The 101,678-nt window shown below is 68.4% G+C and carries 93 protein-coding genes and 1 pseudogene; 29 read left to right on the top strand and 65 right to left on the bottom strand.

Annotation, left to right across the window (positions count from 1 at the left end; all coding sequences use genetic code 11):
* Together ACFSJG_RS18130 and ACFSJG_RS18135 are read left to right on the top strand one after the other, a co-directional pair.
* Positions 1 to 246 (top strand): YciI family protein (locus tag ACFSJG_RS18130; RefSeq protein ID WP_378486627.1); only part of this gene is annotated, 246 nt, incomplete at its 5' end.
* Between the two features lie 146 nt (positions 247 to 392).
* Complete coding sequence (locus ACFSJG_RS18135) at positions 393 to 731, top strand: YciI family protein (protein ID WP_378486628.1); 339 nt, start codon at positions 393 to 395, stop codon at positions 729 to 731.
* Here ACFSJG_RS18135 and ACFSJG_RS18140 read toward each other — a convergent pair.
* The 4 genes from ACFSJG_RS18140 to tnpB form a co-directional block, all read right to left on the bottom strand.
* Positions 691 to 1,683: a TerC family protein gene (locus tag ACFSJG_RS18140; protein WP_378486629.1), complete on the bottom strand. Its 993-nt coding sequence runs from the start codon at positions 1,681 to 1,683 to the stop codon at positions 691 to 693. The genes ACFSJG_RS18135 and ACFSJG_RS18140 overlap by 41 nt on opposite strands.
* A gap of 219 nt (positions 1,684 to 1,902) precedes the next feature.
* Entirely contained in the window at positions 1,903 to 4,572 is a 2,670-nt protein-coding gene (locus tag ACFSJG_RS18145; RefSeq protein WP_378486630.1) for an FtsK/SpoIIIE family DNA translocase, read from the bottom strand.
* Positions 4,573 to 4,633: 61 nt separating this feature from the next.
* Entirely contained in the window at positions 4,634 to 5,260 is a 627-nt protein-coding gene (locus ACFSJG_RS18150; RefSeq protein WP_378486631.1) for a TIGR03085 family metal-binding protein, read from the bottom strand.
* A gap of 20 nt (positions 5,261 to 5,280) precedes the next feature.
* Positions 5,281 to 6,621, bottom strand: coding sequence for an IS607 family element RNA-guided endonuclease TnpB (tnpB, locus tag ACFSJG_RS18155; RefSeq protein WP_378486632.1), 1,341 nt, complete (start codon positions 6,619 to 6,621; stop codon positions 5,281 to 5,283).
* A 274-nt stretch (positions 6,622 to 6,895) separates the two neighbouring features.
* Between tnpB and ACFSJG_RS18160 the strand changes: the two are divergent.
* A pseudogene (locus ACFSJG_RS18160) lies at positions 6,896 to 7,662 on the top strand (sulfite exporter TauE/SafE family protein).
* A gap of 72 nt (positions 7,663 to 7,734) precedes the next feature.
* Here ACFSJG_RS18160 and ACFSJG_RS18165 read toward each other — a convergent pair.
* From ACFSJG_RS18165 to thyX, 3 genes are all read right to left on the bottom strand, one after another.
* Complete coding sequence (locus ACFSJG_RS18165) at positions 7,735 to 9,825, bottom strand: RNase J family beta-CASP ribonuclease (RefSeq protein WP_378486633.1); 2,091 nt, start codon at positions 9,823 to 9,825, stop codon at positions 7,735 to 7,737.
* Entirely contained in the window at positions 9,822 to 10,727 is a 906-nt protein-coding gene (gene dapA, locus ACFSJG_RS18170; RefSeq protein ID WP_378486634.1) for a 4-hydroxy-tetrahydrodipicolinate synthase, read from the bottom strand. The genes ACFSJG_RS18165 and dapA overlap by 4 nt, the downstream gene beginning before the upstream one ends.
* 68 nt (positions 10,728 to 10,795) lie before the next feature.
* Positions 10,796 to 11,548: an FAD-dependent thymidylate synthase gene (thyX, locus tag ACFSJG_RS18175; RefSeq protein WP_378486635.1), complete on the bottom strand. Its 753-nt coding sequence runs from the start codon at positions 11,546 to 11,548 to the stop codon at positions 10,796 to 10,798.
* Between the two features lie 127 nt (positions 11,549 to 11,675).
* On the opposite strand from thyX, the gene ACFSJG_RS18180 reads away from it, so the two are divergent.
* The 8 genes from ACFSJG_RS18180 to ACFSJG_RS18215 all read left to right on the top strand — a co-directional run bounded on the left by ACFSJG_RS18180 (position 11,676) and on the right by ACFSJG_RS18215 (position 19,986).
* On the top strand, positions 11,676 to 12,179 hold the full coding sequence (locus tag ACFSJG_RS18180; protein ID WP_378486636.1) for a toxin-antitoxin system HicB family antitoxin: 504 nt from the start codon (positions 11,676 to 11,678) through the stop codon (positions 12,177 to 12,179).
* Positions 12,180 to 12,307: 128 nt separating this feature from the next.
* On the top strand, positions 12,308 to 12,742 hold the full coding sequence (locus tag ACFSJG_RS18185; protein WP_378486637.1) for an SRPBCC family protein: 435 nt from the start codon (positions 12,308 to 12,310) through the stop codon (positions 12,740 to 12,742).
* Between the two features lie 520 nt (positions 12,743 to 13,262).
* A complete protein-coding gene (locus ACFSJG_RS18190; protein ID WP_378486638.1) occupies positions 13,263 to 13,661 on the top strand; it encodes a carboxymuconolactone decarboxylase family protein in 399 nt (132 codons plus the stop codon).
* A gap of 80 nt (positions 13,662 to 13,741) precedes the next feature.
* Complete coding sequence (locus ACFSJG_RS18195; RefSeq protein ID WP_378486639.1) at positions 13,742 to 15,643, top strand: helix-turn-helix domain-containing protein; 1,902 nt, start codon at positions 13,742 to 13,744, stop codon at positions 15,641 to 15,643.
* 154 nt (positions 15,644 to 15,797) lie between these two features.
* Complete coding sequence (locus tag ACFSJG_RS18200) at positions 15,798 to 17,069, top strand: hydroxymethylglutaryl-CoA reductase, degradative (protein ID WP_378486640.1); 1,272 nt, start codon at positions 15,798 to 15,800, stop codon at positions 17,067 to 17,069.
* Position 17,070: 1 nt separating this feature from the next.
* Entirely contained in the window at positions 17,071 to 18,042 is a 972-nt protein-coding gene (locus ACFSJG_RS18205) for a hydroxymethylglutaryl-CoA lyase (RefSeq protein WP_378486641.1), read from the top strand.
* A 121-nt stretch (positions 18,043 to 18,163) separates the two neighbouring features.
* A complete protein-coding gene (locus tag ACFSJG_RS18210) occupies positions 18,164 to 18,607 on the top strand; it encodes a YrzE family protein (protein WP_378486642.1) in 444 nt (147 codons plus the stop codon).
* Positions 18,607 to 19,986, top strand: a complete 1,380-nt coding sequence (locus ACFSJG_RS18215; RefSeq protein ID WP_378486643.1) for a tripartite tricarboxylate transporter permease — start codon at positions 18,607 to 18,609, stop codon at positions 19,984 to 19,986. The genes ACFSJG_RS18210 and ACFSJG_RS18215 overlap by 1 nt, the downstream gene beginning before the upstream one ends.
* Before the next feature lie 52 nt (positions 19,987 to 20,038).
* Here ACFSJG_RS18215 and ACFSJG_RS18220 read toward each other — a convergent pair whose 3' ends face one another.
* The 10 genes from ACFSJG_RS18220 to ACFSJG_RS18265 form a co-directional block, all read right to left on the bottom strand.
* A complete protein-coding gene (locus tag ACFSJG_RS18220; protein WP_378486644.1) occupies positions 20,039 to 21,253 on the bottom strand; it encodes a winged helix-turn-helix domain-containing protein in 1,215 nt (404 codons plus the stop codon).
* 37 nt (positions 21,254 to 21,290) lie between these two features.
* Positions 21,291 to 22,640 carry a glucarate dehydratase gene (gene gudD / locus ACFSJG_RS18225; RefSeq protein ID WP_378486645.1) on the bottom strand — a complete coding sequence of 450 codons (1,350 nt, stop codon included), beginning with the start codon at positions 22,638 to 22,640 and terminating at the stop codon, positions 21,291 to 21,293.
* Between the two features lie 29 nt (positions 22,641 to 22,669).
* Positions 22,670 to 24,040, bottom strand: a complete 1,371-nt coding sequence (locus tag ACFSJG_RS18230; protein WP_378486646.1) for an MFS transporter — start codon at positions 24,038 to 24,040, stop codon at positions 22,670 to 22,672.
* A gap of 210 nt (positions 24,041 to 24,250) precedes the next feature.
* The gene (locus ACFSJG_RS18235; RefSeq protein ID WP_378486647.1) at positions 24,251 to 25,228 is read right to left on the bottom strand and encodes a 2-hydroxyacid dehydrogenase; all 978 of its coding nucleotides are present in this window, start codon (positions 25,226 to 25,228) and stop codon (positions 24,251 to 24,253) included.
* A gap of 37 nt (positions 25,229 to 25,265) precedes the next feature.
* Positions 25,266 to 25,991, bottom strand: a complete 726-nt coding sequence (locus ACFSJG_RS18240; protein ID WP_378486648.1) for a TSUP family transporter — start codon at positions 25,989 to 25,991, stop codon at positions 25,266 to 25,268.
* Positions 25,988 to 27,007, bottom strand: coding sequence for an ABC transporter ATP-binding protein (locus ACFSJG_RS18245; protein ID WP_378486649.1), 1,020 nt, complete (start codon positions 27,005 to 27,007; stop codon positions 25,988 to 25,990). Before ACFSJG_RS18245 ends, ACFSJG_RS18240 begins: the two co-directional genes overlap by 4 nt.
* Complete coding sequence (locus tag ACFSJG_RS18250) at positions 27,000 to 28,022, bottom strand: ABC transporter ATP-binding protein (protein ID WP_378486650.1); 1,023 nt, start codon at positions 28,020 to 28,022, stop codon at positions 27,000 to 27,002. Before ACFSJG_RS18250 ends, ACFSJG_RS18245 begins: the two co-directional genes overlap by 8 nt.
* Positions 28,019 to 29,017 (bottom strand): ABC transporter permease, encoded by a 999-nt coding sequence (locus ACFSJG_RS18255; RefSeq protein WP_378486651.1) that lies wholly within the window; start codon positions 29,015 to 29,017, stop codon positions 28,019 to 28,021. The genes ACFSJG_RS18250 and ACFSJG_RS18255 overlap by 4 nt, the downstream gene beginning before the upstream one ends.
* A gap of 9 nt (positions 29,018 to 29,026) precedes the next feature.
* A complete protein-coding gene (locus ACFSJG_RS18260; protein WP_378486652.1) occupies positions 29,027 to 29,953 on the bottom strand; it encodes an ABC transporter permease in 927 nt (308 codons plus the stop codon).
* A gap of 40 nt (positions 29,954 to 29,993) precedes the next feature.
* Positions 29,994 to 31,562, bottom strand: coding sequence for an ABC transporter substrate-binding protein (locus ACFSJG_RS18265; RefSeq protein WP_378486653.1), 1,569 nt, complete (start codon positions 31,560 to 31,562; stop codon positions 29,994 to 29,996).
* 412 nt (positions 31,563 to 31,974) lie between these two features.
* Between ACFSJG_RS18265 and ACFSJG_RS18270 the strand changes: the two genes are divergently transcribed.
* Positions 31,975 to 32,964 (top strand): 2-hydroxyacid dehydrogenase, encoded by a 990-nt coding sequence (locus ACFSJG_RS18270; protein ID WP_378486863.1) that lies wholly within the window; start codon positions 31,975 to 31,977, stop codon positions 32,962 to 32,964.
* On the top strand, positions 32,961 to 33,356 hold the full coding sequence (locus tag ACFSJG_RS18275; RefSeq protein ID WP_378486654.1) for a universal stress protein: 396 nt from the start codon (positions 32,961 to 32,963) through the stop codon (positions 33,354 to 33,356). The genes ACFSJG_RS18270 and ACFSJG_RS18275 overlap by 4 nt, the downstream gene beginning before the upstream one ends.
* Before the next feature lie 9 nt (positions 33,357 to 33,365).
* Here the strand turns inward: ACFSJG_RS18275 and ACFSJG_RS18280 are convergent, their stop codons facing one another.
* The 4 genes from ACFSJG_RS18280 to ACFSJG_RS18295 all read right to left on the bottom strand — a co-directional run bounded on the left by ACFSJG_RS18280 (position 33,366) and on the right by ACFSJG_RS18295 (position 38,253).
* Positions 33,366 to 34,259, bottom strand: a complete 894-nt coding sequence (locus ACFSJG_RS18280) for a LysR family transcriptional regulator (RefSeq protein ID WP_378486655.1) — start codon at positions 34,257 to 34,259, stop codon at positions 33,366 to 33,368.
* Positions 34,260 to 34,395: 136 nt separating this feature from the next.
* Positions 34,396 to 35,691, bottom strand: coding sequence for a glucarate dehydratase family protein (locus tag ACFSJG_RS18285; protein ID WP_378486656.1), 1,296 nt, complete (start codon positions 35,689 to 35,691; stop codon positions 34,396 to 34,398).
* The gene (locus ACFSJG_RS18290; protein ID WP_378486657.1) at positions 35,691 to 36,620 is read right to left on the bottom strand and encodes a 5-dehydro-4-deoxyglucarate dehydratase; all 930 of its coding nucleotides are present in this window, start codon (positions 36,618 to 36,620) and stop codon (positions 35,691 to 35,693) included. Before ACFSJG_RS18290 ends, ACFSJG_RS18285 begins: the two co-directional genes overlap by 1 nt.
* A gap of 37 nt (positions 36,621 to 36,657) precedes the next feature.
* The gene (locus ACFSJG_RS18295) at positions 36,658 to 38,253 is read right to left on the bottom strand and encodes an aldehyde dehydrogenase (NADP(+)) (RefSeq protein ID WP_378486658.1); all 1,596 of its coding nucleotides are present in this window, start codon (positions 38,251 to 38,253) and stop codon (positions 36,658 to 36,660) included.
* A 360-nt stretch (positions 38,254 to 38,613) separates the two neighbouring features.
* Here ACFSJG_RS18295 and ACFSJG_RS18300 point away from each other — a divergent pair, with 360 nt between their 5' ends.
* Complete coding sequence (locus tag ACFSJG_RS18300; RefSeq protein ID WP_378486659.1) at positions 38,614 to 39,990, top strand: NAD-dependent succinate-semialdehyde dehydrogenase; 1,377 nt, start codon at positions 38,614 to 38,616, stop codon at positions 39,988 to 39,990.
* A gap of 37 nt (positions 39,991 to 40,027) precedes the next feature.
* Here the strand turns inward: ACFSJG_RS18300 and ACFSJG_RS18305 are convergent, their stop codons facing one another.
* Together ACFSJG_RS18305 and ACFSJG_RS18310 are read right to left on the bottom strand one after the other, a co-directional pair.
* A complete protein-coding gene (locus ACFSJG_RS18305) occupies positions 40,028 to 41,068 on the bottom strand; it encodes a TIGR03857 family LLM class F420-dependent oxidoreductase (protein WP_378486660.1) in 1,041 nt (346 codons plus the stop codon).
* Positions 41,065 to 42,183 (bottom strand): phosphotransferase family protein, encoded by a 1,119-nt coding sequence (locus tag ACFSJG_RS18310; protein ID WP_378486661.1) that lies wholly within the window; start codon positions 42,181 to 42,183, stop codon positions 41,065 to 41,067. Before ACFSJG_RS18310 ends, ACFSJG_RS18305 begins: the two co-directional genes overlap by 4 nt.
* A gap of 167 nt (positions 42,184 to 42,350) precedes the next feature.
* Here ACFSJG_RS18310 and ACFSJG_RS18315 point away from each other — a divergent pair, with 167 nt between their 5' ends.
* On the top strand, positions 42,351 to 42,998 hold the full coding sequence (locus ACFSJG_RS18315; RefSeq protein WP_378486662.1) for a TetR/AcrR family transcriptional regulator: 648 nt from the start codon (positions 42,351 to 42,353) through the stop codon (positions 42,996 to 42,998).
* Here ACFSJG_RS18315 and ACFSJG_RS18320 read toward each other — a convergent pair.
* The 4 genes from ACFSJG_RS18320 to dapB all read right to left on the bottom strand — a co-directional run bounded on the left by ACFSJG_RS18320 (position 42,956) and on the right by dapB (position 45,983).
* Positions 42,956 to 43,408 carry a flavodoxin family protein gene (locus tag ACFSJG_RS18320; RefSeq protein WP_378486864.1) on the bottom strand — a complete coding sequence of 151 codons (453 nt, stop codon included), beginning with the start codon at positions 43,406 to 43,408 and terminating at the stop codon, positions 42,956 to 42,958. The two genes, ACFSJG_RS18315 and ACFSJG_RS18320, sit on opposite strands and share 43 nt — an antisense overlap.
* A gap of 77 nt (positions 43,409 to 43,485) precedes the next feature.
* Complete coding sequence (locus tag ACFSJG_RS18325; RefSeq protein WP_378486865.1) at positions 43,486 to 44,646, bottom strand: serine hydrolase domain-containing protein; 1,161 nt, start codon at positions 44,644 to 44,646, stop codon at positions 43,486 to 43,488.
* 105 nt (positions 44,647 to 44,751) lie between these two features.
* Entirely contained in the window at positions 44,752 to 45,228 is a 477-nt protein-coding gene (locus ACFSJG_RS18330; RefSeq protein ID WP_378486663.1) for a tetratricopeptide repeat protein, read from the bottom strand.
* Between the two features lie 11 nt (positions 45,229 to 45,239).
* Positions 45,240 to 45,983, bottom strand: coding sequence for a 4-hydroxy-tetrahydrodipicolinate reductase (gene dapB / locus ACFSJG_RS18335; RefSeq protein WP_378486866.1), 744 nt, complete (start codon positions 45,981 to 45,983; stop codon positions 45,240 to 45,242).
* Between the two features lie 484 nt (positions 45,984 to 46,467).
* On the opposite strand from dapB, the gene ACFSJG_RS18340 reads away from it, so the two are divergent.
* Positions 46,468 to 47,862 (top strand): NAD(P)-binding domain-containing protein, encoded by a 1,395-nt coding sequence (locus ACFSJG_RS18340; RefSeq protein WP_378486664.1) that lies wholly within the window; start codon positions 46,468 to 46,470, stop codon positions 47,860 to 47,862.
* A gap of 33 nt (positions 47,863 to 47,895) precedes the next feature.
* On the opposite strand, the gene ACFSJG_RS18345 is transcribed toward ACFSJG_RS18340, so the two are convergent.
* Positions 47,896 to 48,855 carry a TIGR00341 family protein gene (locus ACFSJG_RS18345; RefSeq protein ID WP_378486867.1) on the bottom strand — a complete coding sequence of 320 codons (960 nt, stop codon included), beginning with the start codon at positions 48,853 to 48,855 and terminating at the stop codon, positions 47,896 to 47,898.
* A 226-nt stretch (positions 48,856 to 49,081) separates the two neighbouring features.
* Between ACFSJG_RS18345 and ACFSJG_RS18350 the strand changes: the two genes are divergently transcribed.
* Complete coding sequence (locus tag ACFSJG_RS18350; protein ID WP_378486665.1) at positions 49,082 to 49,741, top strand: hypothetical protein; 660 nt, start codon at positions 49,082 to 49,084, stop codon at positions 49,739 to 49,741.
* 54 nt (positions 49,742 to 49,795) lie between these two features.
* Here the strand turns inward: ACFSJG_RS18350 and ACFSJG_RS18355 are convergent, their stop codons facing one another.
* The 11 genes from ACFSJG_RS18355 to ACFSJG_RS18405 form a co-directional block, all read right to left on the bottom strand.
* Complete coding sequence (locus ACFSJG_RS18355) at positions 49,796 to 50,902, bottom strand: alcohol dehydrogenase catalytic domain-containing protein (RefSeq protein WP_378486666.1); 1,107 nt, start codon at positions 50,900 to 50,902, stop codon at positions 49,796 to 49,798.
* A 15-nt stretch (positions 50,903 to 50,917) separates the two neighbouring features.
* Entirely contained in the window at positions 50,918 to 51,292 is a 375-nt protein-coding gene (locus tag ACFSJG_RS18360) for a VanZ family protein (protein WP_378486667.1), read from the bottom strand.
* Positions 51,292 to 52,566, bottom strand: a complete 1,275-nt coding sequence (locus tag ACFSJG_RS18365) for a M16 family metallopeptidase (protein ID WP_378486868.1) — start codon at positions 52,564 to 52,566, stop codon at positions 51,292 to 51,294. Before ACFSJG_RS18365 ends, ACFSJG_RS18360 begins: the two co-directional genes overlap by 1 nt.
* A 184-nt stretch (positions 52,567 to 52,750) precedes the next feature.
* Positions 52,751 to 53,482, bottom strand: a complete 732-nt coding sequence (gene narI, locus ACFSJG_RS18370; protein WP_378486668.1) for a respiratory nitrate reductase subunit gamma — start codon at positions 53,480 to 53,482, stop codon at positions 52,751 to 52,753.
* A gap of 1 nt (position 53,483) precedes the next feature.
* Complete coding sequence (gene narJ / locus ACFSJG_RS18375; RefSeq protein WP_378486669.1) at positions 53,484 to 54,170, bottom strand: nitrate reductase molybdenum cofactor assembly chaperone; 687 nt, start codon at positions 54,168 to 54,170, stop codon at positions 53,484 to 53,486.
* Positions 54,167 to 55,825 carry a nitrate reductase subunit beta gene (narH, locus tag ACFSJG_RS18380; RefSeq protein WP_378486670.1) on the bottom strand — a complete coding sequence of 553 codons (1,659 nt, stop codon included), beginning with the start codon at positions 55,823 to 55,825 and terminating at the stop codon, positions 54,167 to 54,169. The genes narJ and narH overlap by 4 nt, the downstream gene beginning before the upstream one ends.
* A gap of 40 nt (positions 55,826 to 55,865) precedes the next feature.
* Positions 55,866 to 59,573 (bottom strand): nitrate reductase subunit alpha, encoded by a 3,708-nt coding sequence (locus ACFSJG_RS18385; RefSeq protein WP_378486671.1) that lies wholly within the window; start codon positions 59,571 to 59,573, stop codon positions 55,866 to 55,868.
* Between the two features lie 45 nt (positions 59,574 to 59,618).
* The gene (locus ACFSJG_RS18390) at positions 59,619 to 60,842 is read right to left on the bottom strand and encodes a nitrate/nitrite transporter (RefSeq protein ID WP_378486672.1); all 1,224 of its coding nucleotides are present in this window, start codon (positions 60,840 to 60,842) and stop codon (positions 59,619 to 59,621) included.
* 164 nt (positions 60,843 to 61,006) lie between these two features.
* On the bottom strand, positions 61,007 to 63,259 hold the full coding sequence (locus tag ACFSJG_RS18395; protein WP_378486673.1) for a polyribonucleotide nucleotidyltransferase: 2,253 nt from the start codon (positions 63,257 to 63,259) through the stop codon (positions 61,007 to 61,009).
* Between the two features lie 395 nt (positions 63,260 to 63,654).
* Positions 63,655 to 63,924 carry a 30S ribosomal protein S15 gene (gene rpsO, locus ACFSJG_RS18400; RefSeq protein ID WP_007533317.1) on the bottom strand — a complete coding sequence of 90 codons (270 nt, stop codon included), beginning with the start codon at positions 63,922 to 63,924 and terminating at the stop codon, positions 63,655 to 63,657.
* Between the two features lie 170 nt (positions 63,925 to 64,094).
* Complete coding sequence (locus ACFSJG_RS18405; protein ID WP_378486674.1) at positions 64,095 to 65,069, bottom strand: bifunctional riboflavin kinase/FAD synthetase; 975 nt, start codon at positions 65,067 to 65,069, stop codon at positions 64,095 to 64,097.
* A 196-nt stretch (positions 65,070 to 65,265) separates the two neighbouring features.
* Between ACFSJG_RS18405 and ACFSJG_RS18410 the strand changes: the two genes are divergently transcribed.
* A complete protein-coding gene (locus tag ACFSJG_RS18410; protein ID WP_378486869.1) occupies positions 65,266 to 65,949 on the top strand; it encodes a metal-dependent transcriptional regulator in 684 nt (227 codons plus the stop codon).
* Between the two features lie 7 nt (positions 65,950 to 65,956).
* Here ACFSJG_RS18410 and truB read toward each other — a convergent pair whose 3' ends face one another.
* The 11 genes from truB to rimP all read right to left on the bottom strand — a co-directional run bounded on the left by truB (position 65,957) and on the right by rimP (position 76,915).
* Positions 65,957 to 66,877 (bottom strand): tRNA pseudouridine(55) synthase TruB, encoded by a 921-nt coding sequence (truB, locus tag ACFSJG_RS18415; RefSeq protein WP_378486675.1) that lies wholly within the window; start codon positions 66,875 to 66,877, stop codon positions 65,957 to 65,959.
* An 11-nt stretch (positions 66,878 to 66,888) separates the two neighbouring features.
* A complete protein-coding gene (gene npt, locus ACFSJG_RS18420) occupies positions 66,889 to 67,569 on the bottom strand; it encodes a 4'-phosphopantetheinyl transferase Npt (RefSeq protein ID WP_378486676.1) in 681 nt (226 codons plus the stop codon).
* Entirely contained in the window at positions 67,566 to 68,492 is a 927-nt protein-coding gene (locus ACFSJG_RS18425; RefSeq protein WP_378486677.1) for a metallophosphoesterase family protein, read from the bottom strand. Before ACFSJG_RS18425 ends, npt begins: the two co-directional genes overlap by 4 nt.
* A 5-nt stretch (positions 68,493 to 68,497) precedes the next feature.
* Positions 68,498 to 69,895, bottom strand: a complete 1,398-nt coding sequence (locus ACFSJG_RS18430) for an MATE family efflux transporter (RefSeq protein ID WP_378486678.1) — start codon at positions 69,893 to 69,895, stop codon at positions 68,498 to 68,500.
* Positions 69,888 to 70,886, bottom strand: a complete 999-nt coding sequence (locus ACFSJG_RS18435; RefSeq protein ID WP_378486679.1) for a DHH family phosphoesterase — start codon at positions 70,884 to 70,886, stop codon at positions 69,888 to 69,890. The genes ACFSJG_RS18430 and ACFSJG_RS18435 overlap by 8 nt, the downstream gene beginning before the upstream one ends.
* A gap of 9 nt (positions 70,887 to 70,895) precedes the next feature.
* Entirely contained in the window at positions 70,896 to 71,357 is a 462-nt protein-coding gene (gene rbfA / locus ACFSJG_RS18440) for a 30S ribosome-binding factor RbfA (protein ID WP_378486680.1), read from the bottom strand.
* Between the two features lie 189 nt (positions 71,358 to 71,546).
* The gene (locus ACFSJG_RS18445) at positions 71,547 to 71,837 is read right to left on the bottom strand and encodes a DUF503 domain-containing protein (protein WP_378486681.1); all 291 of its coding nucleotides are present in this window, start codon (positions 71,835 to 71,837) and stop codon (positions 71,547 to 71,549) included.
* Positions 71,838 to 71,913: 76 nt separating this feature from the next.
* The gene (infB, locus tag ACFSJG_RS18450; RefSeq protein ID WP_378486682.1) at positions 71,914 to 74,760 is read right to left on the bottom strand and encodes a translation initiation factor IF-2; all 2,847 of its coding nucleotides are present in this window, start codon (positions 74,758 to 74,760) and stop codon (positions 71,914 to 71,916) included.
* Between the two features lie 155 nt (positions 74,761 to 74,915).
* Complete coding sequence (locus ACFSJG_RS18455) at positions 74,916 to 75,260, bottom strand: YlxR family protein (RefSeq protein ID WP_378486870.1); 345 nt, start codon at positions 75,258 to 75,260, stop codon at positions 74,916 to 74,918.
* Between the two features lie 45 nt (positions 75,261 to 75,305).
* Positions 75,306 to 76,337, bottom strand: coding sequence for a transcription termination factor NusA (gene nusA / locus ACFSJG_RS18460; RefSeq protein WP_378486683.1), 1,032 nt, complete (start codon positions 76,335 to 76,337; stop codon positions 75,306 to 75,308).
* Positions 76,334 to 76,915: a ribosome maturation factor RimP gene (rimP, locus tag ACFSJG_RS18465; RefSeq protein WP_378486684.1), complete on the bottom strand. Its 582-nt coding sequence runs from the start codon at positions 76,913 to 76,915 to the stop codon at positions 76,334 to 76,336. The genes nusA and rimP overlap by 4 nt, the downstream gene beginning before the upstream one ends.
* 210 nt (positions 76,916 to 77,125) lie before the next feature.
* Here rimP and ACFSJG_RS18470 point away from each other — a divergent pair, with 210 nt between their 5' ends.
* Positions 77,126 to 77,704 carry a hypothetical protein gene (locus ACFSJG_RS18470; RefSeq protein WP_378486685.1) on the top strand — a complete coding sequence of 193 codons (579 nt, stop codon included), beginning with the start codon at positions 77,126 to 77,128 and terminating at the stop codon, positions 77,702 to 77,704.
* On the top strand, positions 77,701 to 78,165 hold the full coding sequence (locus tag ACFSJG_RS18475; RefSeq protein ID WP_378486686.1) for a ferritin-like domain-containing protein: 465 nt from the start codon (positions 77,701 to 77,703) through the stop codon (positions 78,163 to 78,165). The genes ACFSJG_RS18470 and ACFSJG_RS18475 overlap by 4 nt, the downstream gene beginning before the upstream one ends.
* 70 nt (positions 78,166 to 78,235) lie before the next feature.
* Here the strand turns inward: ACFSJG_RS18475 and ACFSJG_RS18480 are convergent, their stop codons facing one another.
* Positions 78,236 to 79,429 (bottom strand): RtcB family protein, encoded by a 1,194-nt coding sequence (locus ACFSJG_RS18480; protein WP_378486687.1) that lies wholly within the window; start codon positions 79,427 to 79,429, stop codon positions 78,236 to 78,238.
* A 97-nt stretch (positions 79,430 to 79,526) separates the two neighbouring features.
* Positions 79,527 to 80,945: a DHA2 family efflux MFS transporter permease subunit gene (locus tag ACFSJG_RS18485; protein WP_378486688.1), complete on the bottom strand. Its 1,419-nt coding sequence runs from the start codon at positions 80,943 to 80,945 to the stop codon at positions 79,527 to 79,529.
* A 102-nt stretch (positions 80,946 to 81,047) separates the two neighbouring features.
* Between ACFSJG_RS18485 and ACFSJG_RS18490 the strand changes: the two genes are divergently transcribed.
* Positions 81,048 to 81,671, top strand: coding sequence for a TetR/AcrR family transcriptional regulator (locus ACFSJG_RS18490; RefSeq protein ID WP_378486689.1), 624 nt, complete (start codon positions 81,048 to 81,050; stop codon positions 81,669 to 81,671).
* A 12-nt stretch (positions 81,672 to 81,683) separates the two neighbouring features.
* On the opposite strand, the gene ACFSJG_RS18495 is transcribed toward ACFSJG_RS18490, so the two are convergent.
* On the bottom strand, positions 81,684 to 82,646 hold the full coding sequence (locus ACFSJG_RS18495) for an alpha/beta hydrolase (RefSeq protein ID WP_378486690.1): 963 nt from the start codon (positions 82,644 to 82,646) through the stop codon (positions 81,684 to 81,686).
* Between the two features lie 203 nt (positions 82,647 to 82,849).
* Between ACFSJG_RS18495 and ACFSJG_RS18500 the strand changes: the two genes are divergently transcribed.
* The 3 genes from ACFSJG_RS18500 (at position 82,850) to ACFSJG_RS18510 (ending at position 84,998) form a co-directional block, all read left to right on the top strand.
* Positions 82,850 to 83,356, top strand: coding sequence for a nuclear transport factor 2 family protein (locus tag ACFSJG_RS18500; RefSeq protein WP_378486871.1), 507 nt, complete (start codon positions 82,850 to 82,852; stop codon positions 83,354 to 83,356).
* 26 nt (positions 83,357 to 83,382) lie between these two features.
* On the top strand, positions 83,383 to 84,261 hold the full coding sequence (locus ACFSJG_RS18505; RefSeq protein WP_378486691.1) for an SDR family NAD(P)-dependent oxidoreductase: 879 nt from the start codon (positions 83,383 to 83,385) through the stop codon (positions 84,259 to 84,261).
* 113 nt (positions 84,262 to 84,374) lie between these two features.
* On the top strand, positions 84,375 to 84,998 hold the full coding sequence (locus ACFSJG_RS18510; RefSeq protein WP_378486692.1) for an FHA domain-containing protein: 624 nt from the start codon (positions 84,375 to 84,377) through the stop codon (positions 84,996 to 84,998).
* Between the two features lie 2 nt (positions 84,999 to 85,000).
* Here ACFSJG_RS18510 and ACFSJG_RS18515 read toward each other — a convergent pair whose 3' ends face one another.
* The 12 genes from ACFSJG_RS18515 to ACFSJG_RS18570 form a co-directional block, all read right to left on the bottom strand.
* A complete protein-coding gene (locus tag ACFSJG_RS18515) occupies positions 85,001 to 85,933 on the bottom strand; it encodes an alpha/beta fold hydrolase (protein WP_378486693.1) in 933 nt (310 codons plus the stop codon).
* A gap of 59 nt (positions 85,934 to 85,992) precedes the next feature.
* The gene (locus ACFSJG_RS18520) at positions 85,993 to 86,268 is read right to left on the bottom strand and encodes a hypothetical protein (RefSeq protein WP_378486694.1); all 276 of its coding nucleotides are present in this window, start codon (positions 86,266 to 86,268) and stop codon (positions 85,993 to 85,995) included.
* 96 nt (positions 86,269 to 86,364) lie between these two features.
* Positions 86,365 to 86,763: a hypothetical protein gene (locus ACFSJG_RS18525; protein WP_378486695.1), complete on the bottom strand. Its 399-nt coding sequence runs from the start codon at positions 86,761 to 86,763 to the stop codon at positions 86,365 to 86,367.
* A gap of 113 nt (positions 86,764 to 86,876) precedes the next feature.
* Positions 86,877 to 88,169 (bottom strand): cytochrome P450, encoded by a 1,293-nt coding sequence (locus tag ACFSJG_RS18530; protein WP_378486696.1) that lies wholly within the window; start codon positions 88,167 to 88,169, stop codon positions 86,877 to 86,879.
* Between the two features lie 66 nt (positions 88,170 to 88,235).
* Entirely contained in the window at positions 88,236 to 89,861 is a 1,626-nt protein-coding gene (locus ACFSJG_RS18535) for an acyl-CoA synthetase (protein ID WP_378486697.1), read from the bottom strand.
* Positions 89,862 to 89,933: 72 nt separating this feature from the next.
* Positions 89,934 to 91,196, bottom strand: a complete 1,263-nt coding sequence (locus ACFSJG_RS18540) for a hypothetical protein (RefSeq protein ID WP_378486698.1) — start codon at positions 91,194 to 91,196, stop codon at positions 89,934 to 89,936.
* On the bottom strand, positions 91,190 to 91,741 hold the full coding sequence (locus ACFSJG_RS18545) for a Cif family virulence factor (protein WP_378486699.1): 552 nt from the start codon (positions 91,739 to 91,741) through the stop codon (positions 91,190 to 91,192). Before ACFSJG_RS18545 ends, ACFSJG_RS18540 begins: the two co-directional genes overlap by 7 nt.
* Positions 91,742 to 91,790: 49 nt before the next feature.
* Complete coding sequence (locus ACFSJG_RS18550) at positions 91,791 to 91,985, bottom strand: ferredoxin (protein WP_378486700.1); 195 nt, start codon at positions 91,983 to 91,985, stop codon at positions 91,791 to 91,793.
* Positions 91,986 to 91,987: 2 nt separating this feature from the next.
* Positions 91,988 to 93,412: a cytochrome P450 gene (locus tag ACFSJG_RS18555; RefSeq protein WP_378486701.1), complete on the bottom strand. Its 1,425-nt coding sequence runs from the start codon at positions 93,410 to 93,412 to the stop codon at positions 91,988 to 91,990.
* Positions 93,413 to 93,417: 5 nt separating this feature from the next.
* A complete protein-coding gene (locus ACFSJG_RS18560) occupies positions 93,418 to 94,224 on the bottom strand; it encodes an SDR family oxidoreductase (protein WP_378486702.1) in 807 nt (268 codons plus the stop codon).
* On the bottom strand, positions 94,224 to 95,465 hold the full coding sequence (locus ACFSJG_RS18565) for a cytochrome P450 (RefSeq protein WP_378486703.1): 1,242 nt from the start codon (positions 95,463 to 95,465) through the stop codon (positions 94,224 to 94,226). The genes ACFSJG_RS18560 and ACFSJG_RS18565 overlap by 1 nt, the downstream gene beginning before the upstream one ends.
* 4 nt (positions 95,466 to 95,469) lie before the next feature.
* Positions 95,470 to 96,063 carry a TetR/AcrR family transcriptional regulator gene (locus tag ACFSJG_RS18570; RefSeq protein ID WP_378486704.1) on the bottom strand — a complete coding sequence of 198 codons (594 nt, stop codon included), beginning with the start codon at positions 96,061 to 96,063 and terminating at the stop codon, positions 95,470 to 95,472.
* A 370-nt stretch (positions 96,064 to 96,433) separates the two neighbouring features.
* On the opposite strand from ACFSJG_RS18570, the gene ACFSJG_RS18575 reads away from it, so the two are divergent.
* From ACFSJG_RS18575 to ACFSJG_RS18595, 5 genes are all read left to right on the top strand, one after another.
* On the top strand, positions 96,434 to 97,930 hold the full coding sequence (locus tag ACFSJG_RS18575) for an aldehyde dehydrogenase (protein ID WP_378486705.1): 1,497 nt from the start codon (positions 96,434 to 96,436) through the stop codon (positions 97,928 to 97,930).
* Between the two features lie 47 nt (positions 97,931 to 97,977).
* Positions 97,978 to 98,727 carry an SDR family oxidoreductase gene (locus ACFSJG_RS18580; RefSeq protein WP_378486706.1) on the top strand — a complete coding sequence of 250 codons (750 nt, stop codon included), beginning with the start codon at positions 97,978 to 97,980 and terminating at the stop codon, positions 98,725 to 98,727.
* Complete coding sequence (locus tag ACFSJG_RS18585; protein WP_378486707.1) at positions 98,724 to 99,620, top strand: NAD(P)-dependent oxidoreductase; 897 nt, start codon at positions 98,724 to 98,726, stop codon at positions 99,618 to 99,620. Before ACFSJG_RS18580 ends, ACFSJG_RS18585 begins: the two co-directional genes overlap by 4 nt.
* On the top strand, positions 99,617 to 100,042 hold the full coding sequence (locus tag ACFSJG_RS18590; RefSeq protein ID WP_378486708.1) for a carboxymuconolactone decarboxylase family protein: 426 nt from the start codon (positions 99,617 to 99,619) through the stop codon (positions 100,040 to 100,042). The genes ACFSJG_RS18585 and ACFSJG_RS18590 overlap by 4 nt, the downstream gene beginning before the upstream one ends.
* A 148-nt stretch (positions 100,043 to 100,190) precedes the next feature.
* On the top strand, positions 100,191 to 101,660 hold the full coding sequence (locus ACFSJG_RS18595; protein WP_378486709.1) for an FAD-dependent oxidoreductase: 1,470 nt from the start codon (positions 100,191 to 100,193) through the stop codon (positions 101,658 to 101,660).
* The last annotated feature ends 18 nt before the right edge of the window (positions 101,661 to 101,678 follow it).

Consider the following 101,678-nt stretch of genomic DNA (forward strand, 5'->3'; position numbering starts at 1 on the left):
GTCGCCGCACGCGACGAGGTACGCCCCGACCACCGGGCGTGGTTGTCCGAACTGGTGGCCGCGGGCACCGTGCTGAGCACCGGGCCCTACGCCGACGGCAGTGGCGCCCTCATCCTGGTCTCCGCGGTCGACGAGGATACCGCCCGCACACTGTTCCAATCGGATCCGTTCGCGCGTGCGGGACTGATCGACTCCGCCCGGTTCACCGAGTGGACTCCGGTGATGGGCGCGTTCACCGCATCCTGACGGCTCGCACCCGAACGATCGAATGACATCCGGGTAGCTCTGCGCATTTGCCAACGCGGACCGGCTTCCCCCGCATACGCTTTGAGTTCCCCGGTGTACTTCGATTCCGTCCGGTTTCGGCCTGGGCGAGTGGAAAGCGAGTTGCCATGTCGTTCATCGCCGTCGAGTACGTGTACCGCGAGGGATCCGTTCCGGATCGTGACATTCACCGACCCGCCCACCTGACCTGGCTCGGCGAGCTCGTCGACCAGGGTCACGTCCTGACGGCGGGCCCGTTCCTCGACAACAGCGGAGCCCTGCTGATCCTCGCCACCCCCAACTGCGAGGCAGCGGCGAAGCTGCTCGCGGACGACCCCTTCATCCACGCCGGGATCGTCATCGACATCCACTACACCGAGTGGAGGCCCGTGCTCGGCTCGTTCACCGAGCACGGGGCCTCTTCGGTCACGCCGACGTCGACTGGTCCTGTTCGCCTCGGGTCTTGAGCAGGCTCGCGACCGTCGTCACGACGAGCGTGCCGATGATCACCGTCAGCGACAGCGCGATGCTCACCTCGGGCACGGCGACGTGCTCACCGCCGTTGATGAACGGCAGGGTGTTCTCGTGCAGCGCGTGCAGGACGAGCTTGACGCCGATGAACGCCAGGATGAACGACAGGCCGTAGGACAGGTACACGAGGCGTTCGAGCAGTCCGCCGATGAGGAAGTACAGCTGCCGCAGACCCATCAGGGCGAACGCGTTGGCAGCGAACACGATGTACGGCTCCTGCGTGAGGCCGTAGATCGCGGGAATCGAGTCCAGCGCGAACAGGATGTCGGTGAATCCGATCGCGATGAGGGCCAACAGCAGCGGGGTCACGAACCGCTTGCCGTCGATCTTCGTGACGAGCCTGTCGCCGTCGTACTCCTCGGTGGTCGGAACGAACTTGCGGACCACCGTCACGATCCGGTTCTCGCGCTTCTCCTCTTCCTCGGCCTCGTGGCCGTGGTCCTTGAAGAGCTTGATCGCGGTGTACACCAGGAAGAAGCCGAACAGGTAGAAGACCCAGCTGTAGGCGTTGATCGCCGCCGCACCGACCGCGATGAAGATTCCGCGCAACACGAGTGCCATAACGATGCCGATCAGCAACACCTTCTGCTGGTATTCCCGTGGCACCGCGAAGCTCGACATGATGATGACGAAGACGAACAGGTTGTCGACCGAGAGCGCCTTCTCCGTCACGTAGCCGGCGAAGTACTCACCGCCGTAGCCCGCGCCCCACTGCCAGACGACGAACAGTCCGAACAGGATCGCGATGCCGATGTACACGGCGGACCAGAAGCCCGACTCGCGCAGCGTCGGGGCGTGCGGAGTTCGGACGTGGGCGAAGAAGTCGAAGATGAACAGGCCCAGGATCACCAGACACGTGATGATCCAGACCATCGGGGTGATGTGCACAGGCAATCCTCCGGTAGTCGTTCAGGACACCGGAGGTCTCTCCCGCCGAGTTCCGGCGCGTCGCGCCCTCGCGCGTCCACGTCGTTCACTCGACCGGCAACCCCGGAGCGGCGATTGCGCTGCTCGTGTTGACGAGGTTGCCACGGAAATTCGGGGATACTCCCCTCCAAAGCCTCCTCATTCAATCACAGGACACACGCATCGCCGTGAACGAGCAGGTCACTCGTCGGAATCCGATTCGTCCGGATCACCGCCGCGGATCGACCACAGCAACCCGTCCAGTTCGTCCGGTTTGATCAGCACCTCGCGTGCCTTCGACCCCTCGCTCGGCCCGACCACGCCACGCGTCTCCATCAGGTCCATCAGCCGGCCCGCCTTCGCGAACCCGACGCGCAGCTTGCGCTGCAGCATCGACGTGGAACCGAACTGACTGGTCACAACCAGCTCCACGGCCTGCAGCAGCACGTCCATGTCGTCGCCGATGTCGGGGTCGACGTCCTTCTTCTCCGCGGACTTGGCCGTGGTGACGCCCTCGGTGTACTCGGGCTCGGCCTGGTTCTTCGTGAAGTCGACGACGGCGGCGATCTCCTCGTCGGTGATGAACGCGCCCTGCATGCGTGTGGGCTTGCCGGCGCCCATGGGCAGGAACAGTCCGTCGCCCATGCCGATGAGCTTCTCTGCGCCCGGCTGGTCCAGGATGACCCGCGAGTCGGTCAGCGAGCTGGTCGCGAACGCCAGTCGGGACGGCACGTTCGTCTTGATCAGGCCCGTGACGACGTCCACGGATGGACGCTGCGTCGCCAACACCAGGTGGATCCCCGCTGCGCGGGCTTTCTGCGTGATCCGCACGATCGCCTCCTCGACGTCGCGCGGCGCGGTCATCATCAGGTCGGCGAGCTCGTCGACGATCGCGAGGATGTAGGGGTACGGCCGGTACACCCGCTCACTTCCCAGCGGTGCCGTGATCTCCCCCGACTTCACCTTCTTGTTGAAGTCGTCGATGTGCCGCACCTTGTTGACCTGCATGTCCTGGTAGCGCTGCTCCATCTCCTCCACGAGCCAGGCCAGCGCCGCCGCCGCCTTCTTCGGCTGGGTGATGATGGGCGTGATCAGGTGCGGGATGCCCTCGTACGGCGTGAGCTCGACCATCTTGGGGTCGATCAGGATCATCCGGACCTCGTCCGGCGTGGCGCGCTGGAGCAGGGACACCAGCATCGAGTTCACGAAGCTGGACTTGCCGGAACCGGTCGAACCGGCGACCAGGAGATGCGGCATCTTCGCGAGGTTGGCGCTGACGAAGTCGCCTTCGATGTCCTTGCCCAGTCCGATGACCAGCGGGTGATGGTCCTTGCGGGTGCTCGGGGCGGCGAGGACGTCGGCGAGCCGGACCATCTCGCGGTCGGTGTTGGGGACCTCGATGCCGACGGCCGACTTTCCGGGGATCGGCGCGAGCAGACGCACGTTGTCCGTTGCCACGGCATACGCGATGTTCCGGGCGAGGGCCGTGATCTTCTCGACCTTCACGCCCGGCCCGAGCTCGACCTCGTACCGGGTCACGGTCGGGCCACGGGTGTAGCCCGTGACGGCGGCGTCGATCTTGAACTGTTCCAGGACCTCGGTGATCGCCTGGATCATCGCCTGGTTCGCCGAGCTGCCCGCCTTCGGCGGATCACCCTCGACGAGCAGCGAGACGGGCGGCAGCGTGTAGTCGCCCTCGACGACCCGGTCGGCAACGATCATTTCCGGCTCGTCCGCCGGTTTCGCGGCGGGCGCCGGCTTCGGGGCCTTCGGCTTGGCTCGCGGCTTCGGCGGCTGAGCCACCGGGCCGGCTTCCGTCGCGAGCACCTCGGTCGGCGCGAACTCGTCGAGCGGATAGTTCGTCGTGGGGTCGCTCGCCGAGCCGGCATCCGGCAGCGCGTCGTCCACCGGGTAGCCGTCGGCATCGAACAGCGCCGGATCGTAGTCGGGGTCGTCGTGGGCCGCCCGCCGCCGCGACGGCCTCAGGTTCCGCAGACCACGCAGGCGGTCGTGTTCGTGGCCGTCGTCGCCCGCCTCGTCGTGGTCGTCGAAGTCGCCGACGGCCTCCCGGTCGTACGGCTCGTAGTCGTCCTGCCGCGGGGTTCCGAACAGGGATCGGACCCTCGACGGGACCTCGCGGACCGTCGTTCCGGTCAGCAACAGGACACCGAAGCCCATCGCGAGCAGCAGCAGCGGCACCGACAGCCAGAATGTGATGCCGTCGGTCAGCGGACCACCCGCGGCGAATCCGACGAACCCGGCGCCGACGGCGCGTCCCTCGGCGTCGCGGGGCTCACCGCTGATCACGTGGAAGACACCGAGCGCGGGCACCGCGACGAGCAGCGATCCGAGCACCAGCCGCGGCCGGATCTCGGGATTCGGCTCGGAGCGCATCAGGATGACGGCCACGGCGACGCCGACGACCGGCAACAGTGCCGCCGCGCCGCCGAACAGTGCCCGGACGCCGGTTTCGATCCATCCACCCACCGGGCCACCCGCGCCGAACCACATCGCGGCCGCAACGACCGCACTCACGGCGATCAGGCCGAGGGCGATCCCGTCCCGCCGGTGTCCGTGCTCGATGTCGGCGGCGCGACCGACCGTGCGCGTTGCGGCGCCGACACCCCGCGCAGCGAGCGTCCAGCCGCGGCCCAGCGCCGCCCCGACCGAGTGCAGTGCGCCACCCGACTTACGGCCGGCGGGACGTCGCGCGGCCGGGCGAGGCGCGGTCGCCTTGCGCGGGGTCGACACGGTGCGGGTGGTGCGACCGCGTGATGCGGAACCCCCCGACCTCGCCGCACCCGACGATCCGGTGCGCCCCGTCGATCGGGGCGCGCTCGTGGATGTTCGGGTTCCGGACTTTCCAGCCATGACGCCCAGGCTAGTCGCTTCGGCCCCATCGGGACCATCTGCAACACGTGCCCCAGCGGACTCAGACGCCGCGCGGAAGCGCCTTCACCGCCGCAATCGACGATTCCGGGCCGTCGAACCCCACGTGTACCGCGTCCCGGCCGAACACGTACAGCAGCAGCTCGGCGGGAGTGCCGGTCAGCACCACCTCACCTGCACCCGACGCACGGCGTGGCGTCACGGTCCTCCCCTCCCCGGCATCCAGCACCACCGTGCACGAGGCCCTACGGAACACCATCCGACCCAGCTGTCTCGCCAGCGACCACAGTGCGGCGTCCCACTTCGGCCCGAGGTCACGCGGCTCCCAGGCCGACCCCGACCGCCGGACGTCCTCGTGGTGGACGAACATCTCCGCAAGATTGGCCTTCGCGTCGACGAGCTTGAGCGGCGACCAGAGCGGCGGGCCGGTCCGGACCTGTTCGAGGAGTTCCGCGTACGGGCGGGTCGCGTACTGCGCACGGATCTTCTCGGTGTGCGGTGCGAGCGGCTTGATCAAGATCCCCGGCGACGCGTCGAGGCGCCGCTCCCGCCCCACGAGGTGCGCGGCGAGGTCGCGGGTCGTCCAGTCCCCGCAGAGCGTCGGGGCGTCTGGGCCGACGGCGGTCATCGTCGCCACCAGCGCGTGGCGTTCGTCACGGGCAAGGCTCATGCCGCGCAGGTTACCGCCGTTCACGAAACGTGTGAATCTATTCCGTGAGTCACGCCCTCACAGACATGGCGTTGACCGCATCGCGGTCTTCCCGTGGCAATCTCACAGCCCGACACAACATCGGGTCTGACGCGAGTTCCAGCGGACTGCTCCCGGAGCAACTCCCCGGTGTCGCCGCCCGCGAGGGCGGCAAGGTTGAGCGCGGCGTTGAGGTCCCGATCCAAGACCAGGCCACACACCGCACACGTGTACGTCCGCTCCGAGAGGGCCAGCTTGGTTTTCGCTGCCCCACACCCGGAACAGGTCTTACTCGACGCGAACCAACGGTCCGCCACGACAAGCCGCACGCCCGCCGCATCCGCCTTGTACGACAACTGCCGCCGGAACTCGCCCCACCCCGCGTCGGCGATACGCCTCGCGAGGCGCCGGTTACGCACCATCCCCGCGACGGGCAGGTCCTCGATCACGATCGTGTCGAACTCGGACACCAGCCGGGTGGTGAGCTGGTGCAGGCCGTCGCGACGTTGGTTGCCGACCCGGGTGTGCAACCGCGAGACACGGCCCTGCGCCTTGCGCCACCGGTTCGACGGCACCTGCCCGGACCGACGGTCCGGCCCCTGTCTGCGTGCCACCACGCGCTGCGCCCGTCGCAGGTCCCGTAACGCCTTGTCGAGATGGCGCGGATTGGCGATCGTGTCGCCGGTCGACAAGGTAGCCAACGCGGCGATTCCCACGTCGACACCTACCACCCGCGGGACGCCACCAGATGCGGCGACGGCGCCGGCGTCGGCGTCGGGTAGCTCCACCGCGAACGACACATGCCAACGGCCCCGCTGATACGACAGGGTCGCCGAGACGATCCGGGCGGTGCCGGCCTCGACCTTGCGGGCGAGCTTCCGCGTCGACTCGTGGGTGCGTACCTCCCCGATCCGGGGCAGCTTCACGTGTCGCCTGTCGCGGCCGAGCCCGAACGCACCGGTGGTGAACCGACACGATCGGTGAGACCTTTTCGACTTGAACCGCGGCATCCGAGCCCGCCCGTCCCGGCGGTTGCCGAGCGCGGCCGCCAGGTTCGCGCACCCGGAGGCGTACGACTCCTTGCTGTTCTCAGCCCACCACGGCGCCACGACGTCTTTGACTTGGTTCCAGGTCTTCCGCAGGCTGTAGGCGGACGTACTGATCCAGGGGGTCCGGTCCGCCTCCGCGATCCCGTAGGACTCCTCAGCCGTACGTTGGTTCCAGTTCGCTTTCACCTGCGCGAGTGCCCAGTTGTAGGTGAATCGTTGTGCCCCGCAATGTGACCGGAACGCCTGTTCCTGCCCGGCGGTGGGGTCGAGTGCGAACAGGTATGCCCGGATCACCGCCCCACCCCCAAACCGATATCGAACTTATGTTCGACTACGGTACCCGACTTCCGGTCCGAGCATCCGAGGAAACCTGAACTCACCCACAACGCACCGCCCTGTCGACACATCAGTGCGGATCATCAATCCGACGACGACGCTCGCCCGCCACACTGCCCAGCGCGAAACGGTACGAAACAGCGCAGATGTGCCCACACCGACGAACAGCTCGAACCCCGCGTTCGGGTCATCATCTCGGCCTCGTTAGCGTCGACAGGTGTCCGCTGTCGAGATGATCGTGATCGCCGTAGCCGGCTTCTGCGCGGGCGGGATCAACGCGATCGTCGGCTCCGGAACACTCGTGACCTTCCCGACTCTGGTTGCGTTCGGGTATCCCCCGGTGGTGGCGACGATGTCGAACGCCGTCGGACTGGTCGCGGGCGGTGTCTCCGGAACGTGGGGTACCGGCGGGAGTTGCGCGGCCAGTGGGATCGACTGTGCTGGCAGATTCCCGCGTCGGTACTCGGGGCCGCGCTGGGGTCGTGGCTGCTGCTGCACCTGCCCGAGAAGGCCTTCACGACGATCGTGCCCGTGCTGTTGGTCGGCGCGCTCGTCCTGGTGGTCACCGGTCCGCGCATCCAGACCTGGGCACGTGCCCGCGCCGAGGCTGCGGGACGCACCGCCGACCACGTGGGTACGGCACGCATGATCGCGCTCACGGCCGGGACATTCGCGGTCGGCGTCTACGGCGGCTATTTCACCGCCGCACAGGGGATCCTGCTGATCGGCGTGATGGGCGCACTGCTGCCCGAGTCGATGCAGCGGATGAACGCGGCGAAAAACCTGCTGTCACTGCTGGTGAACGTAGTGGCAGCGGTCGCGTACACCACGGTCGCGTTCGACCGCATCGACTGGGCCGCAGCCGGATTGATCGCCGTCGGCTCACTCGTCGGCGGTTCCGTGGGCGCGCGTTACGGCAGGCGCCTGTCCCCCAACGCGTTGCGCGCGGCGATCGTCGTGCTCGGCCTGATCGGACTGTGGCGACTGCTGGCGGGCTGAATGTCACATCGTGCGCGTCGGATGCGCACGATGTGACATCGCGTCCACGGCGAGAGGGGTGGGACCGCGGCGTCAGACGCCGATGACGGTCGGCACGATCATCGGTCGGCGCCGGTACTTGTCGGCAACCCAACGCCCGACGACGCGGCGCACCGCCTGCGCGATCCGGTGTGTGTCGGTCACACCTTCACCCGCGAGCCGGGACAGTTCAGCCTCGACGAGGACCGCGGCCTCCTTGAGCGCGGCCGGGTCGTCCGAGAATCCGCGCCCGTGGACCTGCGGGGTGCTGACGGCCTTGCCGGTGTGCTCGTCCACGGCGAGGGAGATCGAGATGAAGCCACCCTCCCCGAGGATCAGGCGGTCGGACAGAGTCGAGTCGCCGACGTCGCCGACGGAGTTGCCGTCCACGTAGACCATGCCGACGGTGACGCGGCCGGTGATCTCGGCGAGCCCGTCGACCATGTCGACGACGACGCCGTTCTCGGCAAGCACGATCCGGTCCTCCGGCACGCCCGTCGCGGCCGCCAGGGCGGCGTTGGCGCGCAGGTGCCGCCACTCGCCGTGCACGGGCATCGCGTTGGTGGGCCGAACCGCGTTGTAGAGGTACAGCAGCTCGCCGGCCGAGGCGTGTCCGGAGACGTGGACCTTGGCGCTCTGCTGGGTCACGACGGTGGCGCCGCGCTTGGCGAGTCCGTTCACGACCGCGAACACCGAGTTCTCGTTGCCGGGGATGAGTGACGACGCGAGCACGACGAGGTCGTTCGCTCGGATGTTGATCTGCCGGTGCTCACCGCGCGCCATCCGCGACAGCGCCGACAGCGGCTCGCCCTGCGAACCGGTGGAGATGAGCACGAGGCGGTCGTCGGGCAGGTTCGCCGCGGTGTCGATGTCGACGACCACTCCGTCGGGGACGGTGAGGTAGCCGAGGTCCTGCGCGATCTGCATGTTCCGGACCATCGAGCGGCCGACGAACGCGATCCTGCGGTTGTACCGGACCGCGACGTCGACGACCTGCTGGATGCGGTGCACGTGGCTGGCGAACGACGCGACGATGACGCGCTGCTTCGCCTTGCCGATGACGCCGTCGAGGACGCCGCCGATCTCGCGTTCGGGGGTGACGAAGCCGGGGACCTCGGCGTTGGTGGAGTCCACGAGGAAAAGGTCGACTCCCTCGTCGCCGAGCCGGGAGAATCCGGCGAGGTCGGTGAGCCGGCCGTCGAGTGGCAGCTGGTCGAGCTTGATGTCGCCCGTGTGCAGTGCGACGCCCGCCGGCGTCTTGATCGCGACGGCGATGGCATCGGGAATCGAGTGGTTGACCGCGAAGTACTCGCACTCGAAGGGGCCGTGCGTGGTGATCTGGCCCTCGACGACCTCGACGAGGTTGGGGCGCTGCCGATGCTCGCGGCACTTCGCGGCGACGAGCGCGAGGGTGAACCGGGAACCGATGACCGGAACGTCGGGCCGCAGGCGCAGGAGGAACGGCACCGCGCCGATGTGGTCCTCGTGACCGTGGGTGAGGACGACCGCGACGACGTCGTCCATCCGATCCTCGATGTGCGCGAAGTCGGGCAGGATCAGGTCGACACCCGGCTGCTGGTCCTCGGGGAACAGCACGCCGCAGTCGACGATGAGCAGCTTGCCGTCGTACTCGAAGACGGTCATGTTGCGGCCGATCTCGCCGATGCCGCCGAGCGCAACCACTCGGAGCCCGTTCTTCGGTGCCTTGGGGGGCGGTCCGAGCCGCTCGGTGGGGTCGACGGCGACGATGCCGTCGGGACGACCCTTCGGCTGACGCTGAGGACGGTTCGAGCCTCCCTGCGACTTCCGCCGCCTGCCCGCCTTCTCGCCCTCGCCGGACGGACGTGAGCGACCGCTTCCCGCCTTCTCGGCCACCGGCGCCTTCTCGGCCACCGGCGCCTTCTCGGCCACCGGCGCCTTCTCGGCCACCGGCGCCTTCTCGGCCACCGGCGCCTTCTCGGCCACCGGCGCCTTCTCGGCCAGCGGAGCCTTCTCTGCGGGAGACTTCTGCGATGCCGCCTGCGCCGACTTCGGCGCAGCCGCCGGCGCCTGGGCTGCCGACATCTCCGCGGGCGTCACCGCCTCGGGCGCGCTCGGCGGGCCGGCCTGACGACGTGCGCTGCGGCGGCGCGGCGGCCGCGTCACGACAGTGCTCCGGCCGCGCGCAGGTCGGTCGCGAGCAGGTCCAGCTCCTCCAGGCTCGGCGCGACCTGTGGCAGTCGCGGATCGCCGACCTCGATGCCCTGCAACCGCAGCCCGGCCTTCGAGGCGCTGACGCCGCCGAGGCGCCCCGTCGCCCGCATCACCGGCAGCAATCCCGCGTTGATCTCGCGGGCGCGGACGATGTCGCCCGCCTCGTAGGCGTCGAGCAGCGCCCGCAGTCGGCCCGGCACCAGATGTCCGATGACGCTGACGAATCCGACCGCGCCGACCGACAGCCAGGGCAGGTTCAGCGGGTCGTCACCCGAGTAGAACGCGAGGTCGGTGTTGGCGATGAGCTCCGCGCCCGCGGCGAGATCGCCCTTAGCGTCCTTGACGGCCGTGATCCGCGGATGCTCGGCGAGCCGGTAGATCGTCTCGGTGGCGATCGGGACGACCGACCGCGGCGGGATGTCGTAGAGCATCACCGGGAGATCGGTGGCGTCGGCGACCGCGGTGAAGTGCGCGAGCAACCCGGCCTGCGGCGGCTTCGAGTAGTAGGGGGTGACGACGAGCAGGCCGTCGGCTCCGGCCTTGGCCGCGTCGCGGGCCAGCTCCACGCTGTGGGCGGTGTCGTTGCTGCCTGCGCCTGCGACGATCCGGGCGCGGTCGCCGACCGCGTCGATCACCGCGCGCATCAGTTCGAGCTTCTCCGACTCGGTGGTCGTCGGCGACTCGCCGGTGGTGCCGGCGAGCACGAGGCCGTCGCAACCACCGTCGACCAGGTGCGCAGCCAGCCGCACACCGGCATCCACGTCCAGTTTCCCGTCGGCTGTGAACGGGGTCACCATCGCGGTCAGGATGGTGCCGAACGGGCGCTCGACTGGTGTGGATTCAGCATGGGTCATGGTTGTCAAGGTTACCCGGTCACGGAGCCCTCCCCGCACACCGATCGCGCCCGGAGAGGGTCGGCCCGTCAGGCACCCGCGCCGAAGTCGGTGACCGCGATCTCGGATCCGTCGGGCAGCGCCGCGATCTCGAAGTCGCCGAACACATTTGGCGCCGCTATCTGGAGCTGACGCAGGCACTCGACCGCGACGGCTCGAATCTCCACATCCGCATGCTCGGTCGCCCGCATGCCGACGAAGTGCCGCCAGGCCCGATAGTTGCCGGTCACGACCAGCCGCGTCTCGGTGGCGTTGGGCAGCACGGACCGCGCGGCCTGCCGGGCCTGACGCCCCCGCAGCGACCCGTTGGGAACGTCCGCGAGCTTCGACTCGAGCGCGTCGAGCAGCTCTGCGTATGCGCCTCGGCTGGCGTCGGTGGCTGCGGCGAACAACGACTCCAGTTCGGGATCCCCCGCGATCGCAGGCGGGACCACGACCTTGGCGTCCCGCTCGGACACTGATCTCTGCGAGAGCTGCGAGAACGACAGATGCCGGTGCCTGATCAGCTCGTGGGTGCAGGAGCGGGAGATCCCGGTGACGTAGAAGCTGACCGTGCCGTGTTCGAGAACCGAATCGTGACCGACTTCGAGCAGGTGCCGCAGGTAGCCGGCGTTGGTCGCGGTCCGCGGGTTCGGCTTGCTCCAGCTCTGGTAGCAGGCGCGACCGGCGAACTCGACGAGCGCCTCGCCGCCGTCGGCATCGGTGTCCCACGGCACGTCGCCGGGCGCGAAGAACTCGGTCTTCGCGATGAGTTGGACCTTCAGGGACACCGCTCGCTGCACCGCACACCCTCCTCGGACCCGACCGGATCGTGACCGAACACTATCGGGCGGCCGCCGAATGCGGCGTGACGCCACAATGACGTCACACTTCGTTGACAGACGTCATATACGACGCCACACTGGCGTCATGGACATCTCCGAGTACACCCAGTCCCTTCGTCGCGACCTGGCGGCTGCGGCCGCGCTCGGCGACGAGAACACCCGGCGAATCGCGGAGGGCCTCGCCGACGCGGCCGAGAACTCTGCCCGCCTGATGCTGATCGGCGCACTCTCCGATCTGGCCGCGGAGGTCACGTCCGCCCTCGGCGACCGCACGGTGCACGTGCGTCTGCGTGGCTCCGAGGCGAGCGTCGAGATCTCGACTCAGGCTACCGATACCGAAGCCGAAACCGACGCCTCCGACGAGACCGCCTCCGAACGCGAGAACACCAGGACCTCCACCGAATTCGACGATCTGAGCGGCGACATCTCCCGGGTCACACTGCGACTGGTCGAGCAGGTGAAGTCGCGGGCCGAGGAGGCGGCGGCACAGAACGGGGTGTCGCTGAACTCCTGGGTGGCGCAAGCGGTTCAGGGCGCGCTGAGCGATCAGATGAGGCGCAGCCGCGAGGGCACCAAGTTCGGTCTGTGACCCACGGCCCTCCCGCGCGACCGCCACACCCGAGGCGGGCGCGCGGGACGATCGCCGTCGATGTGGTGAACTACTGACGAATCGATCGGTGTGCACCGGTTGTCGGTGCGAACGCGGAGGGGTGTGCCATGGCGGTGTCCGGGTCCAAGGAGTTCGATGTCGATGCCGATCCGGCGACGGTGATGGCGGCGCTGGTCGCCGTCGAGCGACTGCCCGAGTGGTCGTCCGCGCACAAGACGGTCACGATCGAGTCCACGCACGACGACGGCCGCCCGCACCGTGTCCGCATGACCGCGTCGGTCGTCGGTATCACCGACGAGCAGGTCGTCGACTACACCTTCGAAGGCGACGAGAAGCTGATGTGGACCCTGGTGTCGAGTACTCAGCAGAAGCAGCAGGACGGCAGCTACGTGCTGACCCCCAATGCCGACGGCGGCACCCACGTCGCGTTCACCCTCACCATCGACCCGAAGATCCCGGTTCCGGGGTTCCTCGTCAAGAAGGCCCAGAAGATGGCGCTCGACACGGCGTCGAAGGGCCTGATCAAGTTCGTCGGGAGCTGACGGCCGCGCGGACGTGACCAGCCCCGGTCCCACCAGGGGCCCGAACGCGATCGGGCCCCCTGGTGGTGGCGCGACACCGGGATCGTCGCGACGGGCATCGGCGCGGCGTGGCTTCTCCCGCACGGCACGCCCGACACCGAAACCGTGGACGAGGCAGGCGACCACGTCACCGAACCCGTGACGTATCCGGTGGCCGTTCCGGGATGCGACGAGGTCGAACCACCATCGGGTCCGGGCAGAACCGTCTACTGGGCCTGGTCCGACAAGGGCGGAGTTCGCATGCTAGGCCGATCGGATCCCTCACGCGCGTCGCGTCGCGCGTTCACGACGATGCGACCCACGTGACGGCCATGCGTCCGTCGGGGACGTCGGTGGAGGTCACCCAGACAGGACCCGGCCTCACGGTCGACCAGTGGGTCTCGCTGGCCACCGCGCCTGACCTCGATCTGTAGCCGCCGGGCAGAATTGTTCCCGCCCGTCGAAGCGGGCCCGAACACCGATCGACCCCGGAGGTACCCGAATGACCGACCACGACACCGGTTTCGACGCAGGCCTCGCCGTCCGCCGAGCCGTGATGAGCGACGAGTTCGTCGACCGCGCACTCGAGCGCACACGCGGAACCGACTCGGAGGCGCTGCAGGAGCACATCACCGCGACGGTGTGGGGCGGGGTGTGGACACGCCCCGGGCTGGAACGCCGTGATCGCAGTCTGCTGAACATCGGCATGCTCATCGCCCTGCGCGCTCACGAGGAGCTGGAGGGACACGTCCGGGGCGCGCTCACGAACGGCCTGACACGCACGGAGATCACGGAAGCCGTCATCCACTCCTCGGGCTACTGCGGGGCGCCCGCCGCCCTGTCCGCGATGAAGGTGGTGCAGCGGGTTCTCGACGCCGAACTCGGCCCGCTCGACGCGTAGCCCACCCGAGGACAGGCCTCGCGAGACACCCGCTCGACGCGGTTGGCGCCGATTCCGTGGATCCGGGCAGGATGGCAGACATGGATACGGGCGAATCGAGTGGGCTCGACGCCCTGACCGACGCTCTGCTGGGCCGAGTCGACAGCGGAACCGATCGGGTTCTCGCCGCCTTCGACCGATTCGGCGCGACACCGGCGGAGCGGTCGTCCTTCATGGAGGCGGTCCGACTGCACCGTGCGGAGGTCGGCAGGCTCGAACGGCGCGAGCGCGAACTCGCCGCCCTCTACTCGAGCGCGAGGGAGCTGGCCCAACTCCGCGACATCGACGCCCTGCTCGGCCGACTGGTCACCCGAGCCCACGAGATGATGGGAACGGACGTCACCTATCTGTCCGAGTTCGATTCCGACACAAGGGAACTCCGAGTACGCAAGACGGCCGGAGCGGTCACCCGACAGTTCCAGAACCTGCTCGTGCCGACGGGTATGGGTCTGGCGAGCCAGGTCGTCAGCTCGGGCGCACCCCAGTCGGTGCGACGCTACGACCAGTACTCGGAGGGGCCACACGCGGACACCATCGACGATGCGGTCGCCTCGGAGGGCATCGTCTCGATCCTCGGGGTACCCATGTTGTCGGACGGGCGGGTACTCGGTGTGCTGTTCGCGGCGACGCGCCACGAGCACACGTTCACCCCTGACGAGATCGCCCTGTTGGCCGCGCTGGCGGACCACGCGTCGGTGGTCGTCCAGACCGCCAACACGCTCGAACAGGTTCGACGATCCGAGGACGAGGCCCGTTCCGCGTTGGAACGCCTCACCGAACACGTTCAGGCCCGGGACCTGTCGAACATCGTCCACCAGCAGCTGATCGAGGCCGTGTTGCTCGGCGGCGGCTTTCCCCAGATCGCCCGCACACTCGCGAGCACCCTCGGTCGGGAGACCACCATCGTCGATGCCGAGTTGCGTCCGGTCGCGGCGAGTCTGCCGGAGGGCGTGTCGGGGACCACCGGCACGACACCCGCGGTGCGAGAAGCCGTGAGTTCGAGCCGGGCCACCGGTCACTGCTGCATCGTCGACGATCCGGACACGAACGCGGTCGCCGCGATCACCGCCGGCGACCTCTTCTTCGGCGCGATCCTGCTGGGCCGCGGCGATCTCGAACTCGGGCCGGTCGAGCGTCGAACCGTGGAACGGGCGGCCCAGGTCGGCGCCGTTCTCGCCCTGCAGCAGAACGCCGTCGACGACGCCGATCGGCGTGCCCGCGTCGAGTTGGTGGCCGACCTGCTCGATCCGGCGCCCGAGCGCCGCCGCGACCTCGAACGACGGGTCCGAGCCCAGAACGTCGTGCTGGCGGACCTCGAGACGGTCGTCCTGCTGTCACCGGCACCCGACGAGAGGGCGGCGGTGGCGCGTGTCGTCGCGCGGATGCTCGACGGCGTCGGCCTGGTCGGCGAGCACGGCGGAAGTGTCGTCGTCGTGCTCGCCGCCACCGCGCCCGCGGACACGGTGGCGCGTCTACGCGGTGTCGTGAAGGACTCGTTCCGCGGTGCCGTCCGGACGGTCACCGCCCCTGGGGTGTCGGCCCCCGGCGACCTGCCTGGTGCGTTCGAGACGGTTCTGCGGACCGAGCGCCTGCTCGACGCCCTCGGGTCCGAGGACGTCGACGTCCACACCGATGCGTACCTCCCCTACGCCGTCCTGTTCGACGCGGACGGGCGGACCTTGCGGGCCTTCATCGACCGGACGATCGGCGTCGTGCGCCGCTACGACGAGGCCCGCGGTACCGACCTGGTCGCGACCCTGCGGGCGTTCGTCCGCAACGACGCCAGCCCCACGAAGACCGCGCGGGCCCTGAACTATCACACCAACACCGTTCTCCAGCGGCTCGACCGTCTGAAGTCCCTGCTGGGCGAGCGGTGGCGCGAGGACGAGAATCTCTTCCGGATTTCCGCGGCCGTTCGACTCGACGAACTCGGTAGGCCCTGACCGCGTGGGCGGTCACACACACATCCATGAAACTGATGTGGCGATCGCCCATGTCGCGGGGCTCTCACCCCTCCTAGCGTGTGAGTCGAAGCACATACCGGGCACACGACGTTCCCGAGCGTCCGCCCACGAAGTACCCCTGGAGGAACCTGCAGTGTCCGTAAACAGCCGAATCCCCGGATTCAAGGATTCGACCCCGGAGCAGCGTCGCTCGGTCCTGGCCGAACGGACCGGCCTCGCCGTCGACGACCTCGCCGTCCTGAACCCGGATGCAGGCCTGGCCGTCGAGCAGGCAGATCACATGATCGAGAACGTCGTCGGTGTGATGGGGATCCCGGTCGGCGTGGCAACCAATTTCGTGGTCAACGGCCGCGATCGCCTCGTGCCGATGGCGACCGAGGAGCCGTCCGTGGTCGCCGCGGCGAGCAACGCCGCTCGCATGGCCCGGGTCCACGGAGGATTCCACACCTCCAGCACACCGCCGGTCATGCAGGCACAGGTGCAGCTGCTCGACTGCACGGATCCGCACTCCGCGCGTCTGCGCATCCTGGAGGCAAGACAGGAGATCATCGACCTCGCCAATGCCCAGGATCCGATGCTGACGCGGTTCGGGGGTGGCGCTCAGGACATCTCGGTGCGCATCGTCCCGACCCGGACCGGCGTGCACGTGGTCACGCATCTGCACGTCGACGTCCGCGACGCGATGGGTGCCAATGCTGTCAACACAATGGCCGAAGCGGTCGCTCCCCGCCTCGCCGACCTGGCGGGCGGACGTCCGCTGATGCGCATTCTCACCAACAAGGCCGACCTGCGCCTCACCCGCGCACGCGCGGTGTTCGACAGTGACCTGCTCGGCGGACCGGAGGTGGTGGAGAACATCGTGCACGCGTCGGCACTGGCCGAGTCCGATCCGTATCGCGCTGCCACCCACAACAAGGGGATCATGAACGGCATCACGGCCGCTGTTCTCGCGACCGGGAACGACACCCGCGCGGTCGAGGCCGGATGCCATTCCCACGCCGTCACGGACGGCGTGTACCGGTCCCTGTCGCGCTTCGAGATGACGGCAGACGGCCATCTCACCGGTGTCCTCGAGGTGCCGATGCCGGTCGGCCTGGTCGGCGGGGCGACGAAGGTTCACTCGGTCGCCCAGGCCGCGGTCAAGGTCCTCGGCGTCACCTCCGCGATCGAGTTGGCGGAAGTGGTCGTCGCCGTCGGGCTCGCCCAGAACCTGGCCGCGTGCCGCGCTCTGGCGTCCGAGGGGATCCAACGTGGGCACATGAGCCTGCACGCCCGCACCATCGCAGCATCGGCCGGTGCGACCACCGCAGAACTGGACGGCGTGGTGGCCCGGCTCATCGCCGATCGAGCGATTCGAGTGGACCACGCGGAGCGGGTACTCGCCGAACTCCGTTCGGGGAAATGACATGTCGTCCGCCGGCACTGCACCGCCCCAGGCGTGGGCCCCGATACCGCAGCCGTTCCGTGATCCGGTTCTGCCCGACCGGGTCCGGGTCCACGAGGTCGGACCTCGCGACGGCCTCCAAGCGGAGGATGCCTTCGTCCCGACCTCGATGAAGGCGGAGTTCTGCCGGCGACTCGTCGCGGCAGGCGTCTCCTCGCTCGAAGTGACCAGCTTCGTCTCACCCAGGTGGGTCCCCCAACTCGCCGACGCGGAAGAACTGGTGCGGGAACTCGCGCTTCCCGGCGCGGTGCGCCAGGTCGTTCTGACCCCGAACCTCCGCGGACTGGAGCGCGCGCTCGCGGTGGGCGCGCACGAGGTCGCGGTGTTCGTCAGTGCCACCGAGACTTTCGCACGCAGGAACCTCGGATCCACTGTTCGGGGAGCGATGGACGCGGCTCGGCCGGTCGTGTCCGGAGCTCGCTCTGCCGGTGTGCCGACGCGGGGCTACGTGTCGATGTGCTTCGGTGACCCCTGGGAGGGGCCGGTGGAACCGGCGCTGGTCGCCGGTGTCGCCGCCGAACTGATGGCGGCGGGCTGCACCTCCGTCTCGCTCGGCGACACGATCGGCGTCGCGACCCCGGGCCATGTTCGCGCCGTCATCGACGAGATCGTGCGCGCCGGTGTCCCGGTCGACGCGATCGCCTGCCATTTCCACGACACCTACGGTCAGGCGCTCGCGAACGTGCACGCGGCGCTGATCGCGGGTGTCACCGAATTCGACAGTTCCGCAGGGGGACTCGGCCGGTGCCCGTACGCGAAGGGCGCGACGGGCAATCTCGCGACCGAGGACCTCGTGTGGATGCTGCACGGACTGGGGATCCACACCGGGATCGACCTCGCGGCCCTGTGCGACGTGTCGCACTGGATGGCCGGACGGATCGGCCATCCGGTTCCCTCTCGCGTGGCCACTGCACTGCTCGCGGCCAGGTCCTGACCTGGCACGGCAACCACCCGCCGTTTCGGCTTTCGGTATTCGACTCAGACACCAACGGAAGTGCACCATGTCCATCGACAGCAACATCGACTCACACTCACCCCCGCCAAGGGGAACGCAGATGACACCCGACCCGGCCGAATCCACAGAGAACGACGCGCGGTACCTCGAGGTGTGGGGCGACACCGTCGTCGGCCGTGACCTCGCAGTGTCGGTTGTCATCGGTGTGGCAGTCAGTGTCGCGGCCCTGCTCGGCGCGACCGCGCTGTTCTCGTCGTTCGTCGAGGACGAGGCACTCGCGGACGCCTACGCACTCCTCGTCGGCATCGGGTCCTGCCTGATCGCCGGTGTCGTCTGCGGAAAGCTGTTCCGTCCCAAGCGGAACATTGCCCTGGAGTCCACGGAGGGCGCCAAGGTCGACGACGTCATCGCGACGTTGAAGGAGGAGCGGCGCGGACTCGGCTCGGTCGACGACCTCCCCGCCGCAACCGTGCGGGAACTGAAGGAACTCGACCTCTACGAGCGGTTCCGCGCAGCCGAAACCGACGGGCACGGTGACAGGTGATGAGCGCACTCTTCACGAACGACGTTCTGATCGCGATCCTCCTAGGTGTCGTCGGTGCGATCGTCTTCTCGCTGATCGGCCTCGTGTCGGGCACCGACGAGACGGCGACGATCGCACCGTTGACGCTGCTGGTCATTCTCCTGGGGGCGCCGCCCGCGGCGGTGTTCACGTTCTTTCTCGCCGGCGCGGTCGCCAAACACATGACGCACGCCGTGCCGACCACCCTCCTCGGCATCCCCGGTGACACGATGGCTGTGCCACTGATGCGCGAGGCTCGACTGCTCCGTGCTCTCGGCGTCCCCCACATCGCGTTGCGCAAGGCGATCTCCGGTGCGATCGTCGCCGCGTTCATCGCGGTTCCGGTGGCCGTTCTCTTCGCGACCCTCCTTGCCCCGGTCGCGGACACCGTGCAGTCCGTGGCACCGTGGCTGTTCCTCGTCGCCGCTGTCGCGATCGCCTACACCTCGCCCGGCCGCTGGTCCGGGGTGATGGCGCTGCTCCCCTTCGTCGTCCTGATCCTCGGCCTCAAGGCACTCACCGCGAACTACGACGTCTCCCTGAACATCAGTTACTTCCTCGGGATCGCGGTCGGCCCGTTGATCGCAGACCTCTTCCTCGTGCTCGGCCCCGCGGGTCGGCGGGAAATGTCGAGGAAGGACCCTGACACGGTGTGGCTGGCACCCGACGTCAAGGGCTGGAGCGGGTACTTCCCGAACCCGCTCCGGTTGCTCGACCGCAGACAGGCAGGGTACGTGGCCGGGACCGCCACTGTGTCGAGCGCGACCTTCGTGTTCAGCCCTGTCGCGATGACCGTACTGATGGGTGAGGTCGTCGGCTCCCGGGTCAAGCAGGGCTACCACCGTCTCACGTCGGTGATCTCGGCCCGCAACGGCACCACCGAGTCCACCTACATCGCCGAGGCACTCATCCCCCTGATCGCGTTCGGCCTTCCGCTGAGCCCGGTCGCGGCCGGGCCCGCTGCCCCGCTGTTCAACGCTCCCCCGGTGTTCACCACGGACGACGGCAACGGCAACATCGACAACCTCTCGACCGCGTTGTCGAACTGGGAGTTCCTCCTCTACGGGCTGGGCGCTGTCGTGATCGCCGCGATCATCGCCTACCCATTCGCGATGAACTTCGCGCACCGGGCCGCGACGTTGGTGGTGCGTTACGTCAGTCACGAGGCGATCATCGCCACCTTCACCGGGCTCGTGGTCGTGATCAGCGTGTGGGAAGGCGGAATCCTCGGCCTGGCGGTGACGCTGACCGTGGGCCTCGTCGGCGGCCTGTTGTCCCGAATGTTCAAGATCCACGCGGGCGTCCTCTTCATGGGCTACTACGTCGCGGTACTGAGTGTTCCCGCGATCCTCGCCCTCTGACGATCGACCCTCCCACCGCAGCCCGCACCCACTCGGTCGCGGGCTGCGGTGTTCACACCCTGACCGCCAGTTCGGCAGCGAGGTCGCCGCGGTCCCCGACCACGACATCGGACAGGCCGAGCCACGTTGCCATGGAACGCAATTCGCCCGCCAGCGCCTCGACGGCGTCGCCGGAGTCGCGTCCGTCCTCGGCGAACGCACCGGGAACCCGTAGTGCGTCTGCAGCGCGATCTGCCTTGAGATCCACCCGCGCGACGAGTTCACCTCGATGGAGGAACGGGAATACGTAGTACCCGTGCACTCGCTTGTGGGCAGGCGTGTAGATCTCGATGCGGTACCGGAACCCGAACACCCGCTCGGTGCGCGGGCGGAAGAACACCAACGGATCGAACGGGCAGAGCAACGCCGTGCCCGCTGCCTTACGTGGCACCGTGGCCTCGGCGGACAGGTAGGCGGGGGCATCCCATCCGCGTACCGTCAGGGGAACGAGCGCGCCGTCGTCGACGAGGTCGGCGATCGCGGGCGCCGCCTGTGCGGCGGAGAGCCGGTGGTAGTCACGTAGGTCGGCGGCCGTCGCCACACCCAACGCCTTCGACGCCCGCCGGATCAAGGCCCGAATCGCGTCCGACTCGGCGACCTCGGCGGTGGTGACGACCGCGGGAAGCACCCGTTCGGCGAGATCGTAGTGGCGGACGAAACCGACGCGCCGGTCCACCGACAACGCACCGGAGGCGAAGAGCTGCTCGCAGACGACCTTCGTGTCGCTGCGCCCCCACCACGGCCCACGCTTCCCGCTGGAGTCGATCCGCAGGTGCCGCTCCACCTCGCCCGCCGACGACGGACCGGCCTCGGTCACGACGTCGAGGATGTCCTTCCCGAGGGTCGGGTTGCGGTCGAGGACACGCCGCTCCCCTGCCCAGCGCCCACCTTCGTAGCGACGCATCCGCCAGCGCATCAGGGGCCAGTCCGCCACCGGAATCAGCGCCGCCTCGTGGGCCCAGTACTCGACGAGTGCACGCGGTGTCGACGCGGTGTGCCGCCAAGCGGCGTCGTCGAGCATTCCGCGGTCGTAGCCGCCGATGCGGCTGAAGACGGGCATGTAGTGCGCCCGCACGGCGACGGACACCGAGTCCAGCTGGAGCAGACCGGTCCGATCTACGGTCGCGAGGACGCGCCGTCTCGTCGGTGGCGTGGCGGGTCGGCGATCGGTGAAGCCCTGGGCCGCCACCGCGGCACGTCTGGCGGCGGCGGCGGTCATCTCCAACATGCGTCCCAGGGTGCCACCGGACCCCGACAGGTTTCGGTCAGCCGCGGTGCAGTGCGGGCCGCTTGCCGTCGAAGGTCCAGCCGGGAATCAGGTACTGCATGCCGATCGCGTCGTCACGCGCACCGAGCCCCTCGCGGTTGTACAGCTCGTTCGCCGCGGCCACCCGGTCGAGGTCCAGTTCCACGCCGAGACCCGGTCGGTCGGGGACGTCGAGGTACCCGTCGTGGATCTCGTAGGGCTCGCGAGTGAGGCGCTGGCCGTCCTGCCAGATCCAGTGCGTGTCGATGGCTGTGATGTCGCCGGGCGCGGCGGCGGCGACGTGGGTGAACATCGCAAGCGACACGTCGAAGTGATTGTTGGAGTGCGATCCCCACGTCAGGCCCCACGCATCGCAGAGCTGGGCGACCCGGACGGATCCCGCCATCGTCCAGAAGTGCGGGTCGGCGAGCGGGATGTCGACGGCACCGGCGCGGATAGCGTGGCCCATCTCCCGCCAGTCGGTGGCGATCATGTTGGTGGCAGTCGGCAGTCCGGTCGCCCGCTTGAACTCGGCCATCACCTCGCGACCGGAGAACGCACCCTCGGGGCCCACCGGGTCCTCTGCGTAGGCGAGGACGTCGCGCAGGCCGCGGCATGTGTCGATCGCCTCACTGAGCAACCAGCCGCCGTTCGGATCCAGGGTGATCCGTGCGCCCGGGAACCGCTCGTGCAGAGCGGTCACCGCGGCCGCCTCGTCGCGAGGCGCGAGGACGCCGCCCTTGAGCTTGAAGTCCTCGAATCCGTACCGGGCGTGCGCGGCCTCCGCGAGCCGGACCACGGCATCGGGGGTGAGTGCTTCCTCGTGTCGGATGCGCATCCAGTCGTCGGCGTCGACCGACTCGTCTGCGCCGGACCGGTACGCGAGGTCGGTCCGGTTTCGGTCGCCGACGAAGAAGAGGTAGCCGAGAGCCTGTACCCGGTCGCGCTGCTTCCCGTCGCCGAGCAGCGCGGCGACGGGCACCTCGAGATGCTTGCCGAGCAGGTCGAGCAGTGCCGACTCCACCGCGGTGACGGCGTGCACCGTCACCCGCAGATCGAAGGTCTGTGCGCCGCGGCCACCGGCGTCGCGGCCCGCGAAGGTGTCTCGGACGGAACCGAGAATCGCGTTGTAGGCGCCGATCCCCTGCCCCACGACGAGGGGCCGCGCGTCCTCGAGCGTCTTCCGAATGGGCTCGCCCCCGGGCACCTCGCCGACACCGGTGTTGCCGTCGGAGTCGGTGAGCACCACCAGGTTCCGGGTGAAGTAGGGGGCGTGTGCACCGCTGAGGTTGAGCAACATCGAGTCGTGGCCGGCGACAGGGATCACCTGCATGTCGGTGACGACGGGGGTCGTGCGTGCGGCGTTCATCTGGATCGACTCCTGATCGAGGTGAGGGTTCATCGGGTGCCGGCTTCGACGTCGGGCCGATCGGTGGACGAGGGGGAAACGTCGGCGGGCGCGGGGAGGTCGATCGGCCGCTTCGGCGCCTTCACGAGGTACACCGACGCCGCGGCGAGCAGGGAGGCGGCAGCGAGGGCGTACAGGCCCCACGTGACCTCGCCGGTGGCTTCCTTGATCAGACCGAAGCCGAACGGCGCCACGAAACCGCCGAGGTTGCCGAGCGAGTTGATGATGGCGATCGCCGGTGCGAGTACGAACGGGTGCAACGTCGACTGCGGGATCGACCAGAACAGTGGGCTGGCGCTCTTGAAGCCCATGGCGGCGATGCAGAGGAAGACCAGCGCGAGCCATGGTGAGACGATCGCGGCCATGTAGGTACCGATCGCCGCGACGACGAGGGCGACGACGAGGAGGGGCTTGCGGTTCCCGGTCCGGTCACCGATCCGCGACGACAGGTACATCGCGACGACCGCGCAGATCCACGGCAGCGAGGAGAGCAGTCCGACCGTGATGTCGTTGGTGCCGTCGATGCGGCGCACGATGGACGGCAGCCAGAACGTGTTGGCGTAGATGGACAGCTGGATGGCGAAGTAGATTCCGCAGAACAGCAGCAACTGTCGATCGAGCAGCATCTTCCACCGCGAACCCTTGTGCGCGACGCCGGAGTTGGCGGCCTTCTCCGCCTCCTCGGCCGCGATGGTGCCGGCCAGGGCCGTCTTCTCCTCACCCGTCAGCCAGGTGGCGTCGGAGATGCGCGAGCTGAGCAGGAAGTAGGCGACGATGCCGACGGCGACGGAGGTCACGCCCTCGATGCCGAACAACCACTGCCAGCCGTGCAGGCCTCCGGTGCCGTCCATCGACAACAGCGGACCGGAGAGCGGGCCGGAGATCGCTGCTGCGACGGACGACCCCGCGACGAACAGGGCCGTCGCCTTGCCCCGCGACCGGTTGGGCAGCCACTTGGCGAGATAGAAGATCACGGCCGGGAAGAATCCGGCTTCGGCTGCACCGAGCAGGAATCGCAGGATGTAGAACATCGTGGCGTTCTGCACGAACATCATGGCGGCGGACACGAGGCCCCAACTGACCATGATCCGCGTCAGCCAGATGCGCGCTCCGTACTTCTCCATCATCACGTTGCTCGGCAGTTCGAACAACGCGTAGGCGATGAAGAAGACGCCGGCGCCGAAGCCGTACGCGGCAGCTCCGATGCCCACGTCGGCTTCGAGGTACTCCTGCGCGTAACCGATGTTCGAACGGTTGAGCTGGTTGCAGATCAGCATGACGACGAACAGCGGAACCATCCGCTTGTAGAACTTCGACACCGCGGACTGCACCGCGGGATCGAACAACAGAGTGAACGACATCGTTCCCTCTTTCAGATCCGGCAGACCCCGGAGAACCAGGTCCTGCGACGTACACGATCAATGATGCTCGCTGGTGAGTCACCTCACACCCGACGAATGTACGGGCGCGCAGCGATGCGCGTCCAAGACTGAATTCGCATCGATCAATACCGATATTGAATTTATGAAGCGGGCGACGAAAGGCGCTGCCGGGTGGCCGATCCCGTCGGTTCAGCCCTGCGTGACGACACGCTCGAGCGACCGCCCCTCGACGAGCCGACGGATGTTGTCCGTGATGTCCCGAACCCTGCCTACGAAGGTGTCGTGGGTGACGCCCGACGTGTGCGGCGTCATCAGCACGTTCGGCAGGTCGCGGAACGGTAGGTCGGACGGCGCGGCGGCGTCTCCGCCGTCCGGATAGCGGTACCAGACGTCGACGGCGGCGCCGCCGATCACGCCGTCCCGCAGCGCCTCGTACAGCGGCTGCTCGCGGACCAGCGGCCCGCGACCGACGTTCACCAGCACGCCGTCCGGGCCCAGCCGGAGCAGTTCGTCCCCGCCGATCATCCCGACGGTCCGCTCGGTGAGCGGCGCGGAGACCACGACGACGTCCGCTTCGTCCATCAGGCGCCCGAGCTCGGCGGTGTCACCGTGCCAGTCGAGGCAGGTGGCGTCCGCAACCCGCCCGGACCCGGTGACTGCGACGCCCCGCGCCCCCAGCGCGCCGAACAGGTCGGCGGTGCGGCGGCCGATGTGCCCGAACCCGACGTAGCCGACGGTCGCGCCGCGCATCGTTCGCGGCTGCGGGAGCTCGGGGCGGTAGACCGACGTCGCCCACATGTCCTCGCGGAGGGCCCGATCCTGGCGCAGCAGTCCACGCCGCAGGAACACCGCGGCGGCGAGGACGTACTCGGCGATGGAGTCCTCGTGATGGAAGGTGTTGGCCACCTCCGCGGTCTCGGGCAGGTCCGCGAACGACACCTTGTCGGTGCCCGCGCCCCCGGTGTGGACGAGGCGAAGCCGCCGGCCGGCGGCCGCCATCGCCGGTGTCACCCGCCCACCCACATAGACGGCGGCGTCCGGCAGATCCCCGACGATCGTCGCCTCGTCGAAGGCGTCGTGCCAGGACACCGTGACGCCCGCGGGTAGTAGCGACTCGAACAGCTCCCGATGCGGCAGCAGATTTCGCTCTCCGACAACAATTTTCACGTTCGTTCCTTTCACGACCACGTTGCGGGCCCTCGGTTCAGCTCGCGAGCCACACCTGTTGTCCGACGAGCAGAGCCGCGCCGACCGCCGACACGGCGATCGAGACGGTGCGCAGCCGGCCCCTGTCGAGCAAGCGGTTCACCCACCGCGACAACAGGAATCCGGCGACGATCGCGGGCACCAGCCACGCCGACACGACCGCGGTGTGCACGTTCACGTGCCCGGTCACCGCGAGGACAGCGAGCGAGAACATGCTGCCGACCAGGAAGAAGGCGCTGAGGTTACTACGGACCGCGGCGTTCTCCTCACCGGAGAAGACCAGCGCCATCGGCGGCCCACCGATCGACGTCGCGGTCCCGAGCAGTCCCGATGCGGCACCGGCGGTGACGAGATTGCGGCGCACCGGAGCGGGGTTCCAGCCGAACCCGGTCAGCACCACGCCGCCGATCACGACCAGCGCCAGCAGCAGGGACAGTCCGCTCTCGGGAAGCCACACCAGCAGGAGGGCACCGGCAATGGTGCCGGGAACCCGGCCGACGAGTGCCCAGCCGGTGCCGCGCAGGTCGAGGCTCTCCCGCTCGCGGAGCAGCACCAGCAGCGTGACGACGCTCGCCGACATGATCAGCGTTCCCGGCAGCAACGTCGGATCGATCAGCGCGACGACCGGGGCGGCGAGCATCCCCATTCCGAATCCGATGGACGCCTGCATGCACGAGGCGAGTGCGACGGCCGCCGCGACGACTGCGAAGGCTGCGGTGCTCACGCCACGGCCGGCACACCCAGCGAGACCCGGCCTCGAGGGTGGAAGCACTCGGCGACGTGCCCGGACTCCGCGGTGTCGGACACGGCCGTCGGGACGGCGCCTGCACAGACGTCGGTGGCGTGGGCGCAACGGGTCCGGAACCGGCACCCGGACGGCGGGTTCAGCGGCGACGGCACCTCGCCTTCGAGCAGGATGCGAGAACGTCGCGCCTGCGCATCGAGTGTCGGCGCCGCGGACATCAACGCCTCGGTGTACGGGTGCGCGGAGTGGTCGAACACGGACTCGGTGGAGCCGGTCTCCACGATGCGACCGAGGTACATGACCGCGACCCGGTCGGCGACGTGCCGGACCACCGACAGGTCGTGCGAGATGAAGATGTAGGAGATGCCGAGTTCCTGCTGCAGCTCGTTCAGGAGGTTGAGCACCTGCGCCTGCACGGAGAGGTCGAGCGCGGACACCGGCTCGTCGCAGATGATCACCTCCGGGTTGAGCGCGAGCGCCCGCGCGATACCGAGCCGTTGACGCTGACCGCCCGAGAACTCCTGGGGGCTGCGGTGTTCGTCGCTCGGACGCAGCCCGACGAGGTGCAGGAGCTCCCGCACGCGCGCCGCGCGGTCCCGCTTGGACGGGTACAGATCCTTGTGGGTGCGCCACGGCTCGGCGATGATCTCGGCCGCGCTCATCCGGTTGTTCAGCGAGGCGTACGGGTCCTGGAACACCATCTGCACCTTGCGGCGCAGCGCGAGGAGGTCCTTGCCCTTGAGGGTGTACGGGTCGGTGCCGTCCCAGCGGACGGTTCCGGTGTCGGGTCGCTCGAGCATCATCAGGGTGCGGGCGAGAGTGGATTTGCCACAACCGGATTCGCCGACGAGCCCGAGGGTTTCGCCGCGCCGGAGGTCGAGGTCGATGCCGTCGAGGGCACGGAGCTGCTTGCGTCCCGCCTTCCCCGACACGGTGAAGGTCTTCCCGACGTCCCGGACCTCGAGTACACGGTCGGCGGTGCTGGTCTCAGGCATTGGGGATCTCCTCCGAGAAGTGGCAGGCCGCGGCCTGGCCGGGCGCGGTCGGGCGCAGTGCGGGCCGTTCGTCGAAGCAGCGCTGGCGGGCGAGCGGGCACCGCGCCTGGTAGACGCATCCGGTCGGGATGGAGTGCAGGTCGGGCGGAGTGCCGCCGATGGACTTCAGGTCCGCGCCGCGTTCGGCGCTCACCGGCACCGAGTCGAGCAGCCCCTTCGTGTACGGGTGGGTGGGACGTTCGAAGACGTCGGCCACCGGCCCGGTCTCGACGACGGACCCGGCGTACATGATCGCCACCTTGTCTGCCTGCTCGGCGACGAGCGCGAGGTCGTGGGTGATGAGGACGACGGCCATGTCGTGTTCCTCGCGCAGCCGCTGGAGCAGCGCCATGATCTGCGCCTGCACTGTCACGTCGAGGGCGGTGGTCGGCTCGTCGGCGAGCAACACCTTCGGACTCAGCGCGACCGCCATCGCGATCAGCAGTCGCTGCCGCATGCCGCCCGAGAACTGGTGCGGGTAGGAGTCGGCGCGCGACTCCGGTTCCGGGATGCCGACGTGCCGCATCAGCTCGATCGCCTCGCGGCGTGCCGCCTTCCGCGACATCTTGCGGTGGATGCGGAACGGCTCGGCGAGCTGGGTCCCGACGGTGTACACCGGGTTCAGCGCGGTCAACGCGTCCTGGAAGACGATGGCGAGTTCGGTGCCGGCCATCTGACGACGCTTCGACCGGCTCGTGGTGACCAGGTCCACGCCGTCGAGGGTGACGGAGCCGTGGGTGATCTCGGCAATCGGCGCGAGCAGGCCGACGAGGGCCTGCGCCGTCATCGACTTGCCGCAACCGGATTCGCCGAGCAGCGCCAGCGTCTCCCCGTGGCGCGCGACGAAGGAGACATGGTCGACAGCGCGAACCGTCCCGGTTGGGGTGTGCAGGTCGACGGTCAGGTCCGCGACGTCGAGTGCGACGCGGTCGTCGCCGTCGGCGGTCACCGGGGTCTCGAGGGCAGGAGCGCTCATCGCACGGCCTTTCGGGAGGAGAACATCGACTTGCGGGCCTTGGGGGTGGTGAGGCGCCACCGCTGTCCGGGGTCGGTCGCAATGCGCGCCCACGCGGCGAGGATCGTCGCGGAGACGGTGGTGATCACGATCGCGAGGCCCGGGAAGAAGGAGAGCCACCATGCGGTCTGCAGGTACGTCCGGCCCTGCGAGACCATCAGGCCCCAGCTGATGTCCGGCGGCTGGATGCCGATGCCGAGGAAGCTCAGCGAGGACTCGGCGAGCATGACGTAGCAGAAGTCGAGGGTTGCGACGGTGAGCAGTGTCGGCAGCAGGATCGGGAGCACGTGCCCGCGCAGGATCGCGCCGCTCTTCGCGCCGAAGGTGCGGGCCGCGTCCACGAACACCCGACTCTGCAGTTCCGCGGACTCGGCTCGGGCGGTGCGCAGGTAGATCGGGATGCGGGTGATCGCGAGAACCGCGACGATGTTGGCCGCGCTCGGGGAGAACACGTACAGCACGACGACGGCGAGCAGCAGCGACGGGAAGCTCATGATCACGTCGGCGACACGCATGGCGGTGGTTTCCCGCCAGCCCCGGTGGTAGCCGGCCCACATACCGATCGCGGAGCCGACGACGCCGGAGATGATCACCGCGGGCAGCGACACCATGAGAGTTGTCTGGCAGGCGACGATCAGCCGGGCCAGCATGCTGCGTCCGAGGGGGTCGGTGCCGAGAACGTTCATCCAGCCGGTGTCGAGGTTGAACGGCGGCAGGTTGGATTCGTCGAGGTTCTGGTCGGTCGCCGCGTCGCCGACGATCCACGGACCGAAGATCGCGACGAGGAGAACGAAGCCGAGGACGACGGCGGCGACCGTGGCGAGCTTGTCGCGCAGCAGCAGCTTCCACAGCGGCAGCTGACCGGCGGGAACCTTCTTCGTGGCGACGGAGTCGCCTGCCGGGTCGGTGGAGGCGACCGGGCTGCCCGGGTCGAGCGGGTCGGTGACGAGTGACATGTGGGCCTCCTAGACCGTTGCCTTGTCGCGAACCCGCGGGTCGAGCAGTGCCAGCACCGCGTCGATCACGATGTTCAGGATGAAGATGCTGACGGCGGTGAGGAGCACGGCCGCCTGCAGAACCGCGAAGTCCCGCTGGAGGATCGAGTCGATCATCAGCTTGCCGATGCCGGGCCAGCCGAAGATGGCCTCGACGACGACCGCGCCGTTGATGAGGCCGACGGCGAGGTCGCCCGCGACGACGAGTGCCGGTGCGGCGGCGTTGCGGAGGGCGTGGTGCGTGACCACGCGCAGGTCGCCGGCGCCCTTGCTGCGCGCCACCTTCACGTACGGCGCCGACAGTGCCGACACCATGGCGCCACGCACCACCTGGGTGAGCACGCCCAGCGGCCGGATCATCAGCGTCGCGATCGGCAGCACCCACGAGAGCACTCCGCCGGTGCCGGAGGTCGGCAGCCAGCCGAGGACCACCGCGAAGATCCAGATGCCGGTGATGGCGAACCAGAAGTCCGGGACGCTGGCGGCCGTCATCGACAGCAGGCTCGACGCCCGGTCGGCGAGGGAGTTCGGCCGGTAGGCGGCCCAGCAGCCGAGGACCACCGAGCCGATGACGGACAGGAGCAGCGTCATGAACGCGAGCTGCAACGTCGCCGGGAACGCGTTCAGCGCCATGGCTGCCGCATCCTGCCCGGTCTTCAGAGACTCCCCGAAGTCGAGGTGGACGACGCCGGCGAGGTAGTCGAGCATCTGCTGCAAGACCGGCTGGTCGAGCCCGTTGGCGGCGGCGAACTCGGCCCGCTGCTCGGGGGTGGCCGACACCGGGAGGTACAGGTTCGTCGGGTCGCCGGTGAGGCGGGCCATGAGGAACACGCCGAACAGGACGATGACCAGCGGGATCAGGCTGGTGAACATCCGGCGTCGGAGGAAGGGGAGCATCTTCGCCTCGGTTCGTGGGACGGGGTGGCTGGTCAGGGGGTCAGTCGTGGGATGCGTCGGCCTGGGTCATCTCGGCCAGACGCATCTCGTCACCGGTGGCGGAGTTCGGCTGGTAGGCCACTCGCGGCGACTTGGCCAGGACCGCCTCCATGTGGGCGATGTAGGCGTACTGCCGGATCTCGGCCGGTTCGTCGCCGAGTACTGCGGCCAGTGCGGTCTGTCGCGCGTCCCCGGTGAGCGCCTCGGCCGCCCGGATCTCGTCGTCGTATTCCGCTGTACCCCAGGAACTCTGGTAGCCCTCGCTGAGCATGTACTGGTCGAGCGTGAACTGGGTGTCTCCGGCCTGGTTGCCGTGCATGATCATCAGCAGGAAGGGGCCTGCGCCCGGCACGAACGGCCGGACCTGGTACTGCATCTGACCGGAGGTGTCCATCATCTCGATCTTGACGTCGAGGCCGATCTCACTGAGGGAGAACTGGATCGCCTCGATCGTCTCGTTGATCTTGGGGAACTGGCCGGTGCGGCCGATGAGCCGGATCGTGCGGTCCACAGGGACGCCGTCGGCACGAGCCTCGTCGATCAGCGCCTTCGCCCGCTCGAGGTCGTACGGCGTCGGAGTGAGCGCGTCGTTGTATCCGACGATGTTCGCTCCGACGAGCTGCGCGGCGGGCAACCCGAGCCCCTGGAAGAGAGCGTCGACGATGCCCTCGCGGTTGATCGAGAGGTCGATGGCCTCGCGTACCCGCAGGTCGTCGAGCGGCGCCTCGGTGGCGTGCATGCGCAACGCGGTGGTCTCGTTGTTGACGTAGGAGATACCGAGATCGCCGGCGCCGTCCTCCGGTCCGAGCGAGGTGGCGATGTCCGCCTCGTCGTTGGTGACCATCGCTGCGCGGACGCTGCCCTCGGCGCGCCACTGGTAGACCGCCCGTGTGAAGGCCGGCGTCTCGCCTCGGTAGTTGGGGTTCGCCTTCAGTGCGATCCGCTGCCCGGAATCCCAGAAGTCGACCATGTACGGGCCGGTGCCGACCGGTTCGCGGACCTTGCCCTCGGAGTCGGTGGTGCGCGGCACCATCTCGATGAACGACAGCCGCAGCGGCAGAATCGGATCCGGCGCCTCGGTTCGCAGTTCCAGCGTGGTCGGGTTCACCGCGTCGACCTGAATCTCGCTGTCGTCGAAGACGTAGCCGTTGACGTCGCATCCGATGGCGCCGTTGAAGGTCCGCTCGATGGAGAACGCGGCGTCCGTCGCATCGAAGGGCGCGCCGTCGCTGAACTGGACGCCGGAGACGATGTTCAGCCGCCACAGGTTCGGCTCCACCTGCTGCCACGAGTCGGCCAGCATCGGCTCGAGGTCTCCGGTGGCGGGATTCCGCTCGATGAGCGGCTGGGTGATGTTCGAGCGGACGACCACACCGGTGGCGGTGAGCGAGGCGTCGCACGGTTCGAGGGTCGGCGGCTCCTGCGGCAGCACGATGCGCAGGGTGTCGGCGCTGGCGCTCTCACTCCGAGTCGTGTTCGCGACCGAGCATCCGCTGACCGTCAGCACTGCGACCGCCGACGCGACCAGAGCACCGGTCACGCGATTCCGCGGCTGCCGTGCGATCTGCATGGGGACCTCCGATGGGAGAAGACTGCGAGAGTGACCTCGCGGACGATGTGCCCGTCGTTGTGACGGTAGACACACGCTAGGAGCGCGGGAGAACGGTCGTCAACCGAGGAAAACAGCCGCGAACTGGGATTTTGATGCACCGAGGGCCCCCGAGAAGCGCATCGCCCAACGCCCCGGGAGACGCGGATCACAGCTCTGACCTGTGATTTTCCGACACCGGCCCACGCGAGAAGGTAACGACAACGGGTCGTCAATGCCGTTTCGGCATCGATCCATGTTATTTGCGTCTTGGACAGCGATTCGAGCGGAGCAATACCGTGAATTCGTGCCCGGTTCGACAGGGAACCGGCCCTGCACGCGAGGAGTCCACCACGTGACCAGCGTCGACGACACCGTCGGAACGTCCGAACCGATTGCCGCACAGCCATTCCCGGAGGTCGTTCCCGGTTCGGTGTTGCAGGTCGGCCCCCTGAAGCCGTCTCTCGAGGAAGCCCTGGCGGACAGGTACGGGGCCGATCGCCTCCCCGACGGGGATGCCCGCGCACAGTGGCTCGCCGAAAACGCCGACATCGTGACCGCGGTGGTCACCTCGGGCCGCACCGGCGTCGACGCGACCCTGATGGACGCACTGCCGAACCTGGGTGCCGTCGTCCACTTCGGCGTCGGCTACGACAGCACCGACGTCGAACGTGCCGGCGAACTGGGTGTCGGGGTCAGCAACACCCCGGACGTGCTCACCGACTGCGTCGCCGACACGGCCGTCGGACTGCTGCTGGACACGATGCGCGGCTTCAGCGCAGCCGACCGCTACGTGCGCGCCGGGCGCTGGCCCGTTCTGGGCAACGTCCCGCTCACCCGCAAGGTGTCCGGTTCGCGGGTCGGCATCGTCGGACTCGGCCGGATCGGATCGGCGATCGCGGACCGGCTCGTCGCCTTCGGATGCCAGATCGCGTACCACAACCGTCGCGAGATCGCCGGCAGCCCTTACCGTTACGCGGCTTCGCCTCGCGACCTGGCGGCCTCCGTCGACGTGCTGATCGTCGCCGCCGCCGGTGGCGCGGGCACCCGGCACCTGGTCGACCGGGACGTGCTCGAGGCGCTGGGCCCCGACGGCTTCCTGATCAACGTGGCCCGGGGCAGCGTCGTCGACGAGGCCGCCCTCGTCGAACTGCTCCGCGGCGGCGGACTGGCCGGCGCAGGCCTCGACGTCTTCGCCGACGAACCCCACGTGCCCGCGCAGCTGATCGACCTCGACACCGTGGTCCTGCTCCCCCATCTCGCCAGCGGCACGGTCGAGACGCGCGCGGCAATGGAGGCCCTCACCCTTCGGAACCTCGACGAGTTCCTGCGCACCGGCGGACTCGTGACGCCGGTTCCGACCTCACGGACGGACGCCCGATGACCGTCGTTCTGAGCTATCTGCCGACGGTCGAGGGCCGTGGCGCCCTGGCGTTCGGGTTCTCCGAGGCGCGGATGCGCGGCTGCGACCTGCTCGTGATCGCGGAGAAGGAGACGGTCACCGACGACGTGTTCACGGACGACCTGAACTCCGCCCGCGCTGCGGCAGACGCGGCGGGTGTCACCTACCGGGTCGCCGAGAGCGACCCGGGTCTCTCCCATGCCGACCAGCTGATCAACGCGTCCTACGACGAATCCGTCGAGCTGGTGGTCATCGGACTCAAGCGCCGCTCCCCCGTCGGAAAGCTGCTCACCGGCAGCGCGATGCAGCGTGTCCTGCTCGACGCCCACTGCCCGGTCGCCGCGGTCAAGCCGCCCGTCCGCGCCGCCGTGTGAGACGAGAATCTAGCGCCATTCCCGTTCCGGCAGAACGTCGTTCATCAACCTGGCCAGTGCCGGATTGGGATTGTCACCCCGCCAGGCGATGTTCATCTGGACGGGTCGGTCGCGGATCGCGTCGACCTCCCGGAATACCACGCCGTCGGGGTGCATCGTCGTGGCCGACTCCGGCACCAGCGCCATCCCGAGGCCGGAGTGCACGAGCACCAGCATGGTGTGGACCTGCGTCACGTACTGCACGTACTTCGGCGAGGCCCCGACAGCGGTGAACGTGCTGATGAGCAACTCGTTGAAGTAGCGCGCGTCCACCGGTGAGTACATGATCACCGGCTGGTCGTCGAAGTCCTCGATGCGCAAGTGCTCGGCGCCGGCGAGCTCGTGGTCCGCCGGTAGCGCCGCAACGAGGTTCTCCCGGTGCAGCGCCCGGGTCAGCACACCGGGGCGGGACACCGGCGGACGGACGATACCGAGGTCCAGCTCACCTGCGGCGAGTGCCTCGATCTGCGCGGCAGTCACCATCTCCCGCAGCTCCAGACGTACGTCGGGAAGCTTCTCCCGTGCGGCCTGCAGCAGTCGCGGGAGCACGGCGCGCGCGGAGGCGCCGGTGAAGCCGATGTTCACGGTGCCCAGGTCACCGGCCGGCACCCGTCGCACGGTCATGGCGGCGCCCTCGGCGAGCGCGACGATCCGCCGGGCGTCGGGCAGGAACGCGGCCCCGGCCGCCGTCAGGGCGACCGCCCGGCTACTGCGTTCGATCAGCTGAACCCCCAGCTCGTGTTCGAGCTGCTGGATCTGCCGACTGAGCGGGGGTTGCGTCATGTGCAGGCGTTCGGCGGCCCGGCCGAAGTGCAGTTCCTCGGCCACCGCGATGAAGCAGGCCAGTCGCGACAACGAGAACATCGATCCACCTTCGGCATCGGTTTCACTGCATATGCACGAAATCCGTATCAGCGTACGGCACCGGCCCGGATGTGTCCGACAACGTCGGCGAACACATCCGGGCCGGCAGGCTACCGATTCACCACACAGGTGCGCGTCACCAACGCGGGCTGGTGTTCTCGAAGGTGGGATCGACGGACCGCATGTAACCGGTGTCGTCGCGATCGCGGATTCCACAGTCCAGGTACTGCTGGTGCAACGCCCCGAGAGCGTCCTCGTCGATCTCGACGCCGAGGCCCGGGCCGGTGGGCACGGGGACGGCGCCGTCGACGAAGCGCAGCACACCGGGTTTCACGACGTCCTCCGACTTCCACGGCCAGTGGGTGTCGCACGCGTAGGTGAGGTTCGGTGTGGCCGCCGCGAGGTGCACCATCGCCGCCAGGCTGACGCCCAGGTGCGAGTTCGAGTGCATCGACAGTCCGAGACCGAAGGCGTCGCAGATCCCGCCCAGCAGGCGGGAACGCTGCAGACCACCCCAGTAGTGGTGATCGGACAGCACCACGGAGACCGACTTCTTCACCACCGCCGGCTTCAGGTGTTCGAAAGCGACGACACACATGTTGGTCGCGAGCGGCATCTTCGCCTCCCCCGACACCTCGGCCATGCCGTCGAGTCCGGGGGTCGGGTCTTCGAGGTACTGGACGATGCCGTCGAGTTCCGAGGCGACCCTGATCGACGTGTCCACCGACCAGGCGGCGTTGGGATCGAGACGCAGTGGCACGCCGGGGAATTCGGCGTGCAGGGCCTTGATCGCGGCGATCTCCTCGTCGGGCGGGAACACCCCGCCCTTGAGCTTGATCGCGGTGAAACCGTACTCGTCGATCATCCGCCGCGCCTGCCGGACCAGGCCCTGCGGGTCCAGCGCGGCACCCCACTCGTCTTCCGGGGCGAGCGAAGCGACGGGGTGTGTGCCGGCGGCGCCGGGATGACCCGCCCACTTGTAGAACAGGTAGGCACTGAACGGAACCCGGTCGCGGACCGCGCCGCCGAGCAGGTCGCTCACCGGCCGGCCGAGAGCCTTGCCCTGGATGTCGAGGCAGGCCACCTCGAACGGGGAGAACACCCGGTCGGTGGTGCTGGCGGTGGTGATCATCCCGGCGACACCGTCGCCGCCGGTGACGGACAGCCGGGAGATCCGGTCGTCGATCACCGACCTGATCGTGTTGAGCGCGAACGCGTCCAGCCCGATCAGCGTCTCGGCCGCGGCCTCCATCCGGGCGAGGTGGGCGGTGTCGGCGTAGGTCTCGCCGACTCCCGTCAGACCACCGTCGGTACGGATCCGGATGATCGCACGCAGCGCGTACGGCTGGTGTACACCGACGGTGTTCAACAGCGGCGGATCACGGAACGCGACCGGGGTGACCTGGACCTCGGTGATCGTGGTGGGGTGCATCAGACGGTCGCTGCCAGCGAGTCGGCCAGCACCGCCCGACCGGCGGCGATGATGTCCACGAGCGCCTTCTGGTGCTCGGCGCTGGGGTTCACGAGCGGTGCACGCACCGAACCGGCGTCGACGCCTTCGACGGTGACGCCGTGCTTGACGAGGGCGACAGCGTATCCGGGGACGGTGTTGCGCAGGCGGACCAGCGGGTGGAAGAACTCCCGCAGCAGTGCTTCGGTCAGTTCGGCGTTGCCCGACTCGAGCGACTGGTAGAACGCCAGGGCGATCTCGGGGGCGAACGCGAAGGTCGCCGACGAGTAAAGCGTCACGCCGATGGCGCGGTACGCCTGCTGCGTGATCTCGGCGGTGGGCAGACCGTTGAAGAACAGGAAGTCCTTGCCGGAGTCGGCCAGTGCGCCGCGGACCGCGGTGACGATGCGGCCGACGTTGTCCAGGTCGCCGGTGCCGTCCTTGAATCCGATGACTGTCGGGAGCTGAGCCACCTCGACGGCAGCGGCCTCGTTGTAGACGGCGTTGCCGCGGTTGTAGACGATCAGCGGCAGGTCGGTGGCGGCGGCGACGGCGCGCGTGTACTCGACGAGGCCGGCGGGCGGCATGCCGACCAGGTACGGCGGGAGCAGCAGGATGCCGTCGGCGCCGTTCTCCTTGGCGCTGACCGCGAACTCGCGGGCCTGCACGAGTGATCCACCGGCACCGGCGAACACCGGCACCCGGCCGGCGACGACCTCGACGGCCTTGGCGACGATGCGGCCGAACTCGGTGAGGCCGAGTGCATGGAACTCGCCGGTGCCGCAGGCGATGAAGACGCCGCCGGGTCCGGCGGCCACGCCGCGCTCGACGTGCTCGGCGAGCCGGTCGTAGTCGACCTCGCCGTCGGCGCCGAAGGGGGTGACGGGGAAGAACAGAACGCCATCGAGCATGGGGACTCCTAGGAGAAGGAAGGGTGGTGGGAAGACTTCAGTCGCGGGTGAGTTCGCCGTCGACGCGGCGCCAGATGCGATCGGGGTTGCCGTCGGCGATGGCTGTCGGCAGAAGTGCGGGCGGGACGTCCTGGTAGGCGACCGGGCGCAGGAACCGCTCGATGGCGAGCGATCCGACGGAGGTGGTGCGACTGTCGGAGGTGGACGGGTACGGGCCGCCGTGCACCATCGCGTGCCCGACCTCGACGCCGGTCGGCCAGCCGTTGAAGAGGATACGTCCGGCCTTGAGCTCGAGCAGGTCGAGGAGGGTGCCGGCGTCGGCGTGATCGCCGAGGTCGGCGTGGATCGTCGCGGTCAGCTGCCCCTCGAGGCGTTCGGTGACCGCGCGCACCTCATCGAGGTCGCGGCAGCGGACGATCAGGCTGGAGGCACCGAAGATCTCCTGCTGCAACGTCTCCGAGCCCAGGAAGTCGCCGGCCAGGGCAGTGAACAGGGCCGGCCGGCCGCAGTTCGGTCCACCCTCCGCGTCACCCCGTGCAACGACCGTGGCGGCGTCGGTGAACTCCTCGACCCCGTCGGCGTAGCTGCGCGCGATGTTCGGGGTGAGCATCGGTGTGGCGGCGCTCGCCTGCAGTGCCTCGGCGGCCGCGGCGATGAAGGTGTCGAGGTCGGGGCCGTCGACGGCGATGACGAGTCCGGGGTTGGTGCAGAACTGTCCCGAGCCCATCGTCAGCGAGCCGACGAACGCGGCGCCGAGTTCCGCGGCGCGTTCGCGCAGCGCTCCGGCGAGCGGGAAAACGGGGTTGATCGAACTCATCTCGGCGTACACCGGGATCGGCTCCGGTCGCGCGGCCGCGGCGCGCACGAGTGCCGTTCCGCCGGAACGTGATCCGGTGAACCCGACAGCCTTGATCCGGGGGTCGGTGACCAGAGCGATGCCGAGTTCCTGACCCGAGCCGTAGAGGAGCGAGAAGGTCCCCGCGGGCATCCCGGTGGCGACGACGGCGTCGGTGACGGCCCGGGCAACGAGCTCCGAGGTGCCGGGGTGCGCGTCGTGTGCCTTGACGACGACGGGGCAGCCGGCCGCCAGCGCGGACGCGGTGTCGCCACCGGCGACGGAGAACGCGAGCGGAAAGTTGCTGGCACCGAACACGGCGACAGGTCCGAGGGGGACCTTGCGCTGCCGGATGTCGGCGCGTGGCAGCGGCGCCCGGTCGGGCTGCGCGGGGTCGATGCGGGCACCGTTCCAGCTGCCCTCACGGAGCACCGCGGAGAACAGTCGCAGCTGTCCGCTGGTGCGGCCGACCTCACCGGTCAGCCGCGCCACCGGGAGTCCGGTCTCGGCATGGGCGCGCTCGACGAGGTCGTCGCGGGCCGCGTCGAGGTTGTCGGCGACGGCGTCCAGGAACGCCGCGCGGTCCTGCGAGGACGTTGCGCGGTATGCGGCGAACCCCTCGGAGGCGGCGGAGGTGGCGCGTTCCACGTCGGCGATGGTGCCGTGGGCGTAGGCGGGCGCCAACTGCTCGTTCGTTGCCGGGTTCACGCCGTGAACGACCTTGCCGGTACCGGTGACGGCGTCACCCGCGATGATCATCTGTCCGGTCAGTGTCGCGTTCCGCTGCGCGGTGGTCATTGCGTCCGCCCTCCGTCGACTGTGTGGGGAGCTCCGGTCACGTCCGCGTTCGGGGGTTCCACTAAGCGTGACCGGAGCCGTACGACGACGGTAGGACGACGCATCAATTCATGTCCAAGTCAAAATTGGACCACATCGATACAGAACGAGTATCAACACTGGTGCGAGACGTGGGCACCGACGTAACCTCGGACAACGACGGCGGACAGCGTCCTGCACCGGCACACACCCCAAGCCGCTCGAGGTGCCCCGTACCCACCCATGTATGCCCTCAAACGTACGACTTCCCACAGGGAAATCGAGAAGAGTTCATGAGAAGCAAGGCCCATGAGCTCCTGCCATCTCCGTAGCATCGGCGTCATGAGTACCTACGTGACCGCGAATCCCACGACAGGTGAAACCGAGCGAGAATTCACGTCACTCACCGACGGCGACATCCCGCAGGTCGTCGCCCGAACGGTGACCGCCTACGAACACTGGCGCGCGGTGCCGGCAGATCAGCGAGCCGATGCACTGCGTCGAACCGCGGACCTCTACGAGGAGCGGGCCGATGAACTCGCGCGGATGATCACGACGGAGATGGGCAAACCCCTCGCGCAGGCGGCGGGCGAGGTCCAGTTGGCCGCCGACATCTACCGGTGGTACGCCGACCATGGTCCGGAGTTGCTCGCGGTGGAGACCCTCGACCCACAAGGCGCGACGGAGTCCATCGTGCAGAAGCGTCCGGTCGGCCCGCTGGTCGGCGTGATGCCGTGGAACTACCCCTACTACCAGGTTGCGCGGTTCGCGGCGCCGAACCTGCTGGCGGGCAACACGATCATCCTGAAGCATGCCTCCATCTGCGCCGCGTCCTCCGCGTTGATGGCAGAGATCCTCCACAGCGCCGGCGTCCCCGAGGACGCATACGTCAACGTCTACGCCAGCAGTGACCAGGTGGCATCCTTGATCGAAAACCCTGCGATTCAAGGAGTTTCACTCACCGGAAGCGAGGCTGCGGGAGCCGCTGTCGCCCAGGTGGCGTCGCGGAACCTCAAGAAGTCGGTGCTCGAACTCGGTGGCTCGGATCCGTTCGTTCTGCTCGACACCGACGACATGGCACGCACGGCCCACGTCGCCGCCACGGCGCGCCTCTCGAACGCCGGGCAGGCGTGCAACTCACCCAAGCGCTTCATCGTCCTCGAGGAACTCTACGACGACTTCGTCGGGAAGCTCGTCGCCGAGTTCGAGAAGACGGCGGTCGGAGATCCGACGGACTCCGGGACGAAGGTCGGCCCACTCTCGTCGGTCGACGCCCGCGACGCGGTGGCCGAGCAGGTCCGCACCGCCGTGGCGCAGGGCGCCCGACTGGAGACCGGAGGTTCGCCCGTCGACCGCGCAGGTGCCTTCCTCGAGCCGACGGTGCTCACCGGAATCACCCCGGACATGGACGCGTACTCCGAGGAGATCTTCGGCCCGGTCGGCATGGTCTACAAGGTGTCCTCGGTCGACGACGCGGTCCGGCTCGCGAACGATGTCGGGTTCGGTCTCAGCGGCTCGGTCTGGAGCACCGATGCAGCGAAGGCTCAGGAGGTCGCCGACCGCCTGGAGGTGGGCATGGCGTATGTGAACGAACACGGCACCACCTTGCCCGGGCTTCCGTTCGGTGGCGTCAAGCGATCCGGTTATGGCCGTGAGCTGGGACGGTGGGGCCTCGGAGAGTTCGTCAACACCCGCTTGCGCCGCACCTCCTCCGCGTAGCACGCCCGGATCGCGAGCACGCGCACCCCCGACGAGCTCATCGTCCCCGCGCGTACTCCGCGACAATCGGGTCGAGCTCCGCGGGGGTCGACCCGTGCAGGATGACGCCGTCGCAGCCCAGGTCGAACTGGTGCCGGATCGCCGTCACGCACTGCGCCGGAGTGCCGGTCGCCGCATACGAGAGCCACTCGTCGGGGAGCAGCGTCGCGGCATGCTCGAGTTGGTCGACGGTGCCGACGACGTCGAGACCGGCGACGGTGCTGATCACGGGGTCCGACAGGAAGCTCTGCAGCACCGCGGGGTCCCATCCGTTGGTGTCGACGAGCAACTGCCCGTAACCCTGCAGATAGGTCCCGAGCCGGCCGACGGTCTTCCGCAACCGGTCGACCTCGGAAACGTGGTCCCCGACCGTGGCGAGGCACGCCCACACCTTGACGGCATCCGGGTCACGTCCCGCCTCCTCTGCCGCGGACTTGACCAACTCGACGCACCGCTTCGTGGTCTCGTCCGTGAAGTAGGTGTGCAGGATGACCTCGTCGAACATCCGTCCCCCCAGCTCGAGGGTGTTGGGTCCGAACGCGACCAGAGCGAGGGGGAGGTACTCGTCGAGCGTCGCATCGAGGTGGAGTACCGGGTAGCTGCCCGCGGGACCGTCGTGGCCGACGATCACCTCACCTCGGAACAGTCGCCGCATGATCTGCGCGAAGTCCGCCATCTGCGCGGTGGTGATCGGGGGAATCCCGTACGCGCCCTGCAGAATCGGCACCCCCCGCCCGATTCCGAGGGTGAACCGTCCACCGGTGAGGTCGCGCAGGGTCCTGGTCATCCCTGCCGTCACCATCGGGTGTCGGGTGTTGTGATTGGTCGCGCCGGTGCACAACTGGATGCTCGAGCTCGCAGCAGCGGCCGCACCCGACAGCGCCGCGATCTCCTTCTTGTTGTACCGCTCGGAGATGAACGCGGTACCCAGTCCGAGACGCTCGGCGTCCGACACCTCGTCGAGAATGTCCCGCGCGGAACGGGGCTGGCCACCCAGGAGGTAGCACCCCAGCTCGCCGTAGGTTCGCGCCGCGCTCACAGCCGGCCTCGGATCAGGTCGAGGGAACCGAGGTCGCGGATGGCCGCGCAGCCCCGCTCGAGCATCGTCACGATCATGTCGTCGCCGCGTTCGGTGGATGCGGCGAACGCGAAGCCGAGGGTGGTGATCATCGGCATCTGCAGTACGGAGATCCGGTAGTCGTCCCAGCATTCGTCAGCCGGGTAGCCGACAACGCCGTGCTCGGTCAGCGCCCGGTGGTAGGCGTCGACGAGTTCACGTTCGTACTCCGCGCGCACGGCCGGCTCGAAACTGGTCCCGATGAAGTACGCGAGGTCCCGGGCGGGCATACCGACGGCCGTCGTCTGCCAGTCGACGACGGTCAGTCGGTCACCGTCGGGGTGGAACATCAGGTTGTCGAGGCGGTAGTCGCCGTGCAGGATGCCGAAGCGGTCGGGCTCCAGCATCAACCAGGCACCGACGAGATCCGCGGCCTCCTGCAGCGTCGCCACATCGTCGGCGCTCAGCCGTCCCGCGAGCTTCTCGACGGTGGTGGCGGTCGCCAGTTTCGTGACGTCGCCGAGTCCGGTGGCCGCCGCCGCGTCAGCCGGCTTCGGCATGACGGTGCCGGTGAACTCGGCCCACTTCGGATCACACCAGCCTGGACCGTGCAGCCCGGCCAGCGCCTCGACGGCCAGCAGGGCGTCGGCCAATCCGCAGCCGCGGATCTGGTCGCCCTGTGTCGCGGGCGCGAGATCCTCGAGCAGCAGCACGAATTCTCTTCCCTCGTCGGCGATCTCGCAGTGGAAGCACCGGGGCACGGGGATCTCCGTCGACTCCGCGACCCCCGTGTAGAACGCGTGCTCCGACCGGTAGCCGAGCGCCACCCTGTCGCGGACCGTCAGGTCCTGTGAGGGCAGCTTGAGTACGAAGGTGTCCGGGAGGCCCGCGCCGCGACGTCGGTACCGGACCGCGAGGTGGTAGGTCGCCGCGGTCTGTCCGGTTCCGACCGGCGTGATCTCGACTGCGTCGACGATCACCTGGTCGTCGGTCGCAGCAAGCACGCTGCCGAGCCACTCGGGCGTCACCTCCCGCGGCGTCCCGGGCAATCGGCCACCGGTCACCGTCGCGGTGTCGGCCGGTCCACTTCCGCTCATCGAACCTCCATCGGCGTCGGGGCACACCAGAACAACCTCGGGCAACGGCAGACGTGTCGCCGTGACGTGGACCATACATCTGAACAACTTGTGTATGGCCGTTTTGAGTGACATCGGGATCGAGCCGTACCGCCCCCGTTAGACTCCGGACCCATGGCAGGCCTGCGATGAGGACACACGGCTGGGCGGGATCACCCCCACAGTCGGACGACGAGGCCGTCGCCCGGATCGTCTCCGCTGCTCTCACCGTCGTGGAGCAACGTGGAACCGACATCACGGTCGCAGACGTCGCGAGACTGCTCGGCGTGACGAGACAGACTGTGTACCGCTACTTCGACGGCACCGACGCGCTGCTCATGGCCGCCGCGACCGCAGCAGCCACCGAGTTCCTCGACACCGTGCGCACTCTCGTCGGAGGCGAGGACCGTCCCACCGAGGCGGTCGTCACCGCCGTTGCACACACCCTGGAACTGCTCCCCGACCGCAGGCCGATGCACCTGCTCATCGACCCGGCGCAGCACGGACGCTTCTCGGCGGGCATCACGTCGGGTGTCGCACGCGGCTTCGCGCGGGCGATGCTCGACAACCTGCCCGTCGACTGGCGGTCCGCCGGCTTCGACGACACGGCGATGGACGAGCTCGTCGAGTTCGTACTGCGGGTCATCCAGTCGTACGTCGTCGACCCAGGCGATCCACCGCGGACGGGGGACGACCTCCGCGGTTACCTGTCGCGCTGGATCGGCCCGGCGGTCACGGCGCACACCGGGGTCGGTCAGCCCGCGACGGTCACCGCGAGCGTCGCACCCAGTTCGTAGCAACGCTCCCGGGCAGCGGCATCCACCCCGCCCGTGATCTCGACCGCCTCCGCGGCCTGGGTCAGTGCGAGACCGGTCACGATCTTCTGTACCGCGTTCACCGCTCCGGCGGTGTCGTTGTTGCCGTGCACCCACAGTCCGTACGGCAGCCCGGCCACGGCGTCGAGGCACGGGTAGTACACCGTGTCGAAGAAGTGCTTGAGCGCCCCGGACATGTAGCCGAAGTTCGCGGTCGTCCCGAAGAGAAATCCCTTCGCGGACAACATGTCCGGGACCGTAGCGCCGAGCGCGGGGACCATCCGGATCTCGACACCCTCGATGTCGGGGTCGTTCGCGCCCGCCAGGACCGCCTCGAGCAGTTCACGAGTCGGCGGTGACGGCGTGTGGTGGACGACGAGGAGGGTGGGGATGTCGGCGGTCACGACAGGCAGCCTACGGCTACCGCTCCACCGTTCCGGATGCGAACCTCCGGCCCGTCCGACCGTGTCTACAACGGAGGCCCCGGCCACGGGTGGTCGGGGCTGACGATGCCCACGATCTCGGTGACGAGATTCCACACGCCCAGCGGGTCGACGTTCGAATTGACCAGCACCACCATCGTCGTGCCCTCGTCGGGAAGTCGATACGCATACGCCTGGTAGCCGACGATGTTTCCGTTGTGGCCGATCCAGCCGTTCTGGTACTCGACGCCGAGGCCGTACAGCGACCCCGCACCCTCGGACGGCGCAGGCAGGAACTGTTCCCGTTCTCGCTGGGTGGCCGGTGTGAGCAGGGTTCCGTCGGTCAGGACCCGCGCCCAGTCGCTCAGATCGCCGACTGTGGAGATCATGTTTCCCGCGCCGTAGCCCCAGGACGGGTTCCAGTCCGTCGCGTCTACCGTCGACCCGTCGGATGTTCGTGTGTATCCCCTGGCGTGCGGTGACGGAAAGGCCGCGGTGTCACCGACCGTTGTTCGGTCGAGTCCCTCGGGCCCGGTGATGTGTTCCGCGATGTATTCGTCCAGCGGCCGACCGGACGCCTTCTCGACGACGAGGCCCAAGAGCGCGGTGTTGGTGTTCGAGTAGTCGAACGCGGTGCCCGGCGGAAACAGCGGTGGGCTGCCGAAACCGATCTCGAGCAACTCCTGGGGCGTCCACTGGCGTTGCGGCTGACTCGGGAGCGCCGGGATCACCACCTCCCCGTAGTCGGGGAGGCCACTGCGCATGGCGGCCAGGTGACGGATGGTGATCGCCTCGCCGTTGGGGACGCCCGGCACGTAGGCGTCGATCGGATCGTCGAGGCCGACCTCGCCCTGGTCGACGAGTTGCAGGACGGCGGTGGTGGTGAAGGTCTTGGTCACGCTGCCGACACGCATGAACAGGTCCGTCGACATGGCCTCGCCGGTGGCCGTGTCGCGCACACCGAACGCCTGCAGGTACGGCTCGGCGCCGTCCTGCCATATGCCGACGATCGCCCCGGGAACCGAAGCCTCGTCCATCGCCTTCGGGATCGTCTCCGTGAGCCGTGTACTCGGCGGGGCCGGTGGAACGTCGTCCGACCCACCACATCCCGTCAGTCCCGTCGCCAGGATCGACAGGACGAGGACAAGTCGCCGGGCTCGACGTGTGCGCGCGAGCGACGGGTCGTGCCGCAGCCACTCCGCGATCAACGTCTCTCCCACCAGAAGGAAGGACTTCGGATGTTGCCCGGCCGTTCGCGTGTGGGCGCCATGACCAGTATGGCCGCCGGTCCGGCGCAGTGGGAAGGAGCGCGCCTAGCGCTCCCCGTCCACGGCCTCCAGTGCGACTGCGCGCTTCATGATCTCGCGGGCCCGCGACCGGTCGCCGGCGTAGTCGTAGGCGCGCGCGAGCCGGTAGTTGGTGACCCAGTTGTCGGGGTCGGCCTCCCATTCGGCCTTCACCTCGGTGAACAGTGCATCCGCCGCATCGCGCTGCACGCGCCCGGACGGCATCTTCGGGAGGTCGGACACGTCGAGGTCGCGGCCCTCCTCCTGTGCCCTGGACACGAGATGCTGGTGCTGGAAGCCGGATCGGATCGTCGACCACACCATCCACACACCGAGGATCGGGAGGACGAGGACGGCGATGCCCAGAACGACCGGAACGGCGCCTCCGTCCTGGATCAGCGAGATGCCGCGCTGACCGAGCAGGACGAAGTAGACGCTCAGCGCGACGACGATGCCGACGATGGTCGCGACGACCTTCGTCGAGGTGCCCTTGGATTCGCTCACGGCACCGTCGCTCACAGGTCGAGGAGCGGATCGAGTCCGAGCGTGAGGCCGGGACGCCCGGCGATCTCACGAACACCGAGGAGGACGCCCGGCGCGAAGGAGTTCCGGTCGAGGGAGTCGTGGCGGATGGTCAGCGTCTCACCCTGCGTCCCGAGCAGCACCTCCTGATGGGCGACGAGGCCCGCGAGGCGAACGGAGTGCACCCGCACGCCGTCGACGTCGGCTCCGCGGGCGCCGTCGAGTTCGTCGGTGGTGGCGTCGGGACTCGGCCCTCGGCCGGCCGCAGCGCGGGCCTCCGCGATCAGCGCGGCCGTGCGGTACGCAGTGCCGGACGGCGCGTCGACCTTGTTCGGGTGGTGCAGTTCGATAACCTCGACGGAATCGAAGAAGCGGGCCGCCTGCGCGGCGAACCGCATCGACAGCACCGCACCGATCGCGAAGTTCGGGGCGATGAGCACACCGGTCTCGGGCCGCGCGGCCAGCCAGCCACGCACCTGCGCGAGCCGCTCGTCGTCGAAGCCGGTGGTGCCGACGACGGCGTGAATCCCGTTCGCGACGAGGAACTCGAGGTTCGGCATGACGACGGCGGGGCTGGTGAAGTCGACGACGACCTCGGTACGGGTGTCGACGAACGTCTCGATCGGATCGCCCGCGTCGACCTGCGCGACGAGTTCGAGGTCCGATGCAGCCTCGACGGCCTCACAGATCGCGCGGCCCACCTTGCCCTTGGCACCCAGGACTCCGACCCGAATCACCGTCACTTGATCTCACTCCGTCCGATCGTGTTCCTGCCGGTGCCAGCGACAACCGCGTGGCCCGGTCCAGAGCCTACGCAATCGGCGGATCCGACCGCGAAGGGTCGTCGCGAGCGCCGCACGATCAGGACCCACGACAGCGGCCCTTCGGGGGGCGTGAGGCAACAGGGCTGCTGATCTCGTCCGGACCTGGTTCGAGCGGGGTTCGAGCGGCCTCCGGTCAACGGAGAACGGTCGCACGCCACCACGACGGCGGACATCCGAACCCGGATGATTCGGGCATCGTCACACGATCGACATACACGCACGTGGGACCGTGCATTCGCGCCTGAAATCACCACCCGACGCCGCGGAAGACCCGCACGAAATTGGCCTCGACACCATTCACTGTGATAGGCAGGAGCAAAGTTCATTCGAGAAATAGGGGATAAAATTGACGCCAAGGATCGCGATTTTGGGAGCCGGTCCGAGTGGTCTCGCACAATTGAGGGCATTCGAATCCGCACACAAGTCGGATCCCGGGCCGATGCCGCACATCGTCTGCTACGAGAAGCAGAGCGATCTCGGTGGAATGTGGAACTACACGTGGCGCACCGGACTCGATCAACACGGCGAGCCGGTGCACGGAAGCATGTATCGATTCCTGTGGTCCAACGGCCCGAAGGAATGTCTCGAGTTCGCTGACTACTCGTTCGAGGAGCACTTCGGCAGGCCAATCCCGTCGTACCCGCCACGGGCCGTCCTCCACGACTACATCATGGGCCGCGTCGACCAGAGCGACGCCCGTAAGTACATCCGTTTCGACACCGCGGTACGACAGGTCGAATGGATCGAGTCCGGTGACGGGACCGGCACGGGACACTTCGACGTGACCGCTGTCGATCACCGTGCCGGCACCCGCCGGACCGAGTCGTTCGACTACGTCATCGTCGCAACCGGCCATTTCTCGACGCCGAATGTGCCGTATTTCGATGGATTGGAAGACTTCCCGGGTCGAGTGCTGCACGCCCACGACTTTCGGGACGCTCGCGAGTTCACCGGCAAGAGACTCCTCCTCGTCGGCAGCAGCTACTCCGCGGAGGACATCGGTACCCAGTGCCACAAATACGGTGCCGCCGAGGTCACGTTCAGCTACCGGACCGCACCGATGGGACACACCTGGCCCACCGGACTGTCCGAGGTTCCGCTGCTGACCGGCGTGGACGGCAGCACCGCGCACTTCGCAGACGGCAGCAGCAGGGACGTCGACGCGATCATCCTGTGCACCGGCTACCAGCACCACTTCCCTTTCCTCTCGGATGCGCTGACACTGACGACCGACAACCGTCTGTACCCCCGCGGCATCTACAAGGGTGTCGTCTCGCAGGAGAATCCCCAGTTGTTCTTCCTCGGCATGCAGGACCAGTACTTCACGTTCAACATGTTCGACGCCCAGGCATGGTACGTACGCGATGTGATCCTCGGCCGTGTCGAATTGCCGGATCACGCATCACGCGAAGCCGACGTCGACGAATGGTGCGCTCGCGAAGAACTCCTCGACGGACCGATTCAGGAAATCGATTTCCAAGCAGCATATATTCGCGACCTGGTGGATCGGACAGATTATCCAGAATTCCACGTGGAAAAGCAGGGCGAGCTTTTCAAGCAGTGGAAGAAGGACAAGAAGAACGACATCATGGGCTATCGGAACTGTAGTTACGTTTCGACGCTCACCGGGAACGTCGCACCACCGCTCCCGGACAGATGGATGAACATCATGGACGACTCCGCGGAATCGTTCCTGAAACAGGAGTTCGGTGCGACGTCACCCGCGGCCACGGCATCGACGCAGCCCCGGATCCCGACTCACGAACCGATTCGGACGCCGCAGCCGGCGTGACCGACGATCCACCACGGGCGCGCGGCGAAGCCGTCAACGTCCGGCGTCGTACCGTCCACCCACCGTGTGCACGATCTGCAGCGTCGGGTCCCCCGGCACAAGGTCGTTCACGGTCCGCTGCAGGTCCTCGATCGGTGGCAGCTCGGTGGGGCCGAGGATGGTCACGGTGGCGGTGTCGCTCTGCCACTGAACGTCCACGACCTCGGCGTCGGGCGTATTCGACAGCCAGTCCTGCGTCGCCTCGAACACCTGCCTCGCCCACACCGAGGACAGCGAGTTGACGACCATCGGCACGATGACGGCGCATGCCGCGACACCCAGCGCCAAGTAGGTCCGCGCCCGACCGGGGTCGGACTCGTGCCCGTAGCCGGCGACGAACAGCACCACCATTGCGGTGAACACCATCGCCACCACATTGGACGCGAACAGGACGAATGCGCCCACCGCCAGCGAGGGGGCACCGGAACCGAGACACACCCCGACCACGCCGAGCGGCGGCACCAACGAGATCGCGATCGCGACACCCGGCAGAACGTCACCGACGTCGCGACGGGTGATGGCAATGGCCCCGGCGAATCCGGTGGCGATCGCGGCGAGCAGGTCCATCAGCGTCGGCGATGTCCGCCCGGTGACCTGTGAATTCGACAACACGTTGGTCGGATTCGGCAACAACTGCGCGACCACCGCACCGAGAACCACCACCACCACGATGCCGCCGCAGACGTACAGGGTGCTGCGCCGGATCAGCGCCCCGCGACCGGTCGTGACGCCGAGGCCGATACCGAGGATCGGCGTCGACAGCGGCGCAACGATCATCGCACCGATCACGGTCGCGGTGGAGTCGCTCACGACACCAGCGACGGCGATCACGCCGGCGAGTGTCAGCATCACCCAGAACGCGGACTGTTTGGCGCGGCGGTCACCGACCCCGAGGTCGAGGCGGTCGTCGAGTTCGTCCAGCGTTCGCCGCTGATTGTCCGGTACGAGCAGCATCGTCACCCTCTCCGGACCGGACGCGCGTGGACCGGTCTCGAGCAGAGTGTGCCGCATCGACAGAGCCGAGGCGTCACCCTGACCGGATGACCGCACGCCACCGCCGGACCACCCGACGCACCCTTCTCGCGGCCGCCGGCAATGCAGGGCAAGTTCGTCGTTCCGGCGGTCGCGCCCCGCCTGTCGGATTACCCTCCGCAGCCGGGGGACGATGAGGAGACACACCATGAATGCACTGATCGCGAAAACTCGGTTGCGGGTGTCGGCTGCGTTTGCCGTGGCCGCCGGAACGGTCCTGGCACTGTCCGCCCAGGCACCCGCCGGAGCACAGGAGGTGGACAACGGTCAGCGCACCGGACCGGTCCAGTTCTGGGCGACCGACCTCGGCGATTGCAAGGCCGAGTTCACCATCGAGAACCAGACGAACGTCACGACATACACGATCGACTGGCGCATCGACGACGAAGAGGGCCGTGACATCGGCGTCGGCTTCCCCGTCTGGCGAACCGGCACCCCGAACATGTCCTCGAAGTCGGAGCTGCCGAGTTGGCCGGACGGCGGCGCGGGCGAGAACACGCCCGAGAACCGCACGATGGTCTCCGACCGTGCCCCGGTGTCGGCCACCTACGTCCAGGACCTGAAGAACATCAACGCCGAGTGGAACCCGCCGCTGCCCAACCCGGAAGCCGACACCCACAAGGTCGACTACCGCATCGTCCTGGGTCCGCCCGGGAACAACGGCCAGACGGAGACCGGAACACCCGAGTGGCTCGGCGACCGCCAGTGGCACACCGTCACGGTCACCGGCTGCAACCCGCCCGTGACCGGCGGCGGGTCGCTCGAATCGCTCGACTTCGGTTCGCTCGCGTCACTGTTCGGAGCCTGAGCGACCGCATCGGTGCCGGGCGGTGACGAGGACTCGCCGCCGCCCGCACCGACGTCAGTCGAACAGGATCACCTGACGCAGCGCGTTGCCGTCCGCGAGTTCGTCCATCCCCCGGTTGATCTCGTCGAGTGTGATGCGTGACGAGATCAGCTTCTCGACGGGCAAAGTGCCCTCGCGCCACATCTGTGCGTAGCGCGGGATGTCGCGGGACGGCAGTGCGGATCCGAGGTAGCTGCCGACGATGGTGCGGGCCTCCGCCACCAGTGTCAGCGGCGAGATCTCCGAGCGTGCCTGCGGGTTCGGCAGACCGACGGTGACGGTGGTTCCACCGGGCGCGGTCGCCGCGACGGCCGTTTCGAAGGCCCGCGCGTTGCCCGCGGCCTCCACCACGAGGTCGGCTCGCACACCGAGGTCGACGAGTTCCGCCGGCGTGTACACCGCGGTGGCCCCCAGTTCGACCGCGGTGGAGAGCTTCTCCGGCATCGCGTCGACTCCGACCACCTCGCCGTGACCGAGCGAGACCGCGGTCAGCAGCGCCGCCATCCCGACGCCGCCGAGCCCGACCACCATGATCGAGTCACCGGGCGCGGTGCGGGCTGCGTTGAGCACCGCGCCTCCCCCGGTGAGGACCGCACATCCCAGCACTGCGGCGACGTCCGCGGGCACGTCGTCGTCGACCGCGACCACCGAACGCCGGTCGACGACCGCGTGCGTCGCGAACCCGGACACCCCGAGGTGGTGGTGCACCTCCGTACCGTCGCGCCGCAGGCGTCGCCCACCTGCGAGCAGCACGCCCTCGTTGTTGGCGACACCTCCTGTGCTGCACGGCATCCGGCCGTCCGTCGCGCAGCCCGCACAGTCACCGCAGCGTGGGAGGAAGGTCATCACTACGCGTTGCCCGACGGCGATGTCGGCGACACCGTCACCGACGGCCTCCACACGCCCAGCCGCCTCGTGCCCCAGCAGCATCGGAACCGGCCGCACCCGGTTGCCGTCGACGACCGACAGGTCCGAGTGGCACAGGCCCGCCGCCTCGATGCGCACCAGCAACTCGCCGTGACGGGGACCGTCCAGGTCGAGATCCGAGATCGTGATCGGCAACGACTCCGCGAAAGGGCGGGACCGCCCGATCTCCTCGAGCACCGCACCACGAATACGCATCGCACACCTCCAGGATCAGTCGACGGCCGCCGACGTCGTGTTCTTCACCCGCCATGCCGCGACCAGGCCGAGGCCGACGATCACCCCCACCGCGTCTGCAGCCCAGTCCCACAGCGATCCGCTTCGCTGGATCGGCAGGATCGCCTGCAACACCTCGGACACCGCCGCGTACACCAGTGCGCCCAGCAGCACCCAGCGCGTCCGGAAGCCCGCGAACCGGGCCGCGACGACCAGTGCCACGAACATCAGCAAGTGCGTCACCTTGTCCGAGTTCGGCGGACCGCTCGGCACGGTGCTGCCCGGCGAGAACAGCATCACGAGCGTCACCGCGAACACGACCAGGAACGGGACCACCCGCCAGGACCGGACGCGACTGCCGCTCACCGTCATCAGACGATTCCCCGCACCACCGCGGGCAGGTCCCTGGTGCGCCGGTACGGGCCGACCACGGACGCGGCGAACGGACGGTTCAGCAGCATCGCGGCGACGTCACGCACGTCGTCGGTGGTGACGGAGTCGATCCGGCGCAGCGTCTCGGAGATGCTCCGGTGACTGCCGTAGCTCAGTTCCTGACGGCCGATGCGGTGCATCCGTGAGCTCGAATCCTCCAGGCCGAGAACCATTCCACCGCGGATCGAGCCCTTCGCGCGGGCGACCTCGGCATCGGTGATGCCGTTGGACGCGACCTGCGCGAGCACCTCGCGGATCAGGGTCGTGACGTCGGCGAGGTTCTCCGGCTGACATCCGGCGTACACGGAGAACGCGCCGGTGTCGGCGAACGTGTCGACGCTGGAGTACACCGAGTAGGCCAGCCCGCGCTCTTCACGGATCTCCTGGAACAGCCGCGACGACAGGCCCCCGCCGACCGCGGTGTTGAGCACCGAAAGTGCCCAACGGTGACCCTCGTACCTGCCGAGACCGCGCACGCCGACGCACAGGTGCGCCTGCTCGCTGTCCCGCTCGAGGACGGTCAGTGCGGGCGCCGTCCGGCTCCGCAGCCGCCCCTCGCGGCGCGGCGCCGGCTCGGCGTCGCCGATCAGGTGCCCGTCGAACGCGCGCCGGACGAGCTCGACGGTGTCGTCGTGATCGACGTTGCCCGCGACCGCGACCACCATCCGCTGCGGCGTGTACCGGCGGACGTGGAAGGAATGCAGCTGGGTGCGGGTCATCGCCTCGATCGACTCGGTCGACCCGATCACCGGCCGGCCCACGGGGTGGTCGCCGAACAACGCGGTGAGAAATTCGTCGCCGAGCATGTCCTCGGGGTCGTCGTCGCGCATCGCGATCTCTTCGAGCACGACCTGGCGTTCGACGTCGACGTCGGCGCTGCGGCACTTGCCGCGCAGCACGACGTCGCTGACGATGTCGATCGCCAGCGGCAGGTCCTCGTCGAGAACGTGCGCGTAGAAACAGGTGTGCTCGCGTGAGGTGAAGGCGTTGAGCTCGCCGCCGATGCCGTCGACGACCTGCGCGATGTCCAGCGCGGTCCGGGTCGGCGTGGCCTTGAACAACAGGTGCTCGAGGAAGTGCGCGGCCCCGGCGACCGAGGGCTGCTCGTCGCGGGAACCGACGCCCACCCACACTCCGACGGACGCCGAGCGCACACCCGGCATGTGCTCGGTGACCACTCGCAGCCCGCCGGGCAGGACGGTGCGGCGAACCATGGACCGCGGAGCGCGGACCCGTCGCTTCGATGCGGCTGAGCCCTGGGACGCGACAGACGGCGCGGTCGCGGTCTTCGGTGCAGTGGTCGTGCGGGTGCGTGCGGTGGCGGCCATGTAGTGGTTCAGCGGTCCTCGGTCGTTGCTCTGAGGTTGTCGGTCGAAGACCAAACAGTACAGGCCCGGGTCACCACCCGCGCCGGTGCGGTTGCGAGCCGACGAGTTCGCCCTTGCCGGCCGTGTCGCGGTTGCGGTACACGATGTACGGGCGGAACAGGTACGCGAACGGTGCACTGAAGGCGTGCACGAGGCGGGTGAACGGCCAGAGCGCGAACAGCACCAACGCGATGGTGATGTGGATCTGGAACGACGCGGGCGCCTCCGTCATCAAGTGACCCTCGGGCTGGAAGTACCAGATGGACCGGAACCACGGTGACACCGTCTCGCGGTAGTTGTGGGCCTCGTTGCCCTCGAAGGCGCCGATCGTGGTCGTCGCCAGGCCGGTGACGATCGCCGCGGTCAGAACCACGTACATGATCTTGTCGTTGCCGGTGGTGGCGGTGAAGACGGGGCCCGTCGCACGGCGGCGGTAGATCAGCAGGCCGACGCCGATCAGCGTTGCCACACCGGCAATGACGCCGGGAATCGCCGCACCCCAGTGGTACATGTGCTCGCTGATCCCGACGGCCTCGGTCCACGACTCCGGGATCACGAGACCGATGATGTGACCGATGATCACGACGAGTATGCCGAAGTGGAACAGCGGGCTGCCGATGCGGAGCAGCCTGCTCTCGTACAACTGCGACGAGCGGGTCGTCCACCCGAACTTGTCGTAGCGGTAGCGCCACCACGTCCCGACGATCAGGATCGCGAGTGCCACGTACGGGATGACGTCCCAGTAGACGCTGCCTGCCGACATGTCACTGCGCTCCTTCGGATCGTGTGCTCTGGCCCCGGCGCGGCGGCACGGTCAGCGTGAACGGTTGCAGGCCAACGGATTCGGCAGGAGGACCGGACAGCGCGAGTTCACGCGCCCGCCTGCGCTCGAGTTCACTGGCGGGCGGCAGCGTGGCCGCCACCGCACCGAGAACGCCCGCGAACGGTGACCCCGAGGCGCTCAGCTGCTCGTGCAGCATGTCGATCGCCATCCGGTTCGCGGCGAGCAGCCGACCACCGCTGTCCGGGTCGACGGTGGCGGCGAATTCCAGGACCACCGCGAGATGGTCCGCGGACTCGCCGTCCGGGGGTGATGCGCCCGCCGCGCGGTAGGTGTCGGCGAACACGAGGATGGCAGTGCCGCGGTTGCGGGTGTCCCCGTCCGTCCAGTACGTCAACAGCAGTGTCGTCTTCCGCCGCATGTCGAACGTCTCGACATAGGCGGTGGCCGCATCGAGGTCCGGCTGCTCGCGCAGCCTCCGGACCGCGACGTGCAAGGGCGCCGCCGCCTCGTCGGGCAGGTGCGCGAGCAGCTCGTCGACCGTGGCCAGGCGATCGTGGCGCCCGCCGTCCGGGTACGCGAGCAGGAGCGACGCCGCCTGCCAGACGATCCGGCGGTCGCGGGTCGTCCGGGCGTCGCCTCCCCGCGCCGGACGACGGAGCAGCTTCATCGCCGACCGCCCGGGAACATCCCGTCGGGAGCACCCTTGCCGTCCCAGTTCAACAGGTTGACACGCGACGGGCTCTGCTCGTTGGCTCCCATGGCCTCGCTGGTCTGCCGCTGCCGCAGCGCGTGGAACGTCTCGACCGCCACCGGCACCGGCGTTCCGCTGGCCTCCCCGAACGGTCCCGATCCCTGGTCGTACAGGCCCGGGCCACCCTCGAAGTCGAGGGCGCATTCGGTGACGGTCTCCTCGAGCCCGTGCGCCTCGGCCGCGTACGCCGACGGAATGACGTACCTCTCTTCGTACTTCGCGATCGCGAGGAGGCGGTACATCTCGTAGATCTGTTCCTCCGTCATGCCGACCGCCGCAGGAATGTGTTCCTGTGGCGTTCGCCCGAGGTTGATGTCACGCATGTACGACCGCATCGCAGCGAGCTTGCGCAGCACCCCGCCGACGACATCGGTGTCCCCCGCCGTGAACAACTCGGCCAGATACTCGATCGGGATGCGCAGCGACTCCAGCGCGCCGAAGATGTTGCCGAGGTCCTCACCGTCGTGACCGTCCCGGCTGACGGCATCCACGACGGGTGACAGCGGCGGGACGTACCAGACCATCGGCATCGTCCGGTATTCCGGATGCAGTGGCAGCGCCACCCGGAACTCCTTGATGAGCGCGTGGATCGGAGACTTCTGCGCTGCCTCGATCCAGGTGTCGGAGATTCCCGCGGTGTGTGCAGCTGCGATGACGTGCGGGTCGTTGGGGTCGAGCAGGGTCTCCAACTGTGCCTCGTAGAGGTCCTTGTCGTCCTCGACCGACGCCGCCTCGAGCACCTTGTCGGCGTCGTACAGGATCAACCCGATGTAGCGCAACCGGCCGACGCACGTCTCGGCGCACACGGTCGGCAACCCGACCTCGACGCGCGGATAGCAGAAAGTGCACTTCTCGGCCTTGCCGGTCTTGTGATTGAAGTACACCTTCTTGTACGGGCAACCCGACACGCACATCCGCCAGCCGCGGCACTTGTCCTGATCGACGAGGACGATGCCGTCCTCGACCCGCTTGTACATCGCCCCCGACGGGCAGGACGCGACGCAAGCAGGGTTCATACAGTGTTCGCAGATACGCGGCAGGTAGAACATGAACGTCTGCTCGAGTTCGAGTTTCACCTGCTCGCTGACCTTCTTGAGCACCGGGTCGTCGGCGAGGATCTCCGGCGATCCGCCGAGGTCGTCGTCCCAGTTCGCCGACCACTCGACTTTCATCGGTTTGCCCGTGATGAGGCTTCGGGGCGGCGCCACCGGGATGTCGTCACCGAGCGGAGCGTTCGTCAGATTCTCGTAGTCGTACGTCCACGGTTCGTAGTAGTCCTGGATCGCGGGCATCTTCGGGTTCGAGAAGATCCGCGACAACTTCTTGAGCCGGCCACCGTCCTTGAGCCGCAACCGCCCCTTCGAGTCGCGAACCCAACCGCCTCGCCAGCGTTCCTGATCCTCGTATGTCCTCGGATATCCCTGTCCCGGACGGGTTTCGACGTTGTTGAACCACACGTACTCGGTACCGGACCTGTTGGTCCACGCCTGCTTGCACGTCACCGAACAGGTGTGGCACCCGATGCACTTGTCGAGGTTCATCACCATCGCCATCTGCGCCATGACCTTCATCGCGACCTCGCCTCACCGATTCCGTCGGAGCTGGTGCTCATCAGTACGTCACCTCCTGGCCACGACGGCGCACCACCGTAACCTCGTCGCGCTGGTTTCCGGTCGGGCCGAGGTAGTTCCACGCCCACGACGTCTGGGCGTAGCCGCCGGCGAGGTGGGTCGGCTTGATCAGCAACCGCGTCAGCGAGTTGTGGATGCCGCCGCGACTGCCGGTCGTCTCGGACTTCGGAACGTCGATGGTGCGTTCCTGCGCGTGGTAGACGTACACGACGCCCTCGGGCATGCGATGCGAGACGACGGCCCTGCACACGACGACACCGTTGCGGTTCACCGCCTCGATCCAGTCGTTGTCCTTCACCGAGATCTTCGCCGCATCTGCAGGACTCATCCACATGGTCGGGCCACCCCGCGACAGCGACAGCATGAACAGGTTGTCCTGGTATTCGGAGTGGATCGACCACTTGCTGTGCGGCGTCAGGTAGCGCACGGTCAAACCGATTCCGTCACGCATCTCACCGACGTGGGGTTCCTCGAACAGCTTCGCCATGTCCAGCGGCGGCCGGTAGATCGGCAACTGCTCGCCGAGTTCCTCCATCCAGTCGTGGTCGAGGAAGAAGTGCATGCGCCCGGTGAGGGTGTGGAAGGGCTTGAGCTCCTCGATGTTCACCGTGAACGGCGCGTACCGCCTGCCGCCGGTCTCGCTGCCCGACCACTCCGGACTGGTGATCACCGGGACCGGCCTCGCCTGGGTGTCCGCGAAGGTGATGCGGCGCTCCTCGCTGCCCTCGGCCAGGTGGACGAGACGCCGCCCGGTGCGTTGCTCGAGCTGTCGGAATCCTTCGACGGCGAGTCTGCCGTTGGAGGTGCCCGACAGCCGCAGCACCGCCTCACACATCTTCTCGGCGGTATCGAGCGCCGGACGGCCCGCGGCCGCACCGGAACTCATCACACCGTGCTTCTCCGCGAGCTCGACGACCTCCTCGTCGGGGTGGAACGTGACTCCCTTCGTCACCAGCCCCGCCTTCTCGACCAGAGGACCCAGCGCCGACCACTTCTCGGCGATCGAGCCGTAGTCCCGCTCCACCACGACGAGCGGACCCATCGTCTTGCCCGGCACGGGAACCTCGCCGGTGGTGCGCCAATCCGATTCGGTACCACCGGGATACGCCATCGCGCCGGGAGTGTCGTGTTGAAGTGTGCCGAGCACGACATCGGTCCGGGTACCGAGATGCGTCCGGGCCTGGGCCGAGAACGCCTTCGCGATCGCCGCGAATGCGTCGAAGTCCGACTTCGTCTCCCAGGGCGGGTCGATCGCCGCGGTGAACGCATGAATGTACGGGTGCATGTCCGTGCTCGACAGATCCTGCTTCTCGTACCACGTCGCGGCCGGCAACACGACGTCCGACAGCAGCGTCGTCGACGTCATCCGGAAGTCGATCGACATCACCAGGTCGAGCTTGCCTTCCGGGATCTCCTCGGGCCATTCGACATCGTTGGGCCGCAGATTCTCCCGCGTCGGCTCGGCCTGCAGATTCGACGAGGTGCCCAGCAGATGCTTGAGGAAGTACTCGTTGCCCTTGCTCGACGACCCGAGCAGGTTCGCCCGCCACACGCTGAGTACTCGCGGCCAGTTCCGTGGATTGTCGGGATCGGTCACGGCCAGCGACAACTCCCCGGACGCCAACTGCTGGGCGACGTGCTGCGGGACGTCGACCCCCGCGGCCATCGCCTCCTCGGCGACATCGAGGCTGGACCGGTCGAACTGCGGGAAGAAGGGCGTCCAACCCATCGCCACCGCGGAGGCCATCACGTCCATCGTGTGCCTGCCGGCGAACAGGCCGCGTCCGGTGGGGCTCGCCAGCGCATCGGCGCGATAACCGTCGTAGCGCCACTGGTCGGTGTGCGCGTACCAGTAGGAGGTGCCCGCCATCTGGCGCGGCGGCCGACTCCAGTCGCTACCCATCGCGACGGTCGCCCATCCGGTGACCGGGCGGCACTTCTCCTGGCCGACGTAGTGCGCCCAGCCACCACCGTTACGGCCCATCGAGCCGGTCAGCAGGAGCAGGCTCAGGATGGCGCGATAGGTGGCGTCGCCGTGAAACCACTGGCAGATTCCCGCCCCCATGATGATCATCGATCGACCACCCGACTCGATCGCGTTGACCGCGAACTCCTTCGCGATCCGGATCACCTGAGCAGCGGAAACACTGGTGATCGGTTCCTGCCAGGCGGGCGTGTAGAGCGAGCCCACGTCGTCGTACCCGGTCGGCCATTCGCCGGGCAGGCCGTCGCGGTGCACTCCGTACTGCGCGAGCATCAGATCGAACACCGTGCACACCCGGTGCCCCGCGACGGTCCGAACGGGAACACCGCGTTCGATGACTTCACCGCTACCGTCGACGGTGTCGAAGCGCGGGAACGTCACGGCCGCGACGTCGCCCTGGCCCGCACCGCCGGAGCCGTCCGCCGGGGCCGCGGTCAGCGCAGGCACCAGATCCTCGAGGTCCAGGTTCCACTTCCCCATGCCCTCCGCGCCGAACCGGAATCCGAGCGAACCGTGCGGAACGGCCGGCCGGTCCGTCGCACCGTCGATGAGGACCGGTTTGAACGCAGCATGCTCGACGTCCTCACCGAGATCCGCGGCGGTGAGGTTCTTTCCGGGGACGAGTCGGCCGTCGCGCTCCTCCAGCTTGACCAGAAACGGCAGGTCGGTGTATCGCTGCACGTAGTCGACGAAGAACGGTTCCCGAGTCTTCACGAAGAACTCCGACAGGATGACGTGCCCCATCGCCATCGCCATCGCCCCGTCGGTACCCGCCGCGCAGGGCATCCACTCGTCGGCGAACTTGGTGTTGTCCGCGTAGTCGGGGCTGACGGTCACACCCTTGGCGCCGCGGTATCGCACCTCTGCCAACCAATGGGCATCCGGTGTGCGCGTGACCGGAACGTTCGATCCCCAGACGATCACGTAGCTCGCATCCCACCAGTCACCCGACTCGGGCACGTCGGTCTGGTCGCCGAACACCTGAGGCGAGGCAACGGGAAGGTCGGCGTACCAGTCGTAGAACGAGGTCATGACCCCACCGATGAGTTCGACGAAGCGCGAACCGGCGGCGAAGGAGATCATCGACATCGCCGGGATCGGCGAGAACCCGGCGATCCGGTCGGGCCCGTATTCCTTGATGGTGTGGACGTGTGCCGCCGCAATCATCTCGGTGGCCTCGTCCCACGTCACCCGGACGAGTCCACCCTTGCCGCGGGCCCGCTGGTAGCGGCGCCGGCGCTCGGGATCGCCCTGGATGTCCGCCCAGGCGAGCACCGGATCGCGGAGCCGAGCCTTCGCCTCGCGGTACAACTCCACGAGAACACCGCGGGCGTACGGGTACCGCACTCGTGTCGGCGAGTACGTGTACCACGAGAAGGCGGCACCGCGCGGACATCCGCGCGGCTCGTACTCGGGACGGTCCGGACCCACCGACGGATAGTCGGTCTCCTGGGTCTCCCAGGTGATGATCCCGTCCTTGACATAGATCTTCCACGAGCACGAACCCGTGCAGTTCACGCCGTGCGTCGAGCGAACCACCTTGTCGTGGCTCCACCGGTCACGGTAGAAGATGTCGCCCTCGCGGCCACCGTTGCGGGTCACGGTGCGGCGGTCGGGTGAGAACTGCCCGGGAGTGAAGAACCTCCCGCTTCGCAGCAGCACGTCCTCGACCGCGCCTCCTGTGGTCGGAACATTGGCCGTCACGTCGCCTCCTCAGCGCCCGATGCGCTCGCTACTCGTTTGGTGGAGCTATTTCGGAGCCACACCCACTGAATCAGGTTCGCGGGCATGAAGTTTGAACGCGGTGTAGAGGAATGCCACACCAGCGGTGATCGCCAGCAGGACGAGACCGACCGTGTAGTCGTTGTCCGCCTGGTCGTACGTCGCACCCATCACGAGCGGCGGGAAGTAGCCGCCCAGACCACCTGCGGCGGCGACGATTCCGGTGACGCTACCGACATTGGAAGCGGGTGAACGCTTCGCCACCCAGGCGAACACACCGCCGGTGCCGATCCCCAGGAACACCGCCAGCAGAGTGAAGGTCAGTCCTGACCAGAAGTCGGGCGGCGGCTGCAGAATCTCGACCAACGCGAGCACTCCGGTGCCTCCGAGCGAGGTGAGCACCACCCACTTCGGTGCGATCCTGTCCGACAGCGCGCCGCCGATCGGACGGGCGATGACGGCAGCGAGCGCGAACGCGGCTGTGCGGGTACCGGCGTCGACCGCCGAGAAGTCGTAGACCGTCTTGATGTAGGTCGGCAGGTAATTGCTGAACGCCACGAATCCACCGAACACGATGGCGTAGAGGAACGACATCTCCCAGGTGACCCGGAGTTTCGACGCCGCAACCAGTTTCGGAACAACGGGGTCCGTGTTGGGGGTGAATCCCGGCGAGTCCTTCATCAGTGCGACGCACAGACCCGCCGTGGCCGCCAGGGCCACCGCGATGATCAGGTGCGTCGGGATCAGTCCGAACCAGCGCACGAATCGGGGGGTGAAGAACGCCGAGAGCGCCGTACCCACCATGCCCGCGCCGAAGACGCCCGTTGCGAATCCGTGCCGGCTCGCCTCGTACCAGGATTTCGCGAACGGGATACCGATCGCGAACACGGTGCCTGCGATGCCGAGCAGGAAGCCCGACACCAGCAGACCGACGTACGAGTCCGCCTGTGCGGAGAATCCGACAGCGAGGACCGGAATGATCGACGCGAGCGACACGAAGATGAAGAGCGCTTTGCCGCCATAACGGTCGGTGAGTGGACCGGTCACGATCCGGCCGAGCGACCCGACCAGAATCGGAGTGGCGACCAGCATCGACGCCTGGGAACTGCTGAGGTCGATGCGGTCGGCGTAAGTCGTCGACATCGGACCGATCATGTTCCAGGCCCAGAAACAGATCGTCGACGTCCAGGTGGCCAGAGCCAGGTTTCTCACCTGGGCGGACTTGTCGAAAACAGGTGTTCCTGAGTTCACTGCACCAGCTAATCACTGATCATCTTCAACTGCAGGGCGGAACACGCCACCGATCACAACGTTCCGATCACGTCACCGGAAAGACACTTCGTCGATCGCCCCGGTAACGCCGATGCCCCCGGCCGAACGGCCGGGGGCATCGGAAGAGCTGACGAAACGACGCGTCAGGCGTCCGCCTCGGTCTCGGTCGGCGCAGCCGCCGCACCCTCCTCCTCGACGGGAACCAGCGAGATCTTGCCGCGGTTGTCGATGTCGGCGATCTCCACACGGAGCTTGCTGCCGACACTGACGACGTCCTCGACCTTGTTGATCCGCTTGCCGTTGCCCAGCTTCGAGATGTGCACCAGTCCGTCGCGGCCCGGGAGCAGCGAGACGAATGCGCCGAAGGCGGTGGTCTTGACGACCGTGCCCAGGAAACGCTCGCCCACCTTGGGCAGCTGCGGGTTGGCGATGGCGTTGATCTTGTCGATCGCAGCCTGCGCGGACGGGCCGTCCGCGGCACCGACGTACACCGTACCGTCGTCCTCGATGGAGATGTTGGCACCGGTCTCCTCGGTGATCGAGTTGATCATCTTGCCCTTGGGGCCGATGACCTCGCCGATCTTGTCCACGGGGACCTTGATGGTGGTGATGCGCGGTGCGTACGGGCTCATCTCGTCCGGAGCATCGATCGCCTCGGCCATCACCTCGAGGATGGTGGTGCGGGCGTCGTGCGCCTGCGACAGCGCGCCGGCCAGAACCTTCGACGGGATGCCGTCGAGCTTCGTGTCGAGCTGCAGGGCCGTGACGAAGTCCTTCGTGCCCGCGACCTTGAAGTCCATGTCACCGAAGGCGTCCTCGGCACCGAGGATGTCGGTCAGCGCGACGTAGCGGGTCTCGCCGTCGACCTCGTCGGAGACGAGGCCCATCGCGATACCGGCGACCGGGGCCTTCAGCGGGACACCGGCGTTCAGCAGCGACAGGGTCGAGGCGCACACCGAGCCCATCGAGGTGGAGCCGTTGGAGCCCAACGCCTCGGAGACCTGACGGATCGCGTACGGGAACTCCTCCTGGCTCGGCAGGACCGGCATCAGGGCGCGCTCGGCGAGTGCGCCGTGGCCGATCTCGCGGCGCTTCGGCGAGCCGACGCGGCCGGTCTCACCGGTGGAGTACGGCGGGAAGTTGTAGTGGTGCATGTAGCGCTTGCTGGTCTCGGGACCGAGCGAGTCGACCTGCTGCGCCATCTTCACCATGTCGAGCGTGGTGACACCCATGATCTGGGTCTCGCCGCGCTCGAACAGCGCGGAGCCGTGGGCCCGCGGAATCACGGCGACCTCGGCCGAGAGCGACCGGATGTCGGTGATGCCACGGCCGTCGATCCGGAAGTGGTCCTTGAGGATCCGCTGACGGACCAGCTTCTTGGTCAGCGAGCGGAACGCCGCGCCGATCTCCTTCTCGCGACCTTCGAACTGCGGGGCGACCTGCTCGAGAACCTCGACCTTGACCTCGTCGGTCTTGTCGTCGCGCTCCTGCTTACCGGCGATGGTCAGCGCCGCCGACAGCTTCTCGGTGGCAGCGGCCTCGACGGCGGCGTATACGTCGGCCTGGTAGGCCGGGAACACCGGGTACTCGCCGGTGGGCTTCGAGGACGCGGCGGCGAGCGCCTGCTGTGCCTCGCACAGGCGGGCGATGAACGGCTTCGCGGCCTCGAGGCCCTCGGCAACGATCGCCTCGGTCGGCGCCTGCGCGCCACCGTCGATCAATGCGATGACGTTGTCGGTGGCCTCGGCCTCGACCATCATGATCGCGACGTCACCGGACTCGACGACGCGGCCCGCGACGACCATGTCGAAGACGGCGTTCTCGAGCTGCTCGACCGTCGGGAACGCGACCCACTGGCCGGCCTTGTTCTCGTCCGAGGTGATCAGCGCGACGCGCACGCCACCGACCGGGCCGGAGAACGGCAGGCCGGCGATCTGGGTGGATGCCGACGCGGCGTTGATCGCGACGACGTCGTACAGGTCCTTCGGGTCGAGGCTCAGGACCGTCACGACGACCTGGATCTCGTTGCGCAGGCCGTCGACGAACGACGGGCGCAGCGGCCGGTCGATCAGGCGGCAGGTCAGGATGGCGTCGGTGGAGGGGCGGCCCTCACGACGGAAGAACGAGCCGGGGATACGGCCCGCGGCGTACATACGCTCCTCGACGTCCACCGTCAGGGGGAAGAAGTCGAAGTGCTCCTTGGGGTGCTTGCTGGCCGTGGTGGCCGACAGCAGCATGGTCTCGTCGTCGAGGTAGGCGACGACGGCGCCGGCGGCCTGCTGAGCGAGGCGGCCGGTCTCGAAACGAATGGTGCGGGTTCCGTAGGACCCGTTGTCGATGACGGCGGTCGACTCGAAGACGCCCTCGTCGACCTCGACTGCGGTGTTTGCGGTCATGTCTTTTTCTTCTCTCCCTCTCGTCTTCGCCGTATCCGCATGGCCGTGGCCGCCCTCCTGGCGGTCACGCGCACCTGCCGGGTGCTCCCTCTTTCGCGGAGGCGGCCATCGATCGAAGCCAATCGCAGATCGCCCGTCGTGGGTGATCGTCCGAGTGGCCACTACCGAGGACCGACTGCCACTACTGCAGGTACGTACGGCGGGATCCCTCGTGGATCCGATGGTTCGCGATGGAACCGGTTTGCCCGGTGGATCAGCTCACGCTTGGAGCCGTTCCACCCGGCAAACACCGGTAGCCAACGAGGTCAGTCTAAGCACTCGCCTCGTTGGCTACCGGGATGTTCACGTCCGGATCGGTGCGCTGTGTCGCGCACACACCCGGGCCGTCGAATTACTTATCGGCGCAGGCCCAGACGCTCGATGAGCGAACGGTAACGCGCGATGTCGACCTTCTGGACGTACTTGAGCAGACGACGACGACGTCCGACCAGCAGCAGCAGGCCGCGGCGGGAGTGGTGATCGTGCTTGTGCGTCTTCAGGTGCTCGGTGAGCCCGACGATCCGCTTGGTCAGCAGCGCAACCTGCGCCTCCGGCGAACCGGTGTCGGTCTCGTGCAGCCCGTACTCGGAGAGGACGGCCTTCTTCTCTTCGGTGGTCAGCGCCACTGTCACTCCTGTTACTGATGTCCGCGCGATGAGATCCCGGGGTGCGAGGCGGATGCACTCGCGTCAGGGTGGCGTGGCCGCCGCAGACCGCAGCACACACCGGGAAAACATCCTACCAGGAACGATTCCGGTCCCCGACGGGCGGGCGAGACCGCGGTCCCGACCTGCGGTCAGTCGATGACCTCGGCGCGTTCGAGCAGCTCACGGGTGACGTCGACGTCCCGGCCCATCTGCGCGACCAGCGACTCCACCGAGTCGAACTTCTCCATCCCCCGCAGTCGCCGGACGAAGTCGACCGCGACGTGCTGTCCGTACAGGTCCGCACTGGCGTCGAGGACGTACGCCTCCACGGTGCGCACCCGGCCGGAGAACGTCGGATTCGTCCCCACCGACACAGCCGCCATGTACCTCGTCCCGGGCTCCAGCGAGCCCTCGACAGCGTCCTGCGCCAGCACCGTGAACCATGCCGCGTACACGCCGTCGGCGGGGATCGCGGCATGCTCCGGCGGTGAGATGTTGGCTGTCGGGAAGCCCAGGTCGCGACCACGGCGCTCACCGTGCACGACCACACCCTCGACTCGGTGCGGACGACCGAGCGCCTCCGCCGCGGCGGTGACGTCACCTGCGTCGACACAGGAGCGGATGTACGTCGAGGAGAACGTCACAGCGTGCTCGGCCACCAGGCTGACCCCGTCCACGGCGAACCCGAACCGCGACCCGATCTTCCGCAGCAGGTCCACCGTCCCCGCCGCCTTGCGGCCGAAGGTGAAGTTCTCCCCCACCACGACCTCGGCGACGTGCAACCGCTCCACAAGGATCTCGTGGGCGTACTGCTCGGGGCTCAGCTTCATGAACTCGGCGGTGAACGGGACGACGCAGAACACGTCGATGCCCAACTCCTCCGCCAGCTCGGAACGCCGCCGGAGCGTCGTCAGCTGAGCCGGGTGACTGCCCGGGCGCACGACCTCCATCGGGTGCGGATCGAAAGTCATGAGCACACTGGGAATTCCGCGTTCGCTCGCCGACTTCACCGCACGGCTGATCAATTGCGCGTGCCCACGATGAACACCGTCGAAGACGCCGATCGTGAGTACGCAGCGGCCCCAGTCGGCTGGAACGTCGTCGAGCCCTCGCCATCTCTGCACGCATCGAAGCCTACGACCCACCGCGGCGAGCGTCACGTTCGGTGGGGGTTCGGCGCGCTCACATGCGTTTCGGCGTGCCGCCGACATCCACGTCTCCGACGCGGACGGTGTCGAAGTGCAACGGCGCCTGTGCATTGCCTAAGCTCGGTTCGTGACTGAGCGCAAGAACCGACCGGAGGCACCGACGGCCGAGGACGTGCCGTCGGGCGGGCGCGCGCAGTCGCTCACGACGGTCGCGCAGGACTACCTGAAGGTGATCTGGACCGCCGGCGAGTGGTCTGGGGAACAGGTGTCGACGAAGATGCTCGCCGAACGCATCGGCGTGTCCGCGTCGACGGTCTCCGAGGCGATCCGCAAGCTGTCCGACCAGGGGCTGGTCGACCACGCCAAGTACGGGTCGATCTCGCTGACCGACAGCGGCCGCGCGGCAGCGGTCGCGATGGTCCGCAGACACCGGCTCATCGAGACGTTCCTCGTCGGTGAACTCGGATACGGCTGGGACGAGGTGCACGACGAGGCCGAGGTCCTCGAACACGCCGTCTCGGACCTGATGATCGCGAGGATCGACGCCAAGCTCGGGCACCCCGAGCGCGACCCGCACGGCGACCCGATCCCGGCCGCCGACGGCACCATTCCCACACCGCAGGCTCGCCAGCTCAGCGAGCTCGCCGACGGCCAGTCCGGAACGGTGGCCCGCATCTCCGACTCGGATCCCGCGATGCTCCGGTACTTCGACAGCGTCGGCATCTGCCTCGACCTGGCGATCACCGTGCTCGAACGTCGCGACTTCGCGGGCACCATCTCCGTGCGCCTCGGGGACGGCTCCGTCATCGAATTGGGAAACCTTGCCGCCGAGGCGATCTGGATCGTGGAACGCTGATCCCCGGTCAGAGCCCCCGCAGGGTGGCGGGCCGTACCACCATCACCGAACTAGCCCGCCTGCCCTTCTCCTGGAGCAGCGCGATGGTGCTGCCGTCCGGGGCGATCGCGGCGTAGGTGCCCGGGATCCCGACCGGGTCGAGCCACCGTCCCTGACTGATCGACTCCGCCTCCTCCGCCGAGATCGGACGGTGCGCGAACGCCGTCCGGCACGCCTGGTCGATGTCGAGGCTCACGGCCGGGTTCTCGGCCAGCTGCTCGAGGGTCCGGGCGTGTTCGAGGGTGAACGGCCCGACGCGGGTGCGACGCAGCGCCGTGAGGTGTCCCCCCACCCCGAGCGCCGCCCCGAGATCCCGCGCCAGCGCTCTGACGTAGGTACCGGAGGAGCACTCGACCTCGACGTCGAGGTCGACGAACGAATCGTGTCGGCGCGACGCGGTGACGTCGAACCGCTCGACGGTGACGGGACGCGCCTCGAGCTCGAAGTCCTCCCCCGCCCGCACCAGCTTGTGGGCCCGCTGTCCGTCGACCTTGATCGCGCTCACCCGGGTCGGCACCTGGAGGATGTCACCGGTCAGGGTCGCCACGACCGCCGCGACGTCCGCGTCGGTGACGCCCGACGCGTCTGCCGTGCTGAGCACCTCGCCCTCGGCGTCGTCGGTGGCCGTCGCCTGCCCGAGCCGGATGGTCGCCGAGTAGGCCTTCGTGGTCAGGGACAGCAGGCCGAGGAGTTTCGTCGCCCGCTCGACACCGAGCACCAGCACACCGGTCGCCATCGGATCGAGGGTTCCCGCGTGCCCGACCTTGCGGGTGTGCAGGATCTTGCGGCACCGGGCGACGACGTCGTGACTGGTCATCCCGCCGTCCTTGTCGACGATCAGCAGCCCGGCGCCGTGGAGGCCGGAGGACGGGGGACGGTGAGCAGACACGGGTTTCGAGCCTACTTGACGGCGATCGCGGCGATGACCAGGCCGCCGTCGACCAGCCAGCGGCCGTCGAACCCGGTGAGCGGCGGACCAGACGTCGTGTCCCCCGGCACCAGCAGGTCGGTGTGGAAGGTGCCGGTGATGCCGTCGGGCCCCGAACCGTCGGGCCCCGAACCGTCGAGCGCAAAGGTGATGTGCGCGTCCTCGAATCCGAGCCACCGCTGCGTCAGCGGGAACCACGCCTTGTAGGTGGCCTCCTTCGCGCAGAACAGCAGCCGGTCCCAGTGGAGCTCGTCGCCGGCACCGCTCAGCCAGTCGCGTTCGGCGGGCAGGCTGACGGCCTCGAGCACGCCGTCCGGCAGCGGGCCGTGCGGTTCGGCGTCGATGCCGACCGTACGCACGGCCATCGAGTATCCGAGCACCGCGCCTCGGTAGCCGTCGCAGTGCGTGAGGCTGCCGACGACGCCCCGCGGGAACAGCGGAACGCCCCGCTCGCCCTTGAGGATCGGTGCCGGGTCGACGCCCAGCTTGCCCATCGCCTGCCGGGCACAGTGCCGGACGCTGACGAACTCGCGACGACGCTTCTCCACCGCCCGTGCGATCAGGGCCGCCTCGCTGGGGTGCGGCTCGAGCTCCGGCGGGTCCGAGAACAGCTCGGCGTACTCGACACCGCTCGGCAGAATTCTCTCGATCACGCGCGCGCCGCCCTCATCCGCTCCATCTCGGCTTCCTGTTCGGGTGTGACCTTGAAGTGGCCGCCCCACTTGTTGAGCGTGCCCGGCGCGTAGTCGGGCACCGGGAGGATCTGGCGCAGCAGGCGGTCGGGCAGCCCGCGGCGCTGCCACTCGCGCGGGTAGCCGAGGGACACCTCCTCGAACCGAACACCGTCGTACCAGGTGGTGCGCGGAATGTGGAGGTGCCCGTAGACGCTGCAGATCGCGTTGTAGCGGGTGTGCCAGTCCGCGGTCTGCTCGGTACCGCACCACAGCGAGAACTCCGGATAGAACAGCACTCGCGTGGGTTCGCGCACCAGCGGGAAGTGGTTGATCAGCACCGTCGGGATCGACGGGTCGAGCGCATCGAGGCGTGCCCTCGTCGTTTCCAGCCGAGCCGCGCACCACGCGTCCCGGGTGGCGTACGGCTCCGAGGAGAGCAGGAACTCGTCGGTCGCGACTACGTTCTTGTCGCGGGCGAACTCGAGTGCCTCCTCCTTCGTCCGCGTGCCTTCGGGGCGGAAGCTGTAGTCGTACAGCAGGAACATCGGCACCAGCGTGGCCGGGCCGCCCTCCCCCTCCCAGACCGGGTACGGGTCCTCCGGGGTGATCACCCCGAGTTCCCGGCACATCGCCACGAGGTAGTCGTAGCGGGCGACACCGTGGATCTGGACGGGATCCTTCGCGGTCGTCCACAGTTCGTGGTTCCCGGGGACCCAGATCACCTTCTCGAAGCGCTCGGTCATCAACCGCAGCGCCCAGGCGATGTCGTCGGTCTTCTCGGAGACGTCCCCGGCGAGGATCAGCCAGTCCTGCGGCGATTCCGGGTACAACTCCTCAGTAATCGGCCGGTTTCCGCGATGCCCCACATGGGTGTCGCTCACCGCCCACAGCCTGCGTGTCACGCCCACTACCTTCCCACCTGATCGTCTCCGGTCCCCGGCCGCACCTCGGCGCCGGTTCTCAACTGGATGTCGGCACCGCCGACGGCCCACCGTCCCGAGGCCGTTCGCCACACGACCGCGAGCATCCGTAGCACCATGAACACGGTCAGGCCCGTCCAGATTCCGGCCAGGCCCCAGTCGAAGGCCAGTGACAGCCAGATCAGCGGCAGGAACCCGACGACCGCGCACCCCAGCGTGGCATTGCGCAGGAATGCGGCGTCACCCGCCCCGAGCAGCACACCGTCGAGTGCGAACACCACCCCGGCAACCGGCATGATCGCCACGAAGAACCACCAGGCGACGGCGATCTGATCCTGTACGGCCACGTCCCCGGTGAACAGTGCCGGAATCACCGCGTGCCCGAGGGCGAACACGACCGCGATCAGTACCGCGAACACCGTCGACCACGCGGTCAACCGCCGGGCCAGCCCCTTCGCACCGGATACCAGGCCGGCGCCGAGCGCCGCACCGACGAGCGTCTGCGCGGCGATGGCCAGGGAGTCGAGCGTGAGCGCCACCAGGTTCCACAGCTGCAACACCACCTGATGCGCCGCGACCGCCGCAGCCCCGAACCGGGCGGCGACCGCTGCCGCCGACAGGAAGCACGCCTGGAATGCCAGGCTTCGCAGGATCAGGTCGCGGCCGAGGACGAGTTGCGCCCGCATCACCGCGGGTTGCGGGCGGAGCGGTGCACCCGACCGCACGATCGCGACGACGAAGCACGCCGCCGTCACCACCTGTCCCACGACGTTCGCCACCGCCGAGCCGATCAACTCCAGGCGTGGAGCTCCCGCGAGACCGTGCACGAGCACCGGGCACAGGACCGCCGACAACGCCAGGCCGGCGAGCACGAAGCGCAGCGGTCGCAGTGTGTTCTGCACTCCCCGCATCCAGCCGTTACCCGCCATCGCGATCAGGATCAGCGGCGCACCGAACACCGCGACGCGCAGCCACGACAGCGCGGCATCCGCGATGTCGTCACCGCCCGCGATCACGCCGGTGACCGGGCGGGCGAACACCTGAACGAGGGCGACGATCGCCAGGCCGATCCCTGCCGCGAGCCACGTCGCCTGTACGCCCTCCGCGACGGCGCCGCGCTCGTCGCCAGCGCCGTGGAGGCGAGAAGCGCGTGCAGTGGTCCCGTAGGAGAGGAACGTCAGCTGGGTGCTGACCTGGGCGAGGATCAGCCCACCGACGGCGAGGCCGGCGAGGGCGAGGGCGTTCAGGTGACCGACGACCGCGATGTCGAAGAGCAGGTACAGGGGCTCGGCGGCGAGCACGCCGAGCGCGGGCAGAGCGAGGCCCAGGATTCGGCGCGCGGACGGCCGGTCGCCCACGCCCAGTGCCGCGGTGGCGTCAGCCAACGGTGCCCAGCAGTCCGGCCACGACGTCGTCCGCGTCGCCTTCGGCCGTGTACCCGGATGCGAACCGGTGTCCGCCGCCGCCGAGCCTGCCCGCGACCTCCGAGACGTCCACCTCGGACTTCGACCGCAGCGACACCGACCAGACGCCGGGGGTGTTCTCCTTGAACACGGCCGCCACCTCGGCCTCGGAGGTGGTCCGCACGATGTCGATGACGGATTCGATCTCCTCGGCACCCATCCCCACGGTGTCGCGGTGCCGGACCAGCGCGTACACCAGCCCCAGGCCATCGGCCGCGTCGGGGACCAACTGCGCCGACCCGAGGACGGACGAGAGCATCGGCAGCCACCCGAAGGGGTGCGTGTCGAGGAGGCGGCGGGTGATCCCAGCCGAGTCGATCCCGGTGTCGATGAGCCGCTCTGCCAGCGCGTGCGTGCCAGGTTGCACCCACCGGAAGGATCCGGTGTCCGTGGCCAGGCCGGCGAACAGGCAGTGCGCGATGTCCCGGTCGATCTCCACCCCCCAGACGTCGAACAGCCGGCTCAGCACCGCTGCCGTCGCCTCCGCCGAGTCGTCGATCAGGTTGTGCCTGCCGTACCGGGTGTTCGACCGATGGTGGTCGATGACGAGCGTGGTACCCGCCGTGTCGAGGCGCTCCCCGAGCGATCCGAGCCGGCCACGGCTGCCACAGTCGACGGTCACGACCAGGTCGGCCGTGTCCGCCACCTCCGCTGCAGGAACGAGCAGTTCGATTCCGGGCAGCGTGCTCATCGACTCCGGGAGCACATCGGGCTGCGCGAAGGACACCTGGACAGGCGTCCCGCGCCGCTCGAGCGCGATCGCGAGGGCAAGCCCGCTGCCGATCGTGTCCGCGTCGGGCTGGACGTGGCAGAGCACGGTCACCGAACGCGCGTCGGACAGCAATGACACGGCACCGGCGAGGTCGATGTCGGCGGGCTCCTGCGGGCGCGTGGTCTGCGACGTCACGGTCATCGCCGAACCTTAGTCGCGGTCGGCGTCGTCGTCGTCCGCTACGCGTGCTTCCCGGTACGGATCTTCCTCGCCCGCGTGCGCCGCGCCCTCGCGTGCCTTCGCGACCTCGTCGTCCGCGGCCCGGGCCCGCGCGAGCAGTTCCTCCATGTGACGCGCCGCGTCCGGAACGGTGTCCGCGACGAACGTCAGGGTCGGGGTGAACCGGACACCGGTCCCCGCACCCACCTTCGACCGCAGCACGCCGGTGGCCTTCGCCAGCCCGGCCGCGGCGCTCTCGAAGTCGGGTTCGGTGTCCAGGTCGACGCCGCGAACGGTGTAGTACACCGTCGCGTCGTGGAGATCCGCCGTCACCTTCGCGTCCGTGATGGTGACGTAGTCGAGCCGAGGATCCTTGATCTCGTGATCGATCGCCGAGGCGACGATCGTCGAGATGCGCTTGGCGAGCTTGCGTGCCCGAGCCGGATCTGCCATGACCGAAGTCCCTTCTCACCACGACGGCACCGCCGCCGCAAATCCCTGGCGGCATCGCCGCCGAAAAACGTGTGGCGGCACCGCCGCCGACATCACCCGGCGGCAGGGCCGCCGTCAATCAATTGGACTACACCCTGAATCGAACTACACCGCGAAGGCGCCGTACACGGCAGGGTCGGACCTGCGCCGTCAGTCCTCCGGACCGAACATCCGCCGACGCGCCGACAGCAGCTGGAACTCCGGCCGAGCCGCCACGGTCCGTTCGCAGGTGTCAAGGATTTCTCCGACGTGCCCGGCGTCGACGCCCGCGACGGCAACACCGATGTGCGCCCGCCGGTAGACGTCGTGATCGCCGGTCTCGGCAACCGACACCCCGTATCGGGCCAGGGCCGCGATGACGGGTTTCACCACGGACCGCTTCTCCTTCAGCGACCGGACGTCACCCAGCAGGATGTCCAGCTCGAGAGCACCGAGATACAACGAACCTCCCGATCGTCGACAACGAGGCGCGGAGCCCGCGGGCCGCGAATGTTCGCGGCCCGCGGGACACCGGAGCCTAGTCGCGCGGCTTCTCGCGCAGCTCGTACGCCTCGATCACGTCACCGACCTTGATGTCGTTGTAGGTGACGGTCAAACCGCACTCGTAACCCTCGCGCACCTCGGTGGCGTCGTCCTTCTCCCGCTTGAGCGAGGAGATGGTGATCGTCTCCGCCACGACGACGTTGTCACGCAGCAGGCGTGCCTTCGCGTTGCGGCGCATGATGCCGGAGGTGACGAGGCAACCTGCGATGTTGCCGACCTTCGAGGACCGGAACATCGCGCGGATCTCCGCCTTGCCGAGCTCGACCTCTTCGTAGATCGGCTTGAGCATGCCCTTGAGGGCCTTCTCGATCTCGTCGATGGCCTGGTAGATCACCGAGTAGTACCGGATGTCGACACCCTCGCGGTTGGCGAGCTCGGTGGCCTTGCCCTCTGCGCGGACGTTGAAGCCGATGATGATCGCGTTCGACGCCGACGCCAGGTTGACGTTGGTCTCGGTGATGCCACCGACACCGCGGTCGATGACCCGCAGCTGCACCTCGTCGTCGATCTCGATCCCGAGCAGTGCCTCTTCCAGGGCCTCCACGGTTCCGGAGTTGTCGCCCTTGAGGATGAGGTTGAGCTCGTTGTGCTCCTTGAGCGCGGCATCCAGATCCTCGAGGCTGATCCGCTTGCGGCTGCGAGCAGCGAGCGCGTTGCGCTTGCGTGCGTTGCGCCGGTCCGCGATCTGCCGGGCGATCCGGTCCTCGTCGACGACGAGCAGGTTGTCGCCTGCGCCGGGCACCGACGTGAAGCCGACGACCTGGACGGGACGCGACGGGAGCGCCTCGAGGACGTCCTCGCCGTGCTCGTCGACCATGCGCCGGACGCGGCCGTATGCGTCGCCGGCGACGATCGAGTCGCCCACGCGCAGGGTGCCGCGCTGGATGAGCACGGTCGCCACCGGGCCACGGCCGCGGTCGAGGTGCGCCTCGATGGCGACACCCTGGGCGTCCATGTCCGGGTTGGCGCGCAGGTCCAGCGACGCGTCCGCGGTCAGCAGGACCGCCTCGAGGAGTGCCTCGATGTTGGTGCCCTGCTTTGCGGAGATGTCGACGAACATGGTCTCGCCGCCGTACTCCTCGGCGACAAGGCCGTACTCGGTGAGCTGACCACGGATCTTCGCGGGGTCTGCGCCCTCCTTGTCGATCTTGTTCACCGCGACCACGATCGGCACGTCGGCCGCCTGGGCGTGGTTGATCGCCTCGACCGTCTGGGGCATGACGCCGTCGTCGGCCGCGACCACGAGGATCGCGATGTCGGTGGCCTTCGCACCACGGGCACGCATGGCGGTGAACGCCTCGTGACCCGGGGTGTCGATGAACGTCACCAGACGCTCGACGCCGTCCAGCTCGGTCAGCACCTGGTAGGCGCCGATGTGCTGGGTGATGCCGCCTGCCTCGCCCTCGCGGACGTTGGCCTTGCGGATCGTGTCGAGCAGGCGGGTCTTGCCGTGGTCGACGTGACCCATGACGGTGACCACCGGGGGACGCTGCTCGAGGTCCTCTTCGCCGCCCTCGTCCTCGCCGTAGGTGAGGTCGAACGACTCGAGGAGCTCGCGGTCCTCGTCCTCGGGGCTGACAACCTGGACGACGTAGTTCATCTCGCCGCCGAGCAGCTCGAGGGTCTCGTCGTTCACCGACTGCGTCGCCGTGACCATCTCACCCAGGTTGAACAGGGCCTGGACGAGCGCCGACGGGTTGACGTCGATCTTCTCGGCGAAGTCCGACAGGGATGCGCCGCGAGCGAGCCGGATGGTCTCGCCGTTGCCACGGGGCAACCGCACGCCGCCGACGGCGGGCGCCTGCATGGAGTCGTACTCTTGCCGCTTCTGACGCTTCGACTTGCGACCACGTCGCGGCGCGCCGCCGGGACGACCGAACGCACCGGCCGCCGCGCCACGCTGACCGGGACGGCCACCGCCGCCACCGGGACGACCGCGGAAGCCGCCTGCGGGTGCGCCACCACCGGGAGCACCTGCGCCCGCACCGGGAGCGCCACCGCCGCGGTAGCCGCCGCCACCGCCGCCGGGACGTCCACCGGGACCGCCGGGACGACCGCCACCGGGGCGGCCGGCACCGGGCGCCGGACGGGACGAACGCGCGGGCATCGCGCCCGGGTTCGGACGCGGAGGCATCGAGCCGGGGCTCGGACGCGGGCCACCCTGGCCGGGAGCCGGACGCGGACCACCGGGACCGGCAGCGGGACGCGGAGCGCCCTGGCCCGGACGCGGGCCTGCCTGTCCGGGACCGGGCCGCGGTCCACCCGGACGCGGTGCGCCCGGAGCGGGACGGGGGGCCGGACGCTCGGCGGGAGCCGAGGAGTACGGGTTGTTACCGACGCGCGGCGCCTTCGGGCCGGGCTTCGGACCAGGCGCGGCCGGACGCGGAGCGGCCGGCCGGGGCGCCTGAGCCGGTGCGGGTGCCGCCGACGCTGCGGGCGCAGCCGGGGCGGGTGCCACGGGCTTCGGCGCGGGAGCGGCCGGCTTGGGTGCGGCCGGGGCAGGCGTGGACGCCTGCGCAGCCGGGGCGGGCGCTGCCGCAGCCGGGGCTGCCGGTGCGGGTGCCGCCGGCTTCGGGCCGGGACGGGGTCCGCCGGGCTTGGCGGTGGTGGCCGGCTTCGCGGCCTCCGAACGCGACGCGGACTGGGCCGCCTCGCCCTTGGCCGACGGGAACGATTCCCGCAGCCGTCGCGCAACCGGCGCCTCCACGGTGGAGGACGCCGACTTCACGAATTCGCCCTGCTCCTTGAGCCGAGCGAGAAGTTCCTTGCTTGTGACACCGAGTTCCTTGGCCAACTCGTGCACGCGGGCCTTGCCTGCCACTGCTCTCCTCTACTGAGAGGCCGAGCGTGGCTGATGCCCGCGCGACCTCGGGTTAACTCCGATGGACGATCATCGTTGGTGCTTCACGGTGTGCTCATGAGTGTGTTTGCCTGACTCTGCTCGAGAGATTGCCCTGTGTTCCGGCAGGTACCGGACTACGAGGTACTGCTCTGTTGTGGATGCGGTTCGCTCGCAAGATCCGAATCGATCGAGAGACCGAGGGCCGCTGTGTCCAGGCTTCCGGACACTCGAAGCGCTCTGCCGAACGCTTTGCGCTTCTCCGCCTGACCCAGACATTTCCGATCGCGGTGCAACCACGCACCTCGGCCGGGAAGCCTGCGACGCGGATCGGGAACCACCGTCCAGCCATTCGGCTCGACCGGTCGTGCCACGATCCTCAGCAGATCGGCGGCCGGCGCGAGCTGACGACATCCGATGCACGTACGCACCGGAGAACCGGGACGCAGGCGCACTTCTGCCGAGTGCTCATGCCGAGCCATTGACCACTCTACCGCTGTTGTCCACCGACACACGCACGGCGTCCACTAGGACCTTGCCGACGGCGCGTCGGAAGCCGCTCCGCCGTCCGCCGCGGCGTCGCTGCGGATGTCGATACGCCATCCCGTCAGTCGCGCAGCCAGGCGGGCGTTTTGCCCTTCCTTGCCGATGGCCAGGGACAACTGGAAGTCCGGCACCACCACGCGGGCCGCCCTCGCATCGGGGTCGACGACTGTGACGGACACCACCTTCGACGGCGACAGTGCGTTTCCGACGAACTTCGCCGGGTTGTCGTCGAAGTCGATGATGTCGATCTTCTCGCCCGCGAGTTCACTCATGACGTTGCGGACGCGCTGACCCATCGGTCCGATGCAGGCACCCTTGGCGTTGAGCCCCGGCACGCGCGAGGCAACCGCGATCTTCGAGCGGTGACCGGCCTCACGTGCGACGGCGACGATCTCCACCGAACCGTCGGCGATCTCCGGGACCTCGAGTGCGAACAGTCGCCGGACGAGGTTCGGATGAGTCCGCGACAGCGTGATCTGCGGCCCTCGCTGACCGCGAGTGACACCGACGACATAGCACTTGATGCGCTCGCCGTGCTCGTAGACCTCGCCGGGGACCTGTTCCGCGGCGGGCAGGATGCCTTCGGCACCGTTCGCCTCGCTGCCGATCCGCACCACGACGACACCCCGTGCGTTGGCGCGGGTGTCGCGCTGAATGACACCGCCGACGATCTCGCCCTCGTGGGTGGCGAACTCGCCGAAGCTCTTCTCGTTCTCGGCATCGCGGAGGCGCTGGAGGATGACCTGGCGCGCGGTCGTCGCGGCGATCCGGCCGAATCCTTCCGGGGTGTCGTCCCATTCCTCGCCGACGGTGCCGCCCTCGGCATCCACCTCGTGCGCCATCACACGCACGAGTCCCGTCTTCGTGTCGACGTCGATCCGGGCGTGCTGCTGGTGCCCCTCGGTGTGTCGGTAGGCGGTGAGCAGCGCGCTCTTGATCGTCTCGATGATCGTGTCGACGGACACTCCCTTGTCGTCCTCGATCGCGCGCAACACCGACATGTCGATATTCACTTGTCCAACCCTCCACCTTCGATGTCGTCGTCTGTCTCGATGCCTTCTGTGATCTCGCCCGCGGCAGCACGTCCCGCGGCAAGTCCACCGGCAAGTTCCATTTCCTGCGCGTTCGGTCGGGAGAACTCCACCTGTACGACGGCCTGCACCACGTCGCCGAGCGCCACCTCACGCACCACGGGGCCGCCCTTGGCGGGCACCACGAGGTCGATCGCCTCGTCCCGCAGCAGACCGACCCGGCCGACGACCTTCTCGTCCGCGAGTGTGATCTGGACCCGGCGTCCCTGCGCGCGGCGCCAGTGCCGCGGCTCGGTGAGCGGCCGGTCCACGCCCGGTGAGGTCACCTCGAGGGTGTACGGGGTCTCCCCGAACTCGGTCGTGGCGTCGAGCCGGTCGGAGATGCGCCTGCTGAGTTCCGCGACGTCGTCGAGGTCGAGTCCGGTGTCGCTGTCGACCATCACGCGGACCACGCTCCGGCTGCCCGCCTTGCTGACCGTCACGTCCTCCAGGTCGTACCCCTGGTCGGGCATGAGACCGGCGAGAAGCTCGATCACCCTCTCCCTCGACGGAACCGGCATCAGTAGAGCTCCTCGTTCAGTTGTGGTCGTCAGCACGCGGTCGGAACATGAACACGAGCCACAGCGACACGTCTGGTCGCCGGGCGTGAGAATCCAGGATAACCCGTCCGGCACCGGTCGGTGACCACGCGAGGCCCGGGCCCACACCGGGCGATCACGCGCGACGACCGCGGGCGGGAACCCCTCGGCACACCTGACAAGATGTGCGACGTGCCAACTGCCCCCACTCCCGCGCCGCCGGACGGCGCCAACCCACCCCTGTCCCGGGTCCTCTCGCACACCGGCCCCTCCCAGCACCGGACGATGTCCCGACGCGCCGCCTTGCGATTCGGGGCCGTCGCGATCGGAGCGACCGCCGCCGCGGCCGGCGTAGCGGGGTGCTCGAGCGCGGAGGACGAACACGACGCCGAGCCCGATCCCCTGCTCACCGCGCTCGACGCCGCGCGCCGGGACGCCGACGCCGCTGCCGCGGGCGCCGCGGTCACACCCGACCGTGCGGGCGCCCTCGCGGTGATCGCCGCGGAACGAACGGCGCACGCGGATGCACTTGCGGCCGAGATCGCCCGCGCCGCAGGCGAGGACCCGACGTCCCCGTCCACGACGACGACCGCCGCGACGACCACGGCAGCGCCCGTGACACCTCCGACGGTCGACGCACTCCGGTCGATGCTGGCCGAATCCCAGCGTGGTGCCGCGTCGCTGGCGCGCAGCCTGGACGGCTACCGTGCGGGGCTGACGGGTTCGATCAGCGCCGCCGTCGGCGCGCAGCAGGCGGTGCTGCTGCGATGACCTCCCCCACCACCACCGCAACATCGAGCCTCGGGCCCGAACAGCAGTCTCTCGTCGATGCACTGAAGGCCGAGCACGCCGCGATCTTCGCGTACGGCGTGGTCGCCGCGTACTCGAATCCCAGCCGGGCGGGACAGATCGCGGCGGACACCGCCGCCCATCGCGCCCGCCGCGACGCGACCGTCGACGCTCTCAGGGCGGCCTCGGTGACCGCCCCGCCGACCGAGCCGGGCTACGTCGTCCCGTTCCCCGTCGCCGACCCTACGTCGGCCATCCAGCTGGCCGTCGAGGTGGAAGAGGACACCGCCACCGCCTGGCTGTCGGTGATCGAGCGGGCACAGTCGGAGGCGACGCGGTCGGCGGCCGTCGACGCACTGACCGAGTCCGCGGTGCGTGCCGCGAACTGGCGCGACGTGCTCGGCGTCGCGCCGCCGACCGTCGCGTTCCCCGGACGCCCCTGACACGCCTGCGGCGCCGTGCGTGATTTTCACCCTCATCGGGGTGAAAATCACGCACAGGCGCGACCCGCAGTCAGGTGCCCTTCACGTTCAGGATCTGCCGCAGTTCGTGGACCACGCGCACGAGGTCGCGCGCGTCCTCCATGACGACGTCGATGTCCTTGTAGGCGTCGGGTATCTCGTCGACGAACTCGGCGCTGTCGCGGTATTCGATGCCGACCATCCGGGCCCGCAGGTCGTCCTGCGTGAACCGGCGCTTGGCCTCCGTGCGGGAGAACTGCCGCCCCGCCCCGTGCGGCGCCGAGCACAGGCCGTCGGCGTTGCCGAGCCCCTCCACCACGTAGGACCGGGTGCCCATCGACCCGGGGATCACGGCGCGGACCCCGGCGTGTGCGTCGACGGCGCCCTTACGGGTCAGCCACACCTGTTCGCCACCGTGCATCTCCTGCCGGGTGTAGTTGTGGTGACAATTGATCCGTTCTGTCTCGTGGTTGCCGGACACGCCCATCCACCGTGCGAACACCGCCGCGAAGCGGTCCATCATCTCGGCGCGGTTGAGGTACGCGAAGCGCTGCGCCCAGTGCAGATCCGTCAGGTACCGGTCGAACTCGGCGGTGCCCTCGCTCAGGTAGGCGAGGTCGCGGTTGGGCAGGCGTACACCGGCGCACATGCGCTGCGCGACGCGGATGTGGTGCTGCGCGATCTTGTTGCCCACTCCCCTGCTGCCGCTGTGCAGGAACAGCCACACCCGGTCCGCCTCGTCCAGGCAGAGCTCGATGAAATGGTTTCCGCCACCGAGCGATCCGAGCTGACGGCGCCACTTCGGCGAATGCGACAGGTCCACGTCGCCCGCATCCGCGAGCTCCTCCAGCTCACGGATTCGCGCAGCCGTGAACCGCCAGTCGCCGGTTCCACGGTTGTAGTTGCCCGGCGACAGCGGGATCGCGTCCTCGACGGCTTCGCGCAGCGCGGCGAGGCCGCTTCCGGTCTCTGCGATGCGCGCGTCGACGTCGGCGCGGGTGAACGTCGTGCGGGCCGCGATCATGCCGCAGCCGATGTCGACGCCGACCGCCGCGGGCATCACGGCGCCACGGGTCGGGATCACTGTGCCGACGGCACTTCCCTTGCCGCTGTGGGCGTCCGGCATCAGTGCGACATGCGGATGGATGAACGCCATTGCCGCGGTCTGCCGCGCCTGCACGAGGGTGGACACCTCCAGCTGGGATGCCCAGCTCAGCAGCGTGGGACCCTCGCGGGTCGGGGACATGACTCTGCTCTCCTTCGGCTCGGGGCGATGCAGCCGCCGAATGCGGCCTACCTCTTCACCTTTGCACGGCGACGAGGAAGACCGCATCCGGTTTTCGTCAGGCGCGTGATCGTCCCGGGATCCAGAACGCGGCGACGAGCGCGACGAGGACCGACGCCGCACCCACCAGCAGTGCCGGCTGCAGGGCGTCGGCGTAGCCGGTCGGGGTGAGGGTTCCACCATTCGCGAGGAACACCGCGGTGAGGATGGCGACACCGAGCGCGACGCCGACCTCACGGATCGTCGAGTTCACGGAACTGGCTGTGGCATGGTCCTGTTCCGGCATGTCCGCGAGCACGGCGGTGGTGCTCGGGGCGAACGTCATGCCCATGCCGATGCCGGCCATCGCCAGTGCGGGCACCATCGCGGGATAACCGGTACCCGCCTCGAAAACGAAGGACATCCACACCAGTGACGCCGCCTGGAGCGACAGTCCGGTGACGAGCAGCGCCCGGAGACCCACCCGCGGCGCGAGGATTCCCGCGATCGGCGCGACGATCATCGGCGCTGCGGTCCACGGCAGGGTTCGCAGGCCGGCCTGGAACGGGCTGTACCCCATCACGATCTGCAGGTACTGCGACAGCAGGAACACCGAGCCCATCATGCCGAGGGTGAAGGCGAGGCCGATGACGTTGGCGGCGGAGAAGTTGCGCGAGCGGAACATGCGCATCGGCATCAACGGATGCTCGGTGCGCAGTTCGCGAATCACGAACGCCACCAACGCGATCACCGACACCGCCAGCGATCCGAGCACCGTGGCGGACGTCCAACCGTCGTCGTTGCCCCGGACGATCGCCCACACTCCCAGGAACACGCCGACACCCGCGAGAACCACACCGGTCAGGTCGAGGGGGCCACGTCGGCCGTGCGACTCACCGAGAGCTTGGAGCGCGAGCGGAACCGCGATCACGGCGACGGGCACGTTGATCCAGAAGATCGCCTGCCAGGAGAAGCCGTCGACGACCGCACCGCCGATCACCGGCCCGAGGGCGACACCGAGTCCCGCGACGCCGCCCCAGACGCCGATGGCGAGCGCCCGTTTCGCCTCGGGCACCGCGGCGGCGAGCAGCGTGAGCGACAGGGGCATGATCGCTGCGGCACCGACACCCTGGACGGCACGCGCGGCGATGAGCATCTCCGCCGAGGTGGAGAGCGCCGAGGCGATCGAGGCGAGCGCGAACACCCCTATGCCCCAGAGGAACACACGGCGCCTGCCGATCCGGTCGCCGAGTCCGGCCGCGGCGAGCATCAGCGTCGCGAACGCGAGGGTGTAGGCGTTGAGGAACCACTGCAGCTGCTCGACCGAGGCCCCGAGATCGACCTGGATCACGGGCAACGCACTGGTCATCACCAGGTTGTCGAGGGTCGCCATGAACATAGGCAGCGACGCCGCCACCATCGCGAGCCAGAGCGGGACGGGGCGACGCCGTGCGGCTTCCGGCGCGAGCGAGGCGAGTTGGTCTGTGGAAACGGTCATCACGGCTCCCGAAGTGGAGTTACCAGTGGACTCGAGACTTGTAAGCATCGAATGATTACTTAACTCGTCCGACGCTAAGGCATCGAGTGATAACCTGTCAACATGCCCGCGACGAAGACCACCCGCCCGGCCACGCGAATGAACGCCGCCGACCGACGCGAGCTGGTCCTCGCCGCCGCGACCACCGCATTCGCCCGTGGCGGATGGAGCGGCACCAGTACCGATGCCGTCGCGAAGGAGGCGGGCGTGTCACAGCCCTACGTGGTGCGCATGTTCGGTACCAAGGCCGAACTCTTCCGGGAGGTGTTCGCCCGCGCCCTCGGCCGGATCGTCGAGGCCTTCGACACCGAACTGGACCGGATCGAGGCCGATCCGGACGCCCCCGTCGCCGGCAGCGAGGACTACTGGTCACGGCTCGGCGCGGCGTACGGCGACCTGATCGCCGACGGCGACATGCTGCTGGTCCTGATGCACGGATTCACCGCGGGCGGGACCCCGGAGATCGGTGCGCAGGCGCGGTCCGCGATGGCGCAGATCTACACCCTGATCCGCACCCGCACCGGGTGCGCACCCGAGGTGGCGCGGCAGTTCATCGCGAACGGAATGCTGCTCAACGTCCTGCTCGCGATGCGAGCGCCGGACCACGTCGAGGACGAGCCCGCGCTCGCCGAGCTCGCCGAATGCGCGTTCGGCGAGGCCCTCCCCGACGCGGCCGAACGCGGCTGACGGCGGCCTCGCTCAGCGCACGGGGATCAGCGCGGCGGCCGGCCGCGCGCCCAGGAGCATCGTCGCGACCGCGTCACCACACACCGACACCCCTCCGGTGTCCGCGCACCAGTGCGTCTCCGTGCGCGTTCCCGCTGCCAGGTCGCGGGCCCAGACACCTCCGAGTTCACGCAGCCGAGCCGTGTTCACAGGGTCCGGGGCGCACGCCGCGCCCACGATTCCGATCAGGTCGGTGTCCTCGCCCTCGACGTCGACGTGGCAGCTGCCGCCGAGCAACTGCACCCCGACGAACCCCGACCCGAGGGACGCGAGTGCACCGAACGAGTTGTCGAAGAGGTTCACGACGCTCGGGCTCGCGGCGATCGAGAGCACCGGCCGAGTGCCTCCCGCAGACACGGACCGCACGGCCGCCGAGAATCCCTCGGCCGCGACCGGGTCGAACAGCACCGCACCGGCCAGGTCCGGATAGCCGCGTTCCACGAGACCCGCGCCGACCAGTGCCGCGAAGTGCCCACCCGCGGAATGGCCACCGACGACGTATCGCTGCGGCAGCGGCAGACCGTTCGGCGGGACGACCGTTCGCCGGGCGAGCGCGTCCGCGAGATCGTCGGCGAGCGCCGGGTTGCCCGCCGTCATGTCCTCGTCGAGGCAGACCACCATCAGGCCCTGGCCGGCGATCGCCCGCGCGGTGCCGTCCAGATTGGCGCAGCTCCGGCTGAAGCCGTGCTCGAGCAGCATGAGCGCACTCACCGGGCCGTCCGGGAGGTACCAGACGGCATCACGTTCCGCGCCCGCCACCTCGATCGGTGACTCGACGCAGGTGCCCGACGCCGCGGTCGCGCATCCTCGACCGGACGACGGAAACGACGACTGCGCGGTCGCGGCGGCCGGGGCTACCGCGACGGCGGCCCCGAGCGCGACTGCGACAGCGGCGAGACGGAGTACGGCACTCCGATACGAGACTCGACGGGCCATGAGGACTCCTGGACATCCGGGGAGGATCGGCGGACCGCCGCGCGGCGCCCCCCGTGACCGCGTGCGTGAAAGAAGTACCCGGACACTAGTTCCTGCGCGGCGGTCGCGTGGCCGAACCGTACGAAGCGGGTTCGCCCGCCCACTGGGAGAACCTGCCCCGGAGGGCGTGCGGACGCTCTAGGGTCGAGTGCGTGACGGACATCATGGACTCCGACCTCGCGCGCCGCCTCGAGCGGCTCGAACAGGTCGAGGCGATCAAGGCACTGAAGCACGGCTACTGGCGAGCATGCGATGCGAAGGACCCGAAGGCGTTCCGGGACAGCTTCGTTCGCGAGGGCGCCCGCATCGACTACGGACGGCTCGGCGCGTTCGACGACGCGGCTCCGATGGCGGAGATCTTCACGCGGGTCGCGCTCCACCAGGTCGACGGCAGGCACGTGATCTTCGACATGCACCACGGCGTGCATCCCGAGATCACCCTGACCGGCACGGACACCGCGACGGGACGGTGGACGCTGCGGTTCCGCCAGATCAACCTGATCGACAACACCGAGAAGCTGATGACCGGCGAGTACGACGACGAGTACGTCGTCGAGGACGGCCGCTGGAAGATGTCGAAGTGCCGCTTCACCGAGACGTGGGCGATGGTGCGCCCGCTGCCGGAGGGCACGACGGTGACCCCGGGCGAGTTCGCCGAGGTCACGCAGTGACCGACCATCAGATCGGAGGTCACGCAGTGACCGACGATCAGCCGGGCGGCGGGGGAACTAGCGGGGATCGGCGCGTCGCACTGGTGACGGGCGCGAGCCGCAGCGTCGGCAGGGGTATCGCGCAGGCTCTCGGCTCCGACGGGTGGACCGTCTACGTGACCGCGCGAGGCGAGGTCGGCACCGGCGGCAAGCTGGACCGGACGGCGGCGGAGGTCACCGACCGCGGCGGCTCGGGCGTCGCCGTGCAGTGCGACCACACGGACGACAGGCAGGTCGAAGCGCTGTTCGCACGGATCGCGGACGAGCAGGGCGGACGGCTGGACCTGCTGGTGAACAATGCGTGGGCGGGACCCGCGGACGGCTACGCGGGGTTCGCCCAGCCGTTCTGGGAACGTCCGATCGACGACTGGGACAACCTGATCGGCCTGGGACTGCGCGCGCACTACGTCGCGAGTGTCGAGGCGGCGAAGCTGATGGTGCCGCGGGGATCGGGTCTGATCGGCAACATCTCGTCGTTCGGCACCCGTGGACACCTGCACTCGGTGCTGTACGGCATGTCGAAGGCCGGTCTGGACAAGATGGCCGCCGACATGGCGGTCGAACTGAAGGGCACGGGCGTGACGGCCCTGAGTTTCTGGCTCGGGCTGATCCGGAACGAGCGGATGGTCGCGAGCGGGATGACGGACTTCGAGGGATTCTCGCTGGCCGACGCCGAATCGCCGGAGTTCGTGGGCCGGGTGATCGTCGCGCTGGCGAACGACCCGAATGTCGGCGAACGCAGTGGCCACACCCTCGTCACCGCAGAGACGGCCCTGGAGTACGGCGTCACCGACATCGACGGTGGACAGCCGGTGTCCCATCGCGGTGCGTTCGGCGGAGGACCGCTCTTCGGCCCGGGCGCCTGACCGTACGCCCGGCCGGCGACCGCCGGTTCCGGCGCACACGTGTGCGCCGGAACCGGCACGCCGGGCGACTGCGCGGACTGGCATGCACGCCGTGCGCGGGGGACGATGAACCCGTGACCGCGGAAGCCCTCGCGTATGTCAGGCTGGCCGCCCCTGACGGGCGCGGTGCGGAGCGATGGGACCTCGACCCGGATCGTCCACGCCTCACCGTCGGGCGGTCCGGTGAGTCCGATGTGTCGCTGCCAGACGACGAGGAGGTCTCGCGGATCCACGCCGTGATCGAGTTCGTGGGCGGACACTGGACCCTCCTCGACGACGGGCTGTCTCGCAACGGGACGTACCTCAACGGCGATCGCATCACCGGGCGCAGGAGGCTTCGCCCCGGTGACAGTGTCCGCGTCGGAGGGACGGTGCTGATCTTCCAGGAGTTCGGCGCGGCCGAGGACGACGCGACGATGGTCGCAGGCACGGTTCCGGACGTCCGATCGGTGACCCAGACCCAGCGGTCGGTGCTGATCGCGCTGTGCAGGCCGTTCAAGCACGGTTCCTCGTTCGCGAACCCGGCGTCGAATCAGCAGATCGCGGACGAACTGTTCCTGACGGTGGACACGGTCAAGACGCACCTGCGGACATTGTTCGGCAAGTTCGGGGTCGAGGACCTGCCGCAGAACCGCAAGCGAGTCGCCCTCGCGGAACGGGCACTGCAACTCGGGGTGGTCACAGGCCACGACCTCTGAGGTCAGCCGGCGGAGGCGAGACCGATGGTCGCGACACGGTGGACGAGGCCGTCGAGGGCGGCGGCCACCTCGCTCGTGCGGTCCATGATGATCGAGTGACCCGCGCCCGCGATACGGACGAGCTGCGCTCCGGGGAGCCGCGCGGCGAGGGACTCGGAGTGTGCGACCGGGGTGAGCAGGTCCGCGGTTCCGCAGACGACGACAGCGGGGATCCCGGCGAGTACGGTCGTCGCCTCCGCCTCGTCGAAGTCGGCGAGGGAGGCGAGGAAGCCTGCCATCGTCACCACCGAGGTCTCGGCCGCCATCGCTGCCGCGACCACCACGATGCGGGGATCCACCGAGCGGCCACGGTTGCGTGCCACGCGCATAGCGGCACCACTGACGAAGCAGGTGACCCGTTTCGATCCGGCGGCGACCCGCGGTGCGCGCCGGACGGCGACGTGGACCGCGCCGACGACCGGGCTGCGCAACAGCCTGCCGAGCCCGGCGTCGGCCAATCCTCCTGCGGCGGTGGAGATCAACGCGATTCCGACGAGACGGGACCGGACCTCCTCGGGTTGTTGCCGCACGTAGGTCAGTGCGGCCATGCCTCCCATAGAATGCCCGACGAGAAGTAGTGGTCCGGTCGGCGCCACCGTGGCGATGACGGCGCCGAGATCCCGTCCGAGCTGGTCGATCGTGTACGTGTCACTCGACGCGTGCCCGGAATCACCGTGGCCGCGGTGGTCGTAGAACACCATCCGTACACGGCCTCGCCACGACGACGCCAGCACTTCCCGGAGCAGGCTCCACGCCTGCGATCGCATGCAGTGTCCGTGCAGGAACACCGCGGTGACCTCGGCGTCGGCCGGACCGTACTCGTGGACGGCGATCGGGACGCCGTCGTCCGCGACGACGGTGGCGCGGCGGGCGTGCTCGCCCTTCGTGTTCGACATGTCGCCTCCCGTTCGAAGCGTGACGGGCAATCTGTGTATCGCCGCGGCGAGCCGCGAAATTACAGGCCGGTTCCGGCGCCGAGGCCGCCGAAGTCGATGCCGCCGAGTCGCACGCCGTCGGGTCCGGCGGTCAGACCGGGGACGCCGAGTGGTCCGACGTTGGCACCTCCGAGGACGACCCCTCCGGGCCCGTTCTGCTGTGGGGCGGTGACACCGGGGTCGGCGACGGTGCCAGGTGTGGGTGTGATCGCGGCGAGGGCGACGCCTCCGGTCATGAGGGTGGCGGTGACGGCGATGCCGACGGCGGCTGCGCGGACTGCGGAGGTGGCGTACATGTCGTGGACCTTTCGGTTGTGGTGAACGGAGTCGTGGGGCGGGCCGGCGCTCCGGCTGGGAGCGCCGGCCCGGGTGTCGGACGCTTCGGCCGGGTCTCAGCAGAAGGGCCAGTAGAAGGGGCAGTCCTCGACCTCGTTGGTGGTGGTCGTGGTGGTGGTGTTGCCACTGTTGTTGTTGCTGTTCGAACTGTCGGTGCCACCCGCACCACCCGTGCCACCGTTCGCATTGGCGTCACCACTGTTGCCACCGGCACCACCCTGCGCGTTCCCGACGTTCGTCCCGCCGTTCCCGTCACCGATGTTCACACCGCCGATCACGACGCCGCCGTTGGCGCCACCAGTCGCGGCACCACCGGCACCGCCCTGACCCGTCGTGGCATTGCCGCCGTTGGCGCTGCCGCCGTTGGCGTCGGCAGAAGCGATACCGGCGCCGCCGGCAACTGCGAAGGCGGCGATCGCCGCGGTGGCCAGAACTCGCTTGATGGTGTTCGACATGGTTTCTCTCCCTTGATCGGTAGTGGGTCTTGCTTTGGTGACTTCAAGACTCCGCCGATCAGAACCACGCCGACAGGCACCCAAGGTGGTGTTCGGTCACCACCCCTGAACGGTCAGTGCGCCACCGGGCACTGGTCGGTGCCGGTCGCCGCCGACCGAGCCGTCGCGGGGCACCCGTAGTCCACCTGCCATTCCTTGATGCCGTTGATCCAACCGGACTGGAGTCGGCGCGGATCTCCGATCGCGGTAATGTCGGGCATGTGGTCTGCGATCGCATTGAAGATCAGGTCGATCTCCATGCGGGCCAGGTTCGCACCGATGCAGTAGTGGGGTCCGGTTCCGCCGAATGCCAGGTGCGGGTTGGGATCCCGCAGGATGTCGAAGGTCTTCGGGTTCTCGAAGACCTCCTCGTCGAAGTTCGCGGACCCGTAGAGCATCACCACGCGATCCCCCTCCTTGATCGGGGTGCCGGAGATCTCCGTGTCCTCGAGCGCCGTTCGCTGCATGGCGATCACCGGCGAGGCATAGCGAATGATCTCGTCCGCGGCCGTCTTGGGGCGCTCGCGCTTGAAGAGCTCCCACTGTTCGGGATGCTCGAGAAAGGTCATCAACCCGAGAGTCGTTGCGTTGCGGGTCGTCTCGTTACCGGCGACCGCGAGCATGATGACGAAGAAGCCGAACTGCTCGGGCGTGAGCAGCTCGCCGTCGACATCGGCGTGCACGAGCTGGGAGATGATGTCGTCGAGCGGTTCGTTGCGACGCAGCTCCGCGAGCTCGTAGGCGTAGCCGAGGATCTGCGCTGACGCCATCCGCGACGCACCGGCGAGGGTTTCGTCGTCGTATCCGGTCATCTGGTTCGACCACTCGAACAGCTGGTCGCGCTGTTCGGCCGGCACACCCAGCAGCTCGCAGATCGCCTGCATCGGGAGCTCGCTCGCGACCTGGTGGACGAACTCACCGGCACCGTTCGCCGCCGCGGCCGCCGTGATCTCGTTGGCCTGCTCCTCGAGCTCGTCCCGCATCGCACCGACCGCACGAGGGGTGAACAGCCGCGAGACGAGCTTGCGCAGCTGCGTGTGCTCCGGTGCGTCCTTGTTGATCAGGACGTACTTGGTGACCTCGATCTCCTCGGGGGTGATCGAGGACTCGTGCCGCGGAATGGATCCGTTGACGTTGCTCGAGAAGACCTCGGATCGCAGCGAGACGTCTCGGATGTCCTTGTGCCGGGAGACGACCCAGTAGCCGTCGTCCTGGAAGCCGTCGACGCCCGGTTCCTTGGCGTTCCACCACACCGGCGCGCACCGGCGCAGCTTCGCGTACTCCTCGAACGGCATCCGCTCGCCGTACAGCTGCGGATCGGTGAAGTCGAATCCCTCGGGAAGGTCGAGTTCGATGTTGTCGGACATTGCAGTTGACTCCTCGTGGGTCCGCGCCGCGCGCGGCGTGTCGTTGCGCCGCGCCGCGCGCGGTGGTCAGTCGATGCGGTGGTCGGCGGCGGTCGTGGCCGCGTGGTTCTTGGCCCAGCCGTAGTCCGGCTTGCCACTGGGTGTGCGTGCCACGTCCGAGGTGATCCAGAACGCGCGGGGGATCTTGTAGCCCGCGAGCTGGCTGCGAGTGTGCTTCTCGATGGACTCGAAGTCGGCGTCGACGCCGTCCCGGAGCCGGAGCACCGTCGACACTCGACTGCCCCACCGGTCGTCCTCGACACCGATCACGATGGCGTCGTAGACGTCCGGGTGCGCCTTGACAACGGCTTCCACCTCTTCGGCGAACACCTTCTCGCCGCCGGTGTTGATCACCATGTTGCCGCGCCCGAGCAGCGTGATCGACCCGTCGTCCTCGATCCGGGCGCGGTCGCCGGTGACGACAGCGCGGCCGCCGTCCACCTCCCGGAAGATCTCGGCGGACTTCACCGGGTCGTTGTAGTAGCAGACGGGCACGTTCCCGAGCTTGGTGAGCCAGCCCTCGCCACCCGATCCCGGAGGGAGGATGCGGTTGTCGTCGTCGACGACGACGGTGAACTTGTTGGCCCCGACCTTCGGTCCACCGTGCTGTTCCAGGCCCTTGGTCGCGAATCCGATTCCACCGAAACCGGTTTCGGACGAGCCGACGGAGTCGGAGATCATCAGGTTCGGCATCACCTCGAAGAACGAGTCCTTGACGGCACCGGAGAAGAGGGCCGCACCGGACGCCAGGATCGCGAGGCTCGAGGTGTCACCGGACTGCTGGTGGAACGCGTCGACGAGCGGTCTGCCCATGGCGTCACCGGTGATCACCATGACCTGGGGCTTGTACTCCGCGACGAGCTCCCAGACCCTGGCGGCCTCGAACTTCGGCAACATGACGACGGTGTTGCCGGAGAAGAACGCGTTGAAGGTCGGCATCATCGCGGAGGTGTGGATCAGAGGCGGCAGCATCATCCACCGCATGGGCTGCCCGGCGGCGACGCCGTTGCGGGACTGCTGGTACTCGTCGGCGATGGGCTCACCGGTGTAGAAGTCGTAGCCGCCGGCGAGCACACGCCAGATGTCCTCGTGCCGCCACACCACGCCCTTCGGGCGACCTGTGGTGCCACCGGTGTAGAAGATGTAGTGGTCGTCCGCGCTGCGCTCCTCGAATCCGCGCTCCGGATTGCCCGCCGCGAGGGCGTCCTCGTACGCGACGGAACCCGGAAGTACCGCCTCGTCCCCGGTCGCCAGTTCGTCGGGGACCGAGATCAGGTGCCGGATCTTCGGTGTGCCCGGCAGCACCTCCCCGATGATGTCGGCGAATCCCCGGTGGTACACGACGGCGACGAGGTCGGCGTTGTCGTACAGGTAGTGCAGCTCGTCGCTGGTGTAGCGGAAGTTGACGGTCAACGGAACAGCGCGGAGCTTGAACGCGGCGATGATCGCGACCATCGTCTCGATCGAGTTGTGCATGTGGATGCCGATATGGTCGCCCGCTCCGAAACCGGAGTCCGCGAAGTGGTGGGCGAGCCGGTTGGCCCGCTCGTCGAGCTCGCGGTAGGTCACCTCCTCGCCGGAGACGATCATGGCGAGACGGTCGGGCATCGCATCGACGGAGTGTTCGAACAGATCAGCAAACGTGTAGGCCATTGGTCGTATGTCCTCGATCTGGAGTTCGGCCGCACCGGCGCGAGCGTCGAATCGACACCGAATGCGAGAGCGTCAGATTACGTACAGCGGAAGGGGAATGCCCCGGTCCTCGAACTTGAAGGCAGCGCCGGTGCTGACCTTGGTGATCGCCACCTCGACGCACTCGCGGGCCGGCTCGTCGGCGGTGTCCACGGCGAGCAGCAACCCGGCGGGCTCCTCGCTCACCACTCGCACCGTGAAGTGCGGGTTCACGCCGCGGACCAGGGCCTGCGCCGCCTCGAGGTGGTCGCCGTCGACCAGCGTCGGCCAGGCACCGTCCACGTCGGCGAGACCGCCGCGGCCGAGCCAGATGTGCAGCTCCCCGTCCCGGAAGCGGATCTCGCTGTCCACGTACTGCTTCGGAGCCAGCAGCGGATGCAGCGAGAGCACCGTCGCGAGCCCTTCCAGGTCGTCGGGCAGGCCGAGTGCGTCCCGGATCCGCTGCGCGGTCACGCCGGCGATGCCGGTGAGCTGCTTGCGGGTGATCTCCAGGGCCTTGTCCTCGTCGGCACGCTTGCGGACGGCGATGAGGAAGCCGAGTGCCAGCAGGTGCTGTTGCAGGCACACCTCTTCCGCGATCCGGACCAGCGCCGACTGCGAGAAGTCACCGAACCGGACGTCGGAGAGCAGCGGACCGGAGTAGTCGCGGTTCCCCTCGCCTGCCGGGTCGATCGGACTGAGCTCCACCGAGTTCGCGGCCGTGCGGCCGATCTGCTCGGTGTGCGACTCCATCACCGGAGGCACGTGGGACTCGTCGATGATCACGGTCCATGCACAGTGCGGGTTGCGGTCTGCGGGCCGGCGCGGCGGCCGGTGGATGGGCCGCACCTGGGCGTACGGGTTCGTCGCGAGGGCTGTCGCGTCGAACGTCGGGTCCTCGATGTCGTGGCACATCGCCGTCACGTACTCGTCGCCGAGCGGCTCGACGTCCATCAACGCACCACAGTGGTCGAGCCAGAACTCGCCGTGCTGCGGGTCGTCGACGCGGTACCGGAAGTCCATGAACTGCGGCGGCGCTCCGATGTCGAGCTGCAGGCCCTTGAAGATGGTCACCACGTCGTCGCCCTCGTACCGCAGCGCCTTCTGCATGCGCTTCGTGTACCAGGGGCTCGACGCCTGCCACTCCTCGATCGCGACGGCCGCCATTCCCTCACGGCCGAACTCGACGATCAGGTGTGCCATCCCGGAGCGGTCGATGAGCTGCCCGCACAGCAACAGTTCCGGGACGAGGACGGCGAGATCCGCCCTCGAGAGCGCCGCGAAGGAATGTGAGGGGTGCGCTTGCGTGCTCACCACAGCGGCACCGGGGCCGTTCCGGCCTTGTACCAGCCGGGCAGGTCCTTGCCGGACACGGAACGCTGGATCCGGGCCTGCATGCCCGGAGACAGCGCGTTCGCCTGGATCATGTCGATGAACAGTGCCGACACGTTGCCGAAGTCGAAGAAGTCACGCTGCCACGACCACTGGAAGTTGCCGCCGTAGCGGAACCAGCTGCCACCGATGCCGTAGACCTGGTAGTTGGTGCCGTCCTCACGCTTGGCATCCGAGACCTGCTTCCAGAGGCCGATGACGTTGCCGCTGCGCTCGTCGACGACGAACTCCTGGTACGGGTACTCCCAGCCTTCGAGGCCCTCCATCTCCAGGCCGAGTGCGATCTCGCGGATCTCCTCGCGGCCGACGGCCATGAAGTCCTGCTTGGGGCCGTAGTTCCAGCCGTAGGTGGCGTCCTCTGTGTACATGTCGGCGAGCGGCTTCCAGTCGCCGGCCGCCTCGGCCTTCTTGTTCTCGTCGATCCAGCGCTGCACCATCTCGTCCAGCTCGGCGCGGTCGAATCCGGTCATGATTCCTGCTCCTCCAAAGTCTTTGGGCTGTACTGCATTCGGTGTCGGTTCAGTCCTCGACGATGCGCAGCGCCTGCGTCGGGCAGTACCGCACGGCGGCCTCGACGTCGGAGCGCAGCGACTCGGGCGGGTTCGCGTCCAGGATCTCCACCTTGCCCCGCTTGGGGACCGAGAACACGTCGGGCGCCTCCATCTCGCACGCGGCGTGACCCTGGCACAGGTCCAGATCCGCCTCGATGCGCATGATCAGGCCTCGCTCGCGCCGTGCGCGACCGGGCAACCCGCGGCCGCCGCGGTTCCGGCGCCGACCGCTGCGGCGCGCGCGGTGCGCTTGCGGTACCGCACCTTGCAGGGCTGCTGCAGCTGCACGACCATCTTGCTGTGGTCGTTGCGGTAGCTGTCCGCCGGCTGCGCCATCTCGAACTCGTAGTCACGCAACAGAATCGAGAAGATCGCCTTCAGCTGCATCTGCGCGAACGCGGCCCCGACGCAGCGGTGGCGGCCGGCCCCGAACGGGATCCACGTCCACCGGTTGACGATGTCCTCCTGGTTCGGGTCGATGTACCGGCCCGGGTCGAAGGAGTCGGGGCTCGGGAAGTCCTCGGGAATGCGGTTGGAGATCGCGGGCGTCGCGGCGACCAGGTCGCCCTCGTCGATCGCGAAGCCGCCGACCTCGAAGTCGCCGCGCGCCACACGAAGCAGCAGGATGAGCGGCGGATGCAGTCGCAGCGTCTCCTTGATCACCGCTTCCAGCACCGGAATCTGCCGCAGCGCATGGAAGCTGATGTCCGCACCGTCCGAGTACAGCTCGTCGAGCTCGGTGGTCACCTGCTTCATCGTGTCGGGATGGCGCAGCAACTCGATCAGCGACCAGGCCGCGGTGCCGGACGTCGTGTGGTGACCGGCGAACATCATCGAGATGAAGATGCCGGTGATCTCGTCCGCGGTGAACCGCAGGTTGCCGTCCTCGCCCGGGATGGAGACCAGGACGTCGAGCATGTCCCGGTCCTCCTTGCCCTGGGGAGGATTCGCGATGCGGCCGTTCATGATCTCCTGCACGAGCTCCACCAGCGCGACCCTCGCCTCGTCGCGACGGCGGAAGCTCTCGATCGGCGCGTACGGGTCCACGAACGCCAGCGCGTCGGTGCCCTGCTCCAGCTCGTGGTAGAGCTTCGCGAAGCGGTCGTCGAGCTCGTCGCGGAACTTCTTGCCGATCAGGCAGGCCGACGAGGTGTAGATGGTCAGCTCGGCGAAGAACTCGAGCAGGTCGATCTCACCTTCGTCGCCCCACCGGGCGACCATGTCCTCGACCTCGATACCGATCGTGGTGGCGTGGCCCTTCATCTGCTCGCCGCGCAGCGCCGAGTTGTGCAGCATCTCCTTGCGGCGCTCCGGGCTGGCGTCGAAGACGACGCCCTCGCCGAAGATCGGCTTCATGAACGGGTAGGCCGCCTGCTGGTCCAGGTCCTCGTCGTCCGCGCGGAAGAAGAACTCGTTGGCCTCCGCACCGGAGAGCATGACCACATCGCGGTCGACGAGCCGGAACACTCCGACGTCGCCGCACTCCTCGCGGACCCGCCGCATCAGCGCGATCGGATCGGTGCGCAGATCCTCGAGGTGACCGTGCTCGTGTTCGCCACCGGACACCCGGGGCGGCTTGGGAAGTGTCATGGTGATTACCGTCCTTGGGGGTCGAACGTCATCGGAAGGGGCGCCAGCGGCGCTTCGGGCTGGACCTCGACGAGCACGAGATGCGCCCCGCGGGGCGCGGACACGACGGCGACGATCGCGTTCGCCATGTCGGACGCGCGGAGCATGTAGCCGTGGCGGGCGAATCCCCACTTGGACCACAGTTCCGCGACCGGCGCGAGGATCTCCGGGGTCGAGTTCATCCCCATCCCGGTGAAGGTGGGGCCGGGGCGGACGATGGAGGCACGAATACCGGTGCCCTCGAGCTCCATTCGCATCTGCCGGCCCATCGCCTCGAGGCCGGCCTTCGCGGCGTCGTAGGCACCCATGCCGGGCCGCTGCCGGTCGGCGCAGTCGGAGCCGATCAGCACGAAGTCGCCTCGCCTGCGCTCCCGCATCCCGGGCAGGACGCGGTGCGCGAGCCGCTGCGCACCGACGAGGTGCACGTCGATCTGCTTCGCGAACCGGACGGGGTCCATCTCGTCCGCCATCCCGAACTCGAGGTCGCCGGCGCCGGAGACCACGATCTCGGTCGGACCGATCGCGGCCTCGGCCGCGGTGACGAACGCGTCCACCGACTCGCCGTCGGTGACGTCGAGGAAGTGGGCGAACGCCTCTCCACCGTTGGCGCGGATCTTCTCGGCTGTCGCCTCGATCTGCTCGACGCGTCGGGCGCCGAGCGCCACGGGATGACCCAGCTCGGCGAGCGCGTAGGCGGAGGCCTCGCCGATTCCGGACGAGGCGCCACTGATCAGCGCCGGGCGGCGGGTCGGCTGGGGGTCGAAACGGGGCATCAGCGCACCTGTACCTTCACTGGCAGGGCCGCGAAGCCCCGCACGTTGGTCGAATGAACTCGTTCGAATCCGGTCTCGTCGACCTCGTATTCACGCACCCGGCTTGCGAATTCCTTGAGCGCGATGTTGGCCTCGAGCCGCGCGAGGTGGGCGCCGAGGCAGAAGTGCACCCCGCCACCGAAACTCGCGAGCTTGTTGGTGGAGTCCCGCCCGATCCGGTACTCGTCCGCGTCCTCGAACATGTCGTCGTCGCGGTTCGCCGAGCCGATCAGCAGGAGCATCTTCTCCCCGGCAGGCACCGTCACCCCGTGGTACTCGATGTCGACGGCGGTGGTCCGGGCGACGATCTGACTGGAGGTGTCGTAGCGGAGGGTCTCCTCGACCCACTCCGACACGCGCTCCGGATCGTCGAGGACCTGCGCGACCTGACCGGGATTGTGGCCACCCCAGTACAGGGCGTTGCCGAGAAGCTTGGTGGTGGTCTCGTTCCCCGCGACCACCATGAGGAACATGAATCCGAGGATTTCCTGGTCGGAGAGCTTGTCGCCGTCGATCTCGGCGTCGAGCAGGGCGGACGTCAGGTCGTCCGTCCGCGACTTCCGGCGCTGCTCGATCATCTCCTTGTAGTAGGTCATCAGGGTGATCGACGACTCGACGGACGCCTGGGGCACGTCGAGCACCCCGTCCTCGCGGTGCACGACCAGGTCGGCGAGCCGACGCAGTTCGGCACGGTCGGGCTGCGGAACACCCATCAGTTCGGAGATGACGTCCATCGGCAGCTTGCCGGCGACCTCGGAGATCCAGTCGAATTCTCCCGACGCCAGTGCCGGCTCGAGGTACTGCACCGACAGCTCGTGGATCCGGCCGCCGAGGGCGGTGACACGACGCGGGGTGAAGCCGCGGGAAACCAACTGGCGCAACCGCATATGGCGCGGATCGTCCATCGCGAGGAAAGACATCACCAGGTGCGCGTGCGGACCGTAGGCCGCCGGATCGAGCGAAACGCCGTTCGCGCTCGACAGCCGCGTGTTGTCCTTGAACGCTTCCTGGACGTCGGAGTGCCGCGACAGCGCCCAGAACCCGATGTCCGGATTGTGGTACAGCGGCGCCTCCTCGCGGAGCCGCCGATAGGTCGGGTACGGGTCCTCGTGGAAGTCGTAGTCGTAAGGGTTGAACACGAGGGGATCGATCAGGGCCGCACCGTTGGTCTCGGTGCCGGCCGCTGACGTCGGATCGGGCATGTGATCACTCCAGAATGATTGTGGCGGAACGCTCCAGCTGGTCGGCCAGGTTTTCGTATGATCCGTAGCCCATACCTGCTCGGAGCAGCGCTCCGGCGTAGAGAAGTTCGAGTGTTTCGAGCACGTCCGGGTCGTGACCGACCTCCAGCGCACTCACGAGGCGTTCGCGGATCTCGATGCCGATCCGGAGCCGCAGATGCTCGACGTCGGGATCGTTACCGAGAAGTGCGTTGGTGACGGCGGCCGAGAGTCCGGGCTCGTCGGCCAGCATCAGTGCGATGTCCCGCAGCACGCCGACCACCCGCGCGGTCTCGGCGAGCCCGTCGGACTCGGGCCTGGGCAGCTGCGACAGCCTGCGCCAGAAGACCTCCGCGACGAGATGTTCCTTCGACGAGAAGTACGTGTAGGCCGTCGCCGGCCCGACACCTGCCCGCGCCGCGACGGTGCGCACGGTCAGTCCGGCGAAGTCCTCTTCCCTGAGCACCTCGACCGCTGCCGCACAGAGGCGGTCGACGGTCTCGGCCTGCTTGGGGGTCAGACGCCGGCGGGTGGATTCGAAGTTGCTGCTCGACACTCTACTAGACACGTGTCCAGACATTACTACAGGTTCACCCCCGTAGCCATCTTTCCGGGCCGAACCCCGGATCGTCTCGCGTGCCATCACTGCTGCTCAGCAGGACCCCGCCGGGCCTACCGCGCACTCCCCGCGGACCACAACCCCGCTCGATCGCCGGCCACTCCATACATGTTCCAACTCCCTTCGATCGGTCGAACAGGGAAACGACGAGACATCTCGACCCACAGCCCGGATTCGTCGTCCCGGGGCGTCGAGGCGGTGCCCACAGTAGACATGACGTTCCAGCTTTGTCGAGAGGCGTTCTCAATTCGCCTCTGCCCGAAAACCATTGCGTGTGACATTTGTTCGAACTATAGTCCAGACACCTGTCCAGAAAGGAAGGTTTTGCGCAATGACGCTTCGATCTGCCGACACCTCGGCGCTCCTCGTCGACAACACGTCGACGCTCCTGATCGACGGCAAGCTCGTTCCCGGCTCCGGCGGCACCTTCGATGTCGTCAACCCCGCCACCGAGGAGGTGATCGGGCAGGCCGCCGAGGCCACCGCCGCCGACATGGACGCGGCGATCGACGCCGCGCGCCGCGCCTTCGACACCACCGACTGGTCCCGCGACCACGCCTTCCGCGCCCGCTGCCTGCGGCAACTGTGCGACGCGTTGCAGTCGCACCTCGAGGAGCTGCGTGAGGTCACGATCGCGGAGGTCGGGGCCCCCTCGATGCTCACCAACGGCCCCCAGCTCGCCGGCCCGATCGAGGACCTGCGCTACTGGGCCGATCTCGTCGAGGGCTACGCCTGGGATCAGGATCTCGGCAAGGCCACCCCTATGGGCATCCCCACCAACCGGCGTCTCCTCAAGGAGGCTGTCGGCGTGGTCGGCGCGATCACCCCGTGGAACTTCCCGCACCAGATCAACTTCGCCAAGCTCGGCCCGGCGCTCGCCGCAGGCAACACCGTGGTACTCAAGCCCGCGCCGGACACCCCGTGGTGCGCCGCGCTCGTCGGCAAGGTGATCGCGGAGGAGACGGACATCCCAGCTGGTGTCGTCAACGTCGTGACCTCGACGGATCACGCGCTCGGCGCCCAGCTGTCCACCGACCCGCGGGTGGACCTGATCTCATTCACCGGTTCGACCGCCACCGGTCGCGCGGTGATGGCCGCGGCGTCCGAGACCCTCAAGAAGGTGTTCCTCGAACTAGGCGGAAAGTCGGCGTTCATCGTCCTCGACGACACCGACATCAAGGCCGCCTGCTCGATGGCCGCGTTCTCGGTGTCCGTGCACGCCGGCCAGGGCTGCGCCCTGAGCACCCGCCTCCTGGTTCCGCGGGAGAAGTACGACGAGGCCGTCGCCGCGGCGGCGAAGGGGATGGCCGGGGTCGGAGTCGGAGACCCGACCAAGCCAGGAACCATCTGCGGCCCGTTGATCTCCGCGAAGCAGCGTGAGCGGGTCGAGGGCTACCTGAAGCTCGCCGTCGAGGAGGGCGGCACGATCGTCACCGGCGGCGGACGCCCCGACGGGCTCGACCGTGGATACTTCGTCCAGCCCACTCTCGTTGCTGGACTGGACAACTCCTCGCGTGTCGCGCAGGAGGAGATCTTCGGCCCTGTTCTGGTCATCCTCCCCTACGACGGCGACGACGACGCGATCCGCATCGCCAACGACTCGCCCTACGGCCTGTCCGGGACGGTGTTCGGCACCGATCCGGCGCGCATCGACCACGTGGTGCGTGGAGTGCGCACCGGCACCCTCGGCGTCAACGGCGGCATCTGGTACTCCGCCGATGCCCCGTTCGGCGGCTACAAGCAGTCCGGCATCGGCCGCGAGATGGGCGTGGCCGGGTTCGAGGAGTACCTCGAGACCAAGCTCGTCGCCGACCTCGCCACCTCCTGACACCAGCACACACACTCAGCAGTCACGACAGAAAGCAGGACTCCAAGATGGGACGCTTCGACGGACGCACCGCCATCGTCACCGGCGCCGCACAGGGCATCGGCGAGGTCTACGCCCAGCGCCTCGCGGCCGAGGGCGCGAACGTGGTGGTCGCCGACCTCAACGCCGAACTGGGCGAGCAGGTCGCCAAGCAGATCGTCGCCGACGGTGGCTCCGCATTCTTCCAGCAGGTCGATGTCTCCGACGGCGCCTCCGCGCAGGCGCTGGCCGACGCCACGATCGAGAAGTTCGGCGGCATCGACCACCTCGTCAACAACGCCGCGATCTACGGCGGCATGAAGATCGACTCGCTCCTCACCGTCGACTGGGACTACTACCGCAGGTTCATGAGCGTCAACATGGACGGCGCCCTGCAGGTGTGCCGCGCCGTTGTCCCGCACATGCGCGCCAAGGGCGGCTCGATCGTGAACCAGTCCTCCACCGCGGCCTGGACCTACTCGAACTACTACGGCCTGGCGAAGGCCGGCATCAACAGCCTGACCCAGCAGCTCGCCACCGAGCTGGGCTGGTCGAAGATCCGGATCAACGCCATCGCACCCGGCCCGATCGACACCGAGGCCACCCGCACCTCCACCCCGAAGGCGATCGTCGACCAGATCGTCCAGCGGATCCCGTTGCAGCGCATGGGAACCCCGGAGGACCTGGCCGGACTGTGCCTGTTCCTGCTCTCCGACGAGGCGAGCTGGATCAGCGGCCAGATCTACAACGTCGACGGCGGGCAGGTGTACCGGTCGTGAGCGACACCGAATCGATCACCGTCGGGTACATCGGCCTCGGCAACATGGGCGCGCCGATGGCGAAGCGGCTGCTGGACTGGCCCGGCGGGCTTGTCGTGTGCGATGCCCGACCGGAAGCCGTCGAACCTTTCGTCACCGACGGCGCGCGGGCGGCCGCCACGCCGGCCGCCGTCGCCGCCGAGGCCACCGTGATCTCGGTGACCGTCCTCGACGACGCCCAGGTCCGCGACGTCGTCGCCGGACCGGACGGCATCCTGTCCACCGCACGTCCCGGCACCGTGATCGCGGTCCACTCGACGATCTCGGACACCACCGCCGTCGAACTGGCACAGACCTGCCGCGAGAAGGACGTGCACCTGGTGGACGCCCCGATCAGCGGTGGCGCGATGGGCGCCCAGCAGGGCAAGCTCGCCGTCATGGTCGGCGCCGATGCCGAGGCCTTCGCGGCCGTGAAGGAGCCGTTCGGCCTGTTCGCCGAACTGGTCGTGCACGCCGGCGACGTCGGCGCGGGAACCCGAATGAAGCTGGCACGCAACCTGCTGCACTTCATCTCGTTCACCGCGGCGACCGAGGCGCAGCGACTCGCCGAAGCCGCGGGCCTCGACATCCGCAAACTCGGCAAGGTGGTCCGGCACACCGATGCGATCACCGGTGGAGCCGGAGCGATCATGCTCCGTGACACCACCGCACAGTTGGACGAGAGCGATCCCTGGTTCCCGATCCTGGCGCACACCCGCAACCTCGGGGAGAAGGACCTGTCGCTCGCACTCGGTCTGGGTGACCGCCTCGACGTCGACCTGCCGCTCGCCGTCCGAGCCCTCGCCGGGCTCGGAACGGGTCTCGGTGTCGGCCCGGGCGAGATCTCGACCGCATTCGCCAAGGAGAACGCATGACCGAGAACAACGGGAACGAGATCAGCGAGGTCCGGGCACGCGGGCTGGGCACCATGAAGCAGGTGTACGGCTGGGACATGCCGTCCGGCGACCTGGGCCCCTTCTACACCCAGACCGTCGAGCACCTCTTCGGCGACATCTGGAACCGTCCCGGCCTGACCATCCGCGACCGCCGACTGCTCGTGCTCGGCGCGCTCGCCGCTCAGGGGCAGTTCGATCTGGCGAAGGTCCAGATCAACGCGGCGCTGCAGAACGAGGAGCTGACCGAGGAGCAGATGGAGGAGATCGTCATCCTGCTCTCCCAGTACGTCGGCTACCCGCTGGCCAGCGGGATCAACAGTTCCCGCATCGCCGTCGTCGCGGATCGCGCCAAGGCGGCGCGTGCTGCGGCGAAGGCCGCCGAGAACGGTTCCACCCCGTAACGCAATTCCGCCCCGGGCGACGCCCGGAGCGGAAATACTGAGGAATGCGGCTCCGCCGCCTGTGCGTGATGCTTACCCCGATCGGGGTGAGCATCACGCACAGGCGCGGGACGCGCACCGGCACCCGACGAGAAGGACCTGAACACTCATGGCCGAGGCCACACCCATTCGTCCCCTGCCCGCCGCGAGCGTCGAGACCTGGCATCGCGAAGCCGACGTGGTGATTGCCGGTTACGGCATCGCAGGCGTCTGCGCCGCGATCGAGGCGGCCCGCGCGGGCGCCGAGGTCCTCGTCCTCGAACGGACCAGCGGATGGGGCGGGGCCGCGGCCCTCGCCGGCGGATTCATCTACCTCGGCGGCGGGACCCCGCTGCAGAAGGCTCTCGGCTTCGAGGACACCCCCGAGAACATGAAGGCGTTCATGATGGCCGCGCTCGGCCCGGGCGCCGACGAGGAGAAGATCACCGACTACTGCAACGGCAGCGTCGACCACTACAACTGGCTGGTCGACAACGGTGTCCCGTTCAAGGAGAGCTTCTACGGCGAGCCCGGCTGGGAGACTCCCTTCGACGACGGGCTCATGTACTCCGGCGGCGAGAACGCCTCCCCCTTCAAGGAGGTCGCCACCCCCGCCCCGCGCGGCCACGTCCCGCAGATGACCGGCAAGCGGACCGGCGAGAAGGGCGGCGGCTACATGCTGATGAAGCCGCTCGTCGAGACCGCCGAGCAGCTCGGCGTCGTCGCCGAGTACGACATGCGCGTGCAGCGCCTCGTCGTCGACGAGACGGGACGGGTCGTCGGCATCGTCGCCAAGCAGTACGGCACCGAACTGGCGATCCGGGCCCGCAAGGGAGTGGTGCTCGCGACCGGCAGCTTCGCCTACAACGACGAGATGGTGCAGCAGTTCGCGCCGCGCCTGATCGGCCGCCCCGGCGCCGCGATCGAGGAGCACGACGGGCGCGCCGTCCGGATGGCACAGGCGCTGGGCGCCGACCTGGCGCACATGGACGCCACCGAGGTCGCGTTCTTCGGCGACCCGCAGCTGATGGTGCGCGGCATCCTCGTCAACGGCCGCGGCCAGCGCTACGTCAACGAGGACACCTACCCCGGCCGCATCGGCCAGGAAACCCTGTTGCGCAACGAGAACCAGGCCTACCTCATCATCGACGAGGCCGCATACGAGGAGGGTTGCGCGGCAACGAGTTCTACGCCGTTCTTCCGATTCCCGCCGAAGTGGGCCGCGGAGACCGTCGAGGAACTCGAGTCGGACATGGGTCTGCCCGCGGGCACCCTGCAGACCACCGTCGAGGTGTACAACCGGCACGCCGAGAACGGCGAGGACCCAGTGCTCGGCAAGCGCGAGCAGTTCGTCAAGCCGATCGGCCTTCCGGTTGCCGCACTCGACCTGCGGGGGTGCACCGCCGGATTCACCCTCGGAGGCCTGCGCACCTCGCTCGACTCGGAGGTGCTGCACGTCTCCGGTGAACCGATTCCCGGGCTCTTCGCGGCCGGCCGCTGCACGGCGGGTGTGTGTGCTGGCGGCTACGCGTCGGGCACGTCGCTCGGTGACGGCAGCTTCTACGGTCGCCGCGCCGGCATCGCCGCCGCCAAGGGATAGGTTCCGCGCCCGCCACCG

The organism is Rhodococcus gannanensis (genome assembly GCF_042681175.1).
Lineage (GTDB): Bacteria > Actinomycetota > Actinomycetes > Mycobacteriales > Mycobacteriaceae > Rhodococcus_G > Rhodococcus_G gannanensis.

What these genes read in the sequence shown, in the direction of transcription:
- ACFSJG_RS18135 (WP_378486628.1), top strand. Translation starts at nt 393, where the DNA reads ATGTCGTTCATCGCCGTCGAGTACGTGTACCGCGAGGGATCCGTTCCG.
- ACFSJG_RS18145 (WP_378486630.1), bottom strand. Translation starts at nt 4,572, where the DNA reads ATGGCTGGAAAGTCCGGAACCCGAACATCCACGAGCGCGCCCCGATCG.
- ACFSJG_RS18150 (WP_378486631.1), bottom strand. Translation starts at nt 5,260, where the DNA reads ATGAGCCTTGCCCGTGACGAACGCCACGCGCTGGTGGCGACGATGACC.
- dapA (WP_378486634.1), bottom strand. Translation starts at nt 10,727, where the DNA reads ATGACCCATGCTGAATCCACACCAGTCGAGCGCCCGTTCGGCACCATC.
- ACFSJG_RS18180 (WP_378486636.1), top strand. Translation starts at nt 11,676, where the DNA reads ATGGACATCTCCGAGTACACCCAGTCCCTTCGTCGCGACCTGGCGGCT.
- ACFSJG_RS18185 (WP_378486637.1), top strand. Translation starts at nt 12,308, where the DNA reads ATGGCGGTGTCCGGGTCCAAGGAGTTCGATGTCGATGCCGATCCGGCG.
- ACFSJG_RS18190 (WP_378486638.1), top strand. Translation starts at nt 13,263, where the DNA reads ATGACCGACCACGACACCGGTTTCGACGCAGGCCTCGCCGTCCGCCGA.
- ACFSJG_RS18195 (WP_378486639.1), top strand. Translation starts at nt 13,742, where the DNA reads ATGGATACGGGCGAATCGAGTGGGCTCGACGCCCTGACCGACGCTCTG.
- ACFSJG_RS18205 (WP_378486641.1), top strand. Translation starts at nt 17,071, where the DNA reads ATGTCGTCCGCCGGCACTGCACCGCCCCAGGCGTGGGCCCCGATACCG.
- ACFSJG_RS18210 (WP_378486642.1), top strand. Translation starts at nt 18,164, where the DNA reads ATGACACCCGACCCGGCCGAATCCACAGAGAACGACGCGCGGTACCTC.
- ACFSJG_RS18215 (WP_378486643.1), top strand. Translation starts at nt 18,607, where the DNA reads ATGAGCGCACTCTTCACGAACGACGTTCTGATCGCGATCCTCCTAGGT.
- ACFSJG_RS18220 (WP_378486644.1), bottom strand. Translation starts at nt 21,253, where the DNA reads ATGTTGGAGATGACCGCCGCCGCCGCCAGACGTGCCGCGGTGGCGGCC.
- gudD (WP_378486645.1), bottom strand. Translation starts at nt 22,640, where the DNA reads ATGAACGCCGCACGCACGACCCCCGTCGTCACCGACATGCAGGTGATC.
- ACFSJG_RS18230 (WP_378486646.1), bottom strand. Translation starts at nt 24,040, where the DNA reads ATGTCGTTCACTCTGTTGTTCGATCCCGCGGTGCAGTCCGCGGTGTCG.
- ACFSJG_RS18245 (WP_378486649.1), bottom strand. Translation starts at nt 27,007, where the DNA reads ATGCCTGAGACCAGCACCGCCGACCGTGTACTCGAGGTCCGGGACGTC.
- ACFSJG_RS18250 (WP_378486650.1), bottom strand. Translation starts at nt 28,022, where the DNA reads ATGAGCGCTCCTGCCCTCGAGACCCCGGTGACCGCCGACGGCGACGAC.
- ACFSJG_RS18255 (WP_378486651.1), bottom strand. Translation starts at nt 29,017, where the DNA reads ATGTCACTCGTCACCGACCCGCTCGACCCGGGCAGCCCGGTCGCCTCC.
- ACFSJG_RS18260 (WP_378486652.1), bottom strand. Translation starts at nt 29,953, where the DNA reads ATGCTCCCCTTCCTCCGACGCCGGATGTTCACCAGCCTGATCCCGCTG.
- ACFSJG_RS18265 (WP_378486653.1), bottom strand. Translation starts at nt 31,562, where the DNA reads ATGCAGATCGCACGGCAGCCGCGGAATCGCGTGACCGGTGCTCTGGTC.
- ACFSJG_RS18275 (WP_378486654.1), top strand. Translation starts at nt 32,961, where the DNA reads ATGACCGTCGTTCTGAGCTATCTGCCGACGGTCGAGGGCCGTGGCGCC.
- ACFSJG_RS18280 (WP_378486655.1), bottom strand. Translation starts at nt 34,259, where the DNA reads ATGTTCTCGTTGTCGCGACTGGCCTGCTTCATCGCGGTGGCCGAGGAA.
- ACFSJG_RS18285 (WP_378486656.1), bottom strand. Translation starts at nt 35,691, where the DNA reads ATGCACCCCACCACGATCACCGAGGTCCAGGTCACCCCGGTCGCGTTC.
- ACFSJG_RS18290 (WP_378486657.1), bottom strand. Translation starts at nt 36,620, where the DNA reads ATGCTCGATGGCGTTCTGTTCTTCCCCGTCACCCCCTTCGGCGCCGAC.
- ACFSJG_RS18295 (WP_378486658.1), bottom strand. Translation starts at nt 38,253, where the DNA reads ATGACCACCGCGCAGCGGAACGCGACACTGACCGGACAGATGATCATC.
- ACFSJG_RS18300 (WP_378486659.1), top strand. Translation starts at nt 38,614, where the DNA reads ATGAGTACCTACGTGACCGCGAATCCCACGACAGGTGAAACCGAGCGA.
- ACFSJG_RS18310 (WP_378486661.1), bottom strand. Translation starts at nt 42,183, where the DNA reads ATGAGCGGAAGTGGACCGGCCGACACCGCGACGGTGACCGGTGGCCGA.
- ACFSJG_RS18315 (WP_378486662.1), top strand. Translation starts at nt 42,351, where the DNA reads ATGAGGACACACGGCTGGGCGGGATCACCCCCACAGTCGGACGACGAG.
- ACFSJG_RS18345 (WP_378486867.1), bottom strand. Translation starts at nt 48,855, where the DNA reads ATGCTGCTCGTACCGGACAATCAGCGGCGAACGCTGGACGAACTCGAC.
- ACFSJG_RS18350 (WP_378486665.1), top strand. Translation starts at nt 49,082, where the DNA reads ATGAATGCACTGATCGCGAAAACTCGGTTGCGGGTGTCGGCTGCGTTT.
- ACFSJG_RS18355 (WP_378486666.1), bottom strand. Translation starts at nt 50,902, where the DNA reads ATGCGTATTCGTGGTGCGGTGCTCGAGGAGATCGGGCGGTCCCGCCCT.
- ACFSJG_RS18360 (WP_378486667.1), bottom strand. Translation starts at nt 51,292, where the DNA reads ATGACGGTGAGCGGCAGTCGCGTCCGGTCCTGGCGGGTGGTCCCGTTC.
- ACFSJG_RS18365 (WP_378486868.1), bottom strand. Translation starts at nt 52,566, where the DNA reads ATGGTTCGCCGCACCGTCCTGCCCGGCGGGCTGCGAGTGGTCACCGAG.
- narI (WP_378486668.1), bottom strand. Translation starts at nt 53,482, where the DNA reads ATGTCGGCAGGCAGCGTCTACTGGGACGTCATCCCGTACGTGGCACTC.
- narJ (WP_378486669.1), bottom strand. Translation starts at nt 54,170, where the DNA reads ATGAAGCTGCTCCGTCGTCCGGCGCGGGGAGGCGACGCCCGGACGACC.
- narH (WP_378486670.1), bottom strand. Translation starts at nt 55,825, where the DNA reads ATGAAGGTCATGGCGCAGATGGCGATGGTGATGAACCTCGACAAGTGC.
- ACFSJG_RS18395 (WP_378486673.1), bottom strand. Translation starts at nt 63,259, where the DNA reads ATGACCGCAAACACCGCAGTCGAGGTCGACGAGGGCGTCTTCGAGTCG.
- ACFSJG_RS18435 (WP_378486679.1), bottom strand. Translation starts at nt 70,886, where the DNA reads ATGACCGTGACGTCGCAGACCACGCGCCCGCAGGAGCCCGCCGACATC.
- rbfA (WP_378486680.1), bottom strand. Translation starts at nt 71,357, where the DNA reads ATGGCAGATCCGGCTCGGGCACGCAAGCTCGCCAAGCGCATCTCGACG.
- ACFSJG_RS18455 (WP_378486870.1), bottom strand. Translation starts at nt 75,260, where the DNA reads ATGGCTCGGCATGAGCACTCGGCAGAAGTGCGCCTGCGTCCCGGTTCT.
- rimP (WP_378486684.1), bottom strand. Translation starts at nt 76,915, where the DNA reads ATGCCGGTTCCGTCGAGGGAGAGGGTGATCGAGCTTCTCGCCGGTCTC.
- ACFSJG_RS18475 (WP_378486686.1), top strand. Translation starts at nt 77,701, where the DNA reads ATGACCTCCCCCACCACCACCGCAACATCGAGCCTCGGGCCCGAACAG.
- ACFSJG_RS18480 (WP_378486687.1), bottom strand. Translation starts at nt 79,429, where the DNA reads ATGTCCCCGACCCGCGAGGGTCCCACGCTGCTGAGCTGGGCATCCCAG.
- ACFSJG_RS18485 (WP_378486688.1), bottom strand. Translation starts at nt 80,945, where the DNA reads ATGACCGTTTCCACAGACCAACTCGCCTCGCTCGCGCCGGAAGCCGCA.
- ACFSJG_RS18490 (WP_378486689.1), top strand. Translation starts at nt 81,048, where the DNA reads ATGCCCGCGACGAAGACCACCCGCCCGGCCACGCGAATGAACGCCGCC.
- ACFSJG_RS18495 (WP_378486690.1), bottom strand. Translation starts at nt 82,646, where the DNA reads ATGGCCCGTCGAGTCTCGTATCGGAGTGCCGTACTCCGTCTCGCCGCT.
- ACFSJG_RS18500 (WP_378486871.1), top strand. Translation starts at nt 82,850, where the DNA reads ATGGACTCCGACCTCGCGCGCCGCCTCGAGCGGCTCGAACAGGTCGAG.
- ACFSJG_RS18515 (WP_378486693.1), bottom strand. Translation starts at nt 85,933, where the DNA reads ATGTCGAACACGAAGGGCGAGCACGCCCGCCGCGCCACCGTCGTCGCG.
- ACFSJG_RS18520 (WP_378486694.1), bottom strand. Translation starts at nt 86,268, where the DNA reads ATGTACGCCACCTCCGCAGTCCGCGCAGCCGCCGTCGGCATCGCCGTC.
- ACFSJG_RS18525 (WP_378486695.1), bottom strand. Translation starts at nt 86,763, where the DNA reads ATGTCGAACACCATCAAGCGAGTTCTGGCCACCGCGGCGATCGCCGCC.
- ACFSJG_RS18530 (WP_378486696.1), bottom strand. Translation starts at nt 88,169, where the DNA reads ATGTCCGACAACATCGAACTCGACCTTCCCGAGGGATTCGACTTCACC.
- ACFSJG_RS18535 (WP_378486697.1), bottom strand. Translation starts at nt 89,861, where the DNA reads ATGGCCTACACGTTTGCTGATCTGTTCGAACACTCCGTCGATGCGATG.
- ACFSJG_RS18545 (WP_378486699.1), bottom strand. Translation starts at nt 91,741, where the DNA reads ATGACCGGATTCGACCGCGCCGAGCTGGACGAGATGGTGCAGCGCTGG.
- ACFSJG_RS18550 (WP_378486700.1), bottom strand. Translation starts at nt 91,985, where the DNA reads ATGCGCATCGAGGCGGATCTGGACCTGTGCCAGGGTCACGCCGCGTGC.
- ACFSJG_RS18555 (WP_378486701.1), bottom strand. Translation starts at nt 93,412, where the DNA reads ATGACACTTCCCAAGCCGCCCCGGGTGTCCGGTGGCGAACACGAGCAC.
- ACFSJG_RS18560 (WP_378486702.1), bottom strand. Translation starts at nt 94,224, where the DNA reads ATGCCCCGTTTCGACCCCCAGCCGACCCGCCGCCCGGCGCTGATCAGT.
- ACFSJG_RS18565 (WP_378486703.1), bottom strand. Translation starts at nt 95,465, where the DNA reads ATGCCCGATCCGACGTCAGCGGCCGGCACCGAGACCAACGGTGCGGCC.
- ACFSJG_RS18570 (WP_378486704.1), bottom strand. Translation starts at nt 96,063, where the DNA reads ATGTCTGGACACGTGTCTAGTAGAGTGTCGAGCAGCAACTTCGAATCC.
- ACFSJG_RS18575 (WP_378486705.1), top strand. Translation starts at nt 96,434, where the DNA reads ATGACGCTTCGATCTGCCGACACCTCGGCGCTCCTCGTCGACAACACG.
- ACFSJG_RS18580 (WP_378486706.1), top strand. Translation starts at nt 97,978, where the DNA reads ATGGGACGCTTCGACGGACGCACCGCCATCGTCACCGGCGCCGCACAG.
- ACFSJG_RS18590 (WP_378486708.1), top strand. Translation starts at nt 99,617, where the DNA reads ATGACCGAGAACAACGGGAACGAGATCAGCGAGGTCCGGGCACGCGGG.
- ACFSJG_RS18595 (WP_378486709.1), top strand. Translation starts at nt 100,191, where the DNA reads ATGGCCGAGGCCACACCCATTCGTCCCCTGCCCGCCGCGAGCGTCGAG.